The organism is Nocardiopsis sp. iso_186 (assembly GCF_056173365.1).
On the sequence record NZ_CM149670.1, the window covers coordinates 978,402 to 1,091,604 of the forward strand.

Consider the following 113,203-nt stretch of genomic DNA (forward strand, 5'->3'; position numbering starts at 1 on the left):
GCAACCCGGTTGTCCCAGCGCATGACCTTGATCCAGGTGGCGTCGCGCCACCCCTTGGCGTTCACCCAGTAGCCGTAGGCAGCCATGGTGATGGTGCCGCCCACACCGCCGATGAGTCCCAAGGTGTAGATGGTCAACCCCTGCGGAAGAGTGGGGACCAGGCCGGTGGCCATGTTGCCCAGGTTCGGGAGCAGGATGACCGCCAAGCTGACCACGGTCACGAACATCAGGCCGATGAACGCGGTCATGACTTTCTCGAAGACCGGGTACTGGTTGAACCAGACGAACACCAGTCCTGCGATGCCGGCCAGCATCGCCCACGCCCAGACCGGCAGCACGGGGAACAGCGCGTTGAGGGGGAGGGCGGTCGCCGACATCGCAGTCGCACCGTAGACGAAGCCCCAGATGACGATGTAGGGGCCGAAGTAGAAGTGGGTCCAGCGACCCAGACTGCTCCAGCCGTCGAAGATCGTCCGCTCGGTCGCCAGGTGCCAACGTCCGGTTGCTTCCGCAAGCGAGATCTTCACCAGGCAACCGACGATCGTCGCCCAGAGAAGGGTGTAGCCGAATCGTTCGCCCGCGATGAGGGTGGCGACGAGGTCTCCCGAACCGACGCCGGTGGCGGCGACGACGATGCCGGGACCGATGAGCCGCCAACTCGCCGGGCGCTGCTTGGTCACTGCCATGCGGCCTCCTTTACGAACTCGTTAACGATGCACAAATCGTAATCAAGAGGTCACTTGATGCAATAGTTCGATGGTAGACGTCACGTGATTGATACGAAACGGCACTCTGTGTAGCCAAAGTGATGATGATGGATCCGGGCGATGCAAGCGGTCGCCGGGTTCTTGCCGAACGCGGTCCGGGGTCCTCCGGGGGTCGGGTAGTGTTCTCCGAGTCGCCACGAACCGGGTCCGTCGGATCCACTCGGGGCGGCACTCTTTTCCGGAAGGTTCCGGTCGAAGCATTGACTTCGGGCGGGTACTCTTGAAAAGAACACGGTCTTCCGGGAACTGAGCCCCTCATCTGAGTGGGAGCAGCCGGGTCCGGACTCCACGGATTGAAGAGGATGTTTCGGCATCCGCTCCTCCGATTCCCATCTGCAGCAGGAGCGATCTCATCGCCCCTGTCTCGGGTGCTTCACCATTCTGGCTTTGTCGTCAGGAATTCCGGTGTAGGCAAAATGAGAATCGGGGACTTGAATTCTTAAAGTCGCAAAGCTTGCACCACGCCGATTTGGCGGGATCGCAAGACCGCGATAAAGTGGAGGCGCAACGGAGCGGAAATGCACGGGAAACCGGGCAGGGAAACTCCACTCCCAGCTTCATCAAGGGTTTGCGAAAAGCGCGGATTTGCGCCGGAACAAACACCCTGATAAAGTCGGGAACACAACAAAGCGGAAACAACGCCGCACCGATACGAAGAGCGTGACACGCGGGCCTGGCCCGCTGGGAATGCTTGTAGACGGTTAAGCGGTTGCTTTTTGAGAACTCAACAGCGCGTGTTTATTTACTTACAGCCAAGTTTGTTTTGGCTCCCGACCATCACATTGTGATGGTGAGGGATTCCTTTGATTGAATGTCAGTTTGATGTTCAGTCAGGGTTGACGCCATCTAGGTTTCCACGGTCTTCGGGTCGTGGTGGTAGACCTTAATGGAGAGTTTGATCCTGGCTCAGGACGAACGCTGGCGGCGTGCTTAACACATGCAAGTCGAGCGGTAAGGCCCTTCGGGGTACACGAGCGGCGAACGGGTGAGTAACACGTGAGTAACCTGCCCCCAACTCTGGGATAAGCCGAGGAAACTCGGTCTAATACCGGATATGACACGCTCCTGCATGGGAGGGTGTGGAAAGTTTTTTCGGTTGGGGATGGACTCGCGGCCTATCAGCTTGTTGGTGAGGTAATGGCTCACCAAGGCGATAACGGGTAGCCGGCCTGAGAGGGCGACCGGCCACACTGGGACTGAGACACGGCCCAGACTCCTGCGGGAGGCAGCAGTGGGGAATATTGCGCAATGGGCGAAAGCCTGACGCAGCGACGCCGCGTGGGGGATGACGGCCTTCGGGTTGTAAACCTCTTTTACCACTCACGCAGGCTCCCAGTTTTCTGGGGGTTGACGGTAGGTGGGGAATAAGGACCGGCTAACTACGTGCCAGCAGCCGCGGTAATACGTAGGGTCCGAGCGTTGTCCGGAATTATTGGGCGTAAAGAGCTCGTAGGCGGCTAGTCGCGTCTGCTGTGAAAGACCGGGGCTTAACTCCGGTTCTGCAGTGGATACGGGCTGGCTAGAGGTAGGTAGGGGAGACTGGAATTCCTGGTGTAGCGGTGAAATGCGCAGATATCAGGAGGAACACCGGTGGCGAAGGCGGGTCTCTGGGCCTTACCTGACGCTGAGGAGCGAAAGCATGGGGAGCGAACAGGATTAGATACCCTGGTAGTCCATGCCGTAAACGTTGGGCGCTAGGTGTGGGGACTTTCCACGGTCTCCGTGCCGTAGCTAACGCATTAAGCGCCCCGCCTGGGGAGTACGGCCGCAAGGCTAAAACTCAAAGGAATTGACGGGGGCCCGCACAAGCGGCGGAGCATGTTGCTTAATTCGACGCAACGCGAAGAACCTTACCAAGGTTTGACATCACCCATGGACTCGTGGAGACACGGGGTCATTTAGTTGGTGGGTGACAGGTGGTGCATGGCTGTCGTCAGCTCGTGTCGTGAGATGTTGGGTTAAGTCCCGCAACGAGCGCAACCCTTGTTCCATGTTGCCAGCACGTAATGGTGGGGACTCATGGGAGACTGCCGGGGTCAACTCGGAGGAAGGTGGGGATGACGTCAAGTCATCATGCCCCTTATGTCTTGGGCTGCAAACATGCTACAATGGCCGGTACAGAGGGCGTGCGATGTCGTAAGGCGGAGCGAATCCCTAAAAGCCGGTCTCAGTTCGGATTGGGGTCTGCAACTCGACCCCATGAAGGTGGAGTCGCTAGTAATCGCGGATCAGCAACGCCGCGGTGAATACGTTCCCGGGCCTTGTACACACCGCCCGTCACGTCACGAAAGTCGGCAACACCCGAAACTTGCGGCCCAACCCTTCGGGGAGGGAGTGAGTGAAGGTGGGGCTGGCGATTGGGACGAAGTCGTAACAAGGTAGCCGTACCGGAAGGTGCGGCTGGATCACCTCCTTTCTAAGGAGTCATTGAAGCCGACTGTTTTTCCTATCATGGTCGGTTGACTCGAGAGTGGAACCGATGCTGGTTGCTGATGCTGGTGCCTTCGATGGGTGCTGGTGGGTGGCTGGAGTGTTCGGTCTTGGTTGTTGAGTGGATGAACTTTGCCCCTGGTTTCCTAGAGCTGGGGGGCGCGCTGTTGGGTATCTGAGGAAGCAACCGATACCGGCTTTCTTCATCGTTAAGGGTTTGGTCGTGCGAGTGTGCCGGCTGGGCTTGGTGGGGAGGGTTGGTGGTTGTTTTCTGGTGCCGCCTCAAAGAACTCTTGGTGAGGATTTTTTCTCGTTGAGTGGTGTTTGGGTTTGCGGGTGGTGTTTTGATTTGTGAATAGTGTGCGCGAGCATCTTGTATCTGTGGTGGCCAAGTGATAGTGGCACACGGTGGATGCCTTGGCATCAGGCGCCGATGAAGGACGTGGGAGGCCGCGATAGGCCACGGGGAGCTGTCAACCGAGCTTTGATCCGTGGGTGTCCGAATGGGGAAACCTAGCCCGAGTTGTGTCGGGTTGCCGCTACCTGAATGTATAGGGTAGTTGGTGGTGACGCGGGGAAGTGAAACATCTCAGTACCCGCAGGAAGAGAAAACAATAGTGATTCCCTGAGTAGTGGTGAGCGAAAGGGGATGTGGCTAAACCGTGCGCGTGTGATACCCGGCAGGGGTTGCGTGTGCGGGGTTGTGGGATGTGCTGTGTTCAGTCTGCCGGCTGGGCGCGATGATGGTCTGATTAGCCGAAACTGGTGGTAAACGGTACCGGAGTGGGTGAGAGTCCCGTAGGTGAAGATCAGGTCTAGTCGTTGGTGTATTCCCGAGTAGCGCGGAGCCCGTGAAATTCCGTGTGAATCTGGCAGGACCACCTGCTAAGCCTAAATACGTCCTGATGACCGATAGTGCACTAGTACCGTGAGGGAAAGGTGAAAAGTGCCCCGGTGAGGGGTCGTGAAATAGTACCTGAAACCGTGTGCTGTCAAGCCGTCAGAGCCTGGACTCCTTGTGGGTGGTGGGTGATGGCGTGCCTTTTGAAGAATGAGCCTGCGAGTCATGGTGTGTGGCGAGGTTAACCCGGGTGGGGTAGCCGTAGCGAAAGCGAGTCTGAATAGGGCGTTTGAGTCGCATGCTGTGGACCCGAAGCGGAGTGATCTACCCATGTCCAGGGTGAAGCGGAGGTAAGACTTCGTGGAGGCCCGAACCCACCAGGGTTGAAAACCTGGGGGATGAGGTGTGGGTAGGGGTGAAAGGCCAATCAAACTCCGTGATAGCTGGTTCTCCCCGAAATGCATTTAGGTGCAGCGTTTCGTGTTGCTTGCCGGAGGTAGAGCTACTGGTTGGCTGATGGGCCCTACAAGGTTACTGACGTCAGCTAAACTCCGAATGCCGGTTTAAGTTAGCGAGGCAGTGAGACTGCGGGGGATAAGCTTCGTAGTCGAGAGGGAAACAGCCCAGATCATCAGCTAAGGCCCCTAAGCGTGTGCTAAGTGGGAAAGGTTGTGGAGTTGCTGAGACAACCAGGAGGTTGGCTTAGAAGCAGCCATCCTTTAAAGAGTGCGTAATAGCTCACTGGTCAAGTGATTCTGCGCCGATAATGTAACGGGGCTTAAGTACACCGCCGAAGCTGTGGACTCAACACTTTTGTGTTGTTTGGTAGGGGAGCGTCCTGCACGAGGTGAAGCTGCGAAGTGATTCTGTGGTGGATTGTGTGGGAGTGAGAATGCAGGCATGAGTAGCGAAACCAGTGTGAGAAACACTGGCGCCGATTGACTAAGGGTTCCTGGGGCAGGTTAATCCGCCCAGGGTGAGTCGGGGCCTAAGGCGAGGCCGACAGGCGTAGTCGATGGATAACGGGTTGATATTCCCGTACCCGTTCATACGCGTCCAATACTGAATCCTTTGATGCTAACCACCACTGAAGCTCATTTTCGCCTTCGGGTGTTTGTGGGTGGAGGCGTGGGATCCGATTGGGTAGTAGGTAAGTGATGGGGTGACGCAGAGGGGTAGCTCTACCGGGCGATGGTTGTTCCCGGGTCAAGCGTGTAGCCTGGAGCATAGGTAAATCCGTGTTCTGTGAAGGGTGAGGCGTGACGTCGAGGCGTTGAGCTGAAGTGAGTGATCCCGTACTGTCGAGAAAAGCCTCTAGCGAGTGTGTGGGCGGCCCGTACCCTAAACCGACGCAGGTGGTCAGGTCGAGTAGACCGAGGCGATCGGGTGAACCATGGTTAAGGAACTCGGCAAACTGTCCCCGTAACTTTGGGAGAAGGGGAGCCCTGTCTGGTGATCGAGTTTTCCTCGTGAGCTGGGTGGGGTCGCAGATACCGGGGGGAAGCGACTGTTTATTAAAAACACAGGTCCGTGCGAAGTCGTAAGACGCTGTATACGGACTGACGCCTGCCCGGTGCCGGAACGTTAAGAGGACTGGTTAGATACTTTTGTGTCGAGGCTGGGAATCTAAGCGCCGGTAAACGGCGGTGGTAACTATAACCATCCTAAGGTAGCGAAATTCCTTGTCGGGTAAGTTCCGACCTGCACGAATGGCGTAACGACTTCCCCGCTGTCTCAACCATGGGCCCGGTGAAATTGCACTACGAGTAAAGATGCTCGTTTCGCGCAGCAGGACGGAAAGACCCCGGGACCTTCACTATAGCTTGACATTGGTGTTTGGGATGGTTTGTGTAGGATAGGTGGGAGCCGGTGAAGCTGTCACGCTAGTGATGGTGGAGGCGTTGGTGAAATACCACTCTGACTGTTTCGGGCATCTAACCTGGGACCGTGATCCGGTTCGGGGACAGTGTCTGGTGGGTAGTTTAACTGGGGCGGTTGCCTCCTAAAGAGTAACGGAGGCGCCCAAAGGTTCCCTCAGCCTGGTTGGCAATCAGGTGTTGAGTGTAAGTGCACAAGGGAGCTTGACTGTGAGACGGACGTGTCGAGCAGGTGCGAAAGCAGGGACTAGTGATCCGGCACCGGCGTGTGGAAGCGGTGTCGCTCAACGGCTAAAAGGTACCCCGGGGATAACAGGCTGATCTTCCCCAAGAGTCCATATCGACGGGATGGTTTGGCACCTCGATGTCGGCTCGTCGCATCCTGGGGCTGGAGTTGGTCCCAAGGGTTGGGCTGTTCGCCCATTAAAGCGGCACGCGAGCTGGGTTTAGAACGTCGTGAGACAGTTCGGTCCCTATCCGCTGCGCGCGTTGGAGACTTGAGAAGGGCTGTCCCTAGTACGAGAGGACCGGGATGGACGAACCTCTGGTGTGCCAGTTGTCCTGCCAAGGGCATGGCTGGTTGGCTACGTTCGGGAAAGATAACCGCTGAAAGCATCTAAGCGGGAAGCTTGCTTCAAGATGAGGTCTCCCACCACTTCGAGTGGGTAAGGCCCCCTAGAGACGATGGGGTTGATAGGCCGGATGTGGAAGCCTTGTGAGGGGTGGAGCTGACCGGTACTAATCGGCCGAGGGCTTGTCCATCGCAGATGACTGGATGCTCGCGCACACTATTCGTTTTTGGCTGGCTGCCTTTTTTGGTGGTTGGTTTTCCGTGGGTTTCCCGCGCTCGCCTGTTGGGTGGGTGGTTGGGTGGAGGTTTACGGTGGTCATAGCGGGAAGGAAACACCCGGTCCCATTCCGAACCCGGAAGTTAAGCTTTCCAGCGCCGATGGTACTGCCTCCTTGCTGGGGTGGGAGAGTAGGACGCCGCCGTAATTGATGTTGGTTGGGCTCGTTTGGTTGCCTCTTGTGGGGGTGGCTGGGCGAGCCCTTCCGCATTTGTGGGGGAAATCGAGAAAATATCGGAACGGGCCGCTCCGGTTCTTCCTCCGCACAACCAGTACGAAGGAAGAACCAGTAACCGGACGTCAATCGGCCCGGTCAGGCCGAAGGGCTGTCGCGCGGGTTTTCCCGAGAACCTTCGTGCCGTTCAAGGTAGTCCAGATAGACCGGACGCAGCGCCTCGCGCAATTCGTGATCGCCTTCGCGTTCGGCGATCAGTTCGCTGAACAGATTGGATGCCTTCAGCGCACCGGTCTCCCCGGCTTCTTGACGACCGGTGGCGGCCTCCGCAGCCGGAATGCTTTGCACCAGTTCCCAGAGGTAGGTCGCGTCCCATCGCTCACGGGCCAGGGCGACAGCGCGCCGCCGAAGTTCGTCGGTGTCGAGTCGGTCGAGATCTGCACTCATTCCCCTCCCTTACCCGTAGTGCCACGGCGTAACTTCTTCCACGCAGATCCCCGGGCCGGCTCCAGGGCGGGAAAGCCTCCTGCTGAGAGCCCCGGAGGCCCGCAACCGCGGCGGGATAAGGGAAACCGGTCCTCGCCGCACCGTCATTGACGGTGTGCCCCCGGGAGGTTTGGGAACATATAGCGCCATGGCCCTCCAGCGCTCCACGGCGGCGGGTGCCGCCGCTTTCCTGGTGCTGTGCGCGCTCTCCGGATGCGTTTCCGCCCCCCAAGACGATCCCGGTTCATCGCAGACGCAGGCCCCTCCGAGCGGGGCGCCCCCGCAAGGGGGGGATTCCCCGAGCCCTCCGGCCCCCGACCCCGGTCCGGTCGAAGGGGACCCCGACACCCCCATCCCCGCCCCGGACGCCCCGCCCGAGACACCCGGCGACCTGGTGTCCGCGATCCAACGGGCGGTACTGACCAGAGAGACCGTCCGCTACCAGGCGACCGCTTCCCTCGGCGGTATCCGCAGGGCAGAGGCCAGCGGTGGTTACGTCTTCCACGCAAAAGACTCCATCGACTTCACCGCGGACCTCGACATGCGCAGCAGGAGCGGTGACGATTACGCAGCACAGGCCGTTGCGGTGGGTGACAGGTTCTTTCTCAAGCCACCGACCACCGACGGCCTTCCTTCGGGGGCCGAGTGGGTCGGCCGTTCACGTGCGGACTTCGAGGACCCGCCCGAGCCCAGGGCCCTCTACTCCGAGGCCATCCGTGCGATCTCGGGGATCCGGGACTGGAGCATGATCGCCGCCTCCAGCGAGCTTCTTCCCTCCGGTCGGCGCACCGTGAACGGGGTGACCGGCCGTGGCCACCGGGCGACCTTCTCAGTCGTGGACGGCATGAACAACGTGAGCGGTACGGGAGGCGCATGGCGAGTGCTACAGGACCTGTCCGCCCAGGGGGTCCGGCAGATCACCTTCACACTGTGGGTCGATGACGACTATCTGCCCGTTGCGGTGATCGTGCAGATGAAAAGCGAGGACGGTCCGGCTCACGTGGATCTCACCTTCACCGACTGGGGGGACACCCTTGAATTCCCGGTCCCCGACCCGGGGGAAGTATGGAATCGGTCCTGAAACCCACGTTTCACACCCCGCGTTTCCGCCCGTGCACATAACGTGGCATTGAGTGAGCGGGCCGGTACCCGCACGCTCGGCCGAGGGCATAGGCTCGAAGCTCCGCATGACATCCGTTCAGCAAGGGGTGCAAAGACTGGTGACGACGACCAACGGCGCGGCTAAGCAGATCACGCAGCACACCCTGGACAATGGACTCCGGTTGGTGATTGCTCCGGCCGCAACCGGTCAGGTGGCCGCCGTCAACCTCTGGTACGGGGTCGGCTCCAGGCACGAGGTCCCGGGCCGCACCGGGTTCGCGCACCTCTTCGAACACCTGATGTTCCAGGGAAGTGGCAACGTCCCCAAGGGGGACCACTTCGATGCGATCGAGCGACTGGGCGGCGACATCAACGCCTCCACTTCGAGTGACCGCACCAACTACTACGAGACGGTTCCCGAACACGCCCTCGACCTCGCCCTGTGGCTGGAGGCCGACCGTCTCGCCACCCTGCGCGAGGGAATGGGGCAGGAAGTCCTGGACAACCAGCGCGACGTCGTCAAGAACGAGCGTCGCCAGCGCTACGACAACATCCCCTACGGAACTGCCTTCGAGCGCATCCTTTCCCACGCCTACCCGCCGGGGCATCCTTACCATCACCCGACTATCGGTTCCATGGCGGACCTGGACGCTGCCGACCTCGAGTACGTGCTCTCCTTCCACAAGGCGCACTACGGTCCGGACAACCTGGTCCTCACCGTGGTCAGTGCCCTCGACCCCGACGACGTGCACGAGCGGGTCAAGCACTATTTCGGCGGCATCCCTGCGCGCGACGTCATCGCCGAGGCGCCCGACGCCACCCTGGAAGGACCCATCGGCGGGCCCAAGAGCGAGGTCGTCACCGAGAACGTCCCCGCGCCCGCGGTCTTCCTCATCTACCGGGTCCCCGCCTACGGCACGCGCGAGTTCGACATCATGCAGTTGGCCTCCGCCGTACTCGGCCAAGGACAGGGCAGTCGGCTCTACCGCAGGCTCGTCGTCGAGCGCGGCCTCGCCAACGACGACGGTGGTTCGGCAGCCGACCTGGTCAATTTCCGTTACACCCCCGGCCTGTTCTTCGTGAGCATGATCGCCAGGGACGGCGTCACCGGCGACCAGCTGGAGGAGGCCATGCTCGACGAGATCTCGACCCTGGCCGACGGCATCAGCGAGGAGGAGATGGAGCGGGCCCGCGCCGTTCTGGAGCGCGACCACCTCCAGTCGATCTCCACTCCCGGAGGGCTCGCGGACTCCCTCGGCAGCTGCACGCAGCTGTTCGACGACCCCACCCTCGTCTACACCTGGCCGCAACGTTGGGCCGCCATCAGCACCGACGAAGTCGTGGAGTACGCCAAGCGTCTTCTCACTCCGGAGAATCGCCTCTCGGTCCGTTTCGAGGACGAAGAGGCCCCGGACGCCGACGCCTGATCCGTCGCCGCTGTATCAGCCCAACGCGCATCCTGATGTAGAGGAAGATCCGTCTTGAGCAACCTCCAGACCCGCCCAGTGCTCGGTGAGCCCACGCGCTACACCTTCCCCAAGCCCCAGCGCCTTCAGGTCGGGGGCGGCACTGTCGTGGCCATCGATATTCCCGGCCAGCCCTACGCCGCCATCCGGCTCGTCCAGCCGGCCGGTGGCATCAGCGAACCGGCCGATCTCATGGGTGTCGCCGCGCTGACCAACGAAGCCCTTGAGGACGGCATCCACGGCAACAGCTCGCTGGCGCCTTCGCTGGAACGCCACGGCGCGGAGTGGGTGTCCCGGATCGGCTGGGACAGCTTCATCACCGGTGTTGATGCTCCGGCCAACCGCATCGCCGACGCCGTTGGGCTGTTCGCCGAGGCTCTGCGCACTCCCGCTCTGCGTGACGAAGACATCGTCCGTCGCCGTGACCAGCTCATTGAGAGCTTCTGGCTGGAGGCGTCGGTCGCCTCCACCCTGGCCGCGCGTTCCATCGGGGGCCAGCTCTTCACCGGCCGCTACGCCACGCCTCTCAGCGGAGGGCCGGCAGGACTGCACGAACTCACGCCTGAAAACGTGCGCCGGTTCCACGCCGACTCCGTGGCCTCCGTCGCGGGCACCCTCGTTGTGGTCGGTGACCTTTCGGGCGTTGATCTGGAAGCCCTCGGAAGGACCGTGTTCGGTGACGCCCTCGCCACGCCGGCCCGCCACACCGTTGCTCCGGATCCCGCCCCGGGGGACCTGCCGCGTATTCTTCTCCTGGACCGCCCCGGCTCCGTGCAGTCCGCACTGATCCTGGCGCACCGGGCTCCGGCGCGCTCCCAGGTCAACCTGCCCAAGGTCGAAGGGATGAGTGACGTGCTGGGCGGGATGTTCACCTCTCGCCTCAACATGGAACTGCGCGAACGCCTGGGTTACACCTATGGTGTCGGGTGCCGCTTCGATCTGCGTCGCGACAGCGGTGTCTTCGTGATCAGCACCCAGGTCGAGGCGCCCACCACGGCGCATTCGATCACCGCCACGCTAGAGCAGATCGCCAAGTTGAAGGACGAGGGTGCGACCGAGGGCGAGCTCGCCGCGGTGCGCGAGTCCAACACGGTCGGTCTTCCGGTGAGCTATTCCACAGCCGGCCGTCTGGCCGGTGCCCTCGTCGAGTCCGTCGTGCACGATCTGCCCGAGGACCATGTGGACCGGCTGCGTGCAGGGTTCGAGCGGCTCACCGCCGACGATCTCCAGCAGGCCGCCCGCGATTACCTGCACCCGCAGGAGTCCGTCGTCATCGTCGCGGGAGACGCCGAGACCCTTCGGGAGCCGCTCGCCGAGACCGGATTCGGACCGGTTGAGGTTCGCGATCCCGAGACGCTTTGGGCCGTACCTGGTTCCACCACCCCCTGAATGGCAAAATCAGGCAAAGGAGAGGGAAAGCGCGGCATGTGACACAGTCCGCGGGAGATAACGAAACCGAACCTAAGTGACTGTGATGTTCCAACCACCTGCTCTAATGTCTTCAGACGTTGGTATAACGAGTGGTGCGTCTATGCCCCGACGCCACCGCCGCCGCAACCGCCCGCAGGAGGCCAGCATGGCCCGTGAGCTGATCCTGTAAGAGTCGTGTCCTCCATAGAACCCCCAGCAGAGCGGCAGGACTCCCAGCCGCCGGATTCGTCGCGCCCGGTTGTGGTCAACGACGCCCCCGAGGAGCAACGCATCCTCGCGGGGCGATACACCCTGACCGAACCCATCGGGCGCGGCGGGGTCGGTACCGTCTGGCGCGCCACCGACGTCGTCCTCGACCGCGAGGTCGCGGTCAAGGAACTTCGGTTGCCCGATGACCTGACCGAGGCCGAGCGCAGTTCGCTGCTGCGCCGCACCACCCGAGAGGCCCGGGTCGCCGGTCGCCTGACCCATCCCAACGTTGTCACCGTGCTGGACGTCGTCAACGAGGACGGCCGGCCGTGGATCGTGATGGAACTGGTCGTGGCGCGCACACTCGCCGAGATCGTCAACCTCGCCGGGCCTCTTCCCTATCCACGCGTGGCCGAGATCGGTCTGCAACTGATCAGCGCGTTGAAAGCTGCACACGACGAGGGGATCGTCCACCGCGACGTCAAGCCCGAGAACGTCATGATCAGCGATCAGGGCAGGGTCGTCCTGACCGACTTCGGGCTGGCAGCCTGGACCGGTGAGTCGGCGCTGAGCAGTTCGGGCCGAATCATCGGCTCGCCCTCCTACATCCCGCCGGAGCGCGCAAAGGCCGGCCCAGTCGGGCCTTCCTCGGACCTGTGGTCATTGGGTGCGACCCTGTACGCCGCGGTCGAGGGCCACCCGCCCTACAACCGCAAGGGCTACATCGCCATTCTGCGCGGCGACGATCTGGAAGAGCCTGAGCCGGCTGCCAACGCGGGACCGCTCGCCCCGGTGTTGGCCGGCCTGCTGCGGGTCGATCCCGAGGCGCGCCTGACCGCGGACAGTGCCACCGCGATGCTGCGCATCGCTTCACTCGCCCCCTGGGCACCCGAGACCAGCCCGGAGACAGCCGCGAAGTCGGCGGCAGAGACCGAGGCACGCAACGAGTCGGATCAGTCAGCGGCCGAAGCGATACCCGTCGCGCTGAAAGCGGGGGCAGAGGCCCTGCGCAACAACCTGCACGACCAGGTCGCGCATGTCTCCGACGCGCTCCAGCGCCATCGTCCGGAATCGGTGAGTGCCCTGCTCACCTCGATCCGGGAGTCCACCGACACCCTCGGGCTGACCAGTTCGGGCAAGCATCGCAGCAAGAGTGCCGTTCCGGTCATCATCGGTGTGGCAGCGGGGGTAGTGGCGCTGCTCGCAGTCATCCTGTGGGCGCTGGTTCTTCGGTAACGGCAAACGTACGGGTGGGGTGGAGGAAGCCTGCTCCTCCACCCCACCAGGGTCCTTTGTAGGGCCGACGGGACTCGAACCCGCACTGGCACGAACCTAAATCGTGTGTCTCTACCTATTGGACTACGGCCCTCTGTAGCTGGCTGTCCGGTCGTCTTCTCCGGTCGCGGGCGCGACGACAAAACCGTCCGTCTGAAGAGTGGCAGTTGGGGGTGCGCAAACGCAAATTCTCCGGCCCCTGTCGCACGTGCTTCTCCGGATGAGCCGTTCGGCTGCGGACAGGGCGGCCGACATCGAGCGGCGTTCTTCGTACGCTGCCGGCCGGCCGATCACCCACCCGGTGGCCGCCCCCGGGGGGCGGAACAGTCATCTGCGCCCCGCCCCCGGTGGGTCAGATGCCCAGTTCCCGCTTGACCCGATCGACGTGGCCGGTGGCCTTCACGTTGTAGAACGCCTTCTCGACCACGCGGTCCGCACCGATCACGAGGGTGGACCGGATCACACCCTGGACGATCTTGCCGTAGTTCTTCTTTTCACCGAACGCGCCGTAGCCGGTCAGGACGGTCTTCTCCGGGTCGGAGAGAAGAGGGAAGGTCAGCCCTTCCTTCTCGGTGAACGCCGCCAGTTTGGCGGTGGTGTCGGGGGAGATCCCGAGCACGGTCAGGCCGGCAGAGTTGAAGGCGCGGAGGTTGTCGCGGAAGTCGCATGCCTGGCTGGTGCATCCGGGGGTCATGGCCGCGGGGTAGAAGTACAGCACCACACGGTTGTGGCTCCCCAGGACCTCGCTGAGTGTGACGGGTTTGCCGTCGGCGTCGTCGAGGGTGAAGTCGGGCGCTGTGTCGCCGGGCTGGAGGCGGTCGGTGGACTCGCTCAACGCGTGGTCTCCTCATCGGGGTGGGGCCTGGGACTGTCGTGTTCAGCCTATTGCGCGTGGTGGGGCGCTGCTGGGAGGGTCGCAGGGCAGCCAGATGCGGCCTGTCCCGGTTCGGGATGAAGGGCCCGGGTCCGGATTCGGCGGCAGTAACGAAACGCTTCATGCCCAAGACGCGCATGAAGGGCGATCTTCACCTAAGGTTGACCAAGCCCATGCCGCGTCGGCACCGGATCATGGTGAGGGGCGGGTCCCGCAACGACTCGCACCGTCAGGACCGGTAGCACCCGGTACTGGGCCGAAGCACCTTTCCCGCTTCGAGGAGTACGCCAGCAATGTCCAGTTTCACCATGGACGAGGTCAGGAATCGCACCCGCAAGGAGCGCGATTCCTGGTGGACCGTCTGGGCGATCGATCCGATCGCTCTGCGGCTCGTCCGGTTGATCGCCAACCGCACGTCGATCACGCCCAATCAGCTGACGGTCGTGGTGCTGTTGTTGGGTTTGGGAGCGGCCGCATGCTTCGCGGTGGGCTTCTGGCCGTTCCTGATCGCGGGTGCGGTCCTGTACTACGTGTCCTTTCTCGTGGACTGCATGGACGGCAAGCTCGCGCGGTTGACCGACCGGGAGTCGCTGTTCGGGTCGTGGATGGACTACATCTTCGACCGGTTCCGGGTGCTGATGTGCGCGGTGGCGTTGATGGGCGGCCAGTACGTACTGACCGGACGGACGGTGTTCGTCTGGATGGCACTGGTCGTGGTCTTCTGCGACATGCTGCGCTATCTCAACGCCCTCCAGGTCTACAAGATGCGTCGGGAGATGCGCTCCTACCTGGCGGCAGCCCTGGAACGGGCCCGGGCAACGCTGTCGATGCTGGAGCCGGCGCAGCCAGGGGCGCCGCTCAGCGATACCGGCGAGCAGGCAGTGCTCAAGCACGGAATCTCGGTGCTGGAGCAGCTTCTTCGGTCGCAGGCGGAGAAGGAGAACCGCTATGACCGGGACGCGGGCAAACAGCCTGACGTGCGGTTGCCCAAGGTGGATCTGCACCAAGAGTTTCGGCATCGTTTTCCGTGGTATCAGCGGTTCTGGGAGTTCTTGCGGGCCCACCGGATCCGAACGCACCTGGTGAGCGGCATCGAACTCCAGATCGCGGTGTTCGTACTGGCGCCTCTGCTGGCGGTCTTCGCCCCGAGCGCGATTGTCTGGACGACCGTGCTGGCAGGCGTTTTGCTACTCGCGTTCGAGATCCTGATCGTCTATAAACTGTGGTTGTCCACCCGGGATTTCTTCCGGGTGGTCGATGGGATCGAGGGCGCGTTGAGTTTTGCGCGTACGCCTGAGAGACAGGCCGGTGGCGAGACGCCGGCCGCTGATTCATCGCAGGCGACTCTGCGGTAGCGGAAGGAAACGGGCTTTATGGAGGCAACGGGCCCCGAGGAACCCCGGCGCGACCCGGCTGTTGTGCAAGCCGAGATCGAGCGTGCGCAGGTTCGGCTTGCGTGGGCGATCGATGAGCTGACCGACCGCGCCAACCCCAAGAACGTGGCCAAACGTGGGCTGGGCAAGCTGCGCGACACCGGCGAGCTTTTGGTTGAGGAAGCTCGGGCCCTGGTCACCGGCGCGTCGGTGCGGCGTACCGACAGCCACCTGGTAGAGCCCCCGGAGGGCGCGATCCTGCTCAAGGGCGAGGACGAGGTGGTTGCGGACTACGAGTTGCGTCGTGGACCGTCGCCCGCTCTGCTCGTCGGGATGGGCGTCGGGTTGGCCGTCGCGGTGGGCATCGCCGTGGCGGTGCGGCGTCGGGCTAAGCGCTAGACGAACCAACGAGGAGGGGTTCGGGGTGGTGACCCCGGCCCCTCCTCGTTGCGTCGGAGCCTTAGAGGAAGGTCTTTCCCTCTCCCCGGTAGGTGGGGACGGTGGCCACGACCTCGTCACCGTTGACGAGGTGAAGTTGGTCGAAACGTTCGCAGAGCTCGCCGGCTTTGGCGTGGCGCATCCAGACCCGGTCGCCGATGGCCAGGGCGTCCGCGGGTGCCCCCTTGAGCGGTGTCTGTACTTCCCCGACGCCCTCGGTACTGCTGTAGTCGAGACCGGGCGGCAGGTAGGGCTGGGGGAGTCGCGTGCTGTCGCCCGGGCCGGAGGCGGTGTATCCACCGCCGAGGGCGGTGACCACGCCGGGAGCAGGGCGGCGAACGACGGGCAGTGCGAACAAGGCGGCCGGTCGGCCGGTGAAGGATCGGTAGTGGTCGAAGAGGTGGGGTTGGTAGAGCCCGGAGCCCGCGGCGACCTCGGTCACGGCACGCTCGCGGCTGGTGATGTGCAGGCTCCCGGTGCCGCCACCGTTGACGAAGCGGAGGGGGGCGACCTCGCTGACCGCGCGTACGATCTGGGCCCGCCGCCGGGCGAGTTCGTACTGGGACTGTTGCTGGACCCATTGCAGTACCCGGCCGTAGACGGGGCGTCCCGGGGGTGCGTCACCGATTCCGGCGATCTGTGCCTCGTAGGCCATGATGCCGTCGAGGTGCAGGCCCGGGCGCCGGCTGATCAGGCGTGCGAGAGCAACGGCCTGGCCGGGGGTGCGGAGAGGGGAGCGGTGTGCGCCGATGCGGTTGCGCTGCCCGAGTGGTTGCCAGCTGGTGTCGATATCGATGCACACCCTGATGGGGGTTGCAGGGGCGGGTGCGGCAGCGGTGATGACGTCCAGATGGTCGGAACTGTTGACAACGACGGTGATCTTTGCGGCGGCCTCGGGGTCGGCCCCCAGGGCGGTGATGGCGTGGGCGTCAACGGTCGGGTAGGCGACGAGGATGTCGTGGCCGTCCAGCGTCTCGTCGGCGGCCAGCCATAGTGCTTCGGGGAGGGTGTAGGCCATGATCCCGGAATAACCCGGGGTGGCCAGGGTCGTGCGCAGAAGGTGGCGGCACCGGACGGATTTGCTGGCGACCCGGATGGGCATGCCGCCGGCGCGACGGGTGAGGTCTGCGGCGTTGGCGCGCATAGCCGCCAGGTTGACGATGGCGAAGGGGGCTTCCAGGTGTGCGGTCGCTACTTCGTAGCGGTCACGAACACTACTCATAGTGTGAGCATGTCACACGTTTGTGAAACTTTTTCATGTTGGATGGTGGAATCTCTGCCGGCGGTTACCGGACTCCCCCCGGCCGCCAAAGCGGCCTGGGTAGGCTGGTGGTCCTGCTCATCGGCTGCTTCCCAGCCGGTGTCCCGCCTCTGAGAAGGTCCTTTTGACAGACATGAGCGAGCGCGAATTCGTCCTGACCCTGTCGTGCCCCGACAGCCGTGGAATCGTTGCGGCGGTGGCCAATCTGTTGGCCGCTCACAGCGGCAACATCGACGAGAGTCAGCAGTGCGGCGACCACTACACGGGACGCTTCTTCATGCGGGTGCAGTTCAGCGTTGACGACGCGGGAGTGAGCGAGGACGCGCTTCGGGGGGCGTTCGCGGGACTCGCCGCGGAGTTCTCGATGGATTGGAACCTGTGGCGGCGTGACGTTCGCCCCAGGGTGCTGGTGATGGTCTCCCGGTTCGGTCACTGTCTCAACCACCTGCTCTACCGTCAGCGCAGCGGCCTGCTGGGGATCGACATCGCGGGTGTGGTGTCCAACCACCGCGATCTGGAGTTCTTGGCCGACTCCTACGGCCTTCCCTTCCACCACCTTCCGGTGACGTCGCAGAACAAACCGGCGCAGGAGGCCCGGTTGCTCGAGCTGGTCGAGGATGCAGAGGTGGACCTGGTGGTACTGGCCCGCTATATGCAGGTGCTCTCGGAGGACCTCTGCCAGAAGATGTCCGGACGCGTCATCAACATCCACCACTCCTTCCTGCCGAGCTTCAAGGGAGCCCGCCCCTATCACCAGGCGCACGCGCGTGGCGTGAAGCTCATCGGGGCGACCGCCCACTATGTGACGGCGGATCTGGACGAGGGGCCCATCATCGAGCAGGAGGTGGCCCGTGTCAACCACGCCGCCACCCCCGAGCAGCTGACCGCGATGGGGCAGGACCTGGAGTCGGTGGCGTTGGCACGGGCCGTCGGTTGGCACGCCGAGCACCGGATCCTCATCAACGGAGAGAAGACGGTGGTGTTCCGGTAGGCCCGGCGTGGGCCCGCTTCGAGCGGGGTCAGACGATGTCGGCGATGTCGATGTCCACACGGGCGATGACCCAGCCGAGTTGGTTGCGCGCAGCCGACAGCACCGACCGGCGCAGGACCTCGGCCGCTTCGGGGATGGGGGTCCCGGTATCGGCGCGAACGGTGAGGCGCACGGAGTATCCCTCGGTCTCGGCTTCGCCGATCTGGCAGCGCCCCACCCGGAGCCCGGGGGTCCGGTCAGCGGCCATGCGCAGGATCTTCGCGGCGACGGACTCGCGTACCTGGGTGTGGCCGTTGTCCGGAAGAGACCGGGTCGAGGGGACGTCCAGGACGCGCGTCGAGCGCCCCTCCCGCCGAACCGTGTTCATCACGTTGTCGAGGAGTTGGGGAGGGGCCGTGACGCGTTCCTCCCTGAGTTCGTCGCGGGCCGAGTCGAGGGTGGGGTCGGGCTCGGTGTGCTCTACCGCCATGGTTTCAGCGCCTCCACGAGATGGGTGCGGGCACGGTGGATGCGCCCGCGTACGGCAGTCGGTGTGGCGTCAACGATCGCTGCTATCTCCTCATAACTCATTCCTTCCAGCTCGCGCAGTGTCCAACACACTCGTTGGGGCGGGGGGAGGTTTTCCAGGGCCTTGGCCAGGGCGCTGCGCAGATCGGTCGCCACCGAGTGGTGCTCGGGGCCAATCGAGGGGTCGGGCAGCTCCGCACCATCCTCCCCGATCGGCGACGTCGGGCGTCGTGACCGGATCGAGTTCAGGGCGCGCCGGCTGACGATCCGGTAGAGCCACCCTGAGAAGGTCGCCGGATTGTCCAGTTCGGGCAGTTGTCGCCAGGCGGCGATGAACGCTTCCTGCGCGGCGTCGGCGGCGTCACCCTCGTTGCCGGTGACGCGCAGGGCGATCCGGTAGACGGGATTCTGGTAGCGCCGGACGAGCAGTTCGAAGGCGCTGGTGTCGCCGTCCTGGGCGTGTTCGACCAGGACGGAATCCGCAATGTCCTCTTCTGTGAGCATTTGGCGGCCTGCCACATCCTTCGGACGTACAATGATTGACTACTTTATGCATTTGATCAAATACATTGGGTAATGACGTGCTGGGCGGACCCCTCGTGTTGGTCGTTGATTTAAGTGACCCAGGTCACAATACTTCGACCGTGAGGATGGGGCGCTGAACCGTGTCTTCCATATGTAACGGCAGGAACCGCTATCGAAGACCTCGACAGAAGCGGACTCCGCCAAAGCGATAGGCCATTTGCCCCTAGGGCAGATGTCGAAACATAGGAGAGAACCCCATGGGCCAGCTGGGAAACCGCTTCGAAGACGTCGCCGGCAAGGCCAAGGAGACCACTGGGAAGGCCACCGGAAATCGTGGGCTTGAGCGCGAAGGCAAAGCCGACCAGGTCAAAGCCCAGGCCAAAGAAGCAGTGGACGGTGCCAAGGACAAGCTCGGCGAGGCCGCGGACAAGGTCAAGGACGCTTTCAAGCGCTAAAACGCCCGCACACTCCAGCCTCGGTGTCTATCCGCCGAGACAATCCATCTGTTCGAGTTGAGGAGACCCTTCGATGACCGAGACGCAGACGAAGACGGAGAACAGCAAGGTGCCCACCGCCCGTGACACCAGCAGGAATTCCCGCGAACTGGTGACCTCCAACGGTCGGACCTCCATCGCCGACAACGTCGTCGCCAAGATCGCCGGCATGGCGGCCCGCGAGGTCGGTGGCGTCTACCGCATGGGTGGCGGTGCGGCCCGTGCCTTCGGCGCGATGCGTGACCGGATTCCCGGCGCCAGCAGCAACAGCACTGCTTCGCGCGGAGTGGCCGTCGAGGTCGGCGAGCGTCAGGCGGCCGTGGACATCGACCTCGTCGTGGAGTACGGGGTGGCAATCCCCGACCTCGCCTCGGCGGTGCGCCGCAACGTCATCAATGGCGTCGAGCGCATGACCGGCCTGGAGGTCACCGAGGTCAACATCACCATCGACGACATCCACCTCCCGGACGAGGACGACCAGGAAGAGGACACCGGCCGCCCGATCGAGCCGCGGGTGCAGTGACATGCCGGCCAACGCCGAAGCCCGGGAACACGTGAGTTCACGAATCGCCCTACGGGTGCGGGCGCTTCCCGACGTGGTCGAGCTGTCCTCGGGCTCGTTCGGAACGTTGGCCACCCCGTTGCCCGGGGGAACGGTGGACGGGGTGGCCGTACGCGACGACATTGTCGAGGTCGGTGTGGTCGTCCGCTACGGGCGCCCGTTGCCGGAGGTCGCCGCCGACGTCCAGGCGGCAGTAGTACCCCTGGCAGAGGGGCGCGCGGTACACGTGTCCGTCGAGGACGTGATCGCAGGGCTGCCGGAGACACGCGAGGAGAGGTGAAAGGTGCGGGACCAGCGCAGGGAATTCCGGGAGTGGGTCAAACGCAACCATCCCGACCTGGGCGGTGACCCCCATGCTTTTGCCGCAGGCCTCGCGGGTCAACGCGGTAACGCAGGCCCGGTGTCCCGGCCGTCGTCAGGGGCCGGCCGGGACGCCGTCGGAGTGCATCGGACGCCACGCGGGCCATTCGGTTGGATCGCCGAGAGCCTTCGGCGCAGACGCAGGCGGCGAGCCATGGCACGCCGCCTCAAATAACGCCGCGCTCATCAACTGATCAGGAGGAATCACCATGTGGCCGATTGTGGGACTGGCATTCGGATCCGTATTGGGACTGGCGGGAGCCTTCGGAGGTTTCGGAGCGTTCGCGCTGGTACTGGTACTCGGGCTTGTCGGGTTCCTGGCAGGCCGCGCGTTCCAGGGCGAGATCGACCTCGCCGAGCTGTTCACACGGCGCAACTGACCGGGAGCGCCGATGAGTACAACGATGAACACGGCACCGCCGGTCGCGGTCCCACGGGCGCGTATCGCCGAGGAACGCGGACGCACGGTGATCCCTGATGCGGTCGTCGCCAAGATCGCGGGACGTGTGGCCGACGAGGTCGAAGGAACACGCGGTATGCACCGCGGCCTCGGTTCCCTCCTCGGAGGTAGTCCCAGGCCCGCAAAAGCACAGGTGAAGATAGCAGGAACGTCTGTGACGGTGCGGTTGAGCATTGCGGTGACCTATCCCCATCCCGTTCGACAGACCACGCGTGACGTGCGCGAAAGGGTGAGCAGACGGGTCCTGGAGCTGACTGGGCTGACCGTCCGGCACGTGGACATCGAGGTCTCGGAACTGGTCCGCGACGCCCGAACGGCTTAGTCGCAGACATCTTCGAGGGCGAGAAAGGAAGCGCACCGGTGACTTTCCCCCTGAGTGAACGACTGGCGCGGCCGCTCATGGCAAGGACCGGCAGCGACCAGGGAACGGAATTGGAAAAGGACATGACGACGGTAGAAGAGGCGTTGAGCCGCCCGGACCCGGTTGTCGCCAGGCGGGCCGACCGCGTGGCTGTCCACACCTTCCGGCCATACCGCTCCTGGCCGGCTTTCATTGCCGGAGCGGTGATCATGGGGGTGGCGGGACTGGCCGCGGTCGAGGTCATCTCCGCGCTCGCGGGCAGTCCGTTGAGTCTGCTCCCGGTTGACCGGGCCACAGGTTATGCCGGAAGCGCGCGATGGGCCGATCCGACGGTCAAGATCGCCTCGGGAGTGCTGGCGTTGATCGGCCTGGTATTGATCTCGCTCGCGTTGGTGCCCGGCCGTGGCCACTGGCTGGCGTTGCGCACCGAGGATCCCGCTTTTGTGGTCGGACTGTCCAAAGGGGCGCTGCGCAGAGCTTTGGCCGCGGCTGCGTGCGAGGTGGACGGGGTGCGCTCCGCCCATGTGACGCTTGGCCGCCGCCGGGTAGCCGTGCGCGCTCATACCGAGCTGCGCCGATCCGATGAATTGCCCGGCCTGGTTCGTGAGGCCGTGCGCCGCAGGCTGGGCGACCTGGCTCCAGTCCGTGAACTCAATGTTCGGGCGAGCGTCCGATACGCGAAGGCGTGATCGATCATGACGGTAGGTAAGAAGGCGCGCAAATCCGCGCGCGGTAACCGATGGGGACTGGCGTTCGTAGGGCTCCTCCTGTTGGCCGCCGGAGCCGCTGCCCTGGCCGCCGGCCTGGGCGCATTCGGTACGGGCGTCGCCGGTTCGCCCCTGCTCACCGACTCGGCCGCCCGGTACACCAGGGCCTCATGGGTGCCCTATGCGGTGGTGGCGCTCTCGGTGGTCCTCGCCCTGATCGCCCTCCGCTGGTTGGTGGTCCAGGGCAGGGTTGACTGGGTCGGTCGGTTGCGAATGGAACCCGAACCCCTGATGGGGACCACCGAGTTGACGGCCGGCGCGGCACGCGGGGTGTTCGAAGAGGAAGTCGGGGAGTACCCAGGCGTACGCCGCGCGCGTGTCAAGATGACCGAGTCCAGCAGTTCCCCGCACCTGCGTCTCGACCTGACCCTCAACGCCGACGCCGACGCCACCGCGGTGTGGCGGCGAGTCCGTGGTGAGGCGCTGGAGAACCTGCGATCCTCCCTCGAATTGGACCGGTTGCCCGCTGTCGTGCGGATGACAATGACCGCACCGGCCAAGAACCCCGCCCGAGAGCTCGTCTGAGCGGATCGAAGCCATCCTGGAAAGCGGCGCCGGAGGACTTCGGGGGGAGCCTTCGGCGCCGCGTTTTCTCCAGGTGCGGCCCGGGACACTGGTCAGCCCAGCAGCGCGGACAGCACAGCATCGGTGTCGCACAGGTCGTCCAACACGACGGTGGCACCCGCTGCACGAAGAGCAGCGGCGTCGGCCAGTCCGGTTGCCACCGCCACGATCTGCGCGCCGCCCTCCAGGGCGGCGCGGACGTCGTTGGGGGTGTCACCCACCAGCACCGTGGTGCCGGAACCGAAGGCCACGCCGGTCGCCTCCTGTACACGTCGCTGGGCGATCTCTACGAGCTCCGGTCGCTCCCAGTGGTCGTCGCCGTAGCCGCCGAGGTCGAATTCGACGAGGTGCTCCAGCCCCAACGCATTCAGCTTGTGCCGGGCGTTCGCCCGGGCATTTCCAGTGAGCAGCGAGGACACCACGTCCGACTCGCGTGCGCAGCGCTCCAGGACCCGACGTGCGCCGGGGAGGACCCGGCCGCGGGTCCGTAGCCGGTCGCGGTTGTGTCGGAACTCCAGATCCTCCAGGCGCAGGAACTCGGGAAACTCGTCGGCCCGATGGGAAAGGCCGTTGGCCGCCAGGGTGTCGGTGAACCACTGCCATTCGGTGCGGCCGGGGCCGCGCGTCGTGACGTGGTCGGGCATCCCGCTGAAGGCGGTGAAGGCGGTGCAGAAGACCGACCACCCGATCCCCTCGACGTCGATGAGGGTCTTGTCGATGTCCCACAGCACCAGCCGCTTGCCCACGCCCGCCCCTTACCGTCGTGCCGAATGCCCGATCACGCTATCCGATCGCCTATCTGAACCGTCGTGCCCCGCAACAGCCGGAGGGCCACGGCGTTCTGCCGGGCCGGGCCGACGGTCGGCGCCACACGCTGGATGAGTCCGGCGCGATCGATCCAGCCTTCGACCGTGGAGCCCCCGATACCGGTCAGCGTCATGGCGCCTGGGGAACCAAACGTGCCCGGCGGTGAGCAGGCCGCCCGGTCGGGGGTGCCGTGCCGCACCAACCAGTGGCCGAAGCCCATGGTCGTAGTCGGCACGAAAGGCTCCGGCGAACAGGAAGGCCGCCGTGAACAGCGACTCCGCCAGTACGTCACCGGACAGCAGCGCCCGGGGCGTGCCACGAGAAGAAAGCGACATCGCCGAATAAAACCGGGTCTCTCCTCGATCGGGGAGCCGCCCGCGGCCATCAGGAAAAGGCCGGGCCAGAGGAGTGATCTCTTCAGGCCAGAAAATGCGGCGTGGTCTGCCGGTTCTGTCGTAGTCGGTTGTTACGTTGCCGCTATGGCGAAAAAAATCTTCGTGAACCTGCCCGTCAGCAACCTGGAGGCGTCCACAACCTTCTTCGCGGGTCTCGGGTTCGACATCAATCCCCAGTTCAGCGACGACAACGCCGCATGTCTGGTGATCAGCGACGACATCTTCGTGATGCTGCTCGTCGAGGATTACTTCCAGACGTTCACCGCCAAGCAGATCTGCGACGCCCGCACGCACACCGAGGCGATCCTCGCGTTGAGTGCCGAGAGCCGCCAGGAAGTGGACGACCTGGTCACCAAGGCCATCGCCACCGGTGGGAGCCCGTCCAACGAGCCCATCGACCAGGACGGAATGTACGGCTGGAGTTTCCAGGACCCGGACGGTCACCTCTGGGAGGTCATGCACATGGGTGAGTAGGACTGAGCGCCTCGTTCCCCCGCGCCCGAGCAGTACGACCAGACCGGTCGGGGCCGACCGCGAACAATGCCGCCGGGCCGTTCAGCGTCGATGAGGGACTGCGCGGGAACGGCTGAGCCGGTCTGAGCGATATCGGGTGGAAAATAATTCTTTTGTTCGTAGAACAATTATTGAGTGGACGGTCGAAGCGTCCTGCCAGTTCTGCGTCGATCAACCGCCCGTCCGCGGAGAGCATGACGATTTTGCGCGGTTGACAAGAAAATTCGCCGGCACCCCAAGGGGAATCAGCTGGGCGATGCTGTCGTAGTGCTCGGTGACGGTCGGTATCGCCTGGTCGTGCCGACCAGGCGATACGGATTCATTGCGCGGCGAGGCGGGCCACGAAGGCCCGTGGTGCGTCGGGGGGGGGCTGTACCAGCTCAGCACTCGATGACGTTGACGGCCAGGCCCCCGCGGCTGGTCTCCTTGTACTTGTCCATCATGTCGCGACCGGTGTCGCGCATCGTCCTGATGACCTTGTCCAGCGATACGAAATGGCTCCCGTCGCCGCGCAGGGCGATCTTGGCCGCGGTGATCGCCTTGACCGAGGCCAGCGCGTTGCGCTCGATACAGGGCACCTGTACCAGGCCGCCGATCGGATCGCAGGTCAGACCGAGATTGTGTTCCATGGCGATCTCCGCGGCGTTCTCGACCTGCTCGGGAGTACCGCCCAGCGTTTCCACCAGTCCGGCCGCCGCCATCGACGAGGCCGAGCCGACCTCGCCCTGGCAGCCGACCTCCGCACCGGAGATCGAGGCGTTCTCCTTGAACAGGATGCCGATGGCTCCCGCGGTCAGCATGAAGCGCACGATCCCCTCCTGGCTGGCGCCGGGGGTGAAGTGCTCGTAATAGTGCATCACGGCAGGGACGATCCCGGCAGCGCCGTTGGTGGGGGCGGTCACCACGCGTCCGCCCGCCGCGTTCTCCTCGTTGACCGCGAGTGCGTAGAGGGTGATCCAGTCGCTGCCGCGCATCGGATCGGAGTCGTGCGGTGCGCCTGGGCGCAGCAGCCCGGAATCGTCGCAACTGCCGCCGAGCTGTCGGTAGAGCCGGTTGGCGCGTCTGGGCACCTTCAGGCCGCCCGGAAGAGTGCCCTCGGTGGTCACCCCGCGCCGTACGCACTGGCGCATCGCCTGCCAGATTTCCAGCAGCTCCACGCGAACCTGTTCGGGAGACCTGCCGAACGCCGCCTCGTTGGCGAGCATCACGGAGCTGATCGACCTGCCGGTTTCCCGGCACAGCGTCAACAGTTCTTCAGCGGTGGCGAAGGGGAGCGGCAACGGGGTGTCGTCGGGCTTGATCCGATCCGCGCCGGCAGCCTCCTCGTCCACTACGAAGCCACCGCCCACCGAGTAGTAGACCTTAGCGCTCAACTCGGCGCCTTCTGCGTCCAGAGCGACGAAGCGCATCCCGTTGGGGTGGCCGGGCAGGCTCTCCTTGCGGCGAAAGTCCACGTCCGTCTTCGGGGAGAAGCCAATTTCGTGCGTGCCGTCCAGTGCGAGGCCGTCCCGCCTGGTGACCTCGGCCAGCAGCCGGGGAACGGCGTCCACGTCCACGCCCTCGGGGGTCTCGCCGAGCAGACCGAGGATGACGGCGGTGTCACTGCCGTGCCCTTTACCGGTCAGGGCGAGAGAGCCGTACAGTTCGGCGCGTACCCGCACCACCCGTTCCAGCAGCCCTTCGGCGCGCAGCCCCGCGGTGAAGGTGCGAGCAGCCTTCATCGGCCCGACGGTGTGTGAGCTGGACGGTCCGATGCCGACCTTGAACAGGTCGAACACGCTGATCGCCATCACGTCCCCTTACTTGTCGCCGGCTCTGGCCGGGAGAGGTCGCGCTGCCCCGGTTCGGGGCGTTACGCAGAACGGGCGGGGGCGGCTTGTGGCCGGGCCCCGCCCGAAAGGTGTGCGCCCGAGAAGGCGCCGGTGGGCGCCTTTCGGAGAGACCCGGTGTTATTTCAGGCCGGGGTAGAGCGGGTGTGCGGTTGCCAGCGCGGAAACGCGTGCACGCAGCGCCTCGACGTCGTAGGTGGGCTTGAGCACCTCGGCGATGATGTCGGCGACCTCGGTGAAGTCGGCCTCGTCGAAGCCGCGGGTGGCCAGCGCCGGAGTACCGATGCGCAGGCCGGAGGTGACCATGGGCGGACGCGGGTCATTGGGAACGGCGTTGCGGTTGACCGTGATGCCGATCTCGTGCAGCCGGTCCTCGGCCTCCTGCCCGTTGAGGGCTGAGTTGACCAGGTCCACCAGCACCAGGTGCACCTCGGTGCCGCCGGTGAGGACGTTGACCCCCACCTCGGTGGCGTCCGGGCGGGTGAGCCGCTCGGCCAGGATCTTGGCACCGGCGATGGTACGCCGCTGACGGTCGGCGAACTCCTCGCCCGCCGCGACCTTCAACGCCACGGCCTTGGCCGCGATCACGTGCTCCAGCGGTCCGCCCTGCATCCCCGGGAAGACCGCCGAGTTCAGCTTCTTGCCGTACTCGGACTTGGCGAGGATCAGTCCGCCGCGGGGGCCACCCAGCGTCTTGTGGGTGGTGGTCGTGACGATATCGGCGTATTCGACGGGGTTGGGGTGCAGGCCCGCTGCGACCAGACCCGCGAAGTGCGCCATGTCCACCATCAGGATCGCACCGACCTGGTCGGCGATGGCGCGGAACCGGGCGAAGTCGAGCTGGCGCGGATAAGCCGACCAGCCCGCGACGAGCATCTTGGGCTGGTGCTCCTTGGCCAGCGCCTCGACCTCGTCGTAGTTGACCGTGCCGTCGGAGTCGCGTACGTGGTAGGCGACGGCGTTGAGGATCTTGCCGGAGTAGTTGATCCGCATGCCGTGGGTCAGGTGCCCACCGTGCGCGAGGTCCAGACCCAAAATGGTGTCACCCGGCTTGAGCAGCGCGAAGTACACGGCCGTGTTGGCCTGCGCGCCCGAGTGCGGCTGGACGTTGGCGTACTCGGCTCCGAACAGCGACTTTGCGCGGTCGATGGCCAGCTGCTCGATGACGTTGACATGCTCGCATCCGCCGTAGTAGCGGCGACCAGGGTAGCCCTCGGCGTACTTGTTGGTCAGAACGGTGCCCTGGGCCTCCAGAACCGCCTGAGGAGCGAAGTTCTCGGAGGCGATCATTTCCAGGGTGTCGCGCTGGCGAGCGAGCTCGGCGTCCACGGCGGCCGAGACCTCGGGGTCGAGCTGCGCCAGGGATTGGTTGAGCGAATTGCTCTGGGCGGTCATGAAGTTAACCTTCACCTTCGGTGAGCTGTGTGTACTGCTCCGGGGTGAGTAGATCGACCGGCTCTTCGGAGAGCTCCACCTTGAACAGCCACCCCTGACTGTAGGGGTCCGAACCGATCAGCTCCGGCTCGTCTACCGCGGCCTGGTTGACCTCGACGACCTCGCCATTGACCGGCGCATACAGCTCGCTCACCGACTTGTGGGACTCGACCTCGCCGCAGGTTGTGCCTGCTTCCAGGGTCGATCCGACCTCGGGCGGCTCGACGTAGACGATGTCACCCAGGGCTTCGGCGGCGAAGGCCGTGATACCGACGGTGGCGACGCCCTCCTTGACGGAGACCCATTCGTGCTCGTTGGTGTAGCCCAGCTCCGCGGGAACGCTCAATTCAACTCTCCAGGAGTGTTGTCCATTATTCAGCAGCGGCCGGGGGGCTCGTGCGCCACCCCGTGCCGCGTCGTCCCGTCCCGCCTCGTCAAGGAGTTGCGGGTGGACGCACCAGTCGCGCGGAAGACTACTTGTCCCGCTTGTAGAAGGGCAGCCGAACCACGTCCATCGGTTCGGCGCGTCCCCGAACGTCCACTGCGAACTCTCCGCTGGACAGGTCGGTTCCGGCCTCCACGTAGGCGACCGCGATGGGTTTGCCGATGGAGGGGGAGGGGGCTCCGCTAGTGACGGTTCCCACAGAAACACCGTCGCGCAGAACGTCGTAGCCCTTGCGCGGTACCCGTCGGCCGCGGCCGACGAGGCCAACGAGGGTGTGGGTGGGACCGCTGTCGGCCCGGGCGGTCAGTGCCGCGCGACCGACGAAGTCGTCGGGCTTGTCGAGTTTGACGACGCGGCCCAGGCCGGCCTCGTAGGGGGTGCGGTCCAGGCTGAGCTCATTGCCGTACAGCGGCATCCCGGCCTCCAGGCGCAGGGTGTCGCGGGCGGACAGTCCGGCTGGGATCAGCCCGGCGGGCTCGCCGGCCTTGAGAAGGGCGTCCCACACCGCGGGGGCGTCGGAACCGGGCTTCACGAAGATCTCGAAGCCGTCCTCGCCGGTGTAGCCCGTACGCGCCAACAGTACGGGCTGACCTGCGACGGTGTGGCGGTACCCGGCGTAGTACTTGATGGTGGACAGGTCGGCGTCGGTCAGCGGAGCCAGGATCTCCACGGCCCTGGGGCCCTGGACGGCGATGAGGGCGTACTCGCTCGATTCGTCGGCAAGCACCACGTCGAAGCCGGACGCACGCTCGGTCAGCGCGGCGAAGACCGTGTCGCTGTTGGAGGCGTTGGCCACGATCAGGTACTCGTCCTCGGCGAGGCGGTAGACGATCAGGTCGTCGATGACGCCGCCGTGCTCAGCGGTGATCATGGTGTAACGCGCGCGGCCCGGGGTGACAGCGGAGAGGTGGCCCACCAGTGCGTAGTCGAGGAAGGAGGCCGCGCCCGCACCGCGTACCAGAAGCTCGCCCATGTGGGAAAGGTCGAACAGGCCCGCGGCCTCACGCACGGCCTTGTGCTCGGCGGCCTCGCTGGCGTAGCGCAGGGGCATCAGCCAACCGGCGAAATCAACCAGATTGGCGTTCAACGCTTGGTGGGTCTGGTGCAGCGGGGTGGTGCGGGCACCTTCGGGGGCCTGACTCATGAGCACTCCTGGCGGGGATGGACGCGGACAGGGCTGTGGACTCCCATCCTCCCCCTCTGTCATCTGTGCCTGAGAGGTTCACCGCACACGGCGGCTTGCACCTTCGGCGAGGGGCATGCGCGCCCCTGCTTTCCAGAGTGTTCTCGCCCGTGCGGTCCATCGCGCCTGAGAGGTTCTCTGGGGAGGGTTTGCTCCTTCGGCGGTCCGCGCTGGCTGCGGCGGACACTCTCCCGCACAGGGTCATCGAGTGGGACCCAGCCTAGCAGCGCGCAGCCAGACCGATCTGGGACCGTCCCCGCCGGGGTGTAACGCGCGTTCACTGTTGCAGTCGGCGCGGCACACCCCGGTCGCGGGGTAGCCGGTCAGACGTTGACCTTGCGGCGACTGCGCACGGCTTCGGCGAGCCCGGTGAGCACGCTCTCCGTGGTCTCCCAGTCCATGCACTTGTCGGTGATGCTCTGGCCGTAGGTCAGATCGGCGGGGTCGCCGAGCTTCTGCGCACCGGCCACCAGGAAGCTCTCCAGCATGACACCGGTGATGCCGCGCTGCCCCTCGGCAACCTGGGCTGCGATGGCCTCGGCCACGCCCGGCTGACGGGTGTGGTCCTTGCCGCTGTTGGCATGACTGGCGTCGATCATCAGCCGTCGTGGCAGTCCGGCAGCCGCGATGGTCTCCAGTGCCGCACCCACCTGGTCGGCATCGTAGTTGGGGCCGGAGCGCCCGCCCCGCAGGATGACATGGCAGTCGGGGTTGCCCGACGTGGTCACGACGGCGCCCGCTCCGCTGGGGTCGATCCCGAAGAAGGTGTGGGAGGCGCCCGACGCCCCTACGGCGTCCACGGCGACCTGGACGTCTCCGTCGGTGCCGTTCTTGAAGCCGACGGGCATGCTCAGGCCACTGCCGAGCTGACGGTGGACCTGGCTCTCGGTGGTGCGCGCCCCGATGGCACCCCAGGCCACGACGTCGGCGATGTACTGCGGAGTGATGGGGTCGAGGAACTCGGTGCCGGAGACCACGCCCAGCGAGGCGATGTCCAGCAGCAGTTTGCGGGCGGTGCGCAGGCCGCGGTGGACGTCGTAGCTGTCGTCGAGGCCCGGGTCGTTGATCAGGCCCTTCCAGCCCAGCGTCGTGCGCGGCTTCTCGAAGTAGACCCGCATGACCACGCACAACTCCGAGCGCACGGAGGGCGTCAGCGCCTTGAGACGGCGGGCGTAGTCCAGGGCGGATGCGGGGTCGTGCACCGAGCACGGACCCACGATGACCAGGAGCCGGTCGTCCTCGCCGTCGAGCACGCGTTTGACCTCGGAGCGGGCGTCCTCGATCAAGGCGGCACGCTCTGGGCCCATCGGCAGCTCGGCCAGGATGTCGCGCGGGGCAACGAGCGGCTGGTAGCTGTCTACACGCGTGTCATTGGTACTGGGCATGGGTTCCTCGTCCTCGTTCCCCTGGTGACTCACTCGACCCTAACGCGGTCTGCTTTGTTGATCTTTCCCCGACCCCGGCTGATTCGATCCCCGAGACGGTGACCAATACCCGGAGACGCCACGGAGGGTAGGAGGCGGCGGGCTGTACCCGGGCGTCGGTGGTTTCGACGGATCGCGGGGTGTCGCACCTCTAGGATGAGTCCGATGGACGAGTTGTGCGACGGTCAGGATCCTTGGCGGTCCGGCCGTCAGACGGTCTCCAGCCGATACCGCACGGGTGGGCGCGCTGCCCCGTCAACCACCCCGCAGAGCCGGCCTGCGCCATGTGTGCCCCACCGTTGCGCTCCGGCCCCTGCCCGCTGCCCCGATCGGGGAGCGCGGTCACGGCTTCCTCCCCCGCGTACCCCCGCGGCAGGGCGGTCCTGCTGCCGGACGAAGCCGAAAGGTTTCGGTGCCGTTCACGCCGGCTCCCCGCGTCCGCAGCCGCTCACGTGCCGAGGAGATGATCGCCCACGGTGAGCAGTGCGGCGCCGGCGTGCCCGCCTGCGTCTGCGTGTTCGCACCGTTTGTTGAGACCAGCCTCTCCTGACGCCCGGCTCCTGCCACGACCACCCCAAGCCTCGTTGAAAGAAGGGCGCTTTCCATGCGCACGCTGTATCCGCCCATCGAGCCGTATGACAGCGGCATGCTCGATGTCGGCGACGGCAACCGGATCTACTGGGAGCTCGCGGGAAATCCCGCGGGCAAACCGGTGGTCTTTTTGCACGGCGGCCCTGGGGCGGGCTGTTCGCCCGACCACCGTCGTCTGTTCGATCCCCAGCGTTACCGTGTCCTGCTCTTCGACCAGCGCAACTGCGGGCGCAGTACCCCGCACGCCAGCCGAATGGACACCCAACTGCACGCCAACACCACCTGGAGTCTCGTCGGCGACATCGAGCGCCTGCGAGTGATGACCGGGGCGGACCAGTGGCAGGTCTTCGGCGGCTCGTGGGGGAGCGCGCTGGCCCTGGCCTACGCCGAACAGCACCCTGAACGGGTGAGCGAGATCATCGTGCGCGGAATCTTCACCTTGCGCAACGAGGAACTGCGCTGGTTCTACCAGAGTGGCGCGTCGTTCTTGTTCCCGGACGTGTGGGAGTCCTACCTCGCCCCGATTCCCGTCGAGGAACGCGACGACTTGATCGGGGCGTACTCGGAGCGGCTCAATTCCCCCGATCGCGATGTCAGGCTGGAAGCGGCGAGGGCCTGGAGTGTTTGGGAGGGGTCCACGATCACCCTGCGTCCCGACGAGAAGGTGCGCGCCAAGCACGCCCAGGCCGACTACGCGCTGGCCTTCGCGCGGATCGAGAACCACTTCTTCGTACACGGCGGCTTCTTCACCCCGGGCCAGCTCATCGAGAACGCCGGAAAGCTCGCTGCCATCCCGGGGGTGATCGTGCAGGGGCGCTATGACGTGTGCACCCCGGCCACCACGGCCTTCGATCTCCACCGGGCCTGGCCGGAGGCGGAGTTCCACCTGGTCGATGATGCCGGGCACGCCTTCAGCGAGCCGGGGATCCTGCACCAGCTGATCGAGGCGACCGACCGGTTCGCTCAGGACTAGGTGCGGCAGAGTTTTAGGGGCGGCCATTTCCGGGAAGCTGAACCGGGGTGGCCGCCCGAGCGGCAGGCAGGCGCCGGGCCGATGCCCGGAGAGGCGAGCCCGACCGCGACCTGGCGGTTTCGGGTCCTGGCCACCACGGCGAGCGGGAGCGGCACATGCGGGTGAAGGTCGATTTCGATCGGTGCGAGAGCAACGCGGTCTGTATGGGGATCGTCCCCGAGGTATTCGAAGTCCGCGACGACGACTACCTCTACGTCCTCCAGGAGGAGCCCGGACCGGAGCTGCGCCCGGAGGTCGAAGAGGCCGCCCGGCTCTGTCCAAAGCAGGCCATCAGCGTCGAGGGCTAGGGAGCGGCCGCGGCCAAGGCGTCGGTCCAGGCGGTCGGTTGCTCCAGGAGTTTTCGGTAGCGCATGGTCTTGGGCGTCGAACGCAGCCCGAGCACGCCGACCAGCATGCCCGCGCGGCCGAAGAACGCGACGAACTTGCGGCTCTCGGGGGACCCGTGCACGATCTCCACGGAATCGGCGGGTGTCGCCTGGCCCAGCAGCTGAACCTTTGCGCCGTACTGGTCGGACCAGAAGTAGGGAACCGGTTGATAGGCCCACCGCGTTCCCGACCCCGCCAGCAGATTGTGCGCCACCACCGCTGCCTGCTCCCCGGCATTGGTCCAGTGCTCCAGCCGGGTGCGTCCGCCGTAGCGAGGATGCGGCCAACTGGCGAGGTCGCCCGCGGCGTACACCCCCGGCAGGGAGGTTGCGCAGTGCTCGTCGCAGCGCACCGCCTGGTCACCGGCGTCCAGCTCGACCCCCGACCCGGCGAGCCAACCGGTGTTGAGGTTCACGCCCAGCCCCGCGACGACTAGGGACGCCTCCACCGTGCTGTCGTCGGCCAGACGGACCCGCTCGACCCGTCCGGTGCCCTCCAACGCGCGGACGCCCACGCCCACCCGCAGGTCCACGCCGTTGTCACGGTGCAACTCGGCCAGCACCGAGCCGACCCTCGGATCCACCGTCCGGGTCAGCGGCGTTGCTGCCGCTTCGATCAGGGTGACCTCCAGTCCCAGCGCGCGGGCGCTCGCGGCGACCTCGGCGCCGATGAACCCGGCACCCACCACTGTGATCCGCTCGTGCTCGGCGAGTTCGGCACGCAGCGCTTCGGCGTCGTCAAGGGTGCGCAGCACGTGCACGCCGGACAGCGTCGTGTCGGGGCGGCGAGCAGCGCCCCCGGTCGCGATCACCACGCTGTCGCCGGTCACCCGGGAACCGTCGGAGAGTTCTACCGCACGTTCCCCCGGGTGCAGGGCCAACGCCCGCACCCCCAGGCGCAGGTCGAGGTCGAGCGCGGACAGTTCCTCGGGGCCGCGCAGCCGCACACCCGCCCCTGTCCCCTTGCCCGTCAGCAATTCCTTGGACAGCGGCGGGCGCGAGTAAGGCTCGTGCGCCTCCTCGCCGACCAGGGTGATGGTTCCGTCAAAGCCGGCGCCCCGGAGAGCCTCCGCGGTGCTCAGGCCGGCCAGGCCGGCGCCCACGACGACGACTTCGCGCATGTGCTCTCCTCGCAACACGAACTCCCTGCGGACGCTGGAAATTCTAGGACCCGGCACTCACGGCGGGACGGTGCCGCCGGAATCAACTTCGCGCCTCCGATGCTGTTGCCCCGAACTCCGGGGCAACAGCATCGGAGGCGCGGGCCCGGTGGCCGGCCGCAGGCAATCGGCTCAGCCGAGCGGGCGGATCACTCCGACGACTCCTCCGCCTCCGGTCACGTCCGTGGCGAGCAGGTCCTCGGTTCCGGAGATGTCGGCCCCCACCGAGGACAGCGCGGTGAGCGCGACCATGGCCCCCGCGCGGGGCAGCGGGTCTCCGTCGCTGATCTTGACCGCGGCCGTCTCACCGGTGGGCGCCGCGACCACGATGACGCCCTCGGCGCCGATCTTCGAGGTCGCTCCGGGCAGAGCGCGCATGAGCACGGTGTCCACCCGGCCCTCACCCGCCACGTATTCCGGGAACGCACGCATGGCGGCGTTGATCGTGTGTTCGATCGATCCTTCGGGAGCCAGCGCCATCGCCTGGAACCCTCGGGTCAGACCGGTCAAGGACACCGCGAGTTGGGGGGCGCCGCAGCCGTCCACCGCCGTGTGCGCGATCGGTTCGCCGCACTTCTCCTCGACCGCTTCACGGATCAGCAACTGGAGCGGGTGGGAGGGGGAAAGGTAGCCGCGGAGGTCCCAGCCCCGGCGCACACAGGCGTCCAGCATCGCGGCGTGCTTGCCCGAGCAGTTCATCAGTGTGCGGCTGGGCGCCCCGTCCGCACGGAGCAGGGCGTCGCGGGTCCGGCGGTCCATGGGCCAGTCCTCGGGGCAGCCCAGGTCGGCTTCGGTGAGCCCGGCCGCGGCCAGTGTCGCGGTTACGCTGGCCACGTGGATGTCGGCTCCACTGTGACTGCCCGCCGCGATCGCCACCTGGCTTCCCGTCAGTCGGGCTCCTGCGCGCAGGGCGGCCAACGCCTGGAACGGTTTGGCGGCCGAGCGCGGGAACATGGGGGCCGTCACGTCGCCCAGGGCGTAACCCACCTCCCCCGCGGCGGTCAGCGCTACGACCGCTCCGTAGTGCACGCCCTCCCGCATTCCTGAACGGGTCACTTCGACGAGCGGGACGTAGGCGGGCGGTGCGCTCTGTGCCATCACTGCTCCGTGGTCAATAGTGGGAGAAACGAAAACTTTCATCCCATCTTTACCTACCGTCGGAGCCTTCCGGTCCGGGGTCGGTCACCGTCCGAGAAGGCCCAGGCGTCCGGTCGCACGGATACGCGCCACGACAGGTACGGGCAAAGGGTTGCGTCGGTGCTGACGGGTAGGGTCAGGGCTTGGTTCGCGTTTGGGCGCGTGAGGGGCGCGGACCGGCCGGAACGCGCCGCCAACACGCGAGGAGACGAAGACGTGTCGCACGAGGATCACGCCGGCCGCAGAGCCGTGCACATCGGTGCGCTGACCCGGGGCAGAGGCGGTCACCGCGCACTCGACCTGGAGTACGCCGTGGTCAACGTCGAGACGACCGGGCTCTTGCCGGAGAAGGGGGCCAGGGTCTGCGAGATCGCTGTCGTGCGCATGCGCGGTGACGGCACGGTGCTGCGCGAGTTCACCACGCTTGTTGACCCCCGGATCGCGGTCACCGGACAGGAGTTCCACGGGATAGCCGACGGCGACGTGGTGGGTGCGCCCAGGATCGGTGAGCTCACCGGTGAGCTCACCGAGCTCTTCTCCGGAGCGGTTCTCGTGGGACACAACCTCGACTTCGAGGACGCCTTTCTGACCGCTGAACTCGTGGCCACGGGACTGCCGGCCGGGCTGCCCGGTCTGTGTACCCTGCGCACCCTGCGTTCCCAGGTCGAACTGGAGCGCTACTCGCTGGCCCGGGCCAGTCATGCCTTGGGGGGCGACTGGCCGACCGGGCAGCACACAGCACTGGGCGACGCACGCGCCTGCGCACAGTTGCTTGCGGAACTGCTGCACAACGCGCCGGGCGAGTTGCGCTACCTCGGCCCCGACCCGGTCGTGCTCGCGGGTTGACCCTCCGCTGCTGCAAGGGCGAAGCCGCGGCGCTCGGTCAGCGTTTCACCGCGGCGCCCGGCCGGCTCCGCTCCGCGACCGGCGCCGGTGGGACGGCTGCGACCCTGGCCGCGGTTGTGGAACCGGCTCGAGCTCGATCCCCGATTGTGCGTCGGGAGCTTCGGGCCCCCTGAGCGCTCCCTGGCGCTGGCCGAGGCCCTGCGCAGGTTCCGCCGCCGCCGGACGGCCTCGGTGATCGCTGCTTTCACTGCGACCGTTGCCACCGCAGCCCTGGCGGCAACAGTGGCCGGCAGTGTCGGCCGGGAGGTGGGGGACGCGTCGGGCTGACCCTCTTCGCGCGGCCCCGGCGGGTTCAGGAGTTCCTCAGAGCCCTGAGAGGGCGAGGAAGAACGCGATGATCAGCATGCTGCCGCCGATCGTGGTGAGTGTTGCGCGGCCCTGCTCGGTGAGGCGGATCGGAGCGGTGTGCGGATGTCGTCTGCCCGGGGGTGACGCAGGGGAGGCGGGAACGGCCCTGGACGGGCGAAAAGGGAGGCGGTTGAGCACCGCGGCCGCGACCAGCAGGGCACCCAGGACGATCAACGCGAGCGACACTGTCGGTGGTTCCTTCGGGGGGAGAGGACGAACACCAGTTGGTGTGCGATTCTCGCCTATCAGAAGCGCCGTGCACACCCGTGCACCTGGGGCGGGGGGAGTTCCGAGCACGCCAAAAAAACGGTGTGTGACCGAAGCGTGGCTCTGTGTTTGTTCTACTCGTCCCGGCTTGCTTCCAGAGCGGTTTCGCGGGTGACGCCGAGGGCGCGCAACGCGAAGACCGTGACCAGTGCATGGGCCTCGGGCAGCGCGGTCTCGCCGCGCAGAAGGGGGAGGCGTTGGGCGCCGATCAGGGCCAGGACGAGCTTGGCGGTCGGCTCCAGGGCCACCTCGTCGAACTCTTTGGAATCGGTTCCCTCCCGCACGATCTCCACCAGTAACCGCTGCATAGGGGCGACGTGGTCGGCCAGGGCCTGGTAGGCGTGCGGCCCCAGACTGGCACCGAGTTCTGCTGCGGCCGGATGGGGATGCTCGATGATCCCCTCCAGTTGGAACCGGACGAAACCGGCCAGTCGGCGTGCGGCGGATGCGCCCGCAGGCAGGTCTGCTTCGCACCGCCGCATGAAATTGACGGTCACCTGTTCGGTGAAGGCGAGAAGAAGAGCCGGCTTGTCCGGAAAGTAGTTGTAGAGAGCGGTGCGGGTGATCCCGGCGGCCGAGGCGACATCGGTCATGGAGATCTCGTCGATTCCCTGGTCGCGGGTCAGCGAGGCCACCGCGTCCAGAATCCGCTCGCGGACCTGGGCGCGGTGTGCTGCGATGGTCGGGGCCGAGATCTTGGGCATGGACCTATCGTTACACGCCATCCGGGTGTTCTCGTTGTCGCTCCGCGTGTCCGGGGGGATCCGATTCCTGTCGGGGGCCTGCGGTACGGCCGGTGGTGGAACGGGCCTGCTGAACGCCGGTGCGTCCGGACCAGCGGGAGGGGGCCGGACGCACCGGCGGCTGCTCGATGGTGCGGGCTCCCGGGTGTTCTGCCCTTCAGGCGGCCTGAGGGGTCGAGTGCACGCGGCCGAGGTCGGCCATCATTTCGTTGTTGAACTGGTAGGCCAGTCGGGTCTCCGCGATTACCCGCTCCTGCTCGGCGGTGGTGAGGGGGAGCCCGTCCAGCGCGGCCCGATAGGCGTTCTTGAATTTCGGCAGGCTCTTGATCTCGTCGAAAACGTAGAACTCGATGCCTTGAACACCCTCGAACCGGTAAGCGTCGCGCACGATCCGCTTGATGAACTGGCCGCCGGAGAGGTCGCCGAGGTAGCGGGTGTAGTGGTGTGCGACGAATCCCGCCGGCCACTGCGCCATCTGGCGGATGCGGGCCGCGTAGGTCACCGTGGAGAGGGTCGGCCTGATGGACTCGCGCCACAGCGGCCCGCACAGGTGGGCCAGATCGCGTTCCAGCGCGGGAAGCCGGTGGAGCTCGGGGAAGTACACCGCCCGGCCAACCGGGTCCTCGGCAAGCGTCCGGCCGACCTCTTCGAGTGCTTCGTAGACGAAGTAGTGCTGGGCGACCAGTTTGGCGTAGCCCTCTTGGGGGAGTTCCCCGGCAAGGAGCGCCTGGGAGAAATCGTGGCTTTCGGAGCCTTCGTGCGCACGCCAGGTGCCCGACCGCAACTGCTGGGCGAAGCTGGCCGGTTCGATGGTCTGCGGTGTCGCCTGCTCTGTGCTCACGGGGGTCACTCTCTCTGGTCACTGCCGGGCGGGCCGCCGATCCCACTCGACCGTCGCCGCAGCCGGACGCTTTATCTGACATGATGTCATCAAGAGTCCGGTTTCCACAAGCTTTTACGACAGACTGTCGTAAAAATAGGAGCCGGCGGCATGAGCGGGCTCGATCGTCCGACCACGGCGCCCCCGTCGCGGGCGAGGGGCGGGCGGGTATCCTGACAGCGGACATCACGGTGATGGGGCCGGGTTGCGGTCCTTCGCCGTGGGCACCGCCCATCTCTCCGGCGGTACCGCTGGCGGGAGAGTGAAAGCGGCCATTATCGTTTGAACCACGTGTATCGTCCGCGCCTCGGCCCCGCACCGGGTGATCACGATGCCCCGACAGGCCCATGGCGTCGGGGCTCGGCGCGGTTGCACCGGACGGAGGGTCCGGGGGCTGGAGGATCCGCTGCCAGGCGCTGCAGAGTTGGCCTACCCAGAGGCGATGTGTGGACATTAGGAAAACAGAGCACGAGTCGCTGAACGAGCCGGACCCCGGAGAGACGGGGGACCCGCTGTTGCAGGGATCCGTCGAATCGGTTGACATCCTGCTCATCGAGGACGATCCGCAGGACGCCTTCCTCGTCGAGGAGTTCCTCGCCGATACCGCGCTCAGTGCCAATATCACTTGGGTGGCCACCCTCGCCGAGGCCAGGCAGCACCTGACCTCCTTCCGGGGGTGCGTGCTGCTCGACCTCAACCTGCCCGACGCCGGCGGAATGGATCTCCTTCGCGAAGTCCTGACGTCGGCCACGTCCGCCGCGGTCGTCGTCCTCACCGGTCTTGACGACGAGCACGAAGGCGTTGCCGCGGTCGCCGCAGGAGCCCAGGACTACCTCGTCAAGGGCCACGTGGACGGTTCGCTGCTGGCCAGGAGCCTGCGCTACTCGGTCGAACGCCAGCGTGCCGACGAGAACGCGCGTCAGCTGCGCGAAGCCGAGCTCTACGCGCGCGAGAACATGCGCCTCGAACGGGGCCTGTTGCCCCAGCTGCTGCTCGACCGCTCCCCGCTGACACCCCGTTCCTTCTACCGACCCGGCCGCAAGCGTGCGTTGGTCGGCGGCGACTTCTTCGACGCGGTTGACAAGGACGGCACCACGCACGTCATCGTCGGCGACGTCAGCGGGCACGGGCCGGACGAGGCCGCACTGGGGGTGTGTCTGCGCATCGCCTGGCGGGCCCTGGTCATGGGAGGGGTACCCGAGGAGCAGCTCCTGCCCGCGCTGGAGGAGATCCTGATCTCCGAGCGCGCCCAGGACGAGATGTACGCGACCCTGTGCCAGATCAGCCTGGACAAGGACTCCGAGGACCCGCGCATCCGCCTGTTCGGCCACCCCCCGCCCCTGGTCCTCACCGACCGGGTGGTCCAGGTGGAGGCGGTGCCCCGTCCACCCCTGGGACTGTTCCCCGAGGCCGAGACCCGCGTCGAACGTTTCCCTTTCCCCCGTGGTTCCACGCTCATGCTCTACACCGACGGCCTGGTTGACGCGTACGAAGGAAGCGGGACCGAACGCCTCGGCGTAGCAGGGCTGAGCCGGATCGTCGAAGGCGTCCTGGGTAGCGGAGTGTCCATCGTTGACCTGCCCGAGCGCCTTGTCGATGAGGCCGAGAGCCACAACGGCGGTCCGCTCCAGGACGACGTCGCCATGTTGCTCGTCACCCATGGGGAATGACCGGATGAACTCCACCGACGAACTCAGGACCGGCGCGAGCCCGACCTCCGGAGGCGTTTTCGCTCGCCCGTGGTCGTTGCGGCGCAGAGTGACGGTGCTGCTCATCTCGGTGGGGCTCGTCCTGATCGCCTCGGTCTCCACCATCGTCGTCTCCGCGCTCCAGGCGCGTGAGGCGGTGCTGCGCCAGGTTGACGAGCTGACCCCCGCCTACAGTGCGGTCGAGCGGACGTTGTCGGCCTATCTCAACCAGGACAGCGGAATCCGGACCTACGCCCAGACCCGCGACGTCGAGTCCCTGCTCCCTTACTACGAGGCGCGCCAGACCTTGCAGGAGGGCCAGGACACCATCGAGACGACGGCGGGGGCCAACGCCGAGATCGATGCCGACCTCCAGGCGGTACTCGACGCGGGCGAGGCGTGGAACACCGAGTTCGCGGAGCCGGTGTTGGAGAAGGTCCGCGCAGGAGAGCCGATCTCCCCGGCGCACTACCAGTTGGGCAACGAGCGCTTCGCCGACTTGCGGGAGGCGGTTGACCAGGCCCAGACCCGGATCAACTCCGAGCTGATGCTCGCCCAGGACGAACTCGGTTCGGCCACCCAGCAGCTCATCGCCCTACTGGTCCTGGTGGGTGTGGTCGTGACGGTGTTGTGCGTGTTCCTCTGGGTCATGCTCCAGCACTGGGTGCTGCGTCCCTTGGACGATCTCGGCCGCCACCTCCAACAGGTCTCCGACGGCTACTACGCCCACCGCATCGAACTGGAGGCACCGCCCGAGATCGAGCGGGTGGGGCGAAACGTGGACGCAATGCGTGAGCGGATCGTGCACGACCTCGACGAGGTGGGTACGGCCCGCCGCACCCTCCTGGAGCAGTCGGAACTCTTGGAGCGCCAGACCGAGGAACTGCGCCGCTCCAACCTCGAACTGGAACAGTTCGCCTACGTCGCCTCCCACGACCTCCAGGAGCCGTTGCGCAAGGTGGCCAGCTTCTGCCAGCTGCTGCAACGCCGTTACCAGGGCCAGCTCGACGAGCGCGCCGACTCCTACATCGACTTCGCGGTCGAAGGGGCCAAGCGTATGCAGACCCTCATCAACGACCTGCTGGCCTTTTCCCGGGTGGGCCGCACCAAGAACTTCACCACCGTCAACCTGGACACCGCTCTCGCCGATGCGCTGCGCAGCCTCGACTCGGCGCTGGAGGAGGCGGAAGCCGTCGTCACCGGAGATCCCCTCCCGACCATCCACGGTGACCGCACCCTGCTCACTCAGGTGTTTTTCAACCTGATCGGCAACGCGGTCAAGTTCCGTGGCGACGAGCCGCCGCAGGTCCATATCAGTGCGCGTCAGGAAGGGGCGGAATGGGTCTTCTGTTGCGCCGATAATGGGATCGGCATCGAGCCGCAGTACGCCGAACGCATCTTCGTGATCTTCCAACGCCTGCACACGCGGGACAAGTACGGGGGCACCGGGATCGGTCTGGCCATGTGCAAGAAGATCGTGGAATTCCACGGCGGGCGCATCTGGCTAAACCCGGACCCCGACGAGGAAGGCTCGGGGACCCGGATCTGCTGGTCGCTGCCAATCGACGCGGACAAGGACGAGGAGCCGGCCGAAGAGGCCGCTGCCGAGGCCCCCACGCCGGCCGGGAGCCCCTCGTCCGGTCCCGACAAGGTTGAGAAGGTCTGAAATGAGCGAGGTCACCATGGTGCAACCCATTGAGGTGCTGCTGGTCGAAGATGACCCGGGCGACGTTCTCATGACCAAGGAGGCGTTCGAGGAGCACAAGGTGGGCAACCGCCTGCACGTGGTCTCCGACGGTGTGGAGGCGCTGAGCTTTCTGCGCCGCGAGGGCGAGTACGCGGACGCTCCCCGGCCGCATCTGATCCTGCTCGACCTCAACCTGCCCCGCAAGGACGGTCGTGAGGTCCTGCAGGAGGTCAAGCAGGACCCCGATCTCGCCCGCATCCCCATCGTCGTGCTGACCACCTCCGAGGCGGAGGAAGACATCATCCGCAGTTACCAGCTGCACGCCAACGCCTATGTGGCCAAGCCGGTCGACTTCGATCAATTCATCAAGGTCGTCCGCCAGATCGACGACTTCTTCGTCACAGTGGTGCGTCTGCCCCGGGGCTGACGTCGCGGACGGCGGATGACCGACGTCACCGGGGCCGCCCTTTCGCCGACAAACGGCCCTGAATACAATCGGTCAAGTAGGAAATCATGGCCGTAATGGGCCATTTCCAGCGCATGTCGTCGGGAGGCAGCCGCGGTCCGTGGTGGCCTCCCGTCCGTGCGTCCGCCGACGTCCTAGGAAGAGCGACCCGATCATGCGCCGTATCGCAGCAGCCGCCACCCTCGCCACCCTCGCGCTGGGGGCCGCCTCCTGCGGCGCGCCCTCCGAGCGCGAGGACACCGGTGAGCAGGCATTGACGGTCGGCGCGACCGCCGTTCCGGCGGGGGAGATCCTGGAGTTCATCCGCGACGAGCTCGCCGAGGAAGCGGGCCTGGATCTCACCATCCAGGAGTTCGCCGACTACAACGCGCCCAACGCCGCCCTCGCCGAAGGAGAGTTGGACGCCAACCTCTACCAGCACGAACCCTTCCTCGCCGACTACAACGCCAACAGCGGTACCGACCTCGTGGCGGTCGCCGACATCTACCTGCCGCCCCTCGGTCTGTACTCCTTCACCGTCAACACGGTCAACGATCTCCCCGATGGGGCGACGGTCGCCCTGCCCAACGACCCCACCAACGAGTACCGCGCGCTGCTGCTGCTCCAGGAGGGCGGTCTGATCACCCTCGCCGACGGGATCGAGGAGAGCGCGTTCTCGTTGTCCGACATCACCGACAATCCCAAGGAACTGGAGTTCCAGGAGGTCAACGCCGCACAATTGCCGCGTTCCCTGGAGGACGTGGACGCAGCGGTCGTCAACGCCAACTACGCCTTGGACGCGCAACTCGACGCCAACGAGGACGCCATTCTGATGGAGCAGTTCGAGGGCAGCCCCTACGTCAATGTGTTGGCCACCACCGCGGCCAACGCCGACGACCCGCGGGTGGAGACCCTGGCCGAACTGTTGACCTCCGCCGAGGTGGCCGCCTTCATCGAGGAGGAGTACTCGGGCGCGGTGATCCCGGTTCCCTCTTCCTGAACGCGATCACGCCACGCGCCGCGAACCGCGGGATCGTCTGTGCCATCGCGTTCTCGGCTACGGTTGGTACATGACCCTGCCCAAACCCCGCGACCGCTCCGGGCCCTATCGCGTCTGCGTGGTGTGCCTGGGCAACATCTGTCGCTCCCCGATGGCGGAAAAGGTCCTGGCCGCGGATCTGGCCCGTGCCGGTCTCGCCGACGCGGTACGGGTGGACAGCGCCGGCACCGGCGACTGGCATGTCGGCGCCGAGATGGACACCCGTGCGGCCACCACCCTGCGCGTGCACGGGTACTCCGGCCCCCACACCGCCAGGCGCTTCGACCCGTCATGGTTCGCCGAACGCGACCTCGTCCTGGCCATGGACACCGACAACCTGGCCGTACTGCGGACGCTGGCCCCCGACGGGGAGGCCGAAGCGCGGACACTACTGTTCCGCTCCTTCACCCCGGGCATCGGCCCCAACCCCGAAGTGCCCGATCCCTATTACGGCGGTGACGACGGTTTCACCAACGTGCTCAGCATGATCGAGGCCGCGAGCAAGGGTCTGACCACCGAGCTCGTCGCGCTGCTCGGTACCGAATAGACAACGACGAGACGAATGGGGCTGCTGGGCGTGGAGTCCGTCGCAGATCGGGTCGCCGCACTGACCGGTAGGGAAGTGGCAGCCACCATCGCGCTGGGCGCCAGCCACGAGTGGCAGTTGCACCGCGTGGAGCTCGCCGATGCCACGTCCGTCTTCGTCAAGGAGACAGCGACGGAACGGCCCGAGCTGGAGGGCCTCTTCCGTGCCGAGGCACTGGGCTTGAACTGGCTGGCCGGTTCCTTCGGCTCGCCCGTCCCCCGCGTCCTGGGGTGGGACGCGCGCACCCTCGCCCTCGACTGGGTCGAACAGGACGAACCGAGCCCTGCGGCGGCCGAACGCTTCGGTCACCAGCTCGCAGCCATGCACCTGGTCGGCGCGGACCGCTTCGGCGCCGACTGGCCCGGCTTCATCGGTCCGCTTCCCCTGGACAACACGCCGACGCGCAACTGGCCGGAGTTCTACGTCCAACGTCGTGTGCTTCCCTATCTGGAGCGTGCGGTGAACCGTGGAGCACTCACGCCGGCCGACGCCCGGCTGGTCGAGAAGGTCCTGGACCGGGTGGAGGAGTTGGCGGGGGAGCCCGAGCCTCCGGCCCGTATCCATGGAGACCTGTGGAACGGCAACGTCATGTGGGGCACGAACGGGGTCACCGTCGTCAACCCCGCTGCGCACGGCGGTCATCGCGAAGCGGACCTGGCCATGCTGTCGCTGTTCGGGCTGCCCCATCTGGACCGGGTCCGCGACGCCTACAACCACGCCGCTCCGCTGGCCGACGGCTGGAAGGCCCGCATCCCCCTGCACCAACTGCACCCGCTCCTGGTGCACGTGTGCCTTTATGGTGCCGCCTACCGCACCACCACGATCGAGGCGGCCCGCACCGCGCTGCGCGTCGAGTCCTGAAGCCGGGACAGCATTTCACGCGTCCGATTCGGCTCCAAGGTCTGGATCGGTGCGAACCCCTCCAAAACGCATCCTCTAGAGTCATGGTCGTGAACTGGTCTGCACATCAGCCCCCCGACCCCTGGGGACAGCAGCAACAGCAGCCTGCCGCGCCTCGGGCGACGGGCGGTCTCAGCCCGGTCGCCCTGGTTCTGTTGGCCATCCTGTTGGTTGCGGTCCTCATCATCGCCGTCACTGTCGTCGTCACCAGGCTCAACGCCAACGGTACCCAGGCAGCGCCGGCCCCAGCCCCCGAGCCGGTCACGGCCTCGGAGTCCGAACCGGCCCCTGCCCCGGATCCCTCGTCCACCGGTTCCGCGGCCGGCCCCGACGTATTCCAGGACGGCTGGCAGCGCGCAGCCTCCGCCAAATGGGGTTTCGTCTACGAGATCCCCCCGCGTGAGGACGACTGGCTCTTCGACGGGCCCACCTATATTCGCGGCTTCGAGGGCGACGACGGCACGGTCGAGATCGGGATGAGTGGAACATCGGTCTATCTGGACAAGGTCTGCGCCGGGTGGGGCAGCCGCGGTGTCATCGGTGCGCAGGGAATCACCGACAGCGACGACACCGAGGAGATGTCCGAGGGCGCTGCATTGAGATGGGCCCGGTACGCCTACGACGACGAAGGCGATCCCGGTCTGACCGTCCGATCGGTCGAAGAGTTCGACAGCAACGACCTCAGCGGTCACCACGCCATCGTGGATGTCACGGTCCCGGGCGGGGGCGACGGTTGCATTCCGCCCACCGCGGTCGTGCACACGCTGGCGGTCCCCGGTGCAGAGGACGACACGACCCGGATCCTCGTCATGATCCTGGACACCGGAGTCGAGGACGCACTGGCCGAGGAGACCGTGGACACGGTCATCTCCACCCTGCGCGACGTCAACTACGAGGACTGATTCCCGGCAACACGTTCGGTCACTTCCTGCCCGCGGGCTTGACCCCCGGTGTCCAGTTCAGGGCACTGGCCCGCTCCATGAACTCGTCGCTGTCGATGTCGCCGCGTGCGAAGCGCTCGGCGAGCAACCGCTGTGCTCCTGCCTCGGGCGGCTCGACGTGCGGTCGCATCCACGGAGCGCGGCCGCGGCGGGCACGGAGCACCAGGAACAGGACGACCATTGCCAGGATGAACAGCATGATGACTCCAAGGGCGTGAAAGACGGGTGGCGGGCCGAAGGCTTCTGCCCCCAACCCAGGTCTGTTGCCGGGCCCCCACCCGTGGGGCGGGCCGGTGAACATGGCCATGAGCGTGGTCGGTGGATGTGTCATGTCCCCAGCCTGCCGATGGTGTCGGAGCGCGTCGTCCCCCGTCGAGCGGCTCTGCGACTGCGTCGTGCAACGTAGTCCGGCTGCGTCGGCAGGCTGACGACCAGCGGTACCGCCACCGGCTACCGTCGAGGACACTGGTCGGGGGCAGGGGTGGGGATGAGTCGCAGGATCGTCAAGGTGCTTGCCGTCAACCTTCCCCTGGCGGTGTTCCTGGGGTGCATCGCCATCAGCACGACCTATGCCACGACCCGAATGGGCTGGCCGCCGGCCCACGGCGATTGGCCGTCGCACCCGTTCTCGCCCGAACCGGTGGTGCTCCCTCTCGTCTGCGCGGGAGTGCTCGCAGCCTGCGTAGGAACGGCGGTGCGCAGGCTCCGCCAGCGAATCGCCCTTGCTGTCACCGTCTCCGGGGCGACCGTCGCACTGGCCGGGGGAGGCATGCTGGGGCCGATCCTGCTCATGGTCCTGTTGGTCCTGTTCTCTGTCGCACTGGTTCACCCACTGCGGGCCTGGGCCCCACTGTCCCTGCTGTTCGTGCCCCTGCTGCTCGCTCCGCGCCTGGGGGAGCCCTACTTCGGCCTGCTCGACGGCCGACTGCTGGCCGGCGCGACCTTCGGCCTGGGCCTGCTGTGCGCGGCGGTGGCCCTGGGCGCCGTCGCACGCACCCGCAGGGAGGGGGCGCGGTCGGCCAGGGAACAGGAACTGCACCGCTACGCATACGAGGAGCGGCTACGCATAGCGCGCGAGGTCCACGACGTGGTCGGGCACAGCCTCTCGGTCATCAGCATGCAGGCGGGGGTGGCATTACACGTGCTGGACCGGCGTCCCGATCGGATCGGCCCTTCCCTGGAGGCGATCCGCACGACCAGCAGGGACGCTCTGGAGGAGCTGCGCGGCACACTCGCGGTGTTTCGCGATCCCGCGGCCGTCCCCGACCGCGCGCCCCTGCCCGGCCTCGACCGGCTGTCGGACCTGGTGTCGGCCTTGGCCGCGGCAGGACGAAGCGCCGAGGTCACCGTCGAGGGCGAGCCGGTGCGGTTGCCTGCCGCGGTGGACCACACGGCCTACCGGATCGTCCAGGAGGCACTGACCAACGTGGTGCGCCACGCGGGTGGATCGGCGGCCGAAGTGGTCCTGGAGTACCGCCAGGCAGGGATCGGCGTCATGGTGACCGACAGCGGTCCGATCCTGCCCGCCGAGCCGCCGGACGAGGGCAACGGCCTGGCCGGCATGCGCGAGCGTGCCCTCGCGGTCGGCGGTACCTTCGAGGCGGGGCCGCGCACGGGCGGTGGGTTCGCCGTGCGCGCGTGGTTGCCGGTGGACAGGAGCCGACAGTGAGCATCAGGGTGGCCGTGGTCGACGACCAGGCGCTCGTCCGTATGGGGCTGGCGGTGCTGATCGACGCCGAGGACGACATGGAGTTGGCCGGGGAGGCAGCCGACGGGCGTGCCGCGGTGGACCTGGTCCGCCTGGAGCACCCGGACGTGGTCCTCATGGATGTGCGGATGCCTGTCATGGACGGGATCTCCGCACTGCGTGAGATCGCTGCCGACGACAGCCTGTCCGCCACCCGGGTCGTCGTACTGACCACCTTCGAGCTGGACGAGTACGTCTTCGACGCGCTGAGCGCGGGAGCGGCCGGCTTCTTGATCAAGGACAGCGAGCCCGCCGAGATGCTGCGCGCGGTGCGGGTCGCGGTGCAGGGTGATTCGCTGCTGTCGCCGTCGGTGACCCGGCGGCTGATCGCCGCCTTCGCGGACGGTTCGGTACCGCGAAGAGGGCGCCACCCGGAACTCGCCCGCCTCACCGACCGCGAACGCGAGGTGCTGGCCCTGGTGGGCGAGGGCCTGTCCAACGACGAGATCGCCGCGCGCCTCGTGGTCAGCCCGGCGACGGCGCGCACCCACGTGAGTCGGGCCATGGTCAAACTCGGGGCCCGTGACCGGGCCCGACTGGTGGTCATCGCCTACCAGTCGGGCCTGGTGCGGTGAGCGTGTCGGCCTAGCCCTTGACGCTGCCGGCCAGCAGGCCGCGCACGAAATAGCGTTGGAGGGAGAAGAACACGATCAACGGCACCACGATGGACACGAACGCACCTGCCGTGAGGCGTTGCCATTCGTCTCCGCGGGTGCCTGCCATCTCGGCGAGCCTGACGGTCAGGGGGGCCGTCTCGGCGCTGCCGCCGGCGAAGATCAGCGCCACCAGCAAATCGTTCCAGACCCAGAGGAACTGGAAGATCCCCAGTGATACCAGTGCGGGCACGATCAGCGGGACCACCAGCCGCCGGAAGATGACGCCGTGCCCGGCGCCGTCCACCCGAGCCGCCTCGAAGAGGCTGCGCGGGAGCTGGGAGATGAAGTTGTGCAGCAGGAAGATGCCCAGCGGCAGCCCGAAGATCGTGTGGGCCACCCATACGTTGGTGAACGCCAGGGCGCCCTGCAGATCCCAGGCGGGCATCAGCTGGATCCCGGCGATCGTCACACCCTGGGAGAAGAATCGCAGCAGCGGTACCAGGGACATCTGGAGCGGGACGATCTGCAGCGCGAAGATCCCGAGGAACAGCCAGTCGCGACCGGGAAAGTTCACCCAGGCCAGGGCATAGGCGGCCAGTGCCGCCAGCACCACCACGAACACGGTCGCCGGCAACGTGATGACGAACGAGTTCACGAAGTACGTGGCCAGTTGCCCCTGGCTGGCAGTGCCGAACAGTACGTCCCGGTAGTTGGCCAGGGTGACCTGCGGATCGCTGAAGAACGTCCACCAGCCGGTCGTCTTGAGCTCGCGCTCGGGACGGAAGGAGGAGATGAACAATCCCGCGGTCGGCAGGGTCCAGAGCGCGGCGATCACGATCGCCGCGAGGGTCGCCGTCGAGCTCGACAGCCGTTTGCGGACCCGGGCGGCCGAGGTCTCCCGGCTCACGCGGGGTTTCGGTGCGGCGGCGGGCGCGGCGGGCGGCGTCTGCGTCTGCTGGCTCATCCCTGCTCCCTCACACGTCGGTTGGTGCGCATCTGCACGATGACAAGCGGGACCACCAGGACGAACAGGAACACCGCGAGTGTCGAGCCTTGGCCGAGCTCACCATAACGGAACGCCTGTGCGTACATCTCGTTGGCGATGACGCTGGTGTTGTACTGGCCGCCGGTCATGGTGCGCACGATGTCGAAAACCTTGAGGGTCTGGACCGAGATGGTGATCAGGACGACGGTCAGCGTCGGCCACACCGTCGGCAACGTGATACGCCAGAACTGCTGCCAGGCGTTGGTCCCGTCGATCCGGGCAGCCTCGACGATCTCGTCCGGGATCGCCTTGATCGCAGCCGACAGCACCACCATCGCGAATCCGGCCTGGACCCAGATCAGTACGACGATCAGCAGAAGCGTGTTCAGCGGGGCGTTGAGCAGCCATAGCTGCGGTTCGCCGCCCATCCACACGATGAGCTGGTTGAGCAGGCCGATCTGGTCGCCTTCGGGTGGACGGTAGGCGTAGACGAACCGCCAGATGATGCTGGCGCCCACGAACGAGATCGCCATGGGCATGAAGATCAGCGACTTGGCTATCGACTCGAACCGCTTGCGGTCAACCAGGATCGCGTACATCAGGCCCGTCGCCGTTGCCAGCACCGGGGCGAAGATGACCCACAGCAGTGTGTTGCGCAGCACCGTCAGGATCTCGGGCTGGCTGAACATCCAGACGTAGTTGCGCAGGCCCACCCAGTTCTGGCCGGTGCCGTCCGAAAACGACAACAGACCGGTCCGGAAGGCCGGGTACACCAAACCCAGTAGCAACAGAATTACTGCCGGACCCAAAAAGAGGGCGGCTTGCCACCACTCGTGCTTGCTCTTGGGGCCGCGGTCGATGAAGAAGAGCAGGCCGCCGATGACTCCGAGGAATGTGGCGACGGCAATGAGTAACCAGACGAGCTTGGGAAGCTCGTTCAGAATGGAGAAGCCCATCCTGTCCCTTCCGTGAATCGGGGCTGTCCGGGGGCCGCTCCCGACAGGAGCGGCGCCCAGACAACCGTCTCCGTTAGGAGGGCCAGGAGTTCTCGATGTAGTCGAGCGTGGTCGTGGTCTCCTCGCCGTTGATCCAGTTGGTCATACCCCGCCAGAACGTTCCCGTCCCCACCGCGGCCGGCATCAGGTCGCTGCCGTCGAAACGGAACACGGTTTCGGGGTCGCGCAGGATTTCGGCCCCCAGCCGGTCGGTGGGTGTTTCGAGGGTGTCCAGGTCGAGTTCCTGGTGAGCCGAGAACCATGCGCCTTCGGCGGCGCGTCGGTCGGCGTAGTCGGCGGTGGCCAGGTACTCGCGGACCGCTACGACCTCGGGCCGGTCGGCGAACGCGCCGACGAACTCGCCGCCGCCCATGACGGGGGTGCCGTCCGCGGGGTTGACCGGCGGAAGGTTGAAGGCGAAGACATCGCCGTCCTCGGCGACCGTGGTGTCCTCGGGCCACTGTGCGGCGTAGAAGGAGCCCATCAGGTACATGCCGCAGTCACCGTCCAGGATCGGCATGCCTGCGTCCTGGAAGGAGGTCGTGGCGATGCTCTGGACGCTGCCGTAGCCGCCGTTGACGTAGTCCTCGTTGCGCAGGATCTCGTCGGCCCTGCCGAAGGCCGAGGTGATCTTGTCGTCGTTGAAGGGGATCTCGTGCTCGACCCACTGGTCGTAGACGTCGGGGCCGCCGTCGCGCAGGATCACGTTCTCGATCCAGTCGGTGGCCGGCCAGCCGGTGGCGTCACCGGATTCGATGCCGACGCACCAGGGCTTGGTGCCGTCGTCGGCGATGGCGTCGCTGACCTTGATCAGGTCGTCCCAGGTCTCGGGGACCTCGTGGCCGTTCTCGCTGAAGAAGCTGGGGGAGTACCAGACGAAAGACTTGAAGTTGGCGCCCAGCGGGGTGCCGTACAGCTGGCCGTTGACGGTGGCGTAGTTCAGCCAGTCCTCGCTCCAACCGGTCTCGGCCAGTTCCTTGACGCTGTCGGGTGCGGGGACAGCGGAGCCGGCCTCGACGAAGCGCTTGAGCAGCCCGGGCTGGGGGAACAGCGCGATGTCGGGGGCATTGCCGCCGTCCACCTTCACCTGGACCTGGGCCTCGAACTCGCCGCTGCCCTCGTACTGGATGTTGATCCCGGTGCAGTCGGCGAACTGCTGCCAGGACCGCTCCATCCGTTCGGCCTCCTCGTCGCGGATGGAGGCGTAGATCTCGACACTGCCTTCGTTCCCCTGCCACTGGGAGAAGGCCTCGCATTCGGGGGACTCCGGGTCGGCTGCCTGCGTTCCACCTCCTTCCAGATACGAGCACCCGCTGGCGAGGAAGGCCAGCGAGAGCGTTGCCGCGATCGCGCTGCGGTTTCTCTGGGACATCGGCATTCACGTACCTCCAGGAACGCTTGACCAAAGGTGTAGACCAAGGCCTCGTGAGCTTTGATGCAAGTAGTTTTGCTGGTGAAAGTCCACACATTTGCCGCCTCATCGGCGTAACGGTTTTGTCACGTGGGGGGAGTGCCTGTTAAGCGACGGTTTCGCCCTCAAGTACAGCCGTGATGGCGTGATCGCTCACGGCGAACACGCGTCATGGAACAAAACTCGACTCTTCTTTATTGAGTCTTAGTGACTCAAGAAGGAGGGTCCGATGAGTGACACGAAGTCCGGCGTGACGTTGCCCGTCCTGCCGCTTGACGACGACGTTGTTCTTCCCGGCATGGTCGTACCGGTTGACATTTCCGAGGCCGAGGTCAGTGCCGCGATCGAGGCGGCTCAGGCGGTGGAGTCCGCAGGGAAGGGGGCCGCGGGGCGTGCCGGGGGCAAACCGCGGGTGCTGATCGTGCCGCGGGTGGACGGCTCCTACACCGGCGTGGGTACCGTGGCGCTGATCGAGCAGGTCGGGCGCACCCCTGACGGAGACCCGGCCGCCGCATTGCGCGGCGTGGTCCGGGCGCGGGTCGGCGGCGTCACCACCGCTCCCGCGACCGCTGTCGGCCGGTCGTCGGGCGACGTGCTGTGGGTGGACGCGACCACCCACGACGACGCCGCCCCGGAAGGCGGCTATCCGGGCCGGGTCCAGGAGCTCGCCCGCGAGTACAAGACCCTGCTCACCACCTACCTGCAAAAGCGTGGCGCCTGGCAGATCCTGGACGGCGTCCAACAGATCGACGACGCCGGACTGCTCGCCGACCGTGGTGGCTACTCCCCGTTCCTCAAGACCGCCCAGAAGCTGGAGCTCCTGGAGACCTACGACGTTTCCGAGCGGCTGGGGCTGCTGGTCGAGTGGACCCGTGCCTACCTGGCCGAACTGGATGTCTCCGAGACCATCAACAAGGACGTCCAGGAGGGGGTGGACAAGCAGCAGCGCGAGTTCCTGCTGAGGCGCCAGATGGAGGCCGTGCGCAAGGAACTCAACGAGCTGTCGGGCAAGCCGGGCAGCGAGGAGGAGGACTACCGCGGACGCGTCGAGGCGGCTGCGCTGCCCGAACACGTCGCGAAGGCTGCCCTCGCCGAGGTGGACAAGCTGGAGCGGGCCGGTGACTCCTCGCCGGAGGCGGGCTGGATCCGCACCTGGCTCGACACCGTCCTGGACATGCCCTGGAACGAGCGCACCACCGACGCCTACGGCATAGGCGAGGCGCGTGGTGTTCTCGACGCCGACCACTCCGGCCTGGACGACGTCAAGGACCGCATCATCGAGTACCTGGCGGTGCGCAAGCGCCGCGAGGAGAAGGGGCTGGGCGTCATCGGCGGTCGGCGCAGTGGTGCGGTGCTCGCCCTGGTGGGGCCGCCCGGAGTCGGCAAGACCTCGCTCGGTGAGAGCGTGGCGCGTGCCATGGGTCGCTCCTTCACCCGGGTCGCCCTCGGCGGGGTGCGCGACGAGGCCGAGATCCGTGGCCACCGCCGGACCTACGTCGGCGCGCTCCCGGGCCGGATCGTGCGGGCCGTCAAGGAGGCCGGGACGATGAACCCGGTCGTGCTGTTGGACGAGATCGACAAGGTCGGCAGCGACTACCGGGGAGACCCCAGCGCAGCACTGCTGGAGGTGCTCGACCCCGCGCAGAACCACACCTTCCGCGACCACTATCTGGAGGTCAACCTCGACCTCTCCGACGTGGTCTTCCTCGCCACGGCGAACGCCCTGGACACGATCCCCGGCCCGCTGCTGGACCGGATGGAACTGGTGGAGCTGGACGGCTACACCGAGGACGAGAAGGTCGTCATCGCCCGGGACCACCTGCTGCCCCGTCAGCTGGAGAAGGCCGGCCTGGACGCCTCCGAGGCCGCGCTCACCGAGGACGCGCTGCGTCTGATCGCGGGGGAGTACACCCGGGAGGCGGGGGTGCGCTCGCTGGAGCGCTCCATCGCCCGTGTGCTGCGCAAGGCAGCGGCCTCCGTCGCACTGGGTGAGCGGGAGCTGCCGCTCACCGTTGACGCCGCAGACCTGCCCGACTACATCGGCAGGCCGCGCCACACACCCGAGTCCGCCGAGCGGGTGTCCGTCCCCGGTGTCGCCACCGGGCTTGCGGTGACCGGGGCGGGCGGTGACGTGCTCTTCGTCGAGGCGTCGCTGGCCGACGCCGAATCGGGGGCCAGCGGACTGTCGCTGACCGGTCAGCTCGGCGACGTCATGAAGGAGTCCGCGCAGATCGCGCTGTCCTATCTGCGATCACGCGGTGCCGAGCTGGAACTTCCGGTCGGTGACCTCAAGGAACGGGGGGTGCACATCCACGTTCCTGCGGGAGCGATCCCCAAGGACGGCCCCAGCGCGGGCGTCACGATGACGACGGCCTTGGCTTCCCTGCTCTCGGGGCGTCCAGCTCGCTCGGACGTGGCGATGACCGGAGAGGTCTCCCTGACGGGCCGGGTGCTGCCGATCGGCGGGGTCAAGCAGAAGCTGCTCGCCGCGCATCGGGCGGGCATCGGCACGGTGCTCATCCCGGCACGCAACGAGCCCGATCTGGACGATGTGCCCGATGAGGTGCTGGAGCAGCTCACTGTCCACCCGGTCAGCGACGTGCGGGAGGTACTCGCCCTCGCGCTGGAGCCCGCGCACAGCACGCAGACGGTTGCGGTGCAAGAGGGGTCAGGAGCAGCAGCCTCCGCGTGATGGACCGACGGCTCTCCGGCCCCGGAGGTGCTCTCCGAGGACGCGTGGCCGCTGCCGAGCGAGTGGACGCCGGGCCGCCGGGCAATCCGGCGGCCCGGCCGTCGTAGGACCGATGGCTGTGTCGAACCGTTCACCACGACCGAGGAGCACCCCGTCCGCGCCGAACCGCGCCGCACGTCGGCGGAGCCGTAGTAGCGGGCTCGACGGCCCGCACGTCCCGGAGGCGGCCGGTGGTGACGGAACCGCTCGGCCCGGACAAGGCCAGCCCCGACGGCCTGCCGTCGGCGGCCGGTCCTCCCGCCTCACCGCGTACAGCGATCGGGCAGCCGAAGCGGGGTCGCCGGTCGGGTGCCCGCCACGAGGGGAGCGGCGGTCTCCCATAAATTGGAGGGATGACCACCGCTCACGACACCGACCCAGCCCTGCACGTCGCCCTGATCGGCTACGGCAAGGGCGGCGAGGTGTTCCACGCCCCGCTCATCGACGCCACCCCCGGGCTGCGGCTCTCGGCCGTGGTCACCGGCAACGACGAACGTGCGTCCGCTGTGCGCGACCGCTATCCCCGCACCGAGGTGATCGCCTCTGCGCAGGAGCTGTGGAAGCGTGCGGGTGAGTTCGAGATCGCCGTTGTCACCACGCCCAACGAGACCCACGCGCCGCTGGCGCGGGCAGCCCTGGACGCAGGGCTCGCCGTGGTCGTGGACAAGCCCTTCGCGCTCAGCCCGGTCGAGGCACGCGACCTCGCCGACCACGCGCAGCGTCTGGAACAGGTCCTCACGGTCTTTCAGAACCGCCGTTGGGACAGCGACTTCCTGACCCTGTGGCAACTCATCGAACACGGCGAGCTCGGCCGAGTCCATAGGTTCGAGTCCCGGTTCGACCGCTGGCGTCCCCGGCCCAAGGGGTCCTGGCGCGAGAGCGGCCGGGTCGAACAGGGAGCCGGCCTCCTCTACGACCTGGGGGCACACCTCATCGATCAGGCGGTCAACCTGTTCGGCCCGGTCGCCACCGTCTACGCCGAACTCGACTCCCGTCGTCCCGGTGTCGGCTCCGACGACGACACCTTCCTCGCCCTCACCCACCGCGGGGGCGTCCGGTCCCACCTGTGGATGAGCGCACTGGCGGCTCAGCTCGGCCCGCGCTTTCGGGTCCTGGGCGACCGCGCGGCGTTCACCGTCCACGGCCTTGACGGCCAGGAGGCCCGCCTGGGCGCCGGTGAGCGCCCGGGTGGACCGGACTGGGGGCGGGAGCCCGAGTCCGCTTGGGGGCTGCTCGGGGCGGAGGGCGACGCCAAGCCCGTTCCCAGCGAGCGCGGCGACTACCCGGCTTTCTACGCGGGGGTGCGCGACTCGGTGGGCGAGGGGGAGCCATTGCCCGTGGAACTCCACGAGGTGGTGCACGGCCTGGACGTGATCGAGGCGGCTTTGCGCAGTGCCCGTACCGGTCAGGTCGTCCAGGTACGGGAGGGCTGATCCACAACGGGCGGGCTCACCCCAGGCCCTCGGCCAGCAGGCGCGGCCCCTCGTTGATCACGAAGGACCGGAAGGCCGCCACCGCCGGGGTCTCGGTCTGGCCGATGCGTCGCACCAGGCCGATCGTGCGGTGGGCGCCGGGAGTGTCGATCGCCAGTTCCGCGGTCCCCGGCAGCAGGCCGTGCGGGTGGGCCGGCAGCACCGCCACGCCCAGCCCGGCCGCCACCAGACCGCGGACGGTGTGGGTCTCGTCACCCTCGAAGGCCACCTGGGGTTCGAACCCTGCCCGGTGGCACAGCTCGTCGGTGAGGTGGCGCAGGCCGCGACCGTGCTTGAGCGCGATCAGGGGTTCGGTCGCCACCACGGTGAAACCGACCCGGTCGCGCTGGGCCAGTGGATGGGAGTCCGGGACCACCAGTCGCAACGGCTGACGGTGCAGCATGTGCTCCTCCAGGTCGGGCTCCCCGGGCAGAGGAGAGGTCAGCGCCACGTCCACCGACCCCTCGCGCAGTCGTCCGACCGACGCCGCCCACACGTCCTGGAACAGTGTGAAGCGCGCTTCGGGGTAGCGCTGGCGGAACCCGCGGATCAGTGCGGGCACCACCTCGGCTCCCAGGGTCGGGAGGAAGGCCAGGGTGACCGTCGTCGCCGTTGCCTCGGCCACTTCGCGTCCGCCCGCTGCCAAGGCGTTGAGAGCGCGCCGCGCGTGTGGGAGGAGAACCGCTCCCGCCCTGGTCAGGCGTACCCCGCGTCCGGTTCGTTCGACGAGGACCACCCCCAGCTCCTCCTGGAGCCGGGCCAGGGAACGGCTCACGGTCGGTTGGGGAACGCCCAGCTCCTCGGCGGCGCGAGTGATGTGTTCGGTGCGTGCAACTGCTTCAAACGTGCGCAGTCGGGGGGCAAGAACCCGGGTGATCAAGGCGGTGTCGTGATCATTCATGTAAAACAGTATGAACTATCTGCAACTCATGCATTAGACGTATTGATTCATGCTTTCTATGGTCGGAAGGTGACCCGAACCAGCGCTGCTCCGCCCGCACCTGGCCAGACCGGATACCGCGTCGGCAGCAAGGACTACCGACGCGTCGTGACGGCCATGGTCGCCGCGGGGGTCGCGACCTTCGCCCAGTTGTACGCGGTGCAGGCGGTACTGCCGGGGATTGCCGTGGCCTTCGACGCCTCGGCGTCGGCCGCCGCCCTCGCGGTCTCTCTCGCCACCGGTGGCCTGGCGGGGTTCGTCCTGGTCTGGAGCGGGATCGCCGATCGGTTCGGCCGGGTCCCGGTGATGACCGGGGCGTTGGTGGTGTCCACGCTGCTGGGTTCCGCGGCTCCCTTCGCCCATGAGCTGTGGCTGCTTCTGGTCCTGCGCGCGCTTCAAGGGGCAGCCCTCGGCGGGTTGCCCGCGGTTGCCGTCGCCTACCTGGCCGAGCGGATCCACCCGAGCGACCTCGGGCGGGCCGTTGGTCTCTACATCGCGGGCAACACCCTGGGCGGAATGAGTGGCCGGCTCGTGGCCGGAGCGGTCGCCGATCTCGGCGGTTGGCGGTGGGGAGTGGGCGCCGACGCCGCGCTGGGCATGCTCACCCTCGTCGTCTTCTACGTCGCGATCCCACGTTCCGGTTCCCTTCCGCAGAGCTCGGGCGAGGGCTCCGGCCGGGGGCTGGCCTCCCGACTGGGCGCGAGCCTGCGCGACCCCGTGCTGCTGGGCCTCTATGCCCAGGCCCTGCTCTTGATGGGTGCCTTCGTCACCGTCTACAACTTCCTGGGTTTCCGATTGCTCGCGCCCCCTTTCGGGGTGTCGCAGACGGTGGTGGCGCTACTGTTCACCGCCTACCTGGCGGGGATGCTCAGCTCCTCGGTGGCCGGCTGGCTCGTCGATCGGGTCGGTCGGTACCGGGTGTTGCTGCTCGCCGCCGTGGCAATGGCCCTGGCTGCCGCGGTGCTCGCCCTCCCCCTGCTGGGGCTGGTCGTCCCAGGGTTGGTGCTCTTCACCTTCTCCTTCTTCGCAGCCCATGCCACCGCATCGGCGTGGGTGGGGCAGCGGGCGACTTTCGCCCGGGCCCAGGCCGCGGCGCTGTATACCCTCGCCTACTACCTGGGATCGAGCCTTTTCGGCTGGCTCGGCGGCGTCGTCTACGACCGGCTCGGCTGGACCGGGATGAGCGCCTATGTAGTGGTGCTGTGCGCAGCCGCACTGCTGTGCGGGCTGCCACTGCGTGCGCGGCGCTGACGCCCACCTGGCGCGCCTGCTGCCCGTCAGCGGGTGGTGCGTTCCCCGCCATTGACCGCTATCACCTGGCCGGTGATCTGACGAGCGGTGTCGGAGGCGAGGAAGTGCACCGTGCCGGCGACGTCTTCCGGAGTGCCCGCGCGTCCCGTGCTCGCAGCAAAGATCAGCGCGTCCCGGTGCTGGTCGGTGAGCCGGTCCCGGAAGAACTCGGTGCCGGCGATGTAACCGGGCGACACCACGTTCGCCGTGATGCCGCGCGGGCCCAGTTCGGCGGCCAGGCTGATGTTCCACGCCGCGAGGCCCGCCTTGGCGGCGCCGTAGGATCCGGCCGCCTTGTCCGCGGCGATCGAGCCGATACTGATCACCGTGCCGCCACCGGTGAGGCGGTCGCTCACCGCTGTGGTCATCAGTACGGCCGTGATCAGGTTGGCATCGAGATTGGCCCGCCAGTTCGCCGCGACCGCGGCGAGGTCGGCCGCCTCGGGACGGTCGAAGTCGGTGTTGCCGCCGGCGCAGTTCACCAGTACGTCAACGGGGCCCAGCCCCGTGGCGAACCTGCTGACCTGATCGGCGTCGGCCGCGTCGCACGCAGCGGCGCGTACTCCCGCGCCCAGGTCCTCGACGACCGACTCAAGGGGGCCGTGGCGGCGCCCGGTGACGATGACTGTTCGCTGCACAGGGTTTCTCCTCAGGTATCGTTTAGGGCTAAATGGCAACATATCATTTAGCTCTAAAACAAAAGGAACGTGATGAGCGGCAACCTGGATCCGACCGACCCGATCGACGACATCGCCCTTTCCTGGTCGCGCGAACGCCCCGGGACACCGATCGAGGGGATCGGTATCGTCACCCGCATCTGGCATGCCGCCAAACTGCTCGGGGAGGAGCGGCGGCGGGTACTCGCCGCCGCAGGGGCGGATCCGGCGACCCTCGACCTGCTCGGCGTGCTGCGCCGCAACGGTCCGCCCTACCGGTTGACCACCCGCGCACTCGCCGAACGCACCATGGTGACCCCCGGAGCGATCTCCCAGCGCGTCGCCCGCGCCGAACGCGACGGTCTGGTCGTGCGCCAGCCGCACGACGACGGATCGAGAGCGGTCGTCGTCACGCTCACCCCAAGCGGTCACGAACTGGTCGAGCGCCTTGTGGACGAGGTGCTCAGTCGTGAGGCCGCCCTGGTCGCCGGGCTCACCCCGGACCAGCAGGCGGCCCTCACCGCCCTGCTGCGCGCCCTCCTCGCCGACCTGCACGGCGCGCTGGGGGTCCAGCCCCCCTCGCACGTCGGTACCGGCGACCTCTGACCCCGCCGAGACGTGTCGCTGCCCCTCCTGTCGGTGGTCCAGGTGGTCGGCCCGCACACGAGTTCTTCCCGAGCAGGGGACTCGGGCCGGCCGGCTTCTCGCCCAACCGCCTCCTGTGCCGTGCAAGCGCCCCCGGGGTCCACGGCCACGCCCCGGCGGAGCCGCGCGACCGGCCCAACGGCACCCCTGCGCGCAACGGACGACGAAGAACCTCGGGCATCCGGTCTGCGTTCTCACCGGGGCAGCGCTTTTGTGCACTATGAATAGTCGGGTGGCACAGGTTCTCGTCATCGCAGACGATCTCACCGGAGCGAACGCGACCGGGGCGCGCTTCGCGCGCTCCGGCCATCGTGTCGCGACCGTCGCGCCGGAGCACGTCACCCGCGCGGCGGAGGACTACGACGTCGTCATCGCCAACCTCGACAGCCGGCACATGCCGGCCGAGCAGGCCATGGACCTCGTCGTCAACGTGATCGAGGCCGTCTGGCCGGTCGGCCTGGTCGTCAAACGGGTGGACACCACGCTGCGCGGCAACATCGGTGCAGAGACGGAAGCGGCCTGGCAGACTCTGCGCGACCGGTATCCCGCCGCCACCCGGGTGCGAATCCTGATGGCCCCGGCCTTCCCCTCCTCGGGGCGCACCACCTCCGGTGGGATCCAACTGCTCGACGGCGTCCCGCTCGAGCGCACCGAACTCGCCCTGGACCCGATCAGCCCGGTGGGAACGGGGGCCGTGGCCGACGTCCTCGCCCGTCAGACCACCCTTGCGGTGCGTCACGTACCGGTCCGTCAGGTCACCCGGGACCTTCTCGCCGCGGAGCTCTCCGCAGGTGACGAGCCGGTGGTCCTCTGCGACGCACTCACCGAGCCCTACCTTGCCGACCTGGCCGAGGCGGCAGCGCAGGCCAGCCGTGAGCAGGGCATCGTCTGGCTCGTCGTGGACTCCGGGCCCACCGGTGCGCTGCTCGCCGAGGCGCTGCACCTGCGGGGGGAGAGCAACGTCACGGGGCCGCTGCTGGCCGTCGTGGGAAGCGCCACCGACCTGTCGCACCGTCAACTGGCGGCCGTCGCCCGCAGCGGCCCCGCGCGGTTCGTCAACGTCAACGCCGAAGCACTGGCCGGCGGTGCTCCGGAGTACGCCGAAGAGGTGCTGGCATCCCTGGTCAACGCGCTCACCACGTACGTGTTCCCCGACGTGGTCATCATGCGCACCACCCTGTCGGCCACCGAACTGGCGTCGCTTCCGATGCGTACGCGCCACACCCTGCCGGGCCTGTTGGCCGGCCTCGTCGCCAGGGCCGTCCACGACGCCGAGCACGAGGCGGGCCCCGCAGGGAGGCCCAGCGGGCTGTTCACCAGTGGCGGGGACGTCACCTCAGCGGTCCTGGACCAACTGGGGGTACATGCCTTCGAGGTCGGTGGTGAGGTCCTGCCGCTGGTGGTGCACGGTGTGGTGGCGGGCGGTCCTCTGGACGGGGCACCCCTGGTGACCAAGGGCGGAATGGTCGGTGAGGACACGGCCGTCCTGGAGTGCCTCGGCCGCTTGCGCCGCGCCGTCCAGGCCCGCCTGCGCACCGTGCGCTCGGAGGTCTCCGAACACGTGCTGTTCGCGGTTGAGGACGCGCACGGCCCGGGGTGAGAGTCCCACCCATCCGTAGGGCCCGGCGGCTCCGAATACGTCTTCGGCGGCACTACTTCCAGGAGAGGCGGGAAACCATGAAGAGCTGGGTCCTGATCGGGATCGGCGCGTTGTGCGTCCTCATCGGTGCGGTGTGGGGCCTCCAGGGATGGGGCTACCTCCAAGGAAGCGTCATGACCGGTGTCACCCTGTGGGGCATCGTCGGCCCCCTGGTCCTGGTAGCCGGTCTCGGCCTGCTGGTGTGGGGGATCCGCGCCCGGCGCTGACCGAGGGCTGCGCCACGGGGGATCCTGGACTACAATCCGGGAAATTTACCCACGTCACCGCGGTGTCCTCGGTGGCGAGAGGAGGACGATGCGCCCGATCTCCCGTGACACGGTCCAGCGTGTTCCCAAGGTCGTCCTGCACGACCACCTCGACGGCGCCGCGCGTCCCGCGACCCTGGTCCAGCTCGCCCGGGTATCCGGTTACCAGGGCCTGGTCACCGAGGACCCCGAACGGCTCGCCGCGTGGTTCCGCGCGGTGGACGAGCCCCGCTCGTTGGAACGCCACCTTGCCCGCTTCGACCCGCTCGTCAACCTTCTCCAGACGCCCGAGGCCCTCACCCGCGTCGCAGCCGAGTACGTGCAGGACCTCGCCGAGGACGGTGTCGTCTACGCAGAAGCCAAGATCGCCCCCGAGCAGCACACCCGTGCCGGGCTCACCCGTGAACAGGTCGTCAACTCCGTCGTCGAGGGGATCCGCGTCGGCACGGCCAAGGCCCGGTTGTTCGGACGGACGGTGGACGTCCGGCTGCTGCTGACCGCGATGCGCCAGGCCGCCGACTCGCTGGAGATCGCCGATCTCGCTGTTCGGTACCGGCACCGGGGGGTGGTCGGTTTCGACATCGCCGGCCCCGAGGCAGGTTATCCGCCCACCAGACATATCTCGGCCTGCGAGTACGTCAAACGGGAGAACTTCAACCTGACCTTGCACGCGGGAGAGGGATTCGGGCTCTCCTCCATCTGGGAGGCGATCCAGTGGTGCGGTGCCGACCGGCTCGGCCACGGGGTGCGAATCGTCAACGACATCGCCGTGGGGGCGGAAGAAGGAGGGACGGAGGGGCCTCGGCCCAGCGCCAAGCTCGGTCAGCTCGCAGCCTATGTGCGCGACAAACGCATTCCGTTGGAGCTGTGCCCCGCCTCCAACGTACGCACCGGCGCGGTCCGTGCACTCGCAGAGCATCCAGTGGACCTGTTGCGCCGGCTGCGCTTCCGGGTGACGGTCAACACCGACTCCAGGTTGCTCGCAGCCACCTCGATGACCGACGAGTTCACCGCCCTGGCCGACGTGTTCGGCTACGGCCTCCGCGAGCTGCGCTGGTTCACCGTCAACGCGATGAAGTCCGCTTTCATCGGCCATGACGAACGCCTCGACCTGATCGAGCGCGTCATCAAACCCGGCTACGCAGCCGAGTACCGCGACCACGCGGGCGCGGCCTTCTTCCGTCAGGAGGACCAGTGGTGAACGGGCGCACTTCCGACTCACGGGGGTCGGACGTGGTGCGTTCGCGGCTCCGCACCGCCTGCGAGCCCCCCCGGGCGCGTACTTCCGCTTCGCCCGATCGTCCTGTGGACAACGCCGAGGTGCCCTGACGCGGCCCCCTAACGTCGGACAAGGACCCAAACGGGTCCCCGACCCGTTGGAGGCGGTATGCACTACGCGGTGCGCATCAACGTGGAGACATCCCCGAAGCAGACCGACCTCGATCCGGAGCAGGCACACGTCGGGGCGCAGCAGATCCTGGCCCAGATGGGCACCATCGCCAGGATCGAAGGCCCGGGAGGGCTCCGGGTGGTGGTGCATACCGCCGAGGCCCGGGCCCATCCCCGGGGGGCTCTGGTCAAGGCCGTCGTGGAAGCGCCCACCGCGTCGGCGGCCGAGACCGGTGTGCGCGTCGCGCTGTCCCGGCTCCTCACGGAATCCGCGCGAACCGCGTACTGGTGGGTGGCGCAATGTGCGGCCGTCCCGCACGCCGGCCCTCCCGTTCCCGGGCTGCGGATCGGGGCGTGCGCGGGGTCTCCCGAAGCCACCGCACGCGCCCGCCGACACGTGCTCGGCCATGCGGCGCGGTTGCGGGCGTTTGGCCCCGCCATGTTCGAGGTCCGGCCCGATCCAGCGGAGCCCGGGCGCGCCGCCCTGCTCGCGGGGTCGATCCTGATGGGGATGCACATCGTCCTCGACGGACTCTTCAACGACCTCGACACGATGCACCGCGAGCAGATCAGTGCCGCGGAGCTCACCGATCCCTGGATCCTGGGCGAACTGCCCGCTGCGGTCGCGACGCGGTGTGATGATGTTTTCGTCCGGCGTTTTCTTCTCGTCGGCGGTACCGCGGCGCACCGCCTGGTCGAACCGGTCTGGCAGCCCCCGACGAGCTTCGCCGAGGCCCTGGCGCTTTACACGATGTTCCAGGCCGCCCACGACTATCTTGTGGGCAATCGCTTGTTGGTCGATCCCGGCCGTCATTTCGACGCCCTGAGGCGCAACGCCTTCGAGCGGTCCCACCAGGAGTGGTTGGGGCTGCTGGGCGACGCAGTCAACCCCTTCGGAGACAGCGCCGACCCCTGGAGGCTGTCCACCTGGTTCGACCCGCTCGACACGGTCTGCGTCGCCCACCCCTACGTCTACGACTCCACCCCGGTCTGACGCGCAGCCGTCATCGGATGGTCCGGATGCCCTCTCTCCAGTCGGTCTGCTGTTTTCTTCCAGACGATCGGTGCGGTTGCGGTGCCCTACTCATCTGCTGTCGCATCCGGTCCGCCCCGAGGCGCCGCCCCGGGCAGCATCCGACTGGGTGTGCCGGAGTAGGAGACGTAGAGCGCGTCCCGGGCTCGTGTGCAGGCCACGAAGAGCAGGTTGCGCTCCTGCTGGTGGAGCTGCTCCAGGGCGGCGGGGTCCCCCTCGGCAGCGTCGATCGCTGCCTTCGGGGGAAGCAGAGGTTCGCTCACCCCGATGATGCCCACACAGCTGAACTCCTGCCCCTTCAACTTGTGCATGGTCCCCACCCGCACGGCATTGGAACTTGAGGTGGAGTCCAGCGGCACGGTCGGAATGGCGCAGGCGTGCAACTCCTTGGCGATGTGGCGAACCACCCACTGGTTGCGTCCGGCCAGTGCGATGGAGGAAGGAGCGACCCCCGCCTCCAGCCACACCCGCACCCACTCGCCCAGCGCGGTCAACTCCTCCAATCGGCTGGAGCAGCCCCGGACCACCGGCTCGGGACCGTGCAGCAGCGAGCGGTAGCCGACCATGGTGTCGGCGTCGTCGTCCAGGCCGACCGCCACTGCACGCCCCAGGATCGGCATCGACCAGTCCAGGATCTCCTGGCTGATCCGGTGGCTGACCCTCAGCCGGTGGCTCCGCCCGCGCACGTTGATCCCCAGCGACGCCAGCGACACCCGGTTGTCGTAGATGCGCTGGTGTGGATCGGCCACGATGAACAGGTCGTCCGGCCCCTTCGCCACGGCGGCGCGCAGCAGCCGCCACTGGGCGGGGTGCAGGTCCTGGCCCTCGTCCACGATGACGTGCCGGTAGAGCGGGCCGGACGCCTTGAGGAGACGGGCCGCCTCCTGGGCCACCTGCGGGTAGGACCACTCACCGGCGGCGTTCATCCGTGCAACGTAACGATGCACCGCCTCCCAGACGTGCGTGCGGTACTCGGGAGCCAGGTGCAGCATCCGTCCGCTTCGTTCGCAGCGGATGTAGGAGGGGAGATCCGTGATCTGTTGGGCCAGGATCACCTGCTCCCACTCGTCGGCGAGGAAGCGTCCGGAGAAGGGCAGCCCGTCGGCGCGCGCCGACGCTCGCCACTGTTCTCCGATGGCTTCCTTTCCCAACGTCTCCGGCGGGATGCCCGTGTGGTCGTAGACGATGCCCCGGGCGACCTTGTCGATGGTCGCGACCTCGATACGGGACCGGACCTCGGGATCGGGTACGAGCCGGTCGAGTTGGCCGGCCAGGGTCTGGGCCAACAGCTTGTTGAAAGTGGTGAGCAGAATCGGGGCGTGCTCGACCGAGCCGAATCGAGCGGAGTCCCGCGCTGCCAGGTGCGCGGCCCGGTGCAGTGCGAGCACGGTTTTCCCGGTGCCCGGGCCGCCGGTGATCTGGGTCGATTCGGTGAACTGGGCATCCACCAGGCGGTGCTGACTGGGGTGCAGGGTGATCTGCCAGTCGGAGAAGGAGAGGCTGAGGTCGTCCGCCAGTTCGGCGGGGCCGATCGCACGGGGGGCCGACATCGTGCTTCCGGGATGTTCGCGCATTTCCACGATGCTGAGCGCGGGGCCGGCCTCGGGGCGGTAGCGCCGCGCGAAGGAGAGGGCGTCGTCATGGCGTCGAACTGCGACCAGGCAGTACACGCCGTTGGCAGAGGGTGCCACCACGCCGGACCAGCCGGGGCCGATCTGCATGACACGGATGCGTGGGTCAGCCGCGTCCGAAATAGTTTCCAGGGGTTCTCGGTCACCGGACATGTACGCCTGCATGACGGTCATGATCGCCGTCTGGACACTGTTTTCGAGCTGCGAGAAGTCGGTGAGAAAGGCTGGTGCGATCGCGAGCTGTGGCACTTCGTCGATTCCTCCGGTCCTCAACCTGGCACGGGCTTCCTGTGGGCAAAAAGGTCCGCTGACCACGGCGTTCACTAGTAGGTATGCGTCCGCGGAAATTCCGGCAAACCACCCGCAAGCGGCGATTCGCGAGTGGCTCGCAAGAGCGTTTCCGGTGTGTGAAATGCCAGCTTAGGACCTGTTTTTCCTAGGTTTCGCGGACGCGGGGGGAGGATGTCCCGTCGGAGTGGCCCCGACGTGCGCATTCTCCTGGCCAGGCGATGTCCGTTTTACTGTTTAATGCCTGTCCGAAATTAGGGAGATGACGGAGGGCTGCTGCACGACCCCGGGTCCGGGCACCCGCCGACCTGCGCCAGACTGGAACGGTCCCGCAGGTGGCGGGAGTCCCGACCCAGCAAGGAGCCCAGGTGTCCAAGTCCGTTCTGACCGCCTTCCGGGTGGTCGCAGCCGTCGAGGCGTTCACGTGGGTTGGATTGCTGGTCGGCATGTTCTTCAAGCGCGTTGTGGTCTTCGACGAGATCGGTGTGCAGATCTTCGGTCCCCTGCACGGTGCGGCGTTCGTCGCCTATTGCGTCATCGCGTTGCTGGCCTGGGTCAAGCTCGGCTGGAGCCTGACGACCGCTTTCTGGGCGCTGGTCGCCGCGGTTCCGCCTCTGGGGACCGTGGTCTTCGAGCGGTGGGCGTCGCGCACCGGGCGGATCGCCCCCACGAGGGAGCGCGTCCCCGCGACTGCTTGAACCGCCTCGCGACTCACCGCCGCGGATCGGCTGCGGGGCTTTCCAGGGTCCCGTGCCGCCGCTGGAGGAGCGGACCACGAGTTCGGGAGGCAGGAGAACCGACTCCACCGGTTCGCCCGCGACCATCCGGGCCAGGACCGCAGCACCGGTCCCGCCGTCACCGACGCCTGCTTGGGGCCACCTGCTGTCGGCCTCCCGACCGGATCTATCGGGAGAACGACTACGCGGTCTTCACCATGACCGTCCGTCCCCCGACGTCTCCGATCGACCCCAGGCGCTGCTCGTGCACGAGGGCATCATCGAGCACGTCAATCAAGCACGAGGATGTCCGCTGGGTCACCTTCGACGAGCTCGCCGCCGACTTCGCCCGGCGCGACCCCGTCCCTGACCCGGCGTCCGGTCGGGGGAGTTCCAACCGCCCACCGGATCGTTCCCCGTGTCGTTCCCGGCAGGAACCGCGACGACGTCCGGTCGCGACGGTTTCCGTCTCGACAGGTCCAGCGCCGAACCGTCACGCCGAGGACCCGGACCGCCCACGCCCTCCTCGTCCCCCTTCCTTCCACGGAGCCCCCGAGTCCGCGAACCCCGACGTCTTGTTGCCGGGCGCTGTGCCGTATCTGCATCGCGACTGCGCCACGGTCGGCCACCGAGTCGGCGCGACACTTGAGGGGCCTGGTCAACGCGGTCTCCGCCGCCCCGTCTTCTAGCATGGAAGGGTGAATCCCCCTCCGAGCGATTGGAACGCGAAACAGTGACCCCGGACAGCGCAGGGCGGCGCCCCGACATGAGAGCCTCCGACGTCAACCGCGACCGGGTGGCCGAAGTCCTGCGCGACGCCGCAGGCGAAGGCAGGATCACCTTGGACGAGCTGGGCGAGCGTCTGGACGCCGTCTACGCGGCACGGACTTACGCCGACCTCAAACCGCTCACCGCGGATCTGCCGGTGGGAAGCGACCGGCCGGCGGTCCCTCAAGCACGGCATGCCGCAATCCAGCCGGGAGCCGATCAGACCCTGGAACTCAACGCCAAAGGCGGGCAGATCAGTCGCAGTGGTTCTTGGCAGGTCCCGGGACGTGTCGTGGTGCGCAACCCCTACGGCGACACCCGCCTGGACTTTCGCGAAGCGACCTTCCTGACCGATGTCGTCGATTTCCAGATCACCGCCAACTGGGGCAGCGTCAAGGTCTTCCTCCCCCAGGACGCCACAGCCGACGTCCAGGTCAACACCTCCTGGTACGGAACCCTGGACAACCGGGTCGGCACGGTTCCCACCCCGCCCATGCCCCACTTTCGGATCACGGGCAACTGCAAGGGCGGGACGCTCAAGGTCATGTACCGCACCAGGATGGACGAGTGGCTGGGCTGACCCCGAAGGCCCGGCGGCTACAGGCGGCCGGCGTCGATGATCCGCTGGAGGAACTGGCGGGTCCGGTGCTGTTCCGGCTCGAACAGCACCTGCTCAGGTGGTCCCTGCTCCAGCACCCGACCCTTGTCGAGGAAGCAGACCCGGTCGGCGACCTGGCGGGCGAAACCCATCTCGTGCGTTGCCAGCAGCATGGTCATTCCTTCCTCGCGTAGCGAGTGGATCAGGGACAGCACCTCGCCCACCAGTTCAGGATCCAACGCGGAGGTCACTTCGTCGAGCAGCAGCAGCCGAGGCGAATTGATCAGCGCCCGCACGATCGCCACTCGCTGCTGCTGGCCGCCGGAAAGCCGGTCCGGGTACTCGCCGGCCTTCTCGCCCAGCCCTACCCGCTCCAGCAGTTCCGTCGCGTGGGTCCGCGCGCTCGCCCTCGACCGACCGTGTACCCGCTCGGGTGCCAGGGTGATGTTGTCCAGCACGGTCATATGCGGGAACAGGTTGTAGGACTGGAAGACCATCCCGATACGTCTGCGCACGTCGTCGGGGTTGACCCGGGGGTCCGTGATGTGCTCGCCGTCCAGATGGATAGCGCCGTCGCTGATCGGTTCCAACAGGTTGACACAGCGCAGCAGGGTGGACTTGCCCGACCCCGACGCGCCGATCAACACGACCACCTCGTGTTCGGCCACCTCAAGGGCGAAGTCGTCCAACACGACGGTTCCGTTGAACTCCTTGCGTACGGCTCGACAGGCCAGGACCGGAGGCATCGCGTCCGGCTCGTGTCCGGTGGTGGTCACCGGGCCCCCTCTGCGGATTGCCTCCTGGCCGCGCGCATGGTCACCCAGTCGGTGACGGCGACCAGGGGGATCGCCATCAGTACGAACAGGACTCCTGCCACCAGGTAGGGCGTGAAGTTGTAGGACTGCGCGGTGGCGATCTGCGCCGCGCGGATAGCATCGATCGGCCCGGCCAGCGAGATCAGCCCGACGTCCTTCTGCAGCGCCACCATGTCGTTGAGCAGCGGCGGTGTGACCCGGCGGATTGCCTGGGGCAGGACCACGTGCCGCATCGTCTGGCGGTAGGTCAACCCCAAGGAGCGGGCAGCCGCGATCTGGCTGGGGTGGACCGACTCGATTCCGGCGCGAAACACCTCCGCCAGGTAGGCGCCGTAGGTGATGACCAGCGCGATCCCGCCCAGCACCAGCACGCTGGGGGTGCCGCCCAGACGCAGGCCCGGGACACCGAAGGTCATCAGGTACAGCACGATGATCAGCGGCGCGCCACGGAAACCGTAGGTGTAGGAAGTCGCCAGTGCACGCAGCGGGAAGAACACCGGACCCCGCAGGGTGCGCATGATCGCTACCAGCAACCCGAGCACCAGCGCGCCCATCGCGCAGAACACCAGAAGCCGCACGTTGAGCCACAGCCCGGTCAGTACGGCGGGCAAGGCGTCGAGGCCGACCTCCAGGTCGAAGAAGGTCTCCTTGACCCTTTCCCACCCGGGCGAACCGACGATCCCGAGGATGAGGACCAGGCCCACCACGCCGGTGGAAACAGCAGCGAGCAGGACCGAACGCACGCTTTGCCTGCGCCGGTAGGACTCCCGCTCACGCTGGAGCTGGCTGGGCCGGTACGGTCCGGGCGGCAGTGGTTCCCCGCCCGGACCTGTCACGGTGGTGGTCACGAGAGTTCGGGCGCCTCTGCGACGTCGGCCAGCCACTGCTGTTCGAGTTCGGCGATGACGCCCTGCTCGACAAGAGAGTCGATCGCCTGGCTCACGCACGGGGTGAGCGCCGACCCCTTGTCCAGGACCAGACCGAACTGCTCAGCGGCCTCCTGCTGGGCAGGGAGCTGCCCGATGATCACGCCGTCGTCCAGTTCGGCGCCGGTGATGTAGAAGGCGGTGGGCAGGTCCACCACGATGCCGTCCACCTGACCGTTCTCCAGTGCCTTCTTGGCGTCGTCGTTGTTGTTGAAGACCTGGGGATCCGCGGTGGGCGCGATCACCTCCGTGAGCGCGTCCAGGCTGGTCGTGCCGACCTGTGCGCCGAGTGTGGCGTCCTTGAGGTCGGCGATCGACGACGCCTCGGAAATCGCTGAACCGGCCACTGTGATCACGGTCTGTCGGACGTCGTAGTACGGCGACGAGAAGTCCACGGCCTGCTTGCGCTCATCGGTGATGGTGAACTGGTTGATGTTGACGTCGAATGCCTTGGGGCCTGGCTGGATCGCGTTGTTGAACGTCACCGACTCCCAGACCACGTCCGCCTCGGAGTAACCCAGTTCCTCGGCCACGGCGTAGGCCACCGCCGACTCGTACCCCTCACCGTTGGTGGGGTCGTCGTCCACGAACCACGGTGGGTAGGCCGGACTGTCGGTCCCGATCGTGAGGGTGCCGGCCGTGAGCGTCTCCATGCCTTCGGGAGTGCACTCGGTCGCGCCGGCGTCGGCAGCGGGTTCGTCTTCGACGGGAGCGCAGGCCGCTGCCGCCAGCAGGAGCGCTCCGAGCGCGGTGGCGCCGAGCAGACGTGCTGGGGCGGACGGGGGAATGCGGCTCATGGGGTACTCCGGTAATCCAGGAATGCGGCTTCGGCGGGAGAAATGCCGAGACAAGGGACATTTCTGAGAGTAGACAACCTACTGAGTCAGTGGGTATTGCTGTGAAGGCTCGATTTCATCACATCACGTCAGGTGATCAACGGATTTCGGGGGCAGCGGGGGGAAGGACTGCCGAAAAACGCCCTGTGCGGTGTTAGGGACCAGGCGAGGGGGAGTGGAGGCGGGGGTGGTCCAGGGCGTGGTTTCTGTACCACCCCCGATGCCTGTGGCATGACAGGGCTCCGTCGATCAAGTCACCGTGGTTTCGGCGGTTCCTGACGTCGTGTCGGCGAATTACGGCCTCGGTCGGCTGTGGCCCTCCCGCCGTATTCTCCTCCTTGGCCTCCGAAGAAAAATGTTCATTCGGCAAGGTTTCCGTCCTGCCGTGGAGGCACTTACAGGTCGGACGTCACTCCCCGCGCCGTTGCAGTGAGGTCATCTGCTCCGAACCGTTCCGGGGCCAGTCGCACCGAGACGGCCAGACCCGGTTCCACGAGCCAGAACGCGTGGTCAGGAGCGATCCCGCCCAGCAAGTCGCCGTGGGAGAACGGCGCGACGTCCCAGGTGTTGGGATCTTGCTCGTGGTACTCGGAAAGGAAGGCCAGCAGAGCCGCCTGATCGACGAGACGGTCCCCGCGCAGTACCGCCACCGTCAGGTTGACCTGGAAACCGTCGCCGTTGTCGAGCTCGCGTTCCCATACACGAGAGGAGAAGGCGACCTCCTCCCATTCGTAGGAGAAGTCCGACACCTGGGTGCCAACCCCGGCCGGGACCCAACCGATCGTGAAGCCGTCCAGATTCCCACTGGCCGGTTCCTCGGCCTGCGCGCCTGTACCCACCATCAAAACCCCTGTGCTCAGCACGATGATTATCAGAATCCGAAGCATCCGCACCGCGGCCTCCCGCGTTTGTCGGGTGCTCCCGTGAACCACCCGCCTACCCTGATATTCGCGGTCGCCACACGCGCTGGTCCGCGATGATTTTTCCGGCTGTGGAAAACTCCGCTCGGGGCGGGCAGGGGCCGACGTCCTGATCAGCCTTCGTCGATCAGGTACGGATGCGGTGCCGTGTCCACGCTGTCGGGGTAGGGGTCGAACCAGGAGTGGGCGTTGCGGGCCAGAAAACCCAGTGGGTCCGCCGCTGAGTCGTCGGGGTCGATGGCGTCGAGGTCCTCCAGGTAGAGCCATTCATGATCGTGGTGGGCCTGTGCCGCGTCGTCGAAGGCCGAGAACATGGTGTTCACGTCCCCGGCGTCCAGGCCGGCCAGGGAGACCAGGATGTCCTTGGCGTTCTCCACGAGCACGTACAGGGCCAGTGCCTCGGCGGTGGAGGTCGGCCGGGCCCAGCCGGGGCGGGTCAGACGGGCATAGACCGCAGCCGAGGAGAGCAGGAACTTCTTGGCGAACATGACGTCGTAGTGGTGGCGGTAGCGGACCGGCAGGTCATGGAGAACGAACAGCTCGTCGGAGTCGTCGGCAGTCCAGGAGGTGTCGTCCTCGTCCAGCGAGTGGGCGTCGTCCTCCAGGGTGGTGACGTCCATGAAAAGCTCATCGGTGAGGGCGACGGCCCGGTCGATGAGCGCGCCGGCGGCAAGCAGCCGGGCGTCGTCAACGTCGGTTGACGGACCGAAGGAGTCGGCGTCGAAGGCGCGCAGCTGAGGTGCCAGGCCGAGCAGGCGGCGATGTTGGGCGGCGATCTCCTCCGGGGGGACGCCGACCACCCCGGAAGCGGGGGCGGTCTCGGAGCCGTCGTGGCTTTCCAGCGCCTCGGCGAGTTCGGCGTCGCTGACCGTTACTTCACACTTGCCGACCTTCCAGTCGGCCAGCAGCTCGGTGCGCTCCAGGATCTCGTACAGCAGCGCTTCCGCCCCGTTCTCGGCGAAGCTGAGTGCCGGCGCGTCCACCAGCAGTTCGATCACGGCTCCGCTGGGGTGGGTGTCCAGTTCGTGGTCGTAAGGCGTGATCTCCACGCCGTCAGGGCCCTCTACCGTCGCCACGCGGTCGAGCCACTCGGCCAGTAGCGCTGCTGCGCCCTGTTGTTGCAGGCCGTCGAGCTCGGCAGAGCCCGCGGGAAGCGACAGCTCGGCGGTGATGCGGTATTCCAAGAAAGGCTCCCCAAGCCGGAACGATAGAAGGAATTAGAGCACGACCGACATCCCGCCCGTGGCGGGACCCGAGTCCTCCCTCCATCTTCGGCCCACTCGGCGCTTTTAGCCGCATTGGCGGCCTTCTCGGGTGAGCCGGACGAGTGGGAGGACACGATCCCGGTGTCCGGGGAAGTGGGTGCCCCGGGAGCCGAAGCAATGGTGAGCTGTGCGAAAGACGCTTGTCAAAGACTTCTTGGCAAATATTGGCCGTCCAGAGAACCGAAGGCGCGTTCCTCGCTGCCCGAAACCAGGGGAGTCGCCCCGGACGGGTTGTACGGACAGAAGATTTTCGGCCGCCCGGGACCGCTGTCGGACGATGGGAGGGGAGAGCGGTCCCGTCGGCGTGTTTTCACCCGGTACCGACCCCTTGTCGATGAGCCGGCGCGTGGCCGGACGGTGCCCCGGACGATCAGGCATGTGCTTCTTCGTGCTCCGGGTGAAAGCAGGCACATCCGCTGGGAGAGCGGATGGGAACGTCGCGACCCCCTGCCAAGAGTCGGGCCGGTGTCGAGCCGGGGCACCGTACGGATGTCCTGTACGACCGTTGCCGGCTGCCCCGACCAGAGGCGGGGCAGCCGGCGTTCTCACGAAGAGGCGGGAAGGAGCAGTGTTGTGGCATGCCGACCGAGCGGGGTGAGCGCGCAGCGTTCGCCGACATCGAGGTCATAGTCGTGGCGGACCAGGTTCAACGACCCCAACAGTGACACCGCGACCTCAACGCTTGAACGGGGCAGACCTTCCCGCCCGGACGCCTCCACGAACTCCGAGACCGCCACCCCGTTCTCCCCGGATTCGGTCAGCAGGGACAACAGGTGTTCCACCAGCGGTTGGGCAACCCGGTGGTAGATCCGGACGTCGCGCTGGCGCCACAGCAGGGGAAGTCGCTCCACGGCCATTCGCCACAACCGCGCCGCGTCCCTGGGCATCCGGACGTACTCCGGGCCGGGTATCACCCAGCCGTGTTGGCGATGTCCGCCGCCTGGTCGGCGTTCGTTGCGATCCACCACCATTTCCAGTACCCGCGCCTCCAACGCGAACGCCAGCAGTGGCGCCGCATCCCCCATCTCGCACTCGGGGGGTTCGGTGGCGACGTCGTCATCCTCCACCCACGCACCGATGCTCAAAGGGACGTATTCCCGCACGCCCGCAGCCGTCCCCACCTGATCGCGGGAGACCTCCCGACGATCGCCCACCCAGCGCAGGAAAGCCCGCATTCGCTCCACGAACAAACACGTCGTGGCTGCTTCCACCAACGCCCGATCCCGGCCGCTCACACCCATCCGACCCCTCCCAGACTCGTCGAACACCCGCCGCATCAGGCGGATAACCCACGGTAAACAGGTGAGGTGGGGCGAAAGGCAGGGAAAAAGAAATCTGTGGACAACCCGAGCGGGTTCCCCCGAGGACCGGGAACGGCGACCATGCCGTTCCCGGTCCCTTCCCGAGGGTCGGATCAGCCGCGGCGGTCCTGTCCGCTCTGGTAGCGGTACAGCGTCGTGCGCGCCTCCTTGCGGAGCGCGGGGTCGGGGTGGTTCTCACCCAGCCAGGTGAGCAGGAACCCGGTCTCGGGGTGACGGAGCATCCGCGCCAGATCGAAGAGGGACGTGCCGTCGTTGCCCACGTTCACCGGAAGCTCCTGGATCTGCTCGTCGCCGAGCATCCCCATGCGCGCCAGGGCCGCGATTCCGTCGATCATCACCCAGGACAGGTCTTCGGCCTCCAGGTCCGACTCCTTGGCGAAGCCGGCGTCGAACAGCCAGACACGGGCCTGGTGACCAAAGTCGTGGTCGTCGCGCAGCGCCTCGTAAACGGGGTGTGCGGCAGAGGGGTGCTCGGCCGTGACGGCACGCACCGCGGCGCGATGGGTGGAGTCGTCGGTGCGTCGGGCGACCTCCACCAGTTCCCGCATCGCCGCTTCCTCGTCGCGCTCGGCGATCCAGGAGTCCAGGTCGGTCTCGCTCAGTGCTTCGCCGGCAGCAGCGCGCTCCACCAGAACCTCGGCGGACTCGCCCATCAGCTCGTCGAAGTCGCGGATCGTGTAGTCCTCGGCCGTGAGCTCCTCCAGCCCGGCCCACTCGCCCAGCGGGGTCAGCCGGTAGACCGGCTCTCCCGCAAGTTCGGCGTCCTCACCCGAGGTCGCCCCCTCGACGGCGCCGAGGCGTTCCAGCTCGGTGAGCACCAGCCCGACGGCCTCGGTGAACTTCGCCTCCTGCTTGGGGCTCATCCGGAACTCGTCGTCGAGCTGGTCGCCGAGCTCGGCCACCATCTCCACGACGATCGACGCGGGCAACGCGAGCCGCTCGATGAACAACGAGGTCAGGACCGATCCGGTGAACTCGTCGGAGGCCAGTCCGAAGTAGGCCTCGAACCCGTCCTCGTCCAGGTTCAACCGCTCGGCGAGTGCTTCGCCGACGGCGTCGTAGGCCATCAACCACGCCTCTGCCGCGTCCTCGGGAAGTTCCTCGGGGGCGAGCTCGCGCAGCCGGACGATGGTCGGGGCAGCCGTGATCGCGGCGTCCAGTTCCGCGTCCTCCAGCAACCGCGGCGCCCGCCAGGTGTACCCCGCCCGCCCGGGACCGGCGAGAAGGGACTTGGGGCCCTCCTCCTCGCCCGCAGCGATCGCGGCCACCAGGTCGTCGTCCACCGCGATCGCCCCGGCCTCGACCTTCGCCTCGAAGTCCGCGATCTGCTCGGGGTCGTCGATCTCGAAGCCCAGGTCGTCCATCACACAGTGCATGTAAGCGGCGACCCGGTGTTCGGCGGGGTCGTCGATCGCGTGCTGGTAGGCATCGGCGAGCCGGTCCACCATGCCCAGCAGATCCTCGCGCGCGTCCGATCGCCGGTCCAGCAGGTCCTCCTCGTTGAGGAAGCCCAGCCAGGAGTCCAAGGCGGTGCGGACCTCGGCGGTCCGGACAGCGGAGCGGCCGCTCTCGGCCGGCAGCCAGTCCAGCAGGAGCGACACCACGTCGGCGGTGCTCCACCTGGCCAGCAGCCCGTCCCCACCCTTGTCGGGAGCGCCGTACTTGAAGTCCAGGAGCAGTTCGAGCGCGCGCCGGGACACGTTCAGCCCCCGCTTGCGCCCGTAGTCGAGTACCCGGGGTATGAACAGAGCCCGGTACTCGTCGAACGTGTCTTGATCGGCGTTCGTGAACACCAAGCGCATGAGAGACGACCAACCTGATCGGAGACGGCGGAGGGGGACGGGGGAGCGGGCCCGGGGGACCGCGCCTGTCAAGACGTTGCGCGGCCGGGGTGCTTCACCGGCGGCCACCACGAACTTTACCGCCCGATCCCCCGCGCTCCACTACTGTTCGCCGCCCTTGCGCCTCCCCGTGGGCCGGCCGCAGTGCGCTGCGCGTTCCCCGTCGCTCATCGGCGTGCTCGACTGGGGCACCGTTCCGCTCTGCTCGTCGGCCGGACCGGTGGCCTCGAACGGCACGTACCAGTAGTAGTGGCCGTGGAAGCGGCTGCCGAGGCGCATCTCGTACTGTCCGGCCACCCACTCCATCCGCGGAGCGCGTTCGACCCAGCCGACCTCCTTGGGGCCGGTGTTGACGTTGGTCGTCTGGCTCTCGGTGTGCGAGCTTTCCCAGGTCTGCCGGTAGGTCTGCTCATAGCTCACGGAGAACACCGTGCCGAATCCGGCCTCGGCGGTCATGGAGACGCCGACACTGTTGCTCTGTCCGGTCGCCTCCGACCAGGCGACGTCGGACCACTGGACGCCGTCGGTGCAGTTGTAGACGGAAGTTCGCACGGTGCGCGTCCCCCGCTCAATGGGCAAGCCCCGTGACGTCCGTCTCGCGCCCGCCCCGGATCGGGCGCCGTCGAGGGCCGTGCGGCTCAGCCCACCGGCAAGAACGGGCTGGGCTCCCCGTGCCAGCTCACGTACAGCGACTCGCGTGCCCGGGTGCAGGCCACGTAGAGCAGGCTGCGTTGCGCTGCGAGGTCGGAGCGGTGCTGGTTCTCGTCCAGTTCTGGGCCGGTGACGTGTTCCATCAGGGGAAGTGCCCCGGCCGTCGCACCGAATACGGCGATCGCGCGGAACTCCAGGCCCTTCACCCCGTGCATCGTGGTCACCCGGACGGTGCCGGCAGAGTCGTCCACGGTGTGGTGCTGGGGGTTGAACCGCGCGACGGGAAGGCCGCGGGAGCGAAGAAACCCGACGACCTCGGTGAGGACCTTGCGGGTTCGGGTGGTTACGCAGATGTCGCCAGGGGCGACGCCGTCGGCCAACCACCCCCGCAGTTGCCGTTCGAGAGCGGCCAGCTCGCCGGCCGGATCCGCGGCTCCGCAAAGAACCGGAGGGTTTCCGCGAAGGAGTGAGCGGGTGGAGCCGGGGGCCTCGGGTGCACTCGTGCCCAGCTCGTGCACGCTCTGGCCGCGCATGATCTGGTCCGCCCAGGTCAGGATCTCGGTCGTGGTGCGGTAGTTCACGCGCAGCGGGTAGGAGCGTCCCACGATCCTGATGCCGAGCTGTTTGAAGGAGACCGTGTTGTCGTAGATGCGCTGGCGGTTGTCGCCGGCGATGAACATGTCGTTGCGCCCGGGAGACACCGCTGCGCGCAGTGTCCGCCACTGGGCCGGGTGCAGGTCCTGCCCCTCGTCCACCACGACGTTGCTGTAGGGCCGTTCCGCGCGCTCGTCGAGAATGCGTGCCGCCTCCGCGTGCAGTTCCACCGTCGGCAACTGCTTGGTGCGCCGCAGCCAGGCGCGCGCCGTCGCGATGGCGTTCCACACCTCGCGCCGTTGGTCCACGGTCAACGGGGTGGAACGTCCGCGCCGGGCGTCGGGGTCGAGGTAGCCCTCGACGGTGGTGATTCCCTGGGCCATCACCACGTGTCGGTACTCCTGGAACACGAAGTCGGCCGACCACAAAAGCCCTTGTTTCCCGACGACGTTGGCGAACAGGCCGCGCGCGTCGGCGTCGCGGCGCATGCTCACGTCGGGGTGCTGCGCACGCACCACGTCCAGCGCCAGCTTGTCGGCGGTGATCACGTTGACGTCGGCGCGCAGCTCCTCGCCCACCAAGAGGGCCAGATCCCTGCGGATCGACTCCACGAGGGCGTTGGTGAACGTCGTCAGCAACACCTTGCCGCCCAGCGGAAGATTCTCGGCCAGATACTTGACGCGGTGCAGTGCCACCACGGTCTTGCCGGTGCCGGGCCCGCCCGACACCATCGCGGGGCCGCTGAAGGCGGGGCGGTAGGCCAGCGAGCGTTGGGTCGGGTGCAGGAACACCCGCCAGGCGTCGAACTCCCTGCCGAGGACGTCATCGACTTCCTCGTCGTCCTTGACCAGACGGACCCGGTGCCGGGTGTTGCGGATGGCGGCGTCGTAGTCGTCGGGCGGGACGGTCCGACCGCCGGCCGCTGCCCGCCGGGGCAGCACGACCTCGTTCATCACCTGGTCGACAGGCATCCCCTCGGCCAGGTGGATCAGCACCTCGTACTGGTCCTGCGGGACGGCGGGCCCCCAATCGGCCAGTTCGTCCCGGGTGGACAGGGTCCGGCAGAACCGGATGATCTCCGAGTCCACCCCCAACTGCCGCAGGGCCTCGTCACTGACCCCGCTGAACAGCGCGGGGTCTGCCTCCGGCCGGGCCCCCGGAGCGACGGAACGCTCCTCCAGCGCGGTGGCATCGCGCCGTTCGAGTGTGCCCATCACCGTGTTGACGTCGTGGCGCTGGTCGGATGCCCATTCCTCCGCACTCTCCCGCGGCAGCAGGTGCACCAGGAGGAAGGTCTCGCCCGATTCCGGAGCCAACATCACCCCCGTCCAGCTGTCGCTGATACGGAACGTCCGGATCCGTGGATCCTGCCCGGCGGGCAGTGCCTGGATGCGGAGGTCGGGGTGCGCCAGCAGCGCGCGCAACGACAACTCCCTGAACTTCCGGGTCACCGCCGCAAGGCGTTCCCGGGTGGGGCGGTCCAATTTGTCGTACTGCGCAAGGCACGTCGAGTCGATGGCCAGCTGCGGCATGAGCCTCCTTCGCTCGCGGACGCGTATTCGTCCAGGACCCCGCAGGGTCATGTTTCCCCGCACCTTGGTCCTTTGATCATTTAGCACCCGGTAATGACAAGAAGGCCGGATACGGCCACGTCGAACGGGCACTAGTCCGGTCGTGCGGACAACCGGCCGAAGCGACGGGAATTCCTCGTCGGCGCGGCGCTGTTGCCCACAGCCGTACACCGATGACGGAGAACGAACGAGGGAGCGGTTATGAAGGCGGTCGTCTACAACTCCTACGGTGGCCCCGAGGTACTGGAGATCGCCGAGGTGGCCGACCCGAAGGTCGGTCCCGACTCGGTCCTGATCCGGGTCAAGGCGGCCTCGGTCAACCCGGTGGACCGGAAGGTCCAGGCGGGATACCTCGACTCCCTGATGGACGTGTTCTTCCCCGTCGTCCCGGGATGGGACGTGGCCGGCATCGTGGAGCAACCCGGTGTTGCCGTCCCCGAGTTCGCGGTCGGCGACGAGGTGATCGGTTATGTCCGTGAGGACGTGGTCCGCCATGGCACCTTCGCGCAGAAGGTGGCCGCGCCGGTGCGCACGCTCGCGCGCAAGCCGCGCAACGTGAGCTGGGCACAGGCAGCAGCCCTCCCACTGGCCGGCCTCACCGCCTACCAGGCCCTCGTCCACCATTTGGAGGTCGGCCCCGGTGACACCGTCCTGGTGCACGCGGCAGCCGGGGGAGTCGGATCGTTCGCGGTGCAGATCGCCCGCAGCCTGGGGGCCGAGGTGATCGGTACCGCCTCCGAGCGCAACCACGACTACCTCCGCTCGTTGGGGGCCCAGCCTGTCGTCTACGGGGACGGGCTCGCCGACCGGGTCCGTGCGCTCGCGCCGAACGGGGTCAACGCCGTGCTCGACCTCGTCGGTGGGGACGCACTCTCGATCACCTCCCAGGTCGCGGCGGAAGGGGCGCGCATCGCCTCCATCGTCGAGACCGCGGTGACCGATATCGGCGGGGACTACGTATTCGTGCGTCCCGACAGCGAGGACCTCGGCGCTCTGGTCAACCTGGTCGAGACCGGCGCGATCGAGATCGAGGTAGCCGAGGTCTTCCCGTTGGAGAAGACCGCCGATGCCCAGCGCCTCAACGCACAGGGCCGTACCCGTGGCAAGGTCGTCGTCGAGGTGGAGTGATCCGATGCGTGGTCGCCGTCCGCCAGTGAAACGGCGGCGACCACGCGTCAGCCGAGCAGCCGCGCCAACTCCACCCTGGAACGGATTCCCAGCCGGCTGAACACGTTGCGCAGATGGTGGTCCACGGTGCGCGGGCTCAGGAAGAGCTGGGTGGCCGCCTCCCTGTTGGTCGCGCCCTCGGCAACCAGACGTGCGATCCGCAACTGCTGCGGGCTCAACTCATCCAACGCGGTGGGCAGGGCCGCGCGTACCGACTCGCCCGTGGCGCGGAGTTCGGCACGGGCGCGCTCCGCCCACACGCCCACGTCCAGGCGTTCGAAGGTGTCCAAAGCGCCGTGCAGATGTTCCCTGGCCAGCCGGGGCCGGCGTTGACGCCGCAGCAGTTGCGCGAACAACAGTTCGGTGCGGGCCTGTTCGAAATCCCGGTAACCGCCCCGGTGTAGTCGCAACGCCTCGGTGAAGTGCTCTTCGGCCTCCTCCGGGGCGGAAAGCAGCCCGCGGCAGCGTGCGGCCAGGGCACGCGGACCGTCCCGGCCGGTCGCCTCGGCCCAGCGTTGGTAGGCGCTCAGCGCGGCGCGTGCCCGATTGTGGTTGCCGACCCCCACCGCGGCCTCCACGAAGTGCGGAGCGCTCAACAGTCGCACGGCACGGTGCCCCCGCCCGGGACCGGCACCCGCCAGCGAGGTGAGGCGGCTCGCCGCCTCCGCTGCTCTTCCCGACGCCAGCTCCAGGAACGCCAGCGCCCACGCGCCCAGCGCAGCGGGCAGGCCAAGGTCGTGGGCCTCGGCCACCCTCGCGGACTCCCTGGCGTGTGCCCGGCAGGTCGCCGCATCCCCGCGGACGGCCGCGATCAGCGCCAACGCTGCGAAGTGGTGGCTCGCGCAGTTCTCCTGTCCGGTCGCCTCGGCCAGGCGCACCCCCTCCAGCGCGTTGGCGGCCACCAGCGGCTGCCGTCCGGTCCAGAACTCCGAGTAGGACAAGATTTCTATCGCCTGGGGGATGACGGAGACCGCCCCGGCCCGTCTGGCCAGGCCCACCGCCCGGGAGGCCAGGGCGTGGGAGCGGACGTCGTCCCCCAGGAGCAGCCCCGCGGAGGCCCCCCAGATCAGCTGCACGGGTTCGTTGAGTCGTTCCGCGTCGGACAGCACCCGCTCCAGGTGGTCACGTCCTTGCGCGTAGTGCCCCTGGAACATGGCGGATTTCCCCGCCAGATAATCGAAGGCGATCCGCGCCTCGGCCCGTTCCTCGGGTCCGCGCAGCGCCGCGACCCGAGCGGCGGTGGCGAAGTAGCGGGAGTGGTCCCCTGCCAGGCAACTGGCCTCGCCGGCCTGGACGAAGGCATGAAGGGCACGTGTGCGGTGCCCGGGCAGCAGCCGGTGGGCCGCGTCCAGGAGTGTTTCGTGGGCGTGGACCGCGATACCGCTGCGCAGCGTGATCTCGCCCCCTAGCGACTCGGCCCGCCCCCGTCCCCCACTGTCGGTGCCCAGTTCGCGCACCCGGTCCAGGAGCCGCCGGGACCGCACCGGTTGTCCCGCCAGCCAGGCGTCGCGGGCCGCCTCGCCCAGCCGGTCGGCCCGAACCGGAGGGTCCGGGGTCAGGTCGGCAGAGCGTTCGAAGAGCACGGCGGACGCGGCGTATCCGCTGCCGGTGCGCGCCGTCGTTGCGGCCTGGGCCAGTTCGTCGGCCAACTCGGGGTCGGGCCGGACCGCCGTCACGGCGCGGTGCCACGCCCGTCGCAACGGTTGCCGCCCAGCATCGAACACTCCTGCCAGCAGCAGGTGCGCTGCGCGCCGCTCGCCCAGCCCCGCGCCGTAGTAGCTGGCCGAGCGCACCAGTGGATGCCGGAAGGCGATGCGGTCGGCGTCGGCGCGCACCAGCCGACAGGCTTCGGCCGCATCCAGCGCGGACAACGGGATCTGGGCCTGTTCGGCGGCCAGCACCAGCGTCGCGGTGTCCATGTCCTCCTCGACGGCGATGATGAGCAGCAGCCGTCGGGTCGGCTCGGGGAGCGCGCTGATCCGACGAGCGTAGGAGGCCCATAGCTCCCCGCCGGGCGGCAACGGCTGAGGAAGCGGTTCGGCCCCCACAAGTTGTCCGGGAGTGAGGGAATCCGCCAGTTCCACCGCTGCCAGCGGATTACCGCAGGCCGCCGCGACCAGGGCAGAGCGAGTACTGTCGCCGATCGGTACGGGGGAGCGGTCGGCGAGGACCGCGGCGATCGCATCCGCGCCCAGGCCCTCCAGCCGCAGGCGCTCGACCCCGGCCAGCGCTCCGTCCCCGTCCTCGCAGCCCTCACCGGTGGCGATGGCCACGACCATCCGCCCGGCCCCCAGGCGTCTGGCGGCAAAGGCCAGTGCCTCCAGGGAGGGGCCGTCCAGCCGGTGGACGTCGTCCACACAGACCAGGACCGGCCGGTCGCGGGCCGCCTCCGACAGCAGGCCGAGCACCGCGACCGACAACAAGAAGCGCCCGTGCACGGGAGTGTCGCCCAGTTCCAGCGCAGCGGCCAGTGCCAGGCGCTGCTGTTCGGGAAGCAGGGGGAGCCGATCGGCCACGGGAAGGAGCAACCGGTGCAGTCCGGCGAAAGCCAACCCGGCCTCCGACTGCACTCCGCGCGCCTGGAGCACGGCGAATCCTTCCGCTGTGGCGCGCAGAGCCGCCAAGAGGGCGGTCTTGCCGATGCCCGCTTCGCCGGTCACCAGTACCGCCGAACTTTCCCCGGTTCGCGCACGTCTCAGCAGATCAGCGAGATGGGACTGTTCTCGGTCGCGACCGTGGAGCCGCGCGGCTTGTGTGAGCGGGGGCACAATGACCACGGCTACTAAGTTACGCGCTAGTAAACTAGTTGAGAAGAAGACCGGCGAATTAGCCGATGCGCGAGCGCACGACCGTGCCGCAGACTCCGGACAATCCCGCACTCTCCGGAGGTCAGATGCGCTCTTTCCTTGCTGCCGCCTGCGCGCTGGCGGCAGCCCTCGCCCTATCCGTGGTCCCCGCCGCCGCAGCCCATGCCAACGCGCACGATCCGGTGATCTTCGTGCACGGCTTCGGCGGTAAGGGCAACCAGTGGTCGTCCATGCGGCAGAACTTCATCGACAACGGCTACCGTGCCGACCAGCTGCACGTCTTCAGCTACGACTCCTTGCGCTCCAACAAGACCATCGCCTCCCAGTTGTCGGACCGCGTTCAACAGGTCCGGACGAGTACCGGTGCGGCCAAGGTGGACATCGTCACCCACTCGATGGGCGGGCTCTCCTCCCGTTGGTACCTCAAGTTCGGCGACGGGCAGCAGTACGTGGACGACTGGGTGTCCATCGGAGGGCCCAACAACGGGACCAACATCGCCAACCTGTGCACGTCGCTGATCACGCCCTGCAAGGAGATGCGCCAGGGCTCGGAATTCCTCTCCGAACTCAACGCCGACGACCCCACCCCCGGTGACGTGTCCTATGCGACCTTCCGCTCTCCGTGCGACGTCGTCATCAACCCGGTGGACAGCACCCTCCTCGACGGCGCCACCAACATCCGGACCAGTTGTCTGGAACACGTCGCCATGATGTCCAACTCCGCTGTCATCAACCAGGTTCGCGACTTCGTCGCCTGAGCACGGGGGTGCCGCCCGCGCCGGTCCCTTCCCCGCTCCGGGGCCGGCGTGAGCGGCGTTCTCAGGCCAGCGCGGCGCGCAGCCGGCCGGCCAGCGCGACGACGGCCCGGTACGCCTCGGGCGCGGCCAGCAGGTTGGCGAACCCGTGTGGCAGGCCGGGGAAATCGGTGTGCTCCACATCGGTGCCGGCCCCTCGCAGCCGCTGCACGTAGGCCAGGCCCTGATCACGCAACGGGTCGATTCCGGCCGTGACGACGTGGGTGGGGGGCAGCCCGGTCAGCCGATCATCGCCTATCACCGAGAACCGCGGATCCGTACGCAGCGCGGGGTCGGGGCAGTACGCCTCGATGAAGGCGTTGACCGACGCCGTCGTCAACAACAGGTCCTGCTCGCCCAGACGGTTCTGGGAGGCGTAGCGCCGGATGTCGGAATCGATGCCGGGGTAGACGAGCAGTGTGTGGCAGGGGCGTATCTCCGCCTCGGCTGCGAACCGGTGGGCGACCGCCGCCGCCAGGTTGCCTCCGGCGCTGTCGCCGCCCACCGCCACCCGACGTGCACCGTACCCGGTGCGGGCGGTCCGGGCCAGGTGGGCGTAGGCGGCGTACGCGTCGTCCACGGCAGCGGGAAACGGATGTTCCGGAGCCAACCGGTAGGCGACCGACACCACGTGGGACCCCGAATACCGGGCCAGAACCCGGCACAGTGCGTCGTGGCTGCGAATGCTGCCCCGAACCCATCCGCCCCCGTGGAAGAACACGAGCAGACCGCCACTCGGCCGCGGCGGAAGATAGGCCCGCGCGGGCAAAGGCCCCGCGCCGCCGGGGACCAGCACGTCGCGCACCGCGATATCGCGCCCTGCGCCCGCTCCCAGCAGCACCGACACCCGGTCGAGCCCGTCCCGGGCCGCCGTCGTGACCGGCTCGGACGGGTCGGTTCCGTTCGCCCCCAGGCGGAGTATCAACCGGATGGAGTCGGGGACACGCTGTCCGTCCACCGGAAGGTCCGGGCCGGCCAGCAGGGGCAGCAGCGGATTCGACGGTCCTAGGAGAAAGCGGACCATGCCAGCCGTGAGTGTGCTCATGTCCCGATGGTAGTGAGACCGTGTCCTCCTGCGGTGGCCCGCGCGGTTCGGGCACCGAAAACCCCTAAGGTCGAGATTCCAGCCGGCGCAGACGTCGTCGGCCATGAACAGGGCGGTGGCGACGCCGCCCCGGTGAGGAGCCGGAAGCGCGTGCGGATCGAGACACTGATGGTGGTGGGCGCCCTCATGGGCGGGGCCGCACTGGCGGCCGGGCCCACCGCGTGGACCTACCTGGCCAGCGCCCGGTACCGATTCGCCCCCGCGGCCGTTCCCGCCCGGCCGGTGGCGATCGTGCTGGGTGCAGGCGTACGGTCCGACGGTCAGCCGACCCTGCTCCTGGCCCGTCGCCTGGACATCGCCGTTGAACTGGTGCGCGCAGGGAAAGTCGGCGCGGTCCTCGTCTCCGGTGACAATCGCCCCTGTTCGGGGTGCGAGACCGATGTCATGACGCGTTACCTCGTCCGGCGGGGAGTTCCCGAGGGCGCCATCACCGCAGATCCGGCCGGTTACCGTACCTGGGACACCTGCGCCCGGGCCCGTGATTCCTACGGAGTGCGTTCCGCCGTCATCGTCACCCAGTCCTTCCACCTCCCGCGCGCGGTTGCGCTGGCGCGCGCTGCCGGGTTGGACGCTGTCGGTGTGGGGGATCCGAGTCTGGCCGGCCGGTCCAGGGCGACCGCCTACGGCTACGTCCGCGAGTTCGGGGCCAACACCAAGGCGCTGCGCGATGCGGTCCTGCGTCCCGCACCCGCCGACACCAGCACCGGAGCAGCGGACGAGGTCGAGCGCTTGGCGAAGGCGACATAATCTCCCCATGGAGTCAAACCACGGATCCGAACCGCTGCACGGCCTGGACGACATCGACTGGACCGCTCTCGCCCCCGAGCGCGGGAGCGAGATCCCCGATCTGCTGCGCGGGGTGGCCACCGAGAAGCAGGAGCAGTCCCTCCTACAACTCCACGAAATCCTCTGCTTCCCCGCGCCGGGGCATGTTGCCGCACCCGAGGTGGTGGAGTTCCTTGTCCGCCTTGCCGGGGAGACCTGGCTGCGCGGCCGACACAACGTGGTCAACCTGTTGCAGGAACTCACTGTCCCGTCGATGGCCGACCACCTTCCGGTTCTCCGCGACATCACACTGTGGCGCGACGAGATCGCCTGGGCCGCGACCACCGACGTCGAGAAGGTACGCGCCCAGTACCGGGAGTGGCTGGCCGATGCCCCCGACGAACAGCAGTACCGCCGGATCCAGAGCCGTCTGCGCGCGCTGGAGCACGACAACGGAACACATATTCTCGCCGCCGAACTCGCCGTCCACGAAGCAGTGCGCGAGCGACTCCCCGCGCTCCTGGAACTACTGGAGGGCCGGGAGAACCGGGGCGGTGACGCCGTAGCCGAGTGGGTGGCCTACATCCTTGCCTGGTTCCCCGAGGAGGCCGACCTGATCCTGCCCGCTCTGGTGGGCGCCGGCGACTCCTCCTCCCCCTATCCGGCGCTGCGTCCCCTGCCGGCGGAAGTCTGGGCCATGGGAATGCTGTCCGACCCCGCGGACGTCACCGCGACCGTGCACCTTGCCCAGCTCCTCACCGCCGCGGACTCCGACCTCGCCTTCGCTGCTGCGGTCGCCCTGGCCCAGATCCACGGCCCTGCCGTTCCCGAGCAGGCCCTGGCGTTGCTGACCGGCTCCGACTACTGGGAGGACCACCTCGGGGCATCCCTGCCCCAGTCCGGTCCGATCGAGCCCACCCACCTGGGCATGCTTCTGCTCAGCGGAGTCAACGACGAGGACGTACGCCAGGCCGGCGTCGGTCAGCTCAAGAGGGTCTTCGCCTATACCGGCGGCGAAGGCCAGGGCGTGGTCGCCGCCAACGCGCTGGAGATGGCCCTTGGGCCGCGCCACGCCGAGCGCGCCCCCGCCACCGGTCTGGACGGCTTCGAGACGCAGCAGCGCGAAGTCGTCGCCGCGATCGGCGACATCACCGCCGACGCCTGGGAGGAGGGCGGGCTCGCCGAGGTCGTCACCGCATGGGGCCTTCCCGGCAACCGGGCGGACTTCCGTTCCTTCGCAGGCTTGGAATCCGACGAGAAGCCGGCCCAGGAGTCCACCCCGGCGCCTCAGGCCGCCCCCCAGGCCCAGCAGCCCGAGCAGGGCGGCCTGCTGGGCCGGTTCTTCGGCGGCGGACGCTAGTTCCGTCCCGGTGTCGCCGGGGCCGGCAGCCCCGGCGACACGGCCGGTCCGGTCAGCCGCGCTCCACTGCCGTCCCGAGCAGTCCCAGCGGTGGAGCACCCAGGTCCAGCATGGCGGTGTGGAAACGCTTGGTGCCAAATTCCGGGCCCCATTCGCGCCGCGCCCGCTCACGCAGCTCCATGATCTCCAACTTGCCCCAGGTGTAGCGTCCGTAGGTGGGGTCGAAGGTGGCCCGACGCGCCTCCGACAGCGCCGCAGGCCCGGTGATGTGGGTGTCGGCGGCGAAGCGGAGCGCGGCTTCCTCCACGGTCATGGCCCCGGTGTGCACACCGATCGCCGACGCCAGCCGGGTCACCCGGATCAGCGCCTCCAACCAGACGCCCACCTCGAAGTGCGCGGCGGTGAAGCCCGAGCCGGACGTCGTCCGTTCGGCGTAGGGGCCGAACCCCTCTTCCACGCACAGTTCCTCGGCGTAGTGCGCCCATCCCTCGACGAAGGTCGGGGAGAACAGCGTCCTGCGTACGGGGGAGGGAGCCCGACGCAGTGCGCGTCCGTGCGAGAAGTGACCGGGTGCGACCTCGTGCACGGTGATCCCGGGCAGGGTCGTGGCACTGAACACCTCCAGCCACTCCTGGGCCTCGACATCCGGCCACCCGGGGTCGGGCGGACTGATGTGGTAGTAGGTGGGCCCGTCGGGCTCACCGGCCGCCGCCCACGTCAGCATGGCCATCGCCCAGCGCCGTGATGCCGGCGCCGTCTCCACCCGGCAGGCGCCGTCGTGGTAGGGCACGAGGTCGCGTTCGCGGGTGAAGGCGATGGCGTGCTCGGTCCAGGTCCGGGCCGCGTTCACCACTCCGTCGGCGTCGGGGTGGTCGCGTACCAGTTCCCGTGCCACCTCCAGCGGAGGCCGTGCCGAGTCGATCCGGGCGACCGACTCCGTCAACCGCTCCATCAGCCGGTTGCGCTCGGCGTCGGCCCGCTCGGCCAGTCGGCCCAGGTCCACCTCCACGGCTTCGGGGACGCCCATGAGCCGGGCCAGTGCGGCACCGCCCAGCGCCGCGCTCGGCTCGCCCTCGGCCGCTGCGCGCTCCAGGTGGCCGACGAGCCGGGCGTGTGCCGACAGTGCGACGGCGCGCAGGGTTTCGGAAGCATCGTCCGGTACGGCGTCGGCCAGTCCCCGTGCCGTCCCCAGCAATGCGGTTGCGACCGGAGCGCTCACCCGGTCGAGCGCAGCGATTGCGGAGTTGACGGTTTCGGGCCAGGCAGTGAGGTGACGTTCTCTGGCAGCCATGCGCTCGGCCGCGGGAGCGTACTCCTTGTCGTAGCAGGCGAGGTCGAGCTCACCCAGGTGGTAGAGCGGGTTGGAGCGGTGGAGTTGCAGGTCGCCCAGGCTCAGACGCAGGGCGTCCTCGAAGGCGAGAAGGTGGGCTTCGTCATGCCAGTCCTCCAAGGGCTCTCCGGTCCCGAGCCGGGCCAGCCCGGTGATCACTCCTTCTGGTGACAGGTCGGCGGTCCGGCCGTCGTATTCGTGGCGACCAGCCCCCTCCCGTACATCCGAGACCATCAGATCGGCGACGGCGCGCAGCCGTTCGGGCAGCTCATGCATGCGCACGACCCTACGGCGAGATCGGTCCCGGTCGTCCAGGAACAATAGGCGTCCTTTGCTCGTCGGACAGGGATGTGACGACTCAGAGAGAAGACGAGCGGGCCCGGGCCCGCCGATGGTGGCGCAGACCCGGACCCGTCGCCGGGGTGCTGGCCGCCGCGGTGCTGCTTGGCCTCGCGCCGATCACCTGGTTGCACGCCTCCACCAGTGGTGACCGGTTCGCTGCCGGGCAGACCCCCCACCGGCCGGTGGCGCTGGTCCTGGGAGCGGGGGTGCGTCCCGACGGTTCGCCGACCCGTCTGCTTGAGCGAAGGCTGGACCTTGCCGCCCAGCTGTACCACCAAGCCCGGGTGGAGGCGGTTCTGGTCAGCGGCGACAACAGCAGGGAGACCTATAACGAGACCGACGCCATGGCCGCCTACCTGGTCGGGGCCGGGGTGCCCGAGGAAAAGATCGCCGGAGACTACGCGGGATTCAGCACCTGGGAGTCGTGCGTGCGGGCCAGAGAGGTCTTCGGGGTCGAGGCGGTCACCGTCGTCACCCAGTCGTTCCATCTGCCGAGGGCGGTGGCGCTGTGCAAGAGGGCAGGGCTGGACGCCATCGGCGTGGGCGACCCCGGGCAGGGCACCGACCGGGTGACAGCCACGATCTACGGTCATTTCCGCGAGGTCCCGGCCGCCTTCAAGGCCGTCGCCGACGCACTGCTGCGCCCCGACCCCACTTTCCTCGGCCCGTACGAACCGGGAGTGGACGACGCGCTGGCGGTCGAGCGATAGGCGCCGGCGGGCGCTGCGGTCCTCGTCGAGCTGACTCCGCCCTGCCGCGTGCCCCGTACGGGGCACACGGCCGAACCCGAGGGAACCGAACAACCGATCCGACGCCCTGCCCTCGCCCACGGGCGCAACCGTCGCTGCCCGGCTCTCTAGACTCTCCCCATGGTTGAGGTCATTGGGCGGAACGGGACGTGGTCGCTGCACGGCGAGGGGGTACGAATCGTGCCCGCCGCCAACTGGAAGGTGCACAAGCTGCGCCAAGCACTCGGGGAGATCGCCATCCCGTTCGAGGCGATCGCCGGGATCGCCTACGAACCCGCCCGCAAAGGCGGCCGGCTCCGGCTGCGCATGCGCGAAGGGGCCGACCCGTTCATCCAGGTCGCCGCAGGCCGGCTTGCCGACGCCGCCGACCCCTACCGTCTCTTCGTCGAGGCCGGCCGCACCGGGGTGGCCGAGTACTTCGCCGACCAGTTGCGCACGACCCTCCAACTCGAGGGGGTGCCCGCCGGTCCCACCAACCGCTACCTCATGCCCGGCCCCGGTATCCCCGTGACGGGCGGCGGAACCGAGGGGACCGCGGAGTTCGACGGCGAGAGCATCCGCCTGGCCTGGAACTGGGGCGCACCCGCTGCCAAGACCGCCGCGGGGCCGCAACGGATCGAGCTGGCCGAGCTGGAGAGTGTGGACTGGGCCCCTTCCAGCGGTATGGGGTACGGGCGGTTGCAGTTCCACGTCAAAGGGGCGCGGTTGAACCTTCCCATCACCCACGATCCCTATGCGCTGCGCCTCACCGGGTTCGAGAAGGAGAACTGGTCCACCCTGCTCGTGGCCGCCGCCATCCTCGCCAGGCTGCCGCATCCGGCGGCCGATACAGCCGTGCCCGAAGCGGGGGCGCCGCGGCTACGGGAGGGCGGTCGCCCCGACCGTGACGACACCTCCGCGGAGTTGTTGCGCCAACTGCGCGAGCTCGGGGACCTCTACCGTGACGGCATCCTCACCGAGGACGAGTTCACCGCGGCCAAGCAGTCGCTGCTGCCGCGCCTGCACGCCGCCAACCGGTTGCCCGAAGACAGTTGATCCGGGGGAGCAAAGCCGCTGGGAGCGGGGTCCGCGCAGACCCGTTCTGCGCGGACCCCGCTGGGAAGTGCCGGGCCAGGGGAAGGTACGGGGCCCGACACGCCCGTTCTAGCCGCCCTGGAGTTCGCGGAGGGCGGCCCGGACCGACCCGCTCGCGGCGTGCAGGGCTCCGGCTGCCACTGTGACCTCGGCGCCGGTCAGCAGACACACCAGGGCGATCCTGGTGTCGCCGTCAGCACGGTTCAGGGCATCGGCGCACGCGGCTTCGGGAAGTCCGGTCGCCTCGGTCAGGATGGTGACCATCCGGCCGCGCAGCTTGGCGTTGCTCGCCACCACACCGACCATCAGGTTGGAGTAGGTGTAGCCCATCCTGATCATGACCGCGGTGGAGAAAGCGTTGAGTGCCAGTTTCTGTCCGGTTCCGGCCTTCATCCGGGTCGATCCGGCGATCACCTCGGCGCCGGTGTCCACTCCCACGTGCACGTCGCACTCCGTGGCCAGTGGCGCGTTTGGATTGGCGCTGATCAGTACGGTGTGCGCCCCTGCCTCACGTGCTCTGCGCAGGGCTCCTGCGACGTAGGGTGTGCGCCCGCTGGCGGCCAGGCCGACCGCCAAGTCGCCCGAGGTGACTTCGGCGGCGTCGGTGCGGCCCAAATCGAAATCGTCCTCGATCCCCTCGACCGCCTGGACCAGGGCGTTTCCGCCGCCGGCATGGTGAGCGACCACTCGGTCCCCGGGGATTCCGAAGGTCGGGGGGAGTTCGGCCGCGTCCATCGTGGCGAGCCGACCCGAGCTGCCCGCCCCGAAGTAGTGCAGTCTTCCCCCGCCCCGCAGAGCCGTTACCCCGAGGTTGACGGCGGCGGCCAGCTCGGGGAGGACCTGCGCCACCGAGTGCGGGACGGTCGCGTCCTCGCTGTTGATCCGGCGCAGGACGTCCAGCGTGGACAGTAAGTCGATGTCATGTGTCGCGCGGTTCCTGGCCTCGGTCGGAACACGCACGATCTCCACCGGTGTCGGTCTCATCCCGTCTCCTCTCCCCGTGGCGGCCGCCACACAGTCATCGTCCATGCCCGGTCCGCGTGTCGGACCCCCTATTTCGGCTGGTCACTCTAACCCTCGCGGCCGCGTGGCCTGTGTCGGTCCTCGCGGTCCACCCGTAGGCCGCGTACTGCGTCGTAGGTTGACTCCAGCGCGTCGCGAGTATCGGCGTAGCGCAGTTGGGCCAGGCCGACGAAGACGCAGTCGATCACGGTCAGCTGGGCAAGACGGCTCGCGGTGGCACCGGAGCGGAAGGTGGTCTCGCGAGCAGCGGTGGTGAGGACGTGATCGCTCACCTGACTGATGGCCGATCGTGGGAAGTTGGTGATGGCGACCGTGGTGGCCCCTCGCAGGCGTGCCTCGGTCAGCGCATTGATGGTGTCCACGGTGGAGCCGCTGTGGGAGATCGCCACCGCCACGTCGTCGGCGTTGAGGACCGCCGCGCTTGTCAGCATCACGTGGGAATCGGACCAGCAGTAGGAGACCAAGCCGATACGGTGCAGCTTCTGCTGGAAGTCCGCTGCGACAAAGGCGCTGGCTCCGACGCCGTAAATGTCGATGCGCCTGGCCGTGGCCAGCGCCTCGACAACTCGCTCCAGGACCGCCACGTCCAGTTGTGATCCGGTCTCCTCGACCGCACGCGCGTCGGAGAAGGCGATTTTCTGCACCACGGTGACGAGTGTGTCGTCAGGGTTGATGTCGCCGACCGGTTCGACCGTGCTCCCGCGTGCGCCGCGTTCCTGTCCGACCTCGGTGGCCAGGGCAAGGCGCAGTTCACGGTAGCCGGTGAACTCGATGGTGCGGCAGAACCGGATGACCGTGGCCTCGGAAGTGTCGCAGTCCTTGGCCAGCTGGGTGATCGAGGAGGCGGAGACCCGTTCGGGGTCGTCGATGATCCGCTGGGCTACTCGTTGTTCGGCCGGAGCGAATGAGGGCAATAGGGAACGTATGCGCAGCACGGTGTTGGGTGCCGGACGGTCCTCGGTTGTCGAGGCGTCCGTGTCGGTTCTCTTCGCCGCCTGGTTCATGCCCGAAAGTTTCTTTCTTCAGAAGGGTCGGAGTCAATGGGCTCCGAGGAGCGATGGCTAATTCTGGCGGTTACACAAGTGTGGGCTTGCCGGACTGTCGATTGCGTGTCGCACAGGCCGCCGGGCACCCTGTAGTCGCTCGGGACCCTCAAGCCGCACACGGCAAGGGAAAGTGCGTCCAGCTTACGGGGGCCACAGTGACGGACCTCTCGTTCGGAGTGCTCGGCCAGCTCACGGTTCAGAGCGCGGGCACCCCGATCCGGATCCAGGGGCGGAAGCGGCGCGCGCTGCTGGCAGCCCTCCTGCTGCGTGCGAACAGGACGGTGCCGGTCGCCGAACTCATCGTGCGGATGTGGGGACCGGAGGCTACCGAGGACGCCTACCGCGGCGCACTTCAGGTCCATGTGGTGCGCTTGCGCGCACTGCTGGGACGACAGGGCGCCGCTGTCCCGATTCTCAACGGTGCGAACGGTTACCGGATCGAGTTGACCGAGAATCAGTTGGACCTCCTGCAGTGTCGGGCGCTCCTCGCCGCGGCCCGTACCGCAAGGGCCGCAGGAGACCTTCCGGGTGAGTCCGATGCGCTTGTCCGCGCCCTGCTGCTGTGGCGCGGTCCGATTCTGGACGACGTGGCTTTTGCCGCTCCCCGGGCGACCGACGAGGACCGACCGGTCGAAGAACTCCTGGGCGCGGCTGAGCGGTGCGCCGAAGTCGAGCTGCTGCTGGGGCGCTACGAGCGCGTCGCCTCCGCAATGGCGCCTTTGCTGGCCTCTTTCCCCCATCGAGAGGTATTGGTGGAGCGGGTGATGACCGCGCTGTACCGGGTGGGACGCCAGAGCGAGGCGCTTGAGGTCTACGAGCGCACCCGGGCCGTGCTGGCCGATCGACAGGGGATCGATCCCGGGCCCGCCCTGCAACGCGTTTTCCACGCCATCCTGCGTGGAGAGCCCACTGTCGTGCCCCGGCAGCGCGGCATACACGAACCCTTCCCGCTGTCCCGGGCGATTCCTGCTCAACTTCCTCCTGACATCGCCCACTTCACCGGGCGTCGTGCGCATCTGAGCGCCGTGGAGCTGCTGGCCGCGGACCAGGGCCACGGTGTCCTGCTCAGCGGGCGTCCGGGGAGCGGGTGCAGTGCCCTGGCGGTGCGATGGGCGCACCTGGCCGCCACGCGCTTCCCCGACGGCCAGCTCTACGTCAACCTGCGAGGAGCCGGCGGAGTGCCCAAGGCCCCCGGCGAGGTGTTGAGCGGTCTTCTGCGCGCACTCGGTACGGATACACCGCCCTCGGCCGACATCGACGAGGGCTCGGCACTGTTGCGCTCGGTACTCGCGAGCAGGCGGTTGCTCATGGTGATGGACAACGCCTGGTCCGCCGACCAGGTTCGACCGCTGTTGCCGGGTACGGGTTCGTGCGCGGTCGTGGTGACCAGCAGATTCTGGCTTGCCGATCTCATCGTCCGCGACGGCCTGATGGCGCTGGAGGTCGATGCACTCACCGAGGCCGAGGCGTGGGAACTGCTCATAGGAGTCCTCGGTATGCAGCGGGTCGTGGCCGAACCCGATGCCGTGGCCTTGTTGTTCGAAGTCACCGAACGCCTGCCCTTGCCGTTGCGCATTGCCGCGGCCTGGTTGGTGACACATCCGGACAGCGGTGTGGGTTCCGTGGTCCGCAGGGTGATGGAACGGTGCGTCGGCGACCCTGTCGAACGGATGAGGGGGGCGCTCGGCGGAGATCCCAGGTTCTTGCTGGGGGAGCGGCCGTGAGGATCCGGGGGAGGGGCGGGGCGCTCGGAAAGATAGCAAGACCCCCCGCCGATCTCGCCAAGCGCCCCCACAGGGCCCACGCGGTTTCCTCGCACAGCCGCGTGACCGTCCCACCAACCCCCCGCAGAGCGTGCTCTGCGAGTCCCCTGCGGCCGCGGGGAAGCCGGCCGCCTGAGTTCAGGATGCCCCACCCGGCTTACAGCCCGCTGATGATCGGCTTTCACCGGGGGCGCAGGGATGAAAGCCGACGGAAGAGCGGACTCAGGGCCGTTGCGGATCACCTTGCACGTCGGGTTCGGGGAGGCTGTCGGAAGCCGAGGCGGACCTGACGGCCGGTTCGGACGCGTGATTGTTGCGCGGCACCCCTCGGTACGGCACAACAACAGGCGTGTGCTCCCGGAGGTTCCGGGAATCCCGGACAAAGCAGCGTGGCCGACGTGCCGCCTCTGTTCGCCGAACCGAGTTCCCAGGTCGTTGACCTAAGGAAAGATGGATAACCAGTTTTCGGTTAATCCAAAAATCGGGAGTTCGTCGGCCGGACTTCGTGACTGATATTCGGCACGGTCAACCGAAACTCGCTCGCCTTACGGAATGTCGCCATAGTCGATTATCGACCCTTCTGTAAGGTTCGGGCATGAGTGAGCAAGTCGTCATCGGGGTTGACGCCGGGGGGACCTCTACCCGTTGCCTCGTCGCTGCCCTGGACGGCCGGGTACGGGCGCGAGCGCGCGCAGGAGGCGCCAACCAGCGCTCCAGCGCAGACCCGGAAGCCGCGCTGGGTCAGGCCGTAGGGGAGGCTCTTCACCTGGCAGGGCCGGTAAGCGTCGTCGGCGGGGTGTTCGGTGTATCCGGTGCCGGCGCTGCCGGGCACGGGCACGCCGAGGACATCGCTCTGCGGGCGTGGAAAGGGCTCGGTCTGCCGGGCACCCCGCACGTCGGAGACGACATCACCGTGGCGTTCGCTGCGGGCAGCGCCGCGGGGGACGGGGTCGTACTCATCTCCGGTACCGGAGCGGTCGCCGCACGGCTGTACGGAGGCGAGGTGGTGCGGCGCTGCGACGGGTACGGCTGGTGGCTCGGGGACGAGGGATCGGCGGTCTGGTTGGCGACCGAGGGAGTACGCGCCGCGCTGGCCGCGTTGGACGGTCGAGGCCGTCCAACGGTCCTGGTCAACCTGATCGCCGCAGCCCTCGGCGTGGCCCGGGGACGACCGCAGGCGATCATCGGTGCTGTCTACCAGATCGCGCCGGCCGAACTCGGGAGGCTGGCCCCGGAGGTGTCGGAGGCGGCACGAGCCGGAGACGAGGTCGCAGCCGCGATCACCGCCTCTGCGGCCGAACGTCTGCTCGCCGGTTTCGCCGCGGTCGCCCCCGAGATCGAACCGGGACCGGTGGTCCTGTCCGGTGCGGTCCTGGCCACGGGACCGGTTGCCGACCTGGTCCGCGAAGGTCTCACGCGGCGCTTCGGTATCACAGCGGTCGGAGCGGCTCCCGGCGAGTTCGGTGCGGCCGGGCTCGCACTGCGCAGAAACGGACAGTCGATCCTCGCGCATGCCCGGTTGATCGACGGTGTCCGGTAGGCGTGGAGCGCGTCTTCGCCCTCTCACTACGGGAAAAACCTTCGGTCCGGTCGTGAAAGTCGTGCGACGCGACCGGATCCATGTTCCCGGGCGCTTCGAGGAGTGGCTGTGAGTCGCTAGTGTCGAGCCCATGTCACAGAACGAAGAACCGAAGATGGATCCCGCCGGCTCGACGCAGATGTTCCGCCGCTTCGTCGCAGAGAACAATGAGCCCGAGGCCGCGCCCAAGCGTCCCGTCACCCCGTACGTCCTCGCCGGTATCGGCGTGGTCGTGGCGATCGGCATCATCGTCGCGGTGGTCCTGGCGTGGTCTTGACCACTCCTGTCCGCAAAAGCCGCTGATCACCCGCATCCAACGGGTCGGGTGATCAGCGGACCCCAGGTCCAAACCGTTCGCGATGCCACTTTCGGGCTGCTAAGGTTGTCCACGTCGCAACGGCCGTAAGTCCGGGGCGGCGACGCCGCGAGGCGAGCGCCATTAGCTCAATTGGCAGAGCAGCTGACTCTTAATCAGCGGGTTCGGGGTTCAAGTCCCTGATGGCGCACACGAGCACACAACGGCCCGCACTGACAGGTTCTCCTGATCGGTGCGGGCCGTTTTTCGTGTTTCCCAGGGTGGATGTACCAACCGATTTCATCCTTTGGCAGGATGTAAGCGTTGTTTACTTACCCCTCCCAGGAAAGTCAGGTACGGCGTGGCGCTCTCGTCCGCCCAGCTCACCGTGTCCCCAAGACCCGCTCGCATCATCGCCCCGTTGGTATTCGCCGGGCTTACCTACGCCGTCGCGCAGACCACCATCGTGCCCGTCGTCCCCCAGATCCAGGCCGCGACGGGGGCCGATGCCAGCAGCGTCGCCTGGGTCATCACCGGTTTCTTCGTCTCGTCGGCGGCACTCACCGTCCTCTCCGGACGGTTGGGCGACCTCCTGGGCAAAAAACCCGTGTTGATCGCGATCTTCCTGCTCTTCGGCCTGGGGGCGGTGGTCTCCGCGACGGGGGCCTCGCTGGAGATGGTGATCGCCGGCCGGGTCATCATGGGCTGCGCAGGCGGGGTCTTCCCACTGTCCTTCGCCATCTTGGGACAGAGCCTCTCCCGTAATCAGGCCGCTTTCGGCATGGGGCTCATCAGCTCCACGTTCGGGCTGGGTGGCGCGTTGGGGCTTCCCGTCGGCGGACTGATAGCCGACCAACTCGGCTACCAGGGGCTGTTCTGGGCCACCGCGGTGATGACGCTGATCTCACTCGTGGGGATCGTCGTGTTCGTCCCCGGGGGCGAACAGCGAGCCGCCGGCCGCGTCAACTGGGCGGGTGCCATCCTGCTCGGTGTCACGCTGGGCGGGCCGCTCACCGCGATCAGCAGGGGAGAGGCATGGGGGTGGACGGCTCCCCAGACCCTCGTGCTGCTGGCAGCGGGCGCGCTGTCCCTCGTGCTGTTGCTGGTGGTCGAGAGCCGGGTCCGTGACCCGCTCATCGACCTGGCCCTGATGCGGCGACGCAACATGTGGGTCGCCAACCTGACCGCGTTCTTCATCACGGTCGGTCAGGCGGCCGCCTTCTTCCTCATCCCCCAGATCGTTCAGCTCCCGGTGGAGAGCGGAGTCGGCCTGGGGATCGGTGTGGCCCACGCCGGTCTGTTCATGCTTCCCGCTGCACTGGCCACCATGCTGGCCGGCCCGGTGACCGGTCGTGCCGTTGCCCGCTTCGGGGTCCGGCCGCCATTGTTCATCGGCACGGTGGGCAGCGTCGCCGGCCTTCTCGTCATCGGCCTCGGCGGCGCCGACCCGGCGGCCATCCTCGTCGGCGCAGCCCTGCTCGGCCTGGCCGGAGGAACCGCCTACGCAGTGCTCCCCGTGCTGATCGCGGAATCGGTTCCGCTGCAGAACCTGGGAGCGGCCAACGGTGTGAACACCATCGTGCGACACATCTCCATGGCAATCTCCGCCCAGCTCGCCGCAGCCGTGCTGGTCATCGGTACGCCCCAGGGAGAGCTCTACCCGACCAGCGGCGCCTTCCTGGTGGACTTCGGAGGGAGCGCGGCTCTCGGACTGGTCGCCCTCCTGTTGATCCCACTGATCCATGTCGGTGCGCGTGCGATGGCCCCGGAACCGGTCTACGCCGAGGCCGGCCGCTGACCCTCGCGATGGCGTGCACGGTTCGTCCCGCTGATCGGGTAGAGTTTCCCTCGTCGAAAGGGACGCCGTGAGGCCCCGCGACAGGCGCCATTAGCTCAATTGGCAGAGCAGCTGACTCTTAATCAGCGGGTTCGGGGTTCAAGTCCCTGATGGCGCACCGCAGGACACCTCGTCGCCCCCGGCAGGACGCTGATCATCGCGTACCGGCCGGGGGTTTCGGTGTTTCGGTACCCGGTTCGACCGACCCGGGCCGCGCTCGTGACCGTTGGTACGCCGTTGCGCCGACGCATCTGATGTGTCAGCTGCTGCGCGGCCGGTTCCCGGTGTCCCGCGCCCATGGCAGGGCAAGAGGCGGTTTGGGGAGACGGGCGTACACCCCGGTCCATTCCGCATCCAGCAGGGCGCGTACCCGGGTGCGTTCCGTCGCGTCAGGCGAGGGCGGCGGGCCGGCCATGGGCAGCACCGCGGCCAAGAGCTCACCGGGAGTGGGGCGGTCGGCCGGTTTCTTCGCCATCGCGGCCAGAACCAGTTGCTCCAGCCCGGATGGCAGGCCCGACAGGTCGGGCTCCTCGTTCAGGACGCGAGCGGCGAGTTCCTTGGGGGTGCCGTGCCCGAAAGGGTCGTGCCGGGCCGCTGCGAAGGCCACCAACGCACCCCAGAGGAAGACGTCGGAGCGTTCGGTGACCGGCAACCCCCTGTACTGCTCGGGGCTGATCCAGCCGGGGGTGCCCAACTGGCTGCGTCTGCGGGGGGCGGCCGAGTCGGGCCCACCGGGGCGCATCGGTGTATCGGGCGGGTTCGTGATCCCCAGTGCTCTGGCCCGCCGCCGCATCCGGCGCAGCCGCAGATGCAGGGTCGCGTCCTCTTCGGCCTGGGCGATACCGAAGTCCAGGATCTTGGGTCCCCCCGGAGCCAGGATCACGTTGCTCGGCTTCAGGTCACGGTGGACGATGCCCGCCGTGTGAATCGCCCGTAGCGCCTCTGCGGCCCCTGCCGCCAACCCCAGCAGCATGCCGCGCCGCAGCGGCGCGAACCGTTCCACGTGGTGGCGCAGGGTCGGACCGGCCACGAACTCGGTGACCAGCCACGGTTGTCCGGCCTCGACGTCGGCATGGATGAACCGTGGCACGCATGTGCTGTCCACCCGCACCATCAGTCGGGCCTCCCGTGCGAACCGCTGCCGAAACTCGGGGTCGACCGCGTGCTCGGGGTGGATCACCTTGATCGCCAGATAGCCGTCGATCCCGGAGCCCGCACCCGCGTACACGGTCCCCATCCCGCCGGTACCGACCCGGCCGATCAGCCGGTATCCGCCGATCTCGGCCGGGTCCTCGGCGTGCAGCCGACCGAGGCGACGCGGGCCACGCGCCTTCACGACGTGTGCCTTGACGCGGGGAGGACGGCGGGGAACCGGGCTGGGGGCAGTGCTGTCACGCGGACGTCCGTCCCATGGTCGCGAGGGCGGGGGCTGGACCGAGCTTAGAACGCGATGGTCCACCGCACCACCGAGGGGCGGGCCGGCTACTCACTTCCGTGATTGAGTACCCGGCGGGGTGTCACTGGAGCGCGCGGCAGCGAGGATGGGAGTGTCGGGTCGTTCATCGCGACACCCAGCGAAAGAGGAGCCGATCATATGGCCCAGGACGGCGCGGAAGCCCGCGCGCACGCGTTGCACGGTCTCGTCAACGACGGGGTTCTCACCCCCTCCCAGGCGACCGCGGTCACCGAAGCGCTGCGCGCTGCAGAGGACAGCGGCGCCGGAGTCCGTTGGACGGAGCTCGTCGGTTTCCTGGGGGGCGGCCTGGTCTTCGCCGGAGCGGTCGCGCTGGTCTCGGCCTCCTGGGACGATCTGACCCAGGTCCTGCGCACCACGATGCTGGTGGCGGTGTCCCTGGTGGCCGCAGTCGGTGGACTGGTCGCCGCGGGGGAACGACTGCTGGGGTCGGCGACCATGACCGATGCGCGCCGCCGTATCGCCGGGACCCTGTTCGTGCTCACGGCCTGCACGGCGGCCATGGCCATGGGGGTGGCCCTCGAACCCGACTCCTTCCTCGCCCCGACCCTGGTGGGACTCGTCCTGGCAGTGGCCGGATACGCGGCGGCGCCCACGGTCGTCGGTCTCTTGGCCTGTGCCGTTTTCAGCCTGTGGGCGGTCACGTCCACGTGGGACTTCTTCGGGGCGTGGAACTCCTCGTTGCCCTACGGGTTGAGCGTCCTGGCCCTGGGGCTGGTGTGGGCCGTCGTCGCACTCTCTGGGGTGCTGCCCAACCGCAGGGTCGGGCTGGGGGTCGGTGCCGCGCTCGCCCTTCTCGGCGTCCAGGTGCCACTCTCCGACACGGACCTGGCGGAGGTCTTCTACGGGCTCACCCTGGTCGTGGCCGCACTCGCGTTGCTGCTGTACCGCTGGGAGCGCAGTTGGATCCTGCTGGTCACCGGGGTCATCGGGGTCACCCTTGCCGTTCCCGAGGCGATCTGGGACTGGACCGACGGAGCGATCGGCGGTGCCGCCGTCATTCTGGTCGCAGGGGTGGTCCTGCTCGCCGCGAGCGGTCTCGGCCTGCTGCTGCATCGGGAGCGCCCGTCGGTCGAGTCTTCTGACACCACCGCCTGATCCGGCCCCGGTCAGAGGTGCAACGCCGGTAGCGGCGTGTCCGGCAATTGCCCTATCGGTAGCCAAATCGCTACCTCTGCCACTTTTTTGGTCATCTTCCCTGCCCTAGCATTTATGCCTTCCAGGACAGTGGGTAACCAGGCCATTCCTTTCGGGAGTCATGCATGCCGACATCCTCCAGATCCATAGCCAGGGCGGCTGGGGCGCTCCTTCTCGCCTCGGCCGTGCTGACCGCGGCGGCCCAGCCGGCAACCGCCCACAGCGGCGGCCGGGGCGCGGTCACAACCGATTTCACCCTGACGATCCTGCACGCCAACGACGGGGAGTCCCAACTGCTCGGTGCCCCCGCTGACGCCAACTACGGGGGCGTGGCCCGTTTCACCACCCTGGTCGAGAAGCTGCGCAAGGCCGAGAAGCGTCCCGCGGCAGCCCGCCAAGGCGAGTCCCGTACCAATCGCGGCGTCGTCACACTCTCCTCCGGCGACAACTTCCTGGCCGGCCCCCAGTTCGCCGCAAGCCTCGACCGCGGTGTCCCCTTCTACGACTCCATCGCGGTCGGCCACATCGGCTACGACGCCTTGGCCCTGGGCAACCACGAGTTCGACTTCGGCCCCGATGTGCTGGCCGACTTCGTCTCGGGAGTCCCGGGTAAGCCGGAATCCGCTAATAAAGATACATAGAGACCAATTCGTTACAGAAAAGAAACCCCGTAGCTATTGCCACGGGGCTTCTTTTTTGCTATATGGCGTCGGCGCGAACCGCCCGCACCAGCCCCGCCCACGCGTCGTGGCCGAACGCGAGGTGCCCGTGGTCGCGGTTCTGCGTGTCACGGATCAGGGCCGTGTGGGCCGTCTCTGCGACCTCTACGCAGTTGCCGCCCGTGCTGTCGCTGTAGGAAGACTTCCGCCAGTTCGGTTCACTCATGCTCGTATCCCTCAAGTAGCGACCGGATCAGGCTCAAGGACTGACCAACTGACAGCGCTTCGGCTTGAAGCGCCCCGAACAATGTACCCAGTTCCTCGACGTCCCTAGCCAGGTCAACCAGTTCCCCACCTAGCGCATGTTCCACGTAGGCAACAGACGGTCGATCTCGAAACGCCATGAGCCGAAACGGTGCCCTCAAAACAGGGTGGTCGGGCGTATCGCGCGGCACAACCTGTAGCCGGACGGTCCGCGACTCGACAAGGCTGATCAGGTGTTCCAGCTGCTCACGCATGACCTCAACACCGCCCACGCGTCGGGTGAGTGCCACTTCGTCGATCACGAACCACAGCAGCGGCCGACCGGGTTGGTTCATGATCGCTTTCCGCGCCGCGCGTGACTTCACTAGGGCAGCGATCTTCGCCGGTTCCTCCCACGGTCGGCCGCTGGTCAGCAAGGCCCCGGAGTAGGCCGGGGTCTGCAACAGACCGGGGACGAGAATGCTTTGGAACTCTCGGACTTCCGACGCTTCTCGCTCAAGTACCACCACCTCCCGAAACCATTCAGCGCCACCGTCGTCCTTGACCAGCCCCGCCCACAGCCGAAGCAGTGCGCCGTTTGTGTTGAGGTGGCGGTCGAGTGCATCCACATGGTCCCGTTTGGGTACCCGTGTTCCTCTCTCAAGCGCAGACATCATCGACGGGGACCAACCCGTCAAAGACGCCAACCGAGCTTGTGAAACGCCTGCCACCAGCCGTGCCCGCTTGAGGTCCGCGCCGAACCGCACCCACCGTGAATGGTTCTCAGTCGTCATGACTACAACCGTGTCGTGAACCACTACAGCGCGCCACTACCTCGGACGTCACAGCCCGCTTACGTGCGTTCTATGGTGCGCCGACGCAGGTAGGCAGACCGTAGGGATATGACGACGACTGAAGCCCCCGAACTGCTCACCGACGACGCCACCACGACGGCCCTTCACAACCTCCACAAGGCGTTGCGCGCCAAGGGGGTCACTGTCCTCCCCGACGTACCCGCGAAGCGCGTCACGTGCCTGTTGGGCGCAGAGACGCTGACCACAGCCCTACGCGGACGGTGGTGGGTCATCGTGTGGGGCGAGAAGGACGTTGACCCGATCCTGCCTGTCGGTGCCGAATGGCGAATGGCCGAACGGGTGCGGGCCGTGCTGGCTACGAAGACCCGCTAGACCGTGGCCCGTCCCAAAGACCCGCCGGGTACCGCGCTGAACTGGACGTGCCCCCGGTGTGGCCGGACGTTCATCAAAATCCAGCCGGGCAGCCACTCATGCCCGCGCGACAAGCCACCACCCAAGCGCTGACCCTGTTGAGGGGGCAGGGTCAACGCGATAGAGCCCGGCCGTAGAGGGAGCGGCCGGGCTCTTGGCAACGAGAAGGGTGGGCGCCGCGTGCCCACCCTTCTCGTTGCCGTCGATCTGGCACGCGGCGGGTCTAGAAGCGCCTAAGGGCGGCAACATCGGTACTGACGATGTTGGGTGGGGTAGCCGACACCCTTTCCGGCCGACTGCGGTTCGGTGAACGCCACCGGTCAAAGTGGCAAACGGGCAGAAAGTACGCATATAAGTCATTCGGGAAGGTAGCACGTCTGACCCGCGATAACGTTTACTTATCAGGGGTCAGGATCCGGGCTATGCGGGCTCTGGCGGGGGGTCAGGGGCGGCCGGTTGGTCCGACGATTCGTCATGATGATCGATCAGAATTTCTTGGCCACGAACAAGCGACCGTTCGACCGCGCACACCGACCACGGGGCGACCTCCCCCGGACAGGGTGGCGGCCGACTGCGGTCGGCAGGGTCGAATCCGCCGCTCACGCCCGGACAGGGGTCGGCATTACCGACACCCCTGGTCACGGTGGCGCGACAGACGGCCCAGAAATCGGGGGGCCACACTCAGGTAGGGGGACAGGCTGCTGGGCCGTCTGTGAACGGTGGATTGAGCCGTGCGGCCGGGGATGCTGGGCATTGTGATGGGAAAAGTACCTCTTGCGACCCCCGTGGCCTTGGGGGGACCCACCCCGCTCCAATTCCTGCATCATTTTTGAAGCCTTAAGGCCCGGCCAAGAAGCCCTCTACCATCACTCTCAGTAATAAGTAGGGGGTCTGATGCTCCGTTTGATCACTGGCTCTCGTTGAATACGTCTCCCACTCAGCTCGAAAAAACATATACATTCACTTTTTGATCTCAAGCTATATTCACTCTCTGTATACCAGATTCAGCTACTTGACTACAGACAGTATATAGAATAAGAAAATTTCGGCTCGCGTTGGTTATATATTCCTTGAGATCAAAACGGTAACTATGCATTTTCTATAGAGCGGGAGCGCTTACGCATCCAACAAGAACCAAAGATCAGATATGCATCTCCATCACGGATTGTGATGTTTACTCTCCGCCACCCGGGCGGGTCAGCGGAGGGGTCATTAGTAATGACGCCTGCAACGATGCGGGGGTCCGATTCGTTCACCCCCACAAACACCGACGGCCCCGCACCGAAGTACGGGGCCGGTCTGGTCAGGGCTAGTCGTCCCGGCCGCCCTGACGAATCCGGTCGGCAAAGGCCGCCAGACCGTCACGCACCCGGTCGCGTTCGGCCCGCTGCCTCTTGACGGTGGCCTCGTGACGGGACCGTCGGCGGGCTTCTTCCGCCTCTTCGTGGACACGGCGGTTCTCCTCGGCCCGGAGCATCCGGTCGATGGTCGGGCCATCGAATCCCTGTCGGCGAAGCTGACGAACACGGTCGTTGCGGTTCTCGTTGTATTCCATGTGGTACTCCGTTGCTTTCGTTGTGGTACTGGACTGTCGATGTTGTTATTGCTGGTCAAGTGGGGCCAACCGGCCGGTCAGAGCTCCGGGCGGGAACCACGCATGGTCAACCTTGGGTTGACGGTAGCTGGCAGTTTCCGGCAGTTTTGGAGACCGTCCGGCAGTCTTTTCGGAAAAAGTGCCGGAGCTATAACCCCTGGTAGACAAGGGATTCGGGCCGATTTAGAGTCAATCCGGCAGTTTTGGCACTTTTTCTGAAGAGTCCGCGCTGTAACGGGGATACACAGAAACGAGTAGCCGTGTAGTTAAAAGTTTTTCAGCTTCAAAACTGCCGGATTGACTCTAAATCAGTCCTGAAGCCCCTACTGAGCTGGGGAAACAGGCTGATTCAAAACTGCCGGAGAACTGCCGGAGAACTGCCGGAGAACTGCCGGAAAACTGCCGGACGGTCTCCAAAACTGCCGGAAACCCCTACTGAGCTGGGGAAACAGGCTGATTCAAAACTGCCGGATCGATCACTCGAAGGGGTCTTGCGGCATGAGGTTCAGCCCGCGACGGTTGCGGGAGTCCTTGACCTCGACGATTCCGGGTTGTGCGAGGATTCGAGTCGCCAGTTTGTTCCGGCCGATCGGCTGGTAGCCGTTGGATTCCGCCCAGCTCTTGAATCGGGTCGCGACCTCGGCTTTCGTGAGGACGGACGGCACAGTTTGACCCTCTTTCGCGTCGGCAACGGTGTAGATCTCCGCGAGGAACTGGGAAACCCGGTCAGTTGCGTGGGCGAACTCCTGGATGACCGCTTCTGGTGCCATTGCGGGCTTCCATCCAGATTCTTCCCCGGTTCGCAACAACAGGGCAGCAATGCCGGGGAGTTCCGCCATAATGCGCTTCTCAACGTCCGGGTCCTCGTTGCCGAGAAAGGACTTGTCGAATCGGACTGGATGGATCCTGGTGAGGAAACTCTGTGCGTCGGCAACGGCCGGGATCTCGTTACATGTGAGAATCCAGGCGGCCGTAGACCGCATCTGGAATTGCTTGCCATGCTTCCGGTTCGCGTTGATGCTGTCGGCACCGGTCAGCTGTTTGTAAATCGAGATGTTGTCCAGCGCACCGGAGTGCATATCGTTATCTCGATTGAGGCGCTTGTTCTGAAGGTTTGCCGCCGCGAATGGGTCTGATGCTAGCTGTTGGAGACTGACGGAAGATGTGTTCTCCAATCCGATCAGTTCGGCCAGGATCCGCGAGACGGTGCTCTTTCCCGTCCTGTTGCGTCCGAAAGTCATGACGCCGCGAGACGGAACTGTGGATCCCTCGATGAATGTCGCCAAGTGCTGGAGCAGCGGACCGGCTTGATCTTCGCCAACCCGGTCTTCTAGCCATTCCAGGAAGTAGGGGCATTCTGCGTCTGGCCGGTAAGGAACCGACAGCTTCCAACCCAGACGGAAACTGGGGTCGTGCGGGACAAACGCCTTCTCCTTGATCAAGTACACACCATCGTCGAACGGTATCATCGGTTCCGGAAGCAGTCCGGGAATGTGCCCGCCACGGGTCGTAAGAATATTCTTCACAGCCGCCTCGACGGAACGGACCGCTCCCTCCGTGAAATCGTCACCAAGCCGTTCCAAAACGGCGATGGAAACGGCCCGGCCACCTCGGGTCGAGTAGGTTCCGGCCCCGTCGTAAACGGCGACCTCACCCTCCGCATCCAGTAGGCAAGGCGTCGTTTCCATGATGGCCCTAGCCAGCGACTCGATCTTGATTCCCCCGCGCTCACTGAGGAATTCGCCGGTGTCGCGCCGCGCGGCCGGGCGTCGGGGTAGCTTCTCCTTCGCCGCTGCGACGACTCGCCTGATCATCGCGGCGCGGTCCGCCTCAGGCCACCTGGCCAGAACGTCGTCGATACCTTCCTTCGCCCGGCCAGAGTGCGTCGCGATTCCCACGGAGAGAACGCCTACAGATTCGTTCAGGTCGCGCCACAAGGCCGCGAATGCGTCGTACACCTGCGTGCTGCTGGTGACGTCGGCGTCAGGCCACAGGAGCACGTTCCGATCTTGCAGAATTAGCAGGTCGGCGGCCGACCAGTTCCAGCAGCCACCGATTCCGAGAATGCCGTCGTCCTCGTGGACATACGACCGCATGGCGAGCTGTTGTTTCGTCCCCTCAACGAGGTGCACAACCTTGTTGGACTTCCCCGGAAGCCAATTGAGAAGGGAGCCCGTTCCCTTCGGCTGAAGGTACTTCCGGGACTCTCCCTCAATGATTAGCGGGGCGTCCGGCCTGATCTGATAAGTGACGCCCCCTGTAGGTGCGGTGTGCGGAAACACGATTGAAGGAACGGCCTTCTCGCCGTAGGAGCGGAAATCTTCCGGGAGATCAGAAACAGTGGTTGCCGAGTAGACGCCGACCGTCCGAACGACTTCGGAATTCACCGCGTGGCGGTTGAGGTAGTCCCCGTGCTCAGGGGTCAGCGTTCGTACAGTCGGTGCTGTATAATCAGTCATAACAGGTCCTTTGTGCAGGCTGGGAAGGCGACCGGAGTGGCACCGGTCGCCTTTTTCGTTTCTAGAAATATTCGGGGTCGTCTTGCTCCCTGAGCAGCGCCCAGTACTCTTTGTTGATTTCATCGAGTTCCGGGTGATAGGGGCCGAACTTGTACAGGAAAAAATCCCACCGGGACTTGATATCAGCAAGCCGCTCTTCGTAATTCATCGTGGACGCACTTTCTCTCTTAGTTGGTAGTTGGCTGCGCATCCACGCATGAATCCCGCGCCCCATCCAGGGCCCTTCTCAAGCCGTCAAGCGCCGCGCACCTCATCCGAGGTATCGCAGCTAGGGTGGCTGATTCCCGTGCCGCTAAAGCTTGAGGTCGTTCGCGGTGAGCAAAAGCTCCGCCAATTCGACCCGGTCACTCTCGGCCAACATCCGCCCCGCCAGAACCTCCGCGAGGTTGCGCCGGAGTTGTGTAACGCGGAGCTTCTCGAAAGCTGTTTGAACCGCTAGGTCGCCCGGTTCTCGCCACCGCTTCAACGCGTTTAGCCGATTTCTCGCGACCAGTACCGCTAAGTCGTGCTCGTTCATTTTTTCACCTCCATGCCAAGGCTACGTGGCAAGGGGAGATTCCCCACTATGTGGCGGTACTACACGAACGAACACACGCGCCAAACCACTCTGGAAAAGAGTAAAAGCGCAGGTGGGGGCGGCATTTCCCCCTGCCGTATGGCACCGCCCTTTGATAGGCTTTAGTTTGCATTCGTAAGAGCGCGAAAACCCCCCGCGCTGGTCGGCACGGGGGGCTTCGGGTGGGGTTATCGGGGCTGCTTGAGGTGAACGCGAAGCTTCAGGACGTCGGACTCCCCGCCTTGCTCCGCCAGCCGCAAAACTGCGGTCTGGTGGACCCCGTCCTGCTCCTCCTGTTGCTCCGCCGTGAGTTTGCGCGGGTTGCCGCCCCTGCCTTTCGGTAGTGCCTCGATCAGGGAGAACGTCGCCCGGATCTCGGCCCGTTTCTCTCCTAGGGACATTGCTGCCCACCTGGCCGGGTACTCACCCGCGAGCGCCACGTTCTCCAGACCCCCCGCCAACGCTTCGCCTGCCAGTGCCGCCGCTAGCGGGGCTATCTGGCGGTCATAGCCGCCCAACATCTGCCGGAATTCCTCCAACGAAGGGGCACCGGGTGTGCCGGGAGGAGTGTGCGCCAACGACCCGACGAATGCCGCCCTTGCCGCCTGCAAACCCGCGAGCCGCGCCTCTAGGTCCGCGACATCCACGGGGGTGTCTGTGCTCGCACGGTCAACCGTCCGGGCCGTCAGCACCAGGTTTTCAAGATCCAAGTCCAGCTGATCGGCCAATCTCTGAGCACCACAGATGTCACATTTGTAGACTCGCTTCCCGTGGGCCGTGTTGGCGGTGTAGCTGCCCCGACAGGTTTCCTTTCCGCAGGTCACGAGCATTGAGGCAAGGTGGCGCGGCGTGTTTCCCGGGCCGGTCTTGCGGTCGGGGTCGCTAAAAATGGCGATGAGGGCGAGACGCTGTGCTTCCGGGATGATCTCCGGCCAAGCACCCCGCTTAGTGATCTCGCCCCGGTAGGTTGCGTGCCCCGACGCCCGGGGCGACGTCAAGCACTTCTTGACGGTTGCCCGGTCCCAACCCCTTCGCGTGGTCGTTCCCGTGGCCGCGATGTCGCTTTTCTGCGCAACCGTGAGGACGCCACGGTTGCGCAAGTCGGCAAGTAGGGACCGGACCGATGTACCCCTGAGCAGCCGGTTGGCCCAATCCCGCATCTCCTCAGCCTCTTCGGGGTTGTGCTGGTTGTAGTCAACCTCGGGGCGTTCGAGCTTGGCGCGCCCCTTGCGGACTACCTCCATGCGGCCTGTCGGCAAGCCCCAACCGTAAGGGCGACGTCCTCCGCCGTGGATGCCGTCCTCCGCCTGCCCGCGCCGGGCTTCCGTGACCCGTTCGCCCCTGTGCTCGGATTCGTGCTGGGCTCCGCTGGTGTCGTCCCGAAGCGCCTTGCGGCCGTCGGCAGTCTCCAGCGCGTAGGAGCCGCCACGGGACACGCTCACGACATCGACCTTGTGACGTCGCGCAATGCGGATGAACCGGGGAAGCTCCTCGGTGTTTCGGTGGAGCCGGTCGGCATGGAAGAACGTCACCGACGCCACGCGCCCGGCTTCCATGAGTGTGAGCAAGCGTTCGTACGCGGGCCGGTGTGAGAACGCCGAGGTGTCGGGGTCACTGAAGGACTCAGAAATGGGTGTTCCCACCTGCCTGCCGTAGGCGACGATGGCTTGATCCTGCCTGCCCGCGCCGCGCCCGACCCGTTCTTTGTCGTCCGAGATGCGGGAATAACTGACGTGGATTGGTTGTTCGCTCATAGCCATAGAACGTACCCCTGGAACCAACCCCGGTAAGCCGCCGTTCCTCTCCGCCAACCTCGACGTCGGCCCCGAGCCCTCCCTCGCCGAGTTGGAGCGCCGCGGTCGGATCGCACCCGCAACGGTCGTCAAGGAGCACGGCGAGCGCATCGGCGTCGTCGGCGCCGTCACCCCTGACCTGGCCTCCCTCTCCAGCCCGCGCAACGTCGTCATCGGTGAGGTCCGCGATGCCGTCCAGGGCCAGGTGGACAAACTGACCCGCAAGGGCATCGACAAGATCATCCTCGTCTCCCACCTGCAGGACATCCAGGAGGAGCGCGCACTCGTCCCCCAATTGCGCAACGTCAACGTCGTGATCGGCGGCGGTGGCGGCGAGCTGCTGGCCACACCGGATGCGCCCCTGGTTCCGGGGGACACCGTCACCACCGACCCCACGACCGGTGAACCGCTCGCCTACCCCCTTTACGCGAAGGACGCCGGCGGCGCCACCGTGCCGATCGTCACGACCAACGGCGACTACAAATACGTGGGACGCCTCGTCGTGAACTTCGACAAGAAGGGCCGGGTCCTCTCGGTCGCCGACCGCTCCGACCCCGTCCGCGTCTCCGGCCTCGCCCCCGACGCGGTCGCCCCCGACCGCAAGGTCCAGCGCACCGTCGTCGAACCCGTTGCCGCCTACGTCGAAGGCCTGGAGGCCAACGTGGTTGCCACCAGCGACGCCCCGCTCGAAGGCCGCCGCGACCCGGGGGTGCGCACGGTCGAGACCAACCTGGGCAACCTGTTGGCAGACGCCCTTCTGGACGCCGGGCGCGACCAAGCCGCGGAGTACGGGGTCGCACCCCCGCAGGTGGCGCTGCAAAACAGCGGTGGTATCCGCAACAACTCGCTGATCCCCGCGGGAGGCGTCACCGAACTCGACACCTACTCGATCGCGCCGTTCTCCAACTTCGTCGCGGTCGTCTCCGACGTCCCCAGGGCCCAGCTCAAGGAGCTCCTGGAGAACGCGGTCTCCAGTTCCCCCGCGGCCGACGGACGCTTCGCCCAGGTCGCCGGACTACGTTTCGAATACGACGTCGCCCGGACCGCTCAGCAGGTCACCGATGAGGGCACCGTCACCCGGGCCGGCGAGCGCGTGCGCGACGTGGTCCTCGACGACGGCACCGTCCTCGTGATGGACGGCGCGGTCGTGGAAGGGGCCGGAATCCCGGTCGTCACCAACGACTTCTCCGCTCGCGGGGGCGACCAGTATCCGTTCCGCGGTCTGCCCTTCACCTCGGTGGGTCTGACCTACCAGCAGGCACTGCTGGGCTACCTCACCGATGACCTGGCCGGTCGCGTGACCGCTGTCGATTACCCCGAGGGCGGCAGCGGCCGTATCGTCCGCCTCGGTTAGCCGCGGTCGAGGGGCCGGGAACTCCCGGCCCCTCGACCCGTCGCCGGTTCACTGCTTGGTCGCGTGCTCCGGCCGGACGTAGAGCACCACACGGTGGTCGCCGGGCTGCTCCCACGGATAGACGTCCTGATTGATGTACTTCTTGGCCATCTTGTTGATGAAGGCGTTGTCAACGTCGTCCTCGACCCGCTCGATCCGTCCACGGATCTCCAGGTACCGGTGGGGTTCGTCCGGATCGTGCGCCGACAGCGCGATCCTGTTGTCGCGCTGCAAGTTGCGGTACTTCTGTCGTCCTGTCGTCTGGCTGAACTTGACGAACTCGCCGTCCCAGTCGATCCACACCGGGTTGGACTGGGGCTCGCCGTCCGGCCCGATCGTTGCCACGTGTGCGAAAGAGCGCTTGGTCAGGATCGCCACCCGGTCCTGCGGAACCACGGACATCTCGTCCCCCTGTTCTGCTTCGTTCGGTGAAGCCCGTGCCTCCTTCATTGCCCCCACGGCGACCTCGGCAATCCCCCCATCGCCCCAGGCAGCGGACGAGCTCTTCCCCGTGTTTGCCCACCCGGTCGAAAACCGCTTGCCAGGCTGCCTATCCTTGCCAATGGAATGAAAACGCCGCCTGTTGACTCCCCGTTCACCGATCTCCGACGACGACTGCCCGAGCTGATGCCGCGCGACCGGCATCGACTCCGCCGCCGCATCGAGGGGGCCGGAAAGATCCGTGATCCCAAGAAACGCCTGGCGGTCGCCAAGGCGATCACCGCCGATATCGACACCGCACTGGCACGCGTCGAGCGGCGTCGGGCCGCCGCCCCGCGGGTTGACTATCCGCCGGAGCTGCCGGTCAGCCAGAAGAAGGACGACATCCTCGCTGCCGTGCGCGATCACCAGGTCGTGATCGTGGCCGGCGAGACGGGATCGGGCAAGACCACCCAGCTGCCCAAGGTCTGCCTCGAACTGGGCCGCGGAGTCCTCGGCCAGATCGGCCACACCCAGCCACGCCGGCTCGCCGCACGCACCGTCGCCGAGCGGATCGCGCAGGAACTGCGCACCCCGTTGGGTGAAGCGGTGGGCTACAAGGTCAGGTTCACCGACCAGTCCGGCGACGACACCCTGGTCAAACTGATGACCGACGGCATTCTGCTGGCCGAGATCCAGCAGGACCGCATGCTGCGCGCCTACGACACCCTCATCATCGACGAGGCGCACGAGCGCAGCCTCAACATCGACTTCATCCTCGGCTACCTCAAGCAACTACTGCCGCGCCGTCCCGACCTCAAGATCATCATCACCTCGGCCACCATCGACCCCGAGCGGTTCTCCCGACACTTCGACGACGCCCCCATCGTGGAGGTGTCGGGGCGGACCTACCCGGTGGACGTCCGGTACCGGCCGTTGGCCGCCGAAGGCGAGGTCGAGGACGACGAGGACGGCCCGGCCGCCGTCAACGACCGCGACCAGACACAGGGGATCTGCGACGCCGTCAACGAACTCTGCGCGGAGGGCCCCGGAGACATCCTGGTCTTCCTCAGCGGAGAGCGGGAGATCCGTGACACCGCCGACGCCCTGGACAAGCACCTGGGCCGCAGACACCCCGAGAACAGTCCGCACGCGGTCGAGGTCCTGCCTTTGTACGCGCGACTCTCCTCGGCGGAGCAGCACCGTGTCTTCCAGCCCCATACGCGGCGCCGCGTCGTGCTGGCCACCAACGTCGCCGAGACCTCGCTGACGGTCCCCGGCATCAAGTACGTCGTCAACCCCGGTACCGCGCGAATCTCGCGGTACAGCCACCGGACCAAGGTGCAGCGCCTGCCCATCGAGCGGGTCTCGCAGGCATCGGCCAACCAGCGCAAGGGACGCTGTGGACGTGTCTCGGAGGGGGTGTGCGTTCGGCTGTACTCCGAGGACGACTTCCTCTCCCGCCCGGAGTTCACCGAGCCCGAGATCCTGCGTACCAACCTCGCCTCGGTCATCCTGCAGATGTCGTCGCTGGGGCTGGGCGACATCGCCGCCTTCCCGTTCGTGGAGGGCCCCGACCACCGTCAGATCAAGGACGGTGTCTCGCTTCTGCACGAGTTGGGCGCACTGGACACCGACGAGGACGATCCGCGTCGGCGCCTCACCCCGATGGGCCGCACACTCGCCCAGCTTCCGGTTGACCCCCGCCTGGGCCGGATGGTCCTGGAGGCGGAGAAGAACGGTTGCGCCCGCGAGGTCATGGTGATCGCCGCGGCGCTGTCCATCCAGGACCCGCGGGAGCGCCCCGTGGACAAGCAGCAGTTGGCCGCGGAGAAACACGCCCGTTTCGCCGAGAAGGAATCGGACTTCCTCTCCTATCTGAACCTGTGGAACTACCTGCGCGAGCAGCAGAAGGAACGGTCGGGCAACCAGTTCCGCAAGATGTGCAAGGCCGAGTTCCTGAACTACCTGCGGGTTCGCGAGTGGCAGGACATCTACTCGCAGCTCAAGCAGATCGCCCGCGGCCTGGGCGTCAGCATCAACGACACCCTGCCCGACCCTCAGCGGGTCCACGTGTCGCTGCTGTCGGGGTTGCTCTCGCACGTGGGGCTCAAGGACCCGGAGAAACACGAGTACGTGGGGGCGCGTGGCGCGCGGTTCGGGATCTTCCCGGGGTCGGCGCTGTTCAAGAAGCAGCCGCGCTGGGTGATGTCGGCCGAACTGGTGGAGACCTCGCGGCTGTGGGCCCGGGTCAACGCCCGGATCGAGCCGGAATGGGCCGAAGACCTTGCGCCCCACCTGGTCAAACGCAGCTACAGCGAACCACATTGGGAGAAGACCCGTGGGTCGGTCATGGCCTACGAGAAGGTGACGCTCTACGGCGTCCCCATCGTGGCCCAGCGAAAGATCGACTACGGCCGGGTCAACCCGCCCGTCGCCCGGGAGCTGTTCATCCGACACGCCTTGGTCCAGGGTGAGTGGGAGACCCACCACCGCTTCTTCCACGACAACCGCACGTTGCTCGGCGAGGTCGAGGACCTGGAGCACCGTGCCCGCCGCCGCGACATCCTCGTGGACGACGAGACGCTCTTCGACTTCTACGACCAGCGGCTGGCCCCCGAGGTCGTCTCCGCGGCGCATTTCGACAGTTGGTGGAAGCGGACCAGGCGGGAACGCCCCGAACTTCTCGACTTCGAGAAGTCGATGCTGATCAACACCTCGGCGGCCGGGGTCAATGAGGACGACTATCCCGACTTCTGGAATCAGGGGGACCACCGTTTCCCGCTGACCTACCAGTTCGAGCCGGGCAACGAGGCCGACGGCGTCACCGCGCACATCCCGTTGAAGGTGCTCAACCAGGTCGCGGCCGATGGTTTCGACTGGCAGATCCCGGGATTGCGCGAGGAACTGGTGACGGCTCTGCTGCGTTCGCTGCCCAAGCCCATCAGGCGTAGTTTCGTGCCGGTGCCCGACCACGCCCGCTCGGTACTGGGCAAGCTCACGCCCTACACCGAGCCGATCATCGATGCCCTCTCCCGTGAGCTGAGCGCGATGGGCGGCACCCGGGTATCGGCCGAGGACTGGCAACTGGACCGGGTGCCCGACCACTTGCGCATCACCTTCCGCGCGGTCAACGGCAGGGGCCGCAAGCTCGCCGAGGCAAAAGACCTGGAAGCGCTGCGGCGTAGGCTGCAGCCAAAATTGCAGAAGGCGATCTCGGCGGAGGCCGCGGGCATCGAACGCAGCGGCCTCACCTCGTGGGACTTCGGGACGCTGCAGCGCACCTTCGAACGCCGCACGGCCGGACACGTCGTCAAGGGCTATCCGGCGCTGGTGGACGAGGGACAGAGCGCGGGGGTCCGGATCTTCGACAACGAGGCCGCCCAGGCGCATGCCATGGTCGCCGGGACGAGGCGCATGCTTCTTCTCAACGTCCCCTCCCCGGCC

Annotated in this window: 101 protein-coding genes, 3 tRNA genes, 3 rRNA genes and 1 riboswitch (2 of these 108 only partly in view); of the genes, 58 read left to right on the forward strand and 49 right to left on the reverse strand. The window is 67.1% G+C overall.

The features are described from left to right. Positions 1-686 carry the 5' portion of an Nramp family divalent metal transporter gene (locus tag AC0VYP_RS04410; RefSeq protein ID WP_475472621.1) on the reverse strand. It extends 565 nt beyond the left edge of the window, so 686 of the gene's 1,251 nt are visible here — the first part of the coding sequence; the start codon lies at positions 684-686; the stop codon falls past the left edge of the window. Positions 687-1,650: 964 nt separating this feature from the next. On the opposite strand from AC0VYP_RS04410, the gene AC0VYP_RS04415 reads away from it, so the two are divergent. From AC0VYP_RS04415 to rrf, 3 genes are all read left to right on the forward strand, one after another. Next, positions 1,651-3,183, forward strand: a 16S ribosomal RNA gene (locus AC0VYP_RS04415). A gap of 399 nt (positions 3,184-3,582) precedes the next feature. After that, positions 3,583-6,678: ribosomal RNA gene (locus AC0VYP_RS04420) — 23S ribosomal RNA — on the forward strand. Between the two features lie 116 nt (positions 6,679-6,794). Continuing rightward, positions 6,795-6,911: ribosomal RNA gene (rrf, locus tag AC0VYP_RS04425) — 5S ribosomal RNA — on the forward strand. Together the 16S, 23S and 5S rRNA genes form the textbook arrangement of a ribosomal RNA operon. Before the next feature lie 165 nt (positions 6,912-7,076). Here the strand turns inward: rrf and AC0VYP_RS04430 are convergent. Then, entirely contained in the window at positions 7,077-7,385 is a 309-nt protein-coding gene (locus tag AC0VYP_RS04430; protein ID WP_285758811.1) for a hypothetical protein, read from the reverse strand. A gap of 187 nt (positions 7,386-7,572) precedes the next feature. Here AC0VYP_RS04430 and AC0VYP_RS04435 point away from each other — a divergent pair, with 187 nt between their 5' ends. From AC0VYP_RS04435 to AC0VYP_RS04450, 4 genes are all read left to right on the forward strand, one after another. Then, the gene (locus AC0VYP_RS04435; RefSeq protein WP_285758813.1) at positions 7,573-8,505 is read left to right on the forward strand and encodes a hypothetical protein; all 933 of its coding nucleotides are present in this window, start codon (positions 7,573-7,575) and stop codon (positions 8,503-8,505) included. 106 nt (positions 8,506-8,611) lie between these two features. Then, positions 8,612-9,952 carry a M16 family metallopeptidase gene (locus AC0VYP_RS04440; RefSeq protein WP_285758814.1) on the forward strand — a complete coding sequence of 447 codons (1,341 nt, stop codon included), beginning with the start codon at positions 8,612-8,614 and terminating at the stop codon, positions 9,950-9,952. Positions 9,953-10,006: 54 nt separating this feature from the next. Continuing rightward, entirely contained in the window at positions 10,007-11,380 is a 1,374-nt protein-coding gene (locus AC0VYP_RS04445; RefSeq protein ID WP_475472624.1) for a M16 family metallopeptidase, read from the forward strand. A 216-nt stretch (positions 11,381-11,596) separates the two neighbouring features. Beyond that, positions 11,597-12,847, forward strand: coding sequence for a serine/threonine-protein kinase (locus tag AC0VYP_RS04450; protein WP_475472626.1), 1,251 nt, complete (start codon positions 11,597-11,599; stop codon positions 12,845-12,847). Between the two features lie 59 nt (positions 12,848-12,906). Here AC0VYP_RS04450 and AC0VYP_RS04455 read toward each other — a convergent pair. Then, positions 12,907-12,980: transfer RNA gene (locus tag AC0VYP_RS04455), tRNA-Leu, on the reverse strand. A 258-nt stretch (positions 12,981-13,238) separates the two neighbouring features. Then, the gene (gene bcp, locus AC0VYP_RS04460) at positions 13,239-13,721 is read right to left on the reverse strand and encodes a thioredoxin-dependent thiol peroxidase (RefSeq protein WP_285758819.1); all 483 of its coding nucleotides are present in this window, start codon (positions 13,719-13,721) and stop codon (positions 13,239-13,241) included. A gap of 332 nt (positions 13,722-14,053) precedes the next feature. Here bcp and AC0VYP_RS04465 point away from each other — a divergent pair, with 332 nt between their 5' ends. Together AC0VYP_RS04465 and AC0VYP_RS04470 are read left to right on the forward strand one after the other, a co-directional pair. After that, positions 14,054-15,115 carry a CDP-alcohol phosphatidyltransferase family protein gene (locus AC0VYP_RS04465; RefSeq protein ID WP_475472627.1) on the forward strand — a complete coding sequence of 354 codons (1,062 nt, stop codon included), beginning with the start codon at positions 14,054-14,056 and terminating at the stop codon, positions 15,113-15,115. An 18-nt stretch (positions 15,116-15,133) separates the two neighbouring features. Continuing rightward, positions 15,134-15,532: a DUF3618 domain-containing protein gene (locus AC0VYP_RS04470; RefSeq protein ID WP_475472629.1), complete on the forward strand. Its 399-nt coding sequence runs from the start codon at positions 15,134-15,136 to the stop codon at positions 15,530-15,532. A 61-nt stretch (positions 15,533-15,593) separates the two neighbouring features. Here the strand turns inward: AC0VYP_RS04470 and AC0VYP_RS04475 are convergent, their stop codons facing one another. Continuing rightward, positions 15,594-16,793 (reverse strand): amino acid deaminase/aldolase, encoded by a 1,200-nt coding sequence (locus AC0VYP_RS04475; protein ID WP_475472631.1) that lies wholly within the window; start codon positions 16,791-16,793, stop codon positions 15,594-15,596. 172 nt (positions 16,794-16,965) lie between these two features. Between AC0VYP_RS04475 and purU the strand changes: the two genes are divergently transcribed. After that, positions 16,966-17,823, forward strand: coding sequence for a formyltetrahydrofolate deformylase (purU, locus tag AC0VYP_RS04480; RefSeq protein ID WP_475472633.1), 858 nt, complete (start codon positions 16,966-16,968; stop codon positions 17,821-17,823). A gap of 28 nt (positions 17,824-17,851) precedes the next feature. Here purU and AC0VYP_RS04485 read toward each other — a convergent pair whose 3' ends face one another. Then, positions 17,852-18,292 carry an Asp23/Gls24 family envelope stress response protein gene (locus AC0VYP_RS04485; RefSeq protein WP_285758827.1) on the reverse strand — a complete coding sequence of 147 codons (441 nt, stop codon included), beginning with the start codon at positions 18,290-18,292 and terminating at the stop codon, positions 17,852-17,854. Then, on the reverse strand, positions 18,283-18,834 hold the full coding sequence (locus AC0VYP_RS04490; RefSeq protein ID WP_285758828.1) for an RNA polymerase sigma factor: 552 nt from the start codon (positions 18,832-18,834) through the stop codon (positions 18,283-18,285). The genes AC0VYP_RS04485 and AC0VYP_RS04490 overlap by 10 nt, the downstream gene beginning before the upstream one ends. A gap of 278 nt (positions 18,835-19,112) precedes the next feature. On the opposite strand from AC0VYP_RS04490, the gene AC0VYP_RS04495 reads away from it, so the two are divergent. The 7 genes from AC0VYP_RS04495 (at position 19,113) to AC0VYP_RS04525 (ending at position 22,384) form a co-directional block, all read left to right on the forward strand. Then, complete coding sequence (locus AC0VYP_RS04495; RefSeq protein ID WP_285758829.1) at positions 19,113-19,310, forward strand: CsbD family protein; 198 nt, start codon at positions 19,113-19,115, stop codon at positions 19,308-19,310. Positions 19,311-19,383: 73 nt separating this feature from the next. Further along, complete coding sequence (locus AC0VYP_RS04500; protein ID WP_285758831.1) at positions 19,384-19,872, forward strand: Asp23/Gls24 family envelope stress response protein; 489 nt, start codon at positions 19,384-19,386, stop codon at positions 19,870-19,872. 1 nt (position 19,873) lies between these two features. After that, complete coding sequence (locus AC0VYP_RS04505) at positions 19,874-20,191, forward strand: hypothetical protein (RefSeq protein ID WP_432707459.1); 318 nt, start codon at positions 19,874-19,876, stop codon at positions 20,189-20,191. 289 nt (positions 20,192-20,480) lie between these two features. Beyond that, positions 20,481-20,651 (forward strand): hypothetical protein, encoded by a 171-nt coding sequence (locus AC0VYP_RS04510; protein ID WP_285758833.1) that lies wholly within the window; start codon positions 20,481-20,483, stop codon positions 20,649-20,651. A gap of 12 nt (positions 20,652-20,663) precedes the next feature. Then, complete coding sequence (locus AC0VYP_RS04515) at positions 20,664-21,053, forward strand: Asp23/Gls24 family envelope stress response protein (RefSeq protein ID WP_285758835.1); 390 nt, start codon at positions 20,664-20,666, stop codon at positions 21,051-21,053. 122 nt (positions 21,054-21,175) lie between these two features. Continuing rightward, the gene (locus AC0VYP_RS04520; RefSeq protein WP_285759547.1) at positions 21,176-21,781 is read left to right on the forward strand and encodes a DUF6286 domain-containing protein; all 606 of its coding nucleotides are present in this window, start codon (positions 21,176-21,178) and stop codon (positions 21,779-21,781) included. Positions 21,782-21,787: 6 nt separating this feature from the next. Then, positions 21,788-22,384, forward strand: coding sequence for an Asp23/Gls24 family envelope stress response protein (locus AC0VYP_RS04525; RefSeq protein ID WP_285758836.1), 597 nt, complete (start codon positions 21,788-21,790; stop codon positions 22,382-22,384). Between the two features lie 92 nt (positions 22,385-22,476). Here the strand turns inward: AC0VYP_RS04525 and AC0VYP_RS04530 are convergent, their stop codons facing one another. Both AC0VYP_RS04530 and AC0VYP_RS04535 read right to left on the reverse strand, forming a co-directional pair. Continuing rightward, a complete protein-coding gene (locus AC0VYP_RS04530) occupies positions 22,477-23,169 on the reverse strand; it encodes a haloacid dehalogenase-like hydrolase (protein ID WP_285758837.1) in 693 nt (230 codons plus the stop codon). A 32-nt stretch (positions 23,170-23,201) separates the two neighbouring features. Beyond that, entirely contained in the window at positions 23,202-23,465 is a 264-nt protein-coding gene (locus AC0VYP_RS04535; protein ID WP_285758839.1) for a hypothetical protein, read from the reverse strand. Between the two features lie 262 nt (positions 23,466-23,727). Here AC0VYP_RS04535 and AC0VYP_RS04540 point away from each other — a divergent pair, with 262 nt between their 5' ends. Beyond that, a complete protein-coding gene (locus AC0VYP_RS04540) occupies positions 23,728-24,099 on the forward strand; it encodes a VOC family protein (protein WP_475472638.1) in 372 nt (123 codons plus the stop codon). A gap of 419 nt (positions 24,100-24,518) precedes the next feature. Here the strand turns inward: AC0VYP_RS04540 and AC0VYP_RS04545 are convergent, their stop codons facing one another. The 5 genes from AC0VYP_RS04545 to AC0VYP_RS04565 all read right to left on the reverse strand — a co-directional run bounded on the left by AC0VYP_RS04545 (position 24,519) and on the right by AC0VYP_RS04565 (position 30,414). Then, positions 24,519-25,928 carry an L-serine ammonia-lyase gene (locus AC0VYP_RS04545; protein ID WP_285758842.1) on the reverse strand — a complete coding sequence of 470 codons (1,410 nt, stop codon included), beginning with the start codon at positions 25,926-25,928 and terminating at the stop codon, positions 24,519-24,521. A 159-nt stretch (positions 25,929-26,087) separates the two neighbouring features. Further along, positions 26,088-27,362 (reverse strand): serine hydroxymethyltransferase, encoded by a 1,275-nt coding sequence (locus AC0VYP_RS04550; protein WP_475472641.1) that lies wholly within the window; start codon positions 27,360-27,362, stop codon positions 26,088-26,090. Between the two features lie 4 nt (positions 27,363-27,366). Next, positions 27,367-27,747 carry a glycine cleavage system protein GcvH gene (gene gcvH, locus AC0VYP_RS04555; RefSeq protein ID WP_285758846.1) on the reverse strand — a complete coding sequence of 127 codons (381 nt, stop codon included), beginning with the start codon at positions 27,745-27,747 and terminating at the stop codon, positions 27,367-27,369. Positions 27,748-27,874: 127 nt separating this feature from the next. Further along, entirely contained in the window at positions 27,875-28,990 is a 1,116-nt protein-coding gene (gene gcvT, locus AC0VYP_RS04560) for a glycine cleavage system aminomethyltransferase GcvT (protein WP_285758847.1), read from the reverse strand. A 142-nt stretch (positions 28,991-29,132) separates the two neighbouring features. Continuing rightward, positions 29,133-29,233, reverse strand: a riboswitch (glycine riboswitch). Between the two features lie 119 nt (positions 29,234-29,352). Further along, positions 29,353-30,414: a 3-deoxy-7-phosphoheptulonate synthase gene (locus AC0VYP_RS04565; RefSeq protein WP_285758849.1), complete on the reverse strand. Its 1,062-nt coding sequence runs from the start codon at positions 30,412-30,414 to the stop codon at positions 29,353-29,355. A gap of 643 nt (positions 30,415-31,057) precedes the next feature. Between AC0VYP_RS04565 and pip the strand changes: the two genes are divergently transcribed. After that, complete coding sequence (pip, locus tag AC0VYP_RS04570; RefSeq protein WP_285758852.1) at positions 31,058-32,017, forward strand: prolyl aminopeptidase; 960 nt, start codon at positions 31,058-31,060, stop codon at positions 32,015-32,017. A 155-nt stretch (positions 32,018-32,172) separates the two neighbouring features. Continuing rightward, positions 32,173-32,364, forward strand: coding sequence for a ferredoxin (locus tag AC0VYP_RS04575; RefSeq protein ID WP_285758854.1), 192 nt, complete (start codon positions 32,173-32,175; stop codon positions 32,362-32,364). On the opposite strand, the gene AC0VYP_RS04580 is transcribed toward AC0VYP_RS04575, so the two are convergent. Further along, complete coding sequence (locus AC0VYP_RS04580) at positions 32,361-33,563, reverse strand: NAD(P)/FAD-dependent oxidoreductase (RefSeq protein WP_285758856.1); 1,203 nt, start codon at positions 33,561-33,563, stop codon at positions 32,361-32,363. The genes AC0VYP_RS04575 and AC0VYP_RS04580 overlap by 4 nt on opposite strands. A gap of 171 nt (positions 33,564-33,734) precedes the next feature. Further along, entirely contained in the window at positions 33,735-34,700 is a 966-nt protein-coding gene (locus AC0VYP_RS04585; RefSeq protein ID WP_475472645.1) for an asparaginase, read from the reverse strand. 255 nt (positions 34,701-34,955) lie between these two features. Here AC0VYP_RS04585 and AC0VYP_RS04590 point away from each other — a divergent pair, with 255 nt between their 5' ends. Next, entirely contained in the window at positions 34,956-35,585 is a 630-nt protein-coding gene (locus tag AC0VYP_RS04590; protein WP_475472647.1) for a 3'-5' exonuclease, read from the forward strand. Positions 35,586-35,672: 87 nt separating this feature from the next. Beyond that, positions 35,673-35,912, forward strand: a complete 240-nt coding sequence (locus AC0VYP_RS04595) for a hypothetical protein (protein ID WP_475472649.1) — start codon at positions 35,673-35,675, stop codon at positions 35,910-35,912. A 36-nt stretch (positions 35,913-35,948) separates the two neighbouring features. Here the strand turns inward: AC0VYP_RS04595 and AC0VYP_RS04600 are convergent, their stop codons facing one another. The 3 genes from AC0VYP_RS04600 to AC0VYP_RS04610 all read right to left on the reverse strand — a co-directional run bounded on the left by AC0VYP_RS04600 (position 35,949) and on the right by AC0VYP_RS04610 (position 37,844). Next, entirely contained in the window at positions 35,949-36,179 is a 231-nt protein-coding gene (locus AC0VYP_RS04600; protein ID WP_285758861.1) for a hypothetical protein, read from the reverse strand. Between the two features lie 155 nt (positions 36,180-36,334). Continuing rightward, positions 36,335-36,964: a TetR/AcrR family transcriptional regulator gene (locus AC0VYP_RS04605; protein WP_285758863.1), complete on the reverse strand. Its 630-nt coding sequence runs from the start codon at positions 36,962-36,964 to the stop codon at positions 36,335-36,337. A 196-nt stretch (positions 36,965-37,160) separates the two neighbouring features. Further along, positions 37,161-37,844, reverse strand: a complete 684-nt coding sequence (locus AC0VYP_RS04610; protein ID WP_475472651.1) for a biliverdin-producing heme oxygenase — start codon at positions 37,842-37,844, stop codon at positions 37,161-37,163. A gap of 515 nt (positions 37,845-38,359) precedes the next feature. On the opposite strand from AC0VYP_RS04610, the gene AC0VYP_RS04615 reads away from it, so the two are divergent. The 7 genes from AC0VYP_RS04615 to AC0VYP_RS04645 all read left to right on the forward strand — a co-directional run bounded on the left by AC0VYP_RS04615 (position 38,360) and on the right by AC0VYP_RS04645 (position 45,130). Further along, the gene (locus AC0VYP_RS04615; protein ID WP_285759548.1) at positions 38,360-39,553 is read left to right on the forward strand and encodes a PP2C family protein-serine/threonine phosphatase; all 1,194 of its coding nucleotides are present in this window, start codon (positions 38,360-38,362) and stop codon (positions 39,551-39,553) included. A 4-nt stretch (positions 39,554-39,557) separates the two neighbouring features. After that, a complete protein-coding gene (locus tag AC0VYP_RS04620; RefSeq protein WP_475472653.1) occupies positions 39,558-41,237 on the forward strand; it encodes a sensor histidine kinase in 1,680 nt (559 codons plus the stop codon). A 1-nt stretch (position 41,238) separates the two neighbouring features. Further along, a complete protein-coding gene (locus tag AC0VYP_RS04625) occupies positions 41,239-41,685 on the forward strand; it encodes a response regulator (RefSeq protein ID WP_285758868.1) in 447 nt (148 codons plus the stop codon). 193 nt (positions 41,686-41,878) lie between these two features. Continuing rightward, positions 41,879-42,703, forward strand: a complete 825-nt coding sequence (locus AC0VYP_RS04630; RefSeq protein ID WP_475472655.1) for a MetQ/NlpA family ABC transporter substrate-binding protein — start codon at positions 41,879-41,881, stop codon at positions 42,701-42,703. Between the two features lie 70 nt (positions 42,704-42,773). Continuing rightward, entirely contained in the window at positions 42,774-43,289 is a 516-nt protein-coding gene (locus AC0VYP_RS04635) for a low molecular weight protein-tyrosine-phosphatase (RefSeq protein WP_285758872.1), read from the forward strand. Positions 43,290-43,304: 15 nt separating this feature from the next. Next, on the forward strand, positions 43,305-44,189 hold the full coding sequence (locus AC0VYP_RS04640; protein WP_475472657.1) for a fructosamine kinase family protein: 885 nt from the start codon (positions 43,305-43,307) through the stop codon (positions 44,187-44,189). A gap of 89 nt (positions 44,190-44,278) precedes the next feature. Then, complete coding sequence (locus AC0VYP_RS04645; protein ID WP_285758874.1) at positions 44,279-45,130, forward strand: DUF8017 domain-containing protein; 852 nt, start codon at positions 44,279-44,281, stop codon at positions 45,128-45,130. Positions 45,131-45,149: 19 nt separating this feature from the next. On the opposite strand, the gene AC0VYP_RS04650 is transcribed toward AC0VYP_RS04645, so the two are convergent. Continuing rightward, complete coding sequence (locus AC0VYP_RS04650; RefSeq protein ID WP_285758876.1) at positions 45,150-45,500, reverse strand: SHOCT domain-containing protein; 351 nt, start codon at positions 45,498-45,500, stop codon at positions 45,150-45,152. 156 nt (positions 45,501-45,656) lie between these two features. Between AC0VYP_RS04650 and AC0VYP_RS04655 the strand changes: the two genes are divergently transcribed. Beyond that, on the forward strand, positions 45,657-46,838 hold the full coding sequence (locus AC0VYP_RS04655) for a sensor histidine kinase (protein ID WP_475472658.1): 1,182 nt from the start codon (positions 45,657-45,659) through the stop codon (positions 46,836-46,838). After that, entirely contained in the window at positions 46,835-47,491 is a 657-nt protein-coding gene (locus AC0VYP_RS04660; RefSeq protein ID WP_285758878.1) for a response regulator, read from the forward strand. The genes AC0VYP_RS04655 and AC0VYP_RS04660 overlap by 4 nt, the downstream gene beginning before the upstream one ends. 10 nt (positions 47,492-47,501) lie before the next feature. On the opposite strand, the gene AC0VYP_RS04665 is transcribed toward AC0VYP_RS04660, so the two are convergent. From AC0VYP_RS04665 to AC0VYP_RS04675, 3 genes are all read right to left on the reverse strand, one after another. After that, positions 47,502-48,476 carry a carbohydrate ABC transporter permease gene (locus tag AC0VYP_RS04665; protein WP_475472660.1) on the reverse strand — a complete coding sequence of 325 codons (975 nt, stop codon included), beginning with the start codon at positions 48,474-48,476 and terminating at the stop codon, positions 47,502-47,504. After that, a complete protein-coding gene (locus AC0VYP_RS04670) occupies positions 48,473-49,453 on the reverse strand; it encodes a carbohydrate ABC transporter permease (RefSeq protein WP_285758882.1) in 981 nt (326 codons plus the stop codon). Before AC0VYP_RS04670 ends, AC0VYP_RS04665 begins: the two co-directional genes overlap by 4 nt. A 73-nt stretch (positions 49,454-49,526) precedes the next feature. Continuing rightward, the gene (locus AC0VYP_RS04675) at positions 49,527-50,864 is read right to left on the reverse strand and encodes an ABC transporter substrate-binding protein (RefSeq protein WP_475472662.1); all 1,338 of its coding nucleotides are present in this window, start codon (positions 50,862-50,864) and stop codon (positions 49,527-49,529) included. Positions 50,865-51,132: 268 nt separating this feature from the next. Here AC0VYP_RS04675 and lon point away from each other — a divergent pair, with 268 nt between their 5' ends. Next, positions 51,133-53,595 carry an endopeptidase La gene (lon, locus tag AC0VYP_RS04680; protein ID WP_475472664.1) on the forward strand — a complete coding sequence of 821 codons (2,463 nt, stop codon included), beginning with the start codon at positions 51,133-51,135 and terminating at the stop codon, positions 53,593-53,595. 392 nt (positions 53,596-53,987) lie between these two features. Then, complete coding sequence (locus tag AC0VYP_RS04685; protein ID WP_475472666.1) at positions 53,988-55,067, forward strand: Gfo/Idh/MocA family oxidoreductase; 1,080 nt, start codon at positions 53,988-53,990, stop codon at positions 55,065-55,067. A gap of 16 nt (positions 55,068-55,083) precedes the next feature. Here the strand turns inward: AC0VYP_RS04685 and AC0VYP_RS04690 are convergent, their stop codons facing one another. Next, positions 55,084-56,007, reverse strand: a complete 924-nt coding sequence (locus AC0VYP_RS04690) for a LysR family transcriptional regulator (protein ID WP_285758889.1) — start codon at positions 56,005-56,007, stop codon at positions 55,084-55,086. Between the two features lie 69 nt (positions 56,008-56,076). Between AC0VYP_RS04690 and AC0VYP_RS04695 the strand changes: the two genes are divergently transcribed. Beyond that, positions 56,077-57,297 (forward strand): MFS transporter, encoded by a 1,221-nt coding sequence (locus tag AC0VYP_RS04695; protein ID WP_285758890.1) that lies wholly within the window; start codon positions 56,077-56,079, stop codon positions 57,295-57,297. Positions 57,298-57,323: 26 nt separating this feature from the next. Here the strand turns inward: AC0VYP_RS04695 and AC0VYP_RS04700 are convergent, their stop codons facing one another. Then, positions 57,324-57,974 carry an SDR family NAD(P)-dependent oxidoreductase gene (locus tag AC0VYP_RS04700; RefSeq protein ID WP_475472669.1) on the reverse strand — a complete coding sequence of 217 codons (651 nt, stop codon included), beginning with the start codon at positions 57,972-57,974 and terminating at the stop codon, positions 57,324-57,326. A gap of 72 nt (positions 57,975-58,046) precedes the next feature. Here AC0VYP_RS04700 and AC0VYP_RS04705 point away from each other — a divergent pair, with 72 nt between their 5' ends. The 5 genes from AC0VYP_RS04705 (at position 58,047) to AC0VYP_RS04725 (ending at position 62,925) form a co-directional block, all read left to right on the forward strand. Continuing rightward, positions 58,047-58,598 carry a MarR family winged helix-turn-helix transcriptional regulator gene (locus AC0VYP_RS04705; protein ID WP_475472671.1) on the forward strand — a complete coding sequence of 184 codons (552 nt, stop codon included), beginning with the start codon at positions 58,047-58,049 and terminating at the stop codon, positions 58,596-58,598. Positions 58,599-58,869: 271 nt separating this feature from the next. Further along, positions 58,870-60,237, forward strand: a complete 1,368-nt coding sequence (locus tag AC0VYP_RS04710) for a four-carbon acid sugar kinase family protein (RefSeq protein ID WP_475472673.1) — start codon at positions 58,870-58,872, stop codon at positions 60,235-60,237. Between the two features lie 77 nt (positions 60,238-60,314). Next, positions 60,315-60,503 (forward strand): hypothetical protein, encoded by a 189-nt coding sequence (locus tag AC0VYP_RS04715; protein ID WP_475472674.1) that lies wholly within the window; start codon positions 60,315-60,317, stop codon positions 60,501-60,503. 88 nt (positions 60,504-60,591) lie between these two features. Continuing rightward, complete coding sequence (locus AC0VYP_RS04720) at positions 60,592-61,743, forward strand: adenosine deaminase (protein ID WP_475472676.1); 1,152 nt, start codon at positions 60,592-60,594, stop codon at positions 61,741-61,743. A 186-nt stretch (positions 61,744-61,929) separates the two neighbouring features. Next, positions 61,930-62,925, forward strand: a complete 996-nt coding sequence (locus tag AC0VYP_RS04725; RefSeq protein WP_475472678.1) for a hypothetical protein — start codon at positions 61,930-61,932, stop codon at positions 62,923-62,925. Between the two features lie 86 nt (positions 62,926-63,011). On the opposite strand, the gene AC0VYP_RS04730 is transcribed toward AC0VYP_RS04725, so the two are convergent. After that, on the reverse strand, positions 63,012-64,844 hold the full coding sequence (locus AC0VYP_RS04730) for a UvrD-helicase domain-containing protein (RefSeq protein ID WP_285758903.1): 1,833 nt from the start codon (positions 64,842-64,844) through the stop codon (positions 63,012-63,014). 407 nt (positions 64,845-65,251) lie between these two features. On the opposite strand from AC0VYP_RS04730, the gene AC0VYP_RS04735 reads away from it, so the two are divergent. Beyond that, positions 65,252-65,581, forward strand: a complete 330-nt coding sequence (locus AC0VYP_RS04735; protein ID WP_285758905.1) for a DUF3817 domain-containing protein — start codon at positions 65,252-65,254, stop codon at positions 65,579-65,581. A 784-nt stretch (positions 65,582-66,365) separates the two neighbouring features. Then, positions 66,366-66,947, forward strand: a complete 582-nt coding sequence (locus AC0VYP_RS04740) for a DUF1707 SHOCT-like domain-containing protein (protein WP_475472680.1) — start codon at positions 66,366-66,368, stop codon at positions 66,945-66,947. Positions 66,948-66,964: 17 nt separating this feature from the next. On the opposite strand, the gene AC0VYP_RS04745 is transcribed toward AC0VYP_RS04740, so the two are convergent. From AC0VYP_RS04745 to AC0VYP_RS04785, 9 genes are all read right to left on the reverse strand, one after another. Then, positions 66,965-67,711: an amino acid ABC transporter ATP-binding protein gene (locus AC0VYP_RS04745; RefSeq protein WP_475474159.1), complete on the reverse strand. Its 747-nt coding sequence runs from the start codon at positions 67,709-67,711 to the stop codon at positions 66,965-66,967. Positions 67,712-67,737: 26 nt separating this feature from the next. Further along, positions 67,738-68,628, reverse strand: a complete 891-nt coding sequence (locus AC0VYP_RS04750; protein ID WP_285758908.1) for an amino acid ABC transporter permease — start codon at positions 68,626-68,628, stop codon at positions 67,738-67,740. Beyond that, the gene (locus tag AC0VYP_RS04755; RefSeq protein WP_475472682.1) at positions 68,625-69,503 is read right to left on the reverse strand and encodes an ABC transporter substrate-binding protein; all 879 of its coding nucleotides are present in this window, start codon (positions 69,501-69,503) and stop codon (positions 68,625-68,627) included. Before AC0VYP_RS04755 ends, AC0VYP_RS04750 begins: the two co-directional genes overlap by 4 nt. 434 nt (positions 69,504-69,937) lie before the next feature. Further along, on the reverse strand, positions 69,938-70,384 hold the full coding sequence (locus AC0VYP_RS04760) for a hypothetical protein (protein WP_475472684.1): 447 nt from the start codon (positions 70,382-70,384) through the stop codon (positions 69,938-69,940). 191 nt (positions 70,385-70,575) lie between these two features. After that, the gene (locus tag AC0VYP_RS04765; RefSeq protein ID WP_285758911.1) at positions 70,576-71,646 is read right to left on the reverse strand and encodes a hypothetical protein; all 1,071 of its coding nucleotides are present in this window, start codon (positions 71,644-71,646) and stop codon (positions 70,576-70,578) included. Between the two features lie 626 nt (positions 71,647-72,272). Further along, positions 72,273-72,911: a hypothetical protein gene (locus AC0VYP_RS04770; RefSeq protein WP_475472686.1), complete on the reverse strand. Its 639-nt coding sequence runs from the start codon at positions 72,909-72,911 to the stop codon at positions 72,273-72,275. A gap of 230 nt (positions 72,912-73,141) precedes the next feature. Next, entirely contained in the window at positions 73,142-74,851 is a 1,710-nt protein-coding gene (locus tag AC0VYP_RS04775; protein WP_285758913.1) for a hypothetical protein, read from the reverse strand. 141 nt (positions 74,852-74,992) lie between these two features. Then, a complete protein-coding gene (locus AC0VYP_RS04780) occupies positions 74,993-75,442 on the reverse strand; it encodes a hypothetical protein (protein WP_475472688.1) in 450 nt (149 codons plus the stop codon). An 86-nt stretch (positions 75,443-75,528) separates the two neighbouring features. After that, positions 75,529-77,667 (reverse strand): UvrD-helicase domain-containing protein, encoded by a 2,139-nt coding sequence (locus AC0VYP_RS04785; RefSeq protein WP_475472690.1) that lies wholly within the window; start codon positions 77,665-77,667, stop codon positions 75,529-75,531. A 240-nt stretch (positions 77,668-77,907) separates the two neighbouring features. Between AC0VYP_RS04785 and AC0VYP_RS04790 the strand changes: the two genes are divergently transcribed. After that, positions 77,908-78,834, forward strand: coding sequence for an NADP-dependent oxidoreductase (locus AC0VYP_RS04790; protein ID WP_475472691.1), 927 nt, complete (start codon positions 77,908-77,910; stop codon positions 78,832-78,834). A gap of 47 nt (positions 78,835-78,881) precedes the next feature. On the opposite strand, the gene AC0VYP_RS04795 is transcribed toward AC0VYP_RS04790, so the two are convergent. Further along, on the reverse strand, positions 78,882-81,752 hold the full coding sequence (locus tag AC0VYP_RS04795) for an ATP-binding protein (RefSeq protein WP_475472692.1): 2,871 nt from the start codon (positions 81,750-81,752) through the stop codon (positions 78,882-78,884). Positions 81,753-81,766: 14 nt separating this feature from the next. Between AC0VYP_RS04795 and AC0VYP_RS04800 the strand changes: the two genes are divergently transcribed. After that, positions 81,767-82,438 carry an esterase/lipase family protein gene (locus AC0VYP_RS04800; protein WP_285759550.1) on the forward strand — a complete coding sequence of 224 codons (672 nt, stop codon included), beginning with the start codon at positions 81,767-81,769 and terminating at the stop codon, positions 82,436-82,438. Between the two features lie 61 nt (positions 82,439-82,499). Here AC0VYP_RS04800 and AC0VYP_RS04805 read toward each other — a convergent pair whose 3' ends face one another. Continuing rightward, the gene (locus AC0VYP_RS04805) at positions 82,500-83,519 is read right to left on the reverse strand and encodes an alpha/beta hydrolase (RefSeq protein ID WP_475472694.1); all 1,020 of its coding nucleotides are present in this window, start codon (positions 83,517-83,519) and stop codon (positions 82,500-82,502) included. Positions 83,520-83,687: 168 nt separating this feature from the next. Between AC0VYP_RS04805 and AC0VYP_RS04810 the strand changes: the two genes are divergently transcribed. Together AC0VYP_RS04810 and AC0VYP_RS04815 are read left to right on the forward strand one after the other, a co-directional pair. Further along, positions 83,688-84,326, forward strand: coding sequence for a SanA/YdcF family protein (locus tag AC0VYP_RS04810; protein WP_475474161.1), 639 nt, complete (start codon positions 83,688-83,690; stop codon positions 84,324-84,326). A gap of 7 nt (positions 84,327-84,333) precedes the next feature. Continuing rightward, complete coding sequence (locus tag AC0VYP_RS04815) at positions 84,334-85,704, forward strand: hypothetical protein (RefSeq protein ID WP_475472695.1); 1,371 nt, start codon at positions 84,334-84,336, stop codon at positions 85,702-85,704. A gap of 52 nt (positions 85,705-85,756) precedes the next feature. On the opposite strand, the gene AC0VYP_RS04820 is transcribed toward AC0VYP_RS04815, so the two are convergent. Beyond that, on the reverse strand, positions 85,757-87,310 hold the full coding sequence (locus AC0VYP_RS04820) for a DUF885 family protein (RefSeq protein WP_475472697.1): 1,554 nt from the start codon (positions 87,308-87,310) through the stop codon (positions 85,757-85,759). Between the two features lie 74 nt (positions 87,311-87,384). Between AC0VYP_RS04820 and AC0VYP_RS04825 the strand changes: the two genes are divergently transcribed. Both AC0VYP_RS04825 and AC0VYP_RS04830 read left to right on the forward strand, forming a co-directional pair. Beyond that, a complete protein-coding gene (locus AC0VYP_RS04825) occupies positions 87,385-88,086 on the forward strand; it encodes a SanA/YdcF family protein (RefSeq protein WP_432707462.1) in 702 nt (233 codons plus the stop codon). 159 nt (positions 88,087-88,245) lie between these two features. Next, positions 88,246-89,160 (forward strand): DUF4429 domain-containing protein, encoded by a 915-nt coding sequence (locus AC0VYP_RS04830; RefSeq protein WP_475472698.1) that lies wholly within the window; start codon positions 88,246-88,248, stop codon positions 89,158-89,160. A 108-nt stretch (positions 89,161-89,268) separates the two neighbouring features. On the opposite strand, the gene AC0VYP_RS04835 is transcribed toward AC0VYP_RS04830, so the two are convergent. After that, on the reverse strand, positions 89,269-90,183 hold the full coding sequence (locus AC0VYP_RS04835; protein ID WP_475472700.1) for an N-acetylmuramic acid 6-phosphate etherase: 915 nt from the start codon (positions 90,181-90,183) through the stop codon (positions 89,269-89,271). Between the two features lie 86 nt (positions 90,184-90,269). Beyond that, positions 90,270-91,226, reverse strand: a complete 957-nt coding sequence (locus AC0VYP_RS04840) for a MurR/RpiR family transcriptional regulator (protein WP_475472701.1) — start codon at positions 91,224-91,226, stop codon at positions 90,270-90,272. 197 nt (positions 91,227-91,423) lie between these two features. Here AC0VYP_RS04840 and AC0VYP_RS04845 point away from each other — a divergent pair, with 197 nt between their 5' ends. From AC0VYP_RS04845 to AC0VYP_RS04870, 6 genes are all read left to right on the forward strand, one after another. Further along, positions 91,424-92,992, forward strand: a complete 1,569-nt coding sequence (locus AC0VYP_RS04845) for an AfsR/SARP family transcriptional regulator (RefSeq protein ID WP_475472703.1) — start codon at positions 91,424-91,426, stop codon at positions 92,990-92,992. A 634-nt stretch (positions 92,993-93,626) separates the two neighbouring features. Next, positions 93,627-94,571, forward strand: a complete 945-nt coding sequence (locus tag AC0VYP_RS04850; RefSeq protein WP_475472705.1) for an N-acetylglucosamine kinase — start codon at positions 93,627-93,629, stop codon at positions 94,569-94,571. A 130-nt stretch (positions 94,572-94,701) separates the two neighbouring features. Next, positions 94,702-94,887, forward strand: a complete 186-nt coding sequence (locus tag AC0VYP_RS04855) for a hypothetical protein (protein ID WP_285758933.1) — start codon at positions 94,702-94,704, stop codon at positions 94,885-94,887. A gap of 156 nt (positions 94,888-95,043) precedes the next feature. Continuing rightward, positions 95,044-95,116 (forward strand) — tRNA-Lys (locus AC0VYP_RS04860). A 150-nt stretch (positions 95,117-95,266) separates the two neighbouring features. Further along, positions 95,267-96,703 carry an MFS transporter gene (locus AC0VYP_RS04865; protein WP_475472706.1) on the forward strand — a complete coding sequence of 479 codons (1,437 nt, stop codon included), beginning with the start codon at positions 95,267-95,269 and terminating at the stop codon, positions 96,701-96,703. Positions 96,704-96,787: 84 nt separating this feature from the next. Further along, a tRNA-Lys gene (locus tag AC0VYP_RS04870) sits at positions 96,788-96,860 on the forward strand. Between the two features lie 141 nt (positions 96,861-97,001). Here the strand turns inward: AC0VYP_RS04870 and AC0VYP_RS04875 are convergent. Further along, positions 97,002-98,078, reverse strand: a complete 1,077-nt coding sequence (locus tag AC0VYP_RS04875) for a serine/threonine-protein kinase (RefSeq protein ID WP_475472707.1) — start codon at positions 98,076-98,078, stop codon at positions 97,002-97,004. A 258-nt stretch (positions 98,079-98,336) separates the two neighbouring features. Here AC0VYP_RS04875 and AC0VYP_RS04880 point away from each other — a divergent pair, with 258 nt between their 5' ends. Together AC0VYP_RS04880 and AC0VYP_RS04885 are read left to right on the forward strand one after the other, a co-directional pair. Next, positions 98,337-99,314 carry a DUF2157 domain-containing protein gene (locus AC0VYP_RS04880; RefSeq protein WP_475472708.1) on the forward strand — a complete coding sequence of 326 codons (978 nt, stop codon included), beginning with the start codon at positions 98,337-98,339 and terminating at the stop codon, positions 99,312-99,314. A 164-nt stretch (positions 99,315-99,478) separates the two neighbouring features. Further along, entirely contained in the window at positions 99,479-99,994 is a 516-nt protein-coding gene (locus tag AC0VYP_RS04885) for a hypothetical protein (RefSeq protein ID WP_475472710.1), read from the forward strand. Between the two features lie 58 nt (positions 99,995-100,052). On the opposite strand, the gene AC0VYP_RS04890 is transcribed toward AC0VYP_RS04885, so the two are convergent. Together AC0VYP_RS04890 and AC0VYP_RS04895 are read right to left on the reverse strand one after the other, a co-directional pair. Further along, positions 100,053-100,238: a DUF397 domain-containing protein gene (locus AC0VYP_RS04890; RefSeq protein ID WP_475472711.1), complete on the reverse strand. Its 186-nt coding sequence runs from the start codon at positions 100,236-100,238 to the stop codon at positions 100,053-100,055. Next, complete coding sequence (locus AC0VYP_RS04895; protein ID WP_475472712.1) at positions 100,231-101,049, reverse strand: helix-turn-helix domain-containing protein; 819 nt, start codon at positions 101,047-101,049, stop codon at positions 100,231-100,233. The genes AC0VYP_RS04890 and AC0VYP_RS04895 overlap by 8 nt, the downstream gene beginning before the upstream one ends. Positions 101,050-101,157: 108 nt before the next feature. Between AC0VYP_RS04895 and AC0VYP_RS04900 the strand changes: the two genes are divergently transcribed. Beyond that, positions 101,158-101,442, forward strand: coding sequence for a hypothetical protein (locus AC0VYP_RS04900; protein WP_475472714.1), 285 nt, complete (start codon positions 101,158-101,160; stop codon positions 101,440-101,442). A 1,348-nt stretch (positions 101,443-102,790) separates the two neighbouring features. Here AC0VYP_RS04900 and AC0VYP_RS04905 read toward each other — a convergent pair. The 5 genes from AC0VYP_RS04905 to AC0VYP_RS04925 all read right to left on the reverse strand — a co-directional run bounded on the left by AC0VYP_RS04905 (position 102,791) and on the right by AC0VYP_RS04925 (position 107,910). Next, positions 102,791-103,036 carry a hypothetical protein gene (locus AC0VYP_RS04905; protein ID WP_475472715.1) on the reverse strand — a complete coding sequence of 82 codons (246 nt, stop codon included), beginning with the start codon at positions 103,034-103,036 and terminating at the stop codon, positions 102,791-102,793. A 515-nt stretch (positions 103,037-103,551) separates the two neighbouring features. Further along, positions 103,552-105,534, reverse strand: a complete 1,983-nt coding sequence (locus AC0VYP_RS04910) for a DNA primase family protein (RefSeq protein ID WP_475472717.1) — start codon at positions 105,532-105,534, stop codon at positions 103,552-103,554. Positions 105,535-105,595: 61 nt separating this feature from the next. Further along, the gene (locus AC0VYP_RS04915; protein ID WP_475472719.1) at positions 105,596-105,742 is read right to left on the reverse strand and encodes a hypothetical protein; all 147 of its coding nucleotides are present in this window, start codon (positions 105,740-105,742) and stop codon (positions 105,596-105,598) included. A 144-nt stretch (positions 105,743-105,886) separates the two neighbouring features. After that, positions 105,887-106,111: a hypothetical protein gene (locus AC0VYP_RS04920; RefSeq protein ID WP_475472721.1), complete on the reverse strand. Its 225-nt coding sequence runs from the start codon at positions 106,109-106,111 to the stop codon at positions 105,887-105,889. A gap of 227 nt (positions 106,112-106,338) precedes the next feature. Continuing rightward, positions 106,339-107,910, reverse strand: coding sequence for a recombinase family protein (locus AC0VYP_RS04925; RefSeq protein ID WP_475472722.1), 1,572 nt, complete (start codon positions 107,908-107,910; stop codon positions 106,339-106,341). An 85-nt stretch (positions 107,911-107,995) separates the two neighbouring features. On the opposite strand from AC0VYP_RS04925, the gene AC0VYP_RS04930 reads away from it, so the two are divergent. After that, positions 107,996-109,297: a bifunctional metallophosphatase/5'-nucleotidase gene (locus AC0VYP_RS04930; RefSeq protein ID WP_475472724.1), complete on the forward strand. Its 1,302-nt coding sequence runs from the start codon at positions 107,996-107,998 to the stop codon at positions 109,295-109,297. Positions 109,298-109,345: 48 nt separating this feature from the next. Here the strand turns inward: AC0VYP_RS04930 and AC0VYP_RS04935 are convergent, their stop codons facing one another. Next, positions 109,346-109,738 carry a PPOX class F420-dependent oxidoreductase gene (locus AC0VYP_RS04935; RefSeq protein WP_285758938.1) on the reverse strand — a complete coding sequence of 131 codons (393 nt, stop codon included), beginning with the start codon at positions 109,736-109,738 and terminating at the stop codon, positions 109,346-109,348. 165 nt (positions 109,739-109,903) lie between these two features. Here AC0VYP_RS04935 and hrpA point away from each other — a divergent pair, with 165 nt between their 5' ends. Beyond that, a protein-coding gene (hrpA, locus tag AC0VYP_RS04940; RefSeq protein ID WP_475472726.1) for an ATP-dependent RNA helicase HrpA crosses the window boundary here: on the forward strand, positions 109,904-113,203 show its 5' portion. Its footprint extends 654 nt past the window's final position; 3,300 of the gene's 3,954 nt are visible here — the first part of the coding sequence; it begins with the start codon at positions 109,904-109,906; its stop codon lies off the right edge, out of view.

What these genes read in the sequence shown, in the direction of transcription:
- AC0VYP_RS04490 (WP_285758828.1), bottom strand. Translation starts at nt 18,834, where the DNA reads ATGCTCACAGAAGAGGACATTGCGGATTCCGTCCTGGTCGAACACGCC.
- pip (WP_285758852.1), top strand. Translation starts at nt 31,058, where the DNA reads ATGCGCACGCTGTATCCGCCCATCGAGCCGTATGACAGCGGCATGCTC.
- AC0VYP_RS04760 (WP_475472684.1), bottom strand. Translation starts at nt 70,384, where the DNA reads ATGGTGGGTACAGGCGCGCAGGCCGAGGAACCGGCCAGTGGGAATCTG.
- AC0VYP_RS04630 (WP_475472655.1), top strand. Translation starts at nt 41,879, where the DNA reads ATGCGCCGTATCGCAGCAGCCGCCACCCTCGCCACCCTCGCGCTGGGG.
- AC0VYP_RS04495 (WP_285758829.1), top strand. Translation starts at nt 19,113, where the DNA reads ATGGGCCAGCTGGGAAACCGCTTCGAAGACGTCGCCGGCAAGGCCAAG.
- AC0VYP_RS04515 (WP_285758835.1), top strand. Translation starts at nt 20,664, where the DNA reads ATGAGTACAACGATGAACACGGCACCGCCGGTCGCGGTCCCACGGGCG.
- AC0VYP_RS04925 (WP_475472722.1), bottom strand. Translation starts at nt 107,910, where the DNA reads ATGGCTATGAGCGAACAACCAATCCACGTCAGTTATTCCCGCATCTCG.
- AC0VYP_RS04565 (WP_285758849.1), bottom strand. Translation starts at nt 30,414, where the DNA reads ATGCCCAGTACCAATGACACGCGTGTAGACAGCTACCAGCCGCTCGTT.
- AC0VYP_RS04810 (WP_475474161.1), top strand. Translation starts at nt 83,688, where the DNA reads ATGGTGGTGGGCGCCCTCATGGGCGGGGCCGCACTGGCGGCCGGGCCC.
- AC0VYP_RS04635 (WP_285758872.1), top strand. Translation starts at nt 42,774, where the DNA reads ATGACCCTGCCCAAACCCCGCGACCGCTCCGGGCCCTATCGCGTCTGC.
- AC0VYP_RS04715 (WP_475472674.1), top strand. Translation starts at nt 60,315, where the DNA reads ATGAAGAGCTGGGTCCTGATCGGGATCGGCGCGTTGTGCGTCCTCATC.
- AC0VYP_RS04505 (WP_432707459.1), top strand. Translation starts at nt 19,874, where the DNA reads ATGCCGGCCAACGCCGAAGCCCGGGAACACGTGAGTTCACGAATCGCC.
- AC0VYP_RS04500 (WP_285758831.1), top strand. Translation starts at nt 19,384, where the DNA reads ATGACCGAGACGCAGACGAAGACGGAGAACAGCAAGGTGCCCACCGCC.
- AC0VYP_RS04935 (WP_285758938.1), bottom strand. Translation starts at nt 109,738, where the DNA reads ATGTCCGTGGTTCCGCAGGACCGGGTGGCGATCCTGACCAAGCGCTCT.
- AC0VYP_RS04775 (WP_285758913.1), bottom strand. Translation starts at nt 74,851, where the DNA reads ATGCGCTTGGTGTTCACGAACGCCGATCAAGACACGTTCGACGAGTAC.
- AC0VYP_RS04525 (WP_285758836.1), top strand. Translation starts at nt 21,788, where the DNA reads ATGACGGTAGGTAAGAAGGCGCGCAAATCCGCGCGCGGTAACCGATGG.
- AC0VYP_RS04880 (WP_475472708.1), top strand. Translation starts at nt 98,337, where the DNA reads ATGGCCCAGGACGGCGCGGAAGCCCGCGCGCACGCGTTGCACGGTCTC.
- AC0VYP_RS04705 (WP_475472671.1), top strand. Translation starts at nt 58,047, where the DNA reads ATGAGCGGCAACCTGGATCCGACCGACCCGATCGACGACATCGCCCTT.
- AC0VYP_RS04510 (WP_285758833.1), top strand. Translation starts at nt 20,481, where the DNA reads ATGTGGCCGATTGTGGGACTGGCATTCGGATCCGTATTGGGACTGGCG.
- AC0VYP_RS04430 (WP_285758811.1), bottom strand. Translation starts at nt 7,385, where the DNA reads ATGAGTGCAGATCTCGACCGACTCGACACCGACGAACTTCGGCGGCGC.
- AC0VYP_RS04650 (WP_285758876.1), bottom strand. Translation starts at nt 45,500, where the DNA reads ATGACACATCCACCGACCACGCTCATGGCCATGTTCACCGGCCCGCCC.
- AC0VYP_RS04585 (WP_475472645.1), bottom strand. Translation starts at nt 34,700, where the DNA reads ATGGCACAGAGCGCACCGCCCGCCTACGTCCCGCTCGTCGAAGTGACC.
- AC0VYP_RS04905 (WP_475472715.1), bottom strand. Translation starts at nt 103,036, where the DNA reads ATGGAATACAACGAGAACCGCAACGACCGTGTTCGTCAGCTTCGCCGA.
- AC0VYP_RS04745 (WP_475474159.1), bottom strand. Translation starts at nt 67,711, where the DNA reads ATGCCTCCGGTCCTGGCCTGTCGAGCCGTACGCAAGGAGTTCAACGGA.
- AC0VYP_RS04885 (WP_475472710.1), top strand. Translation starts at nt 99,479, where the DNA reads ATGCCGACATCCTCCAGATCCATAGCCAGGGCGGCTGGGGCGCTCCTT.
- AC0VYP_RS04910 (WP_475472717.1), bottom strand. Translation starts at nt 105,534, where the DNA reads ATGACTGATTATACAGCACCGACTGTACGAACGCTGACCCCTGAGCAC.
- AC0VYP_RS04550 (WP_475472641.1), bottom strand. Translation starts at nt 27,362, where the DNA reads ATGACCGCCCAGAGCAATTCGCTCAACCAATCCCTGGCGCAGCTCGAC.
- AC0VYP_RS04655 (WP_475472658.1), top strand. Translation starts at nt 45,657, where the DNA reads ATGAGTCGCAGGATCGTCAAGGTGCTTGCCGTCAACCTTCCCCTGGCG.
- AC0VYP_RS04740 (WP_475472680.1), top strand. Translation starts at nt 66,366, where the DNA reads ATGAGAGCCTCCGACGTCAACCGCGACCGGGTGGCCGAAGTCCTGCGC.
- gcvT (WP_285758847.1), bottom strand. Translation starts at nt 28,990, where the DNA reads ATGAGTCAGGCCCCCGAAGGTGCCCGCACCACCCCGCTGCACCAGACC.
- AC0VYP_RS04820 (WP_475472697.1), bottom strand. Translation starts at nt 87,310, where the DNA reads ATGCATGAGCTGCCCGAACGGCTGCGCGCCGTCGCCGATCTGATGGTC.
- AC0VYP_RS04465 (WP_475472627.1), top strand. Translation starts at nt 14,054, where the DNA reads ATGTCCAGTTTCACCATGGACGAGGTCAGGAATCGCACCCGCAAGGAG.
- AC0VYP_RS04675 (WP_475472662.1), bottom strand. Translation starts at nt 50,864, where the DNA reads ATGTCCCAGAGAAACCGCAGCGCGATCGCGGCAACGCTCTCGCTGGCC.
- AC0VYP_RS04815 (WP_475472695.1), top strand. Translation starts at nt 84,334, where the DNA reads ATGGAGTCAAACCACGGATCCGAACCGCTGCACGGCCTGGACGACATC.
- AC0VYP_RS04665 (WP_475472660.1), bottom strand. Translation starts at nt 48,476, where the DNA reads ATGAGCCAGCAGACGCAGACGCCGCCCGCCGCGCCCGCCGCCGCACCG.
- AC0VYP_RS04805 (WP_475472694.1), bottom strand. Translation starts at nt 83,519, where the DNA reads ATGAGCACACTCACGGCTGGCATGGTCCGCTTTCTCCTAGGACCGTCG.
- AC0VYP_RS04915 (WP_475472719.1), bottom strand. Translation starts at nt 105,742, where the DNA reads ATGAATTACGAAGAGCGGCTTGCTGATATCAAGTCCCGGTGGGATTTT.
- AC0VYP_RS04605 (WP_285758863.1), bottom strand. Translation starts at nt 36,964, where the DNA reads ATGCCCAAGATCTCGGCCCCGACCATCGCAGCACACCGCGCCCAGGTC.
- AC0VYP_RS04440 (WP_285758814.1), top strand. Translation starts at nt 8,612, where the DNA reads ATGACATCCGTTCAGCAAGGGGTGCAAAGACTGGTGACGACGACCAAC.
- AC0VYP_RS04485 (WP_285758827.1), bottom strand. Translation starts at nt 18,292, where the DNA reads ATGGCGGTAGAGCACACCGAGCCCGACCCCACCCTCGACTCGGCCCGC.
- AC0VYP_RS04895 (WP_475472712.1), bottom strand. Translation starts at nt 101,049, where the DNA reads ATGACGACTGAGAACCATTCACGGTGGGTGCGGTTCGGCGCGGACCTC.
- AC0VYP_RS04790 (WP_475472691.1), top strand. Translation starts at nt 77,908, where the DNA reads ATGAAGGCGGTCGTCTACAACTCCTACGGTGGCCCCGAGGTACTGGAG.
- AC0VYP_RS04800 (WP_285759550.1), top strand. Translation starts at nt 81,767, where the DNA reads ATGCGCTCTTTCCTTGCTGCCGCCTGCGCGCTGGCGGCAGCCCTCGCC.
- AC0VYP_RS04720 (WP_475472676.1), top strand. Translation starts at nt 60,592, where the DNA reads ATGCGCCCGATCTCCCGTGACACGGTCCAGCGTGTTCCCAAGGTCGTC.
- AC0VYP_RS04470 (WP_475472629.1), top strand. Translation starts at nt 15,134, where the DNA reads ATGGAGGCAACGGGCCCCGAGGAACCCCGGCGCGACCCGGCTGTTGTG.
- AC0VYP_RS04900 (WP_475472714.1), top strand. Translation starts at nt 101,158, where the DNA reads ATGACGACGACTGAAGCCCCCGAACTGCTCACCGACGACGCCACCACG.
- AC0VYP_RS04890 (WP_475472711.1), bottom strand. Translation starts at nt 100,238, where the DNA reads ATGAGTGAACCGAACTGGCGGAAGTCTTCCTACAGCGACAGCACGGGC.
- AC0VYP_RS04670 (WP_285758882.1), bottom strand. Translation starts at nt 49,453, where the DNA reads ATGGGCTTCTCCATTCTGAACGAGCTTCCCAAGCTCGTCTGGTTACTC.
- AC0VYP_RS04855 (WP_285758933.1), top strand. Translation starts at nt 94,702, where the DNA reads ATGTCACAGAACGAAGAACCGAAGATGGATCCCGCCGGCTCGACGCAG.
- AC0VYP_RS04580 (WP_285758856.1), bottom strand. Translation starts at nt 33,563, where the DNA reads ATGCGCGAAGTCGTCGTCGTGGGCGCCGGCCTGGCCGGCCTGAGCACC.
- AC0VYP_RS04840 (WP_475472701.1), bottom strand. Translation starts at nt 91,226, where the DNA reads ATGAACCAGGCGGCGAAGAGAACCGACACGGACGCCTCGACAACCGAG.
- AC0VYP_RS04545 (WP_285758842.1), bottom strand. Translation starts at nt 25,928, where the DNA reads ATGGCGATCAGCGTGTTCGACCTGTTCAAGGTCGGCATCGGACCGTCC.
- AC0VYP_RS04475 (WP_475472631.1), bottom strand. Translation starts at nt 16,793, where the DNA reads ATGAGTAGTGTTCGTGACCGCTACGAAGTAGCGACCGCACACCTGGAA.
- AC0VYP_RS04620 (WP_475472653.1), top strand. Translation starts at nt 39,558, where the DNA reads ATGAACTCCACCGACGAACTCAGGACCGGCGCGAGCCCGACCTCCGGA.
- AC0VYP_RS04755 (WP_475472682.1), bottom strand. Translation starts at nt 69,503, where the DNA reads ATGAGCCGCATTCCCCCGTCCGCCCCAGCACGTCTGCTCGGCGCCACC.
- AC0VYP_RS04435 (WP_285758813.1), top strand. Translation starts at nt 7,573, where the DNA reads ATGGCCCTCCAGCGCTCCACGGCGGCGGGTGCCGCCGCTTTCCTGGTG.
- lon (WP_475472664.1), top strand. Translation starts at nt 51,133, where the DNA reads ATGAGTGACACGAAGTCCGGCGTGACGTTGCCCGTCCTGCCGCTTGAC.
- AC0VYP_RS04725 (WP_475472678.1), top strand. Translation starts at nt 61,930, where the DNA reads ATGCACTACGCGGTGCGCATCAACGTGGAGACATCCCCGAAGCAGACC.
- AC0VYP_RS04685 (WP_475472666.1), top strand. Translation starts at nt 53,988, where the DNA reads ATGACCACCGCTCACGACACCGACCCAGCCCTGCACGTCGCCCTGATC.
- AC0VYP_RS04640 (WP_475472657.1), top strand. Translation starts at nt 43,305, where the DNA reads ATGGGGCTGCTGGGCGTGGAGTCCGTCGCAGATCGGGTCGCCGCACTG.
- AC0VYP_RS04835 (WP_475472700.1), bottom strand. Translation starts at nt 90,183, where the DNA reads ATGAGACCGACACCGGTGGAGATCGTGCGTGTTCCGACCGAGGCCAGG.
- AC0VYP_RS04830 (WP_475472698.1), top strand. Translation starts at nt 88,246, where the DNA reads ATGGTTGAGGTCATTGGGCGGAACGGGACGTGGTCGCTGCACGGCGAG.
- purU (WP_475472633.1), top strand. Translation starts at nt 16,966, where the DNA reads ATGAGCGAGCGCGAATTCGTCCTGACCCTGTCGTGCCCCGACAGCCGT.
- AC0VYP_RS04690 (WP_285758889.1), bottom strand. Translation starts at nt 56,007, where the DNA reads ATGAATGATCACGACACCGCCTTGATCACCCGGGTTCTTGCCCCCCGA.
- AC0VYP_RS04625 (WP_285758868.1), top strand. Translation starts at nt 41,239, where the DNA reads ATGAGCGAGGTCACCATGGTGCAACCCATTGAGGTGCTGCTGGTCGAA.
- AC0VYP_RS04575 (WP_285758854.1), top strand. Translation starts at nt 32,173, where the DNA reads ATGCGGGTGAAGGTCGATTTCGATCGGTGCGAGAGCAACGCGGTCTGT.
- AC0VYP_RS04850 (WP_475472705.1), top strand. Translation starts at nt 93,627, where the DNA reads ATGAGTGAGCAAGTCGTCATCGGGGTTGACGCCGGGGGGACCTCTACC.
- AC0VYP_RS04520 (WP_285759547.1), top strand. Translation starts at nt 21,176, where the DNA reads ATGACGACGGTAGAAGAGGCGTTGAGCCGCCCGGACCCGGTTGTCGCC.
- AC0VYP_RS04920 (WP_475472721.1), bottom strand. Translation starts at nt 106,111, where the DNA reads ATGAACGAGCACGACTTAGCGGTACTGGTCGCGAGAAATCGGCTAAAC.
- AC0VYP_RS04785 (WP_475472690.1), bottom strand. Translation starts at nt 77,667, where the DNA reads ATGCCGCAGCTGGCCATCGACTCGACGTGCCTTGCGCAGTACGACAAA.